At 50.6% G+C, this 115,343-nt stretch carries 92 protein-coding genes, 1 other RNA gene and 1 riboswitch (2 of these 94 only partly in view); of the genes, 51 read left to right on the top strand and 42 right to left on the bottom strand.

Translation table 11 applies throughout. The annotated features are described in order from the left end of the window. Positions 1-262, top strand: partial view of a VOC family protein gene (locus CFREI_RS09605; RefSeq protein WP_027011822.1) — the 3' portion only. It extends 143 nt beyond the left edge of the window; 262 of the gene's 405 nt are visible here — the last part of the coding sequence; its start codon lies beyond the left edge, outside the window; the stop codon is at positions 260-262. Positions 263-456: 194 nt separating this feature from the next. Here CFREI_RS09605 and CFREI_RS13390 read toward each other — a convergent pair whose 3' ends face one another. Further along, positions 457-543, bottom strand: a complete 87-nt coding sequence (locus CFREI_RS13390) for a hypothetical protein (RefSeq protein WP_435383910.1) — start codon at positions 541-543, stop codon at positions 457-459. 109 nt (positions 544-652) lie between these two features. Here CFREI_RS13390 and CFREI_RS09600 point away from each other — a divergent pair, with 109 nt between their 5' ends. After that, complete coding sequence (locus CFREI_RS09600; RefSeq protein WP_156907696.1) at positions 653-838, top strand: hypothetical protein; 186 nt, start codon at positions 653-655, stop codon at positions 836-838. 83 nt (positions 839-921) lie between these two features. On the opposite strand, the gene CFREI_RS09595 is transcribed toward CFREI_RS09600, so the two are convergent. Then, positions 922-1,899, bottom strand: a complete 978-nt coding sequence (locus tag CFREI_RS09595) for a glycerophosphodiester phosphodiesterase family protein (RefSeq protein WP_027011824.1) — start codon at positions 1,897-1,899, stop codon at positions 922-924. A gap of 24 nt (positions 1,900-1,923) precedes the next feature. Then, complete coding sequence (locus CFREI_RS09590) at positions 1,924-3,399, bottom strand: MFS transporter (protein WP_035111327.1); 1,476 nt, start codon at positions 3,397-3,399, stop codon at positions 1,924-1,926. A 294-nt stretch (positions 3,400-3,693) separates the two neighbouring features. Between CFREI_RS09590 and CFREI_RS09585 the strand changes: the two genes are divergently transcribed. The 3 genes from CFREI_RS09585 to CFREI_RS09575 all read left to right on the top strand — a co-directional run bounded on the left by CFREI_RS09585 (position 3,694) and on the right by CFREI_RS09575 (position 5,080). Then, entirely contained in the window at positions 3,694-3,915 is a 222-nt protein-coding gene (locus tag CFREI_RS09585) for a hypothetical protein (protein WP_027011826.1), read from the top strand. Positions 3,916-4,164: 249 nt separating this feature from the next. Further along, positions 4,165-4,569, top strand: a complete 405-nt coding sequence (locus tag CFREI_RS09580; RefSeq protein ID WP_027011827.1) for a VOC family protein — start codon at positions 4,165-4,167, stop codon at positions 4,567-4,569. 286 nt (positions 4,570-4,855) lie between these two features. Further along, positions 4,856-5,080 (top strand): hypothetical protein, encoded by a 225-nt coding sequence (locus CFREI_RS09575; RefSeq protein ID WP_027011828.1) that lies wholly within the window; start codon positions 4,856-4,858, stop codon positions 5,078-5,080. Between the two features lie 36 nt (positions 5,081-5,116). Here the strand turns inward: CFREI_RS09575 and CFREI_RS09570 are convergent, their stop codons facing one another. Continuing rightward, the gene (locus CFREI_RS09570; RefSeq protein WP_084170639.1) at positions 5,117-5,404 is read right to left on the bottom strand and encodes a winged helix-turn-helix transcriptional regulator; all 288 of its coding nucleotides are present in this window, start codon (positions 5,402-5,404) and stop codon (positions 5,117-5,119) included. A gap of 407 nt (positions 5,405-5,811) precedes the next feature. Here CFREI_RS09570 and CFREI_RS09565 point away from each other — a divergent pair, with 407 nt between their 5' ends. Continuing rightward, a complete protein-coding gene (locus tag CFREI_RS09565; RefSeq protein ID WP_027011829.1) occupies positions 5,812-7,464 on the top strand; it encodes a DUF262 domain-containing protein in 1,653 nt (550 codons plus the stop codon). Then, the gene (locus CFREI_RS09560; RefSeq protein ID WP_027011830.1) at positions 7,454-8,467 is read left to right on the top strand and encodes a PIN-like domain-containing protein; all 1,014 of its coding nucleotides are present in this window, start codon (positions 7,454-7,456) and stop codon (positions 8,465-8,467) included. Before CFREI_RS09565 ends, CFREI_RS09560 begins: the two co-directional genes overlap by 11 nt. 2,347 nt (positions 8,468-10,814) lie before the next feature. Here the strand turns inward: CFREI_RS09560 and CFREI_RS09555 are convergent. The 9 genes from CFREI_RS09555 to CFREI_RS09515 form a co-directional block, all read right to left on the bottom strand. Further along, positions 10,815-13,106 (bottom strand): 3'-5' exonuclease, encoded by a 2,292-nt coding sequence (locus tag CFREI_RS09555; RefSeq protein WP_027011832.1) that lies wholly within the window; start codon positions 13,104-13,106, stop codon positions 10,815-10,817. A gap of 4 nt (positions 13,107-13,110) precedes the next feature. Then, on the bottom strand, positions 13,111-19,395 hold the full coding sequence (locus CFREI_RS09550; RefSeq protein WP_027011833.1) for a DEAD/DEAH box helicase: 6,285 nt from the start codon (positions 19,393-19,395) through the stop codon (positions 13,111-13,113). A 6-nt stretch (positions 19,396-19,401) separates the two neighbouring features. Beyond that, positions 19,402-23,967, bottom strand: a complete 4,566-nt coding sequence (locus tag CFREI_RS09545; protein ID WP_027011834.1) for an Eco57I restriction-modification methylase domain-containing protein — start codon at positions 23,965-23,967, stop codon at positions 19,402-19,404. 3 nt (positions 23,968-23,970) lie between these two features. Further along, positions 23,971-26,910 carry a DEAD/DEAH box helicase gene (locus tag CFREI_RS09540; RefSeq protein ID WP_084170640.1) on the bottom strand — a complete coding sequence of 980 codons (2,940 nt, stop codon included), beginning with the start codon at positions 26,908-26,910 and terminating at the stop codon, positions 23,971-23,973. Between the two features lie 122 nt (positions 26,911-27,032). After that, positions 27,033-27,797 carry a hypothetical protein gene (locus CFREI_RS09535; RefSeq protein ID WP_240483177.1) on the bottom strand — a complete coding sequence of 255 codons (765 nt, stop codon included), beginning with the start codon at positions 27,795-27,797 and terminating at the stop codon, positions 27,033-27,035. A gap of 709 nt (positions 27,798-28,506) precedes the next feature. After that, positions 28,507-30,225 carry a restriction endonuclease gene (locus CFREI_RS09530; RefSeq protein ID WP_027011837.1) on the bottom strand — a complete coding sequence of 573 codons (1,719 nt, stop codon included), beginning with the start codon at positions 30,223-30,225 and terminating at the stop codon, positions 28,507-28,509. Positions 30,226-30,687: 462 nt separating this feature from the next. Continuing rightward, positions 30,688-31,227 carry an SURF1 family cytochrome oxidase biogenesis protein gene (locus tag CFREI_RS09525; RefSeq protein ID WP_027011838.1) on the bottom strand — a complete coding sequence of 180 codons (540 nt, stop codon included), beginning with the start codon at positions 31,225-31,227 and terminating at the stop codon, positions 30,688-30,690. Between the two features lie 20 nt (positions 31,228-31,247). Further along, positions 31,248-32,126 carry an SURF1 family cytochrome oxidase biogenesis protein gene (locus CFREI_RS09520; RefSeq protein WP_027011839.1) on the bottom strand — a complete coding sequence of 293 codons (879 nt, stop codon included), beginning with the start codon at positions 32,124-32,126 and terminating at the stop codon, positions 31,248-31,250. Between the two features lie 11 nt (positions 32,127-32,137). Beyond that, on the bottom strand, positions 32,138-32,653 hold the full coding sequence (locus tag CFREI_RS09515; RefSeq protein ID WP_027011840.1) for a low molecular weight protein-tyrosine-phosphatase: 516 nt from the start codon (positions 32,651-32,653) through the stop codon (positions 32,138-32,140). A 27-nt stretch (positions 32,654-32,680) separates the two neighbouring features. On the opposite strand from CFREI_RS09515, the gene cobC reads away from it, so the two are divergent. The 5 genes from cobC (at position 32,681) to rnpB (ending at position 37,196) form a co-directional block, all read left to right on the top strand. Next, positions 32,681-33,697 carry an Rv2231c family histidinol phosphate aminotransferase CobC gene (gene cobC / locus CFREI_RS09510; protein ID WP_035111331.1) on the top strand — a complete coding sequence of 339 codons (1,017 nt, stop codon included), beginning with the start codon at positions 32,681-32,683 and terminating at the stop codon, positions 33,695-33,697. Further along, entirely contained in the window at positions 33,694-34,830 is a 1,137-nt protein-coding gene (locus tag CFREI_RS09505) for a Nif3-like dinuclear metal center hexameric protein (RefSeq protein ID WP_027011842.1), read from the top strand. Before cobC ends, CFREI_RS09505 begins: the two co-directional genes overlap by 4 nt. A 9-nt stretch (positions 34,831-34,839) precedes the next feature. Next, on the top strand, positions 34,840-35,529 hold the full coding sequence (locus tag CFREI_RS09500) for a zinc ribbon domain-containing protein (RefSeq protein WP_027011843.1): 690 nt from the start codon (positions 34,840-34,842) through the stop codon (positions 35,527-35,529). An 8-nt stretch (positions 35,530-35,537) separates the two neighbouring features. Next, entirely contained in the window at positions 35,538-36,794 is a 1,257-nt protein-coding gene (locus tag CFREI_RS09495; protein ID WP_027011844.1) for a bifunctional RNase H/acid phosphatase, read from the top strand. Between the two features lie 15 nt (positions 36,795-36,809). Further along, an RNA gene (gene rnpB, locus CFREI_RS09490) (RNase P RNA component class A) lies at positions 36,810-37,196 on the top strand. 755 nt (positions 37,197-37,951) lie between these two features. Here the strand turns inward: rnpB and CFREI_RS09485 are convergent. Beyond that, positions 37,952-39,166, bottom strand: a complete 1,215-nt coding sequence (locus tag CFREI_RS09485; protein WP_027011845.1) for a galactokinase family protein — start codon at positions 39,164-39,166, stop codon at positions 37,952-37,954. A gap of 125 nt (positions 39,167-39,291) precedes the next feature. Here CFREI_RS09485 and CFREI_RS09480 point away from each other — a divergent pair, with 125 nt between their 5' ends. Then, a complete protein-coding gene (locus tag CFREI_RS09480) occupies positions 39,292-39,504 on the top strand; it encodes a hypothetical protein (protein ID WP_027011846.1) in 213 nt (70 codons plus the stop codon). A gap of 19 nt (positions 39,505-39,523) precedes the next feature. On the opposite strand, the gene CFREI_RS09475 is transcribed toward CFREI_RS09480, so the two are convergent. The 3 genes from CFREI_RS09475 to CFREI_RS09465 form a co-directional block, all read right to left on the bottom strand. Next, positions 39,524-41,194: a CYTH and CHAD domain-containing protein gene (locus tag CFREI_RS09475; RefSeq protein WP_051255899.1), complete on the bottom strand. Its 1,671-nt coding sequence runs from the start codon at positions 41,192-41,194 to the stop codon at positions 39,524-39,526. 59 nt (positions 41,195-41,253) lie between these two features. Next, the gene (locus tag CFREI_RS09470) at positions 41,254-41,694 is read right to left on the bottom strand and encodes a VOC family protein (protein WP_027011847.1); all 441 of its coding nucleotides are present in this window, start codon (positions 41,692-41,694) and stop codon (positions 41,254-41,256) included. Between the two features lie 64 nt (positions 41,695-41,758). Continuing rightward, on the bottom strand, positions 41,759-42,544 hold the full coding sequence (locus tag CFREI_RS09465) for a helix-turn-helix transcriptional regulator (RefSeq protein ID WP_027011848.1): 786 nt from the start codon (positions 42,542-42,544) through the stop codon (positions 41,759-41,761). Between the two features lie 62 nt (positions 42,545-42,606). On the opposite strand from CFREI_RS09465, the gene CFREI_RS09460 reads away from it, so the two are divergent. The 3 genes from CFREI_RS09460 (at position 42,607) to CFREI_RS09450 (ending at position 48,759) form a co-directional block, all read left to right on the top strand. Next, a complete protein-coding gene (locus CFREI_RS09460) occupies positions 42,607-43,944 on the top strand; it encodes a glutamine synthetase family protein (protein WP_027011849.1) in 1,338 nt (445 codons plus the stop codon). A 14-nt stretch (positions 43,945-43,958) separates the two neighbouring features. Further along, positions 43,959-47,063: a bifunctional [glutamine synthetase] adenylyltransferase/[glutamine synthetase]-adenylyl-L-tyrosine phosphorylase gene (locus CFREI_RS09455; protein ID WP_027011850.1), complete on the top strand. Its 3,105-nt coding sequence runs from the start codon at positions 43,959-43,961 to the stop codon at positions 47,061-47,063. Between the two features lie 1,033 nt (positions 47,064-48,096). Beyond that, positions 48,097-48,759 carry a biliverdin-producing heme oxygenase gene (locus tag CFREI_RS09450; RefSeq protein ID WP_027011851.1) on the top strand — a complete coding sequence of 221 codons (663 nt, stop codon included), beginning with the start codon at positions 48,097-48,099 and terminating at the stop codon, positions 48,757-48,759. Between the two features lie 277 nt (positions 48,760-49,036). Here CFREI_RS09450 and CFREI_RS09445 read toward each other — a convergent pair whose 3' ends face one another. The 4 genes from CFREI_RS09445 to glnA all read right to left on the bottom strand — a co-directional run bounded on the left by CFREI_RS09445 (position 49,037) and on the right by glnA (position 55,959). Beyond that, positions 49,037-49,696 carry an anaerobic ribonucleoside-triphosphate reductase activating protein gene (locus tag CFREI_RS09445; protein ID WP_027011852.1) on the bottom strand — a complete coding sequence of 220 codons (660 nt, stop codon included), beginning with the start codon at positions 49,694-49,696 and terminating at the stop codon, positions 49,037-49,039. Continuing rightward, positions 49,662-51,473, bottom strand: a complete 1,812-nt coding sequence (locus CFREI_RS09440; RefSeq protein ID WP_051255793.1) for a ribonucleoside triphosphate reductase — start codon at positions 51,471-51,473, stop codon at positions 49,662-49,664. Before CFREI_RS09440 ends, CFREI_RS09445 begins: the two co-directional genes overlap by 35 nt. Before the next feature lie 386 nt (positions 51,474-51,859). After that, positions 51,860-52,360 carry a MarR family winged helix-turn-helix transcriptional regulator gene (locus CFREI_RS09435; RefSeq protein WP_027011854.1) on the bottom strand — a complete coding sequence of 167 codons (501 nt, stop codon included), beginning with the start codon at positions 52,358-52,360 and terminating at the stop codon, positions 51,860-51,862. Between the two features lie 2,162 nt (positions 52,361-54,522). Further along, positions 54,523-55,959 carry a type I glutamate--ammonia ligase gene (gene glnA / locus CFREI_RS09430; RefSeq protein ID WP_027011855.1) on the bottom strand — a complete coding sequence of 479 codons (1,437 nt, stop codon included), beginning with the start codon at positions 55,957-55,959 and terminating at the stop codon, positions 54,523-54,525. A gap of 266 nt (positions 55,960-56,225) precedes the next feature. Here glnA and CFREI_RS09425 point away from each other — a divergent pair, with 266 nt between their 5' ends. Further along, on the top strand, positions 56,226-56,699 hold the full coding sequence (locus CFREI_RS09425; protein WP_027011856.1) for an RDD family protein: 474 nt from the start codon (positions 56,226-56,228) through the stop codon (positions 56,697-56,699). A 20-nt stretch (positions 56,700-56,719) separates the two neighbouring features. On the opposite strand, the gene CFREI_RS09420 is transcribed toward CFREI_RS09425, so the two are convergent. The 3 genes from CFREI_RS09420 to lipA form a co-directional block, all read right to left on the bottom strand. Further along, the gene (locus CFREI_RS09420) at positions 56,720-58,342 is read right to left on the bottom strand and encodes an aspartate:alanine exchanger family transporter (protein ID WP_027011857.1); all 1,623 of its coding nucleotides are present in this window, start codon (positions 58,340-58,342) and stop codon (positions 56,720-56,722) included. Positions 58,343-59,430: 1,088 nt separating this feature from the next. Further along, the gene (locus tag CFREI_RS09415; protein ID WP_027011859.1) at positions 59,431-60,207 is read right to left on the bottom strand and encodes a DUF4191 domain-containing protein; all 777 of its coding nucleotides are present in this window, start codon (positions 60,205-60,207) and stop codon (positions 59,431-59,433) included. Between the two features lie 50 nt (positions 60,208-60,257). After that, positions 60,258-61,301: a lipoyl synthase gene (gene lipA, locus CFREI_RS09410; protein ID WP_027011860.1), complete on the bottom strand. Its 1,044-nt coding sequence runs from the start codon at positions 61,299-61,301 to the stop codon at positions 60,258-60,260. Positions 61,302-61,432: 131 nt separating this feature from the next. On the opposite strand from lipA, the gene CFREI_RS09405 reads away from it, so the two are divergent. After that, the gene (locus CFREI_RS09405; RefSeq protein WP_084170642.1) at positions 61,433-62,020 is read left to right on the top strand and encodes a MarR family winged helix-turn-helix transcriptional regulator; all 588 of its coding nucleotides are present in this window, start codon (positions 61,433-61,435) and stop codon (positions 62,018-62,020) included. 38 nt (positions 62,021-62,058) lie between these two features. Beyond that, on the top strand, positions 62,059-62,406 hold the full coding sequence (locus CFREI_RS09400; RefSeq protein WP_027011861.1) for a zinc ribbon domain-containing protein YjdM: 348 nt from the start codon (positions 62,059-62,061) through the stop codon (positions 62,404-62,406). Positions 62,407-62,423: 17 nt separating this feature from the next. On the opposite strand, the gene CFREI_RS09395 is transcribed toward CFREI_RS09400, so the two are convergent. Genes CFREI_RS09395 through CFREI_RS09380 form a run of 4 tightly spaced genes read right to left on the bottom strand, consistent with a single transcriptional unit; the run spans position 62,424 to position 65,860 of the window. Further along, complete coding sequence (locus CFREI_RS09395; protein WP_035111336.1) at positions 62,424-63,140, bottom strand: hypothetical protein; 717 nt, start codon at positions 63,138-63,140, stop codon at positions 62,424-62,426. A gap of 6 nt (positions 63,141-63,146) precedes the next feature. Then, complete coding sequence (locus CFREI_RS09390; RefSeq protein ID WP_027011862.1) at positions 63,147-63,908, bottom strand: ABC transporter ATP-binding protein; 762 nt, start codon at positions 63,906-63,908, stop codon at positions 63,147-63,149. Continuing rightward, positions 63,901-64,695, bottom strand: a complete 795-nt coding sequence (locus CFREI_RS09385; RefSeq protein WP_051255797.1) for an ABC transporter permease — start codon at positions 64,693-64,695, stop codon at positions 63,901-63,903. Before CFREI_RS09385 ends, CFREI_RS09390 begins: the two co-directional genes overlap by 8 nt. A 13-nt stretch (positions 64,696-64,708) precedes the next feature. Beyond that, positions 64,709-65,860 (bottom strand): ABC transporter substrate-binding protein, encoded by a 1,152-nt coding sequence (locus tag CFREI_RS09380; protein WP_027011864.1) that lies wholly within the window; start codon positions 65,858-65,860, stop codon positions 64,709-64,711. Positions 65,861-66,121: 261 nt separating this feature from the next. On the opposite strand from CFREI_RS09380, the gene CFREI_RS09375 reads away from it, so the two are divergent. From CFREI_RS09375 to CFREI_RS09360, 4 genes are all read left to right on the top strand, one after another. Then, positions 66,122-66,670 (top strand): OsmC family protein, encoded by a 549-nt coding sequence (locus tag CFREI_RS09375; RefSeq protein WP_027011865.1) that lies wholly within the window; start codon positions 66,122-66,124, stop codon positions 66,668-66,670. 20 nt (positions 66,671-66,690) lie between these two features. Continuing rightward, a complete protein-coding gene (locus CFREI_RS09370; RefSeq protein WP_051255798.1) occupies positions 66,691-67,746 on the top strand; it encodes an acyl-CoA dehydrogenase family protein in 1,056 nt (351 codons plus the stop codon). Further along, positions 67,743-68,240 carry a flavin reductase family protein gene (locus CFREI_RS09365; protein ID WP_027011867.1) on the top strand — a complete coding sequence of 166 codons (498 nt, stop codon included), beginning with the start codon at positions 67,743-67,745 and terminating at the stop codon, positions 68,238-68,240. The genes CFREI_RS09370 and CFREI_RS09365 overlap by 4 nt, the downstream gene beginning before the upstream one ends. Positions 68,241-68,474: 234 nt before the next feature. Continuing rightward, positions 68,475-68,906, top strand: a complete 432-nt coding sequence (locus CFREI_RS09360; protein WP_051255799.1) for a MarR family winged helix-turn-helix transcriptional regulator — start codon at positions 68,475-68,477, stop codon at positions 68,904-68,906. Between the two features lie 24 nt (positions 68,907-68,930). Here CFREI_RS09360 and lipB read toward each other — a convergent pair whose 3' ends face one another. Both lipB and sucB read right to left on the bottom strand, forming a co-directional pair. Next, positions 68,931-69,647, bottom strand: coding sequence for a lipoyl(octanoyl) transferase LipB (gene lipB / locus CFREI_RS09355; protein WP_027011869.1), 717 nt, complete (start codon positions 69,645-69,647; stop codon positions 68,931-68,933). Positions 69,648-69,770: 123 nt separating this feature from the next. Beyond that, positions 69,771-71,780: a 2-oxoglutarate dehydrogenase, E2 component, dihydrolipoamide succinyltransferase gene (sucB, locus tag CFREI_RS09350; protein WP_027011870.1), complete on the bottom strand. Its 2,010-nt coding sequence runs from the start codon at positions 71,778-71,780 to the stop codon at positions 69,771-69,773. Between the two features lie 127 nt (positions 71,781-71,907). Between sucB and CFREI_RS09345 the strand changes: the two genes are divergently transcribed. After that, positions 71,908-72,312, top strand: a complete 405-nt coding sequence (locus tag CFREI_RS09345; RefSeq protein WP_027011871.1) for a hypothetical protein — start codon at positions 71,908-71,910, stop codon at positions 72,310-72,312. Between the two features lie 6 nt (positions 72,313-72,318). Here CFREI_RS09345 and CFREI_RS09340 read toward each other — a convergent pair whose 3' ends face one another. Beyond that, complete coding sequence (locus CFREI_RS09340) at positions 72,319-73,824, bottom strand: leucyl aminopeptidase (protein WP_027011872.1); 1,506 nt, start codon at positions 73,822-73,824, stop codon at positions 72,319-72,321. 145 nt (positions 73,825-73,969) lie between these two features. Here CFREI_RS09340 and CFREI_RS09335 point away from each other — a divergent pair, with 145 nt between their 5' ends. Further along, complete coding sequence (locus CFREI_RS09335) at positions 73,970-75,076, top strand: branched-chain amino acid aminotransferase (protein WP_027011873.1); 1,107 nt, start codon at positions 73,970-73,972, stop codon at positions 75,074-75,076. Positions 75,077-75,449: 373 nt separating this feature from the next. Here the strand turns inward: CFREI_RS09335 and CFREI_RS09330 are convergent, their stop codons facing one another. From CFREI_RS09330 to CFREI_RS09315, 4 genes are read right to left on the bottom strand one after another with little or no spacing between them, the layout of a single operon-like run. Further along, positions 75,450-76,340, bottom strand: coding sequence for an adenosylcobinamide-GDP ribazoletransferase (locus tag CFREI_RS09330; protein ID WP_027011874.1), 891 nt, complete (start codon positions 76,338-76,340; stop codon positions 75,450-75,452). A gap of 4 nt (positions 76,341-76,344) precedes the next feature. Then, the gene (cobT, locus tag CFREI_RS09325) at positions 76,345-77,385 is read right to left on the bottom strand and encodes a nicotinate-nucleotide--dimethylbenzimidazole phosphoribosyltransferase (protein ID WP_027011875.1); all 1,041 of its coding nucleotides are present in this window, start codon (positions 77,383-77,385) and stop codon (positions 76,345-76,347) included. Positions 77,386-77,396: 11 nt separating this feature from the next. Then, complete coding sequence (locus CFREI_RS09320; protein ID WP_027011876.1) at positions 77,397-77,924, bottom strand: bifunctional adenosylcobinamide kinase/adenosylcobinamide-phosphate guanylyltransferase; 528 nt, start codon at positions 77,922-77,924, stop codon at positions 77,397-77,399. Next, positions 77,925-78,563, bottom strand: a complete 639-nt coding sequence (locus CFREI_RS09315; RefSeq protein ID WP_240483178.1) for a DUF3043 domain-containing protein — start codon at positions 78,561-78,563, stop codon at positions 77,925-77,927. It lies immediately after the preceding gene. Positions 78,564-78,725: 162 nt separating this feature from the next. Here CFREI_RS09315 and CFREI_RS09310 point away from each other — a divergent pair, with 162 nt between their 5' ends. Beyond that, entirely contained in the window at positions 78,726-79,070 is a 345-nt protein-coding gene (locus CFREI_RS09310; RefSeq protein ID WP_027011877.1) for a HesB/IscA family protein, read from the top strand. Positions 79,071-79,435: 365 nt separating this feature from the next. Here the strand turns inward: CFREI_RS09310 and asnB are convergent, their stop codons facing one another. Then, entirely contained in the window at positions 79,436-81,358 is a 1,923-nt protein-coding gene (gene asnB / locus CFREI_RS09305) for an asparagine synthase (glutamine-hydrolyzing) (RefSeq protein ID WP_027011878.1), read from the bottom strand. Between the two features lie 529 nt (positions 81,359-81,887). On the opposite strand from asnB, the gene ctaC reads away from it, so the two are divergent. The 14 genes from ctaC (at position 81,888) to CFREI_RS09235 (ending at position 98,234) form a co-directional block, all read left to right on the top strand. Further along, a complete protein-coding gene (gene ctaC, locus CFREI_RS09300; RefSeq protein ID WP_027011880.1) occupies positions 81,888-83,030 on the top strand; it encodes an aa3-type cytochrome oxidase subunit II in 1,143 nt (380 codons plus the stop codon). Positions 83,031-83,047: 17 nt separating this feature from the next. Further along, positions 83,048-83,479, top strand: coding sequence for an aa3-type cytochrome oxidase subunit IV (gene ctaF, locus CFREI_RS09295; RefSeq protein ID WP_027011881.1), 432 nt, complete (start codon positions 83,048-83,050; stop codon positions 83,477-83,479). 648 nt (positions 83,480-84,127) lie between these two features. Continuing rightward, a complete protein-coding gene (ctaE, locus tag CFREI_RS09290; protein ID WP_156907697.1) occupies positions 84,128-84,742 on the top strand; it encodes an aa3-type cytochrome oxidase subunit III in 615 nt (204 codons plus the stop codon). Between the two features lie 93 nt (positions 84,743-84,835). Continuing rightward, complete coding sequence (gene qcrC, locus CFREI_RS09285; RefSeq protein ID WP_205618443.1) at positions 84,836-85,726, top strand: cytochrome bc1 complex diheme cytochrome c subunit; 891 nt, start codon at positions 84,836-84,838, stop codon at positions 85,724-85,726. Continuing rightward, on the top strand, positions 85,723-86,937 hold the full coding sequence (qcrA, locus tag CFREI_RS09280) for a cytochrome bc1 complex Rieske iron-sulfur subunit (RefSeq protein WP_027011884.1): 1,215 nt from the start codon (positions 85,723-85,725) through the stop codon (positions 86,935-86,937). The genes qcrC and qcrA overlap by 4 nt, the downstream gene beginning before the upstream one ends. After that, positions 86,934-88,562 carry a cytochrome bc1 complex cytochrome b subunit gene (qcrB, locus tag CFREI_RS09275; RefSeq protein WP_027011885.1) on the top strand — a complete coding sequence of 543 codons (1,629 nt, stop codon included), beginning with the start codon at positions 86,934-86,936 and terminating at the stop codon, positions 88,560-88,562. The genes qcrA and qcrB overlap by 4 nt, the downstream gene beginning before the upstream one ends. Before the next feature lie 1,053 nt (positions 88,563-89,615). Next, positions 89,616-89,820, top strand: a riboswitch (cyclic di-AMP (ydaO/yuaA leader). 13 nt (positions 89,821-89,833) lie between these two features. Next, complete coding sequence (locus CFREI_RS09270) at positions 89,834-90,445, top strand: C40 family peptidase (protein WP_027011886.1); 612 nt, start codon at positions 89,834-89,836, stop codon at positions 90,443-90,445. A 273-nt stretch (positions 90,446-90,718) separates the two neighbouring features. Next, on the top strand, positions 90,719-91,753 hold the full coding sequence (locus CFREI_RS09265; protein ID WP_027011887.1) for a C40 family peptidase: 1,035 nt from the start codon (positions 90,719-90,721) through the stop codon (positions 91,751-91,753). Beyond that, a complete protein-coding gene (locus CFREI_RS09260; RefSeq protein WP_027011888.1) occupies positions 91,753-92,874 on the top strand; it encodes a glycosyltransferase family 4 protein in 1,122 nt (373 codons plus the stop codon). The genes CFREI_RS09265 and CFREI_RS09260 overlap by 1 nt, the downstream gene beginning before the upstream one ends. A 43-nt stretch (positions 92,875-92,917) precedes the next feature. Then, the gene (locus CFREI_RS09255) at positions 92,918-93,877 is read left to right on the top strand and encodes an ROK family glucokinase (protein ID WP_027011889.1); all 960 of its coding nucleotides are present in this window, start codon (positions 92,918-92,920) and stop codon (positions 93,875-93,877) included. A gap of 32 nt (positions 93,878-93,909) precedes the next feature. Continuing rightward, entirely contained in the window at positions 93,910-94,650 is a 741-nt protein-coding gene (locus CFREI_RS09250; protein ID WP_027011890.1) for a lysophospholipid acyltransferase family protein, read from the top strand. Between the two features lie 108 nt (positions 94,651-94,758). Beyond that, positions 94,759-95,949, top strand: a complete 1,191-nt coding sequence (locus CFREI_RS09245) for an acyltransferase family protein (protein WP_051255800.1) — start codon at positions 94,759-94,761, stop codon at positions 95,947-95,949. A gap of 53 nt (positions 95,950-96,002) precedes the next feature. After that, positions 96,003-96,530 carry a lipoprotein LpqH gene (locus CFREI_RS09240; protein WP_027011891.1) on the top strand — a complete coding sequence of 176 codons (528 nt, stop codon included), beginning with the start codon at positions 96,003-96,005 and terminating at the stop codon, positions 96,528-96,530. A 363-nt stretch (positions 96,531-96,893) separates the two neighbouring features. Beyond that, entirely contained in the window at positions 96,894-98,234 is a 1,341-nt protein-coding gene (locus tag CFREI_RS09235; protein WP_027011892.1) for an HNH endonuclease signature motif containing protein, read from the top strand. A gap of 63 nt (positions 98,235-98,297) precedes the next feature. Here the strand turns inward: CFREI_RS09235 and CFREI_RS09230 are convergent, their stop codons facing one another. After that, on the bottom strand, positions 98,298-99,527 hold the full coding sequence (locus tag CFREI_RS09230; protein ID WP_051255801.1) for a glycosyltransferase 87 family protein: 1,230 nt from the start codon (positions 99,525-99,527) through the stop codon (positions 98,298-98,300). 84 nt (positions 99,528-99,611) lie between these two features. On the opposite strand from CFREI_RS09230, the gene CFREI_RS09225 reads away from it, so the two are divergent. Continuing rightward, entirely contained in the window at positions 99,612-100,127 is a 516-nt protein-coding gene (locus CFREI_RS09225) for a polyadenylate-specific 3'-exoribonuclease AS (RefSeq protein WP_027011893.1), read from the top strand. Positions 100,128-100,240: 113 nt separating this feature from the next. Further along, on the top strand, positions 100,241-101,629 hold the full coding sequence (locus tag CFREI_RS09220; protein ID WP_027011894.1) for a class II 3-deoxy-7-phosphoheptulonate synthase: 1,389 nt from the start codon (positions 100,241-100,243) through the stop codon (positions 101,627-101,629). Here CFREI_RS09220 and CFREI_RS09215 read toward each other — a convergent pair. Both CFREI_RS09215 and pknB read right to left on the bottom strand, forming a co-directional pair. Beyond that, on the bottom strand, positions 101,626-102,759 hold the full coding sequence (locus tag CFREI_RS09215) for a glycosyltransferase 87 family protein (protein WP_084170647.1): 1,134 nt from the start codon (positions 102,757-102,759) through the stop codon (positions 101,626-101,628). The genes CFREI_RS09220 and CFREI_RS09215 overlap by 4 nt on opposite strands. Further along, positions 102,728-105,046, bottom strand: coding sequence for a Stk1 family PASTA domain-containing Ser/Thr kinase (gene pknB / locus CFREI_RS09210; protein ID WP_027011895.1), 2,319 nt, complete (start codon positions 105,044-105,046; stop codon positions 102,728-102,730). The genes CFREI_RS09215 and pknB overlap by 32 nt, the downstream gene beginning before the upstream one ends. A gap of 90 nt (positions 105,047-105,136) precedes the next feature. Here pknB and CFREI_RS09205 point away from each other — a divergent pair, with 90 nt between their 5' ends. Beyond that, positions 105,137-105,505, top strand: coding sequence for an Rv2175c family DNA-binding protein (locus tag CFREI_RS09205; RefSeq protein WP_027011896.1), 369 nt, complete (start codon positions 105,137-105,139; stop codon positions 105,503-105,505). A gap of 9 nt (positions 105,506-105,514) precedes the next feature. On the opposite strand, the gene CFREI_RS09200 is transcribed toward CFREI_RS09205, so the two are convergent. Next, positions 105,515-106,921: an alpha-(1->6)-mannopyranosyltransferase A gene (locus tag CFREI_RS09200; protein WP_035111344.1), complete on the bottom strand. Its 1,407-nt coding sequence runs from the start codon at positions 106,919-106,921 to the stop codon at positions 105,515-105,517. Continuing rightward, positions 106,914-107,951, bottom strand: coding sequence for a polyprenyl synthetase family protein (locus tag CFREI_RS09195; protein WP_035111346.1), 1,038 nt, complete (start codon positions 107,949-107,951; stop codon positions 106,914-106,916). Before CFREI_RS09195 ends, CFREI_RS09200 begins: the two co-directional genes overlap by 8 nt. A gap of 58 nt (positions 107,952-108,009) precedes the next feature. On the opposite strand from CFREI_RS09195, the gene CFREI_RS09190 reads away from it, so the two are divergent. Then, the gene (locus tag CFREI_RS09190) at positions 108,010-108,963 is read left to right on the top strand and encodes a methylenetetrahydrofolate reductase (RefSeq protein ID WP_027011899.1); all 954 of its coding nucleotides are present in this window, start codon (positions 108,010-108,012) and stop codon (positions 108,961-108,963) included. On the opposite strand, the gene CFREI_RS09185 is transcribed toward CFREI_RS09190, so the two are convergent. Next, positions 108,953-109,555, bottom strand: coding sequence for a GNAT family N-acetyltransferase (locus CFREI_RS09185; protein ID WP_240483179.1), 603 nt, complete (start codon positions 109,553-109,555; stop codon positions 108,953-108,955). The two genes, CFREI_RS09190 and CFREI_RS09185, sit on opposite strands and share 11 nt — an antisense overlap. Positions 109,556-109,624: 69 nt before the next feature. On the opposite strand from CFREI_RS09185, the gene CFREI_RS09180 reads away from it, so the two are divergent. From CFREI_RS09180 to CFREI_RS09150, 7 genes are all read left to right on the top strand, one after another. Continuing rightward, complete coding sequence (locus CFREI_RS09180) at positions 109,625-110,020, top strand: SAV_6107 family HEPN domain-containing protein (RefSeq protein WP_027011901.1); 396 nt, start codon at positions 109,625-109,627, stop codon at positions 110,018-110,020. Between the two features lie 80 nt (positions 110,021-110,100). After that, a complete protein-coding gene (locus CFREI_RS09175) occupies positions 110,101-110,478 on the top strand; it encodes a DUF3040 domain-containing protein (protein WP_027011902.1) in 378 nt (125 codons plus the stop codon). A gap of 353 nt (positions 110,479-110,831) precedes the next feature. Then, a complete protein-coding gene (mraZ, locus tag CFREI_RS09170; protein ID WP_027011903.1) occupies positions 110,832-111,263 on the top strand; it encodes a division/cell wall cluster transcriptional repressor MraZ in 432 nt (143 codons plus the stop codon). A 135-nt stretch (positions 111,264-111,398) separates the two neighbouring features. Next, positions 111,399-112,379 (top strand): 16S rRNA (cytosine(1402)-N(4))-methyltransferase RsmH, encoded by a 981-nt coding sequence (gene rsmH / locus CFREI_RS09165; protein ID WP_027011904.1) that lies wholly within the window; start codon positions 111,399-111,401, stop codon positions 112,377-112,379. A gap of 12 nt (positions 112,380-112,391) precedes the next feature. After that, on the top strand, positions 112,392-113,027 hold the full coding sequence (gene ftsL, locus CFREI_RS09160) for a cell division protein FtsL (RefSeq protein WP_051255803.1): 636 nt from the start codon (positions 112,392-112,394) through the stop codon (positions 113,025-113,027). After that, positions 113,024-114,871, top strand: coding sequence for a peptidoglycan D,D-transpeptidase FtsI family protein (locus tag CFREI_RS09155; protein WP_084170648.1), 1,848 nt, complete (start codon positions 113,024-113,026; stop codon positions 114,869-114,871). Before ftsL ends, CFREI_RS09155 begins: the two co-directional genes overlap by 4 nt. Positions 114,872-114,915: 44 nt before the next feature. Further along, a protein-coding gene (locus tag CFREI_RS09150; RefSeq protein ID WP_027011906.1) for a UDP-N-acetylmuramoyl-L-alanyl-D-glutamate--2,6-diaminopimelate ligase crosses the window boundary here: on the top strand, positions 114,916-115,343 show its 5' end (the start). 994 nt of this gene lie beyond the right edge of the window; only the first 428 of its 1,422 coding nucleotides appear in the window; the start codon lies at positions 114,916-114,918; its stop codon lies off the right edge, out of view.

Below are 115,343 nucleotides of genomic sequence, written 5' to 3'. Positions count from 1 at the left end.
GTTGATGGTTGGCGTCCCCGGCGCCTCCTGGCATCTGGAGCTTGTCCAGGATCCCGCTGCTTTGGACGCAAATCCACCCGGCCCGGAAGATCTGTTGGTGGTCTACCGCGGGCACCAGGTCGATCCGACCGAATTGTACCTTATCGAACAGGCTGGCGGCCAGGTTGTCAAGGCCCGCAATCCGTATTGGGATGAATACGGTGTAACAATCCAGGACCCAGACGGTTATCTTCTGGTCCTTTCCCACCGCACCTGGGGCTAGATCGCGCTTCCCGCGGCCTACTACAATATGTTAGCGTTCCGCCCAGTATTATTTTGCTTATCGACGTCGCGTCCTCTTACGGTGATTGCAGAAAGTTGCTTTGCCAGTGTTATTTCGCCGCTGTATCCGTCACCATTCGGTGAGAACTGCTAGTGGAACAAGCAGGGTATTACTGAGGAGTGTTAGTTTGTACATCACTCGTGTTGGAATCGCGCCACGTATTCTTCACGGGAGATAATACTGTCTCGTTCCAAAGTGCGCAGGGTGTCTGTGAGGACTATGCTGCTAGAGCCTTCGATCCTTGTTTTGGTGTCGCCGAAGTCACCTTGACATTCGAAGAGTTAATTCTTGGCAAACCTGGTGCTCGTTGCCGAAAAATATTTTACTTTGTTGGCTGAAAGGTCTGTTGCTGACACTATGGGAATGCTGGATCCTCATTGGCCATGGCATCAACTAAGTCGTAATCAATTCTCTGGCACACGAGAAGGTATCGAACTGGATCAATTCGGGGCGGTCATGTTTCGAGTCGCCGATGATGCTCAAAGTGGTGATCTTCATTTCATCACAGTTACGTGAGGTGGCAGCGAAACCGAATTCTTCGCTATTTTGGTCCGATTTGGACGATCAATCAAGGGGGTGATTAATGTTCCAGCCAGGTGCTAATGGATTGCCTTCCCAACTAGATCTATCCGGTTTGTCCAGATGTAGCCTGTGTAGTCGGGTGGTATTTGTTGCATGCTGGTGGGGGTGTCAAAGCCTTCTGATCGGGTTCCGTTGCCTGCGACGAGGACAACGCGGGTGTTTACGTGTTCCATGCGGTTGACGAATGTTTGTGGCCATCCCCAGAGTAGTGGTGCGTATTTTGCTGGGATGTGGAGTTCCATGTTGTGGAGTTCTTTTGGTATGTAGCCTGTCCAGCCGATGAATTCGTATTTTAGGAGTGCGGATTGCAGCATTGTTTTGGAGAGTAGTCGTAGTTGTGGGTTTTGGCTGCGTAGCCAGGCTATGCCGTCGTCGTTGCCGTAGATGGTGAGTCGTTGTTGTTGGTGTTTGGGCAGTTTGTCCAGTGTTTTTAAGAGCACTTGGTAGGTTTCGTGTTGACCGTCTTTGATATGGATCAGGAGGTCATGGTTTGGGAATTCGTGTAGTACTTCGGTGAAGCTTGGCATCATGCCTATGCCTTTGCCGCGAAATGGGTATGTTTTGCCGCCGTCGGCGGTGTATCCGTAGCCGATGTCGAGGCGTTGTAGTTCGTCCATGGTGTAATCGCCGATTTGGCCTACCCCGTTGGTGCGGTGGTCTAGGGTGGCGTCGTGAAATACTGCGAGGGCTTTGTCTTTGGTGAGTTTAAGGTCGAGTTCAACGACTGCTGCACCGGCGTCGAAAGCCGCTTGCATTGAGGGGATCGTGTTTTCCAGATAGGGGTGCTCAGGTGGGTTCATGAGTGCTGCGGTGTTTGTGCTGTCGGTAATCCCGTCCATTCGGAAGGTTTGTGCTAATCCGCGGTGTGCGAGTAGCCGGGCGCCTTGCTGGGAGTTCGACGGCGTTGTAAACACATTCGTATTATTTGCCCACATGAAACCTACGAGGAGCAGAGTAAGTAGTAATGCGATGCGGCGTTTACGAATGTTCGGCATTGTGTTTCTCCGAGGAAGAGAGGCTTATTCCACCCGACTATTCGCACTATACCGTCGTACCATGAGTGAGCATATGAAGCCGAGGGCGATGAATGCGACGGTTACGTACAGGGTTATTCGTGTAGCGTCTGCGAATCCTTGGACGAGTGTTGTTACGTCCATGTGTTGACGCATGCCGGTGAGTGCTGCACCACCTGAAGCGATCACGGCGTCGGCACCCGGGCCGGAGACGTAAGCTTTCAGGGCCCAGGATAGTACGGTGCCCATGATTGCTGTTCCTAAGGCGGAGCCGATCTGCCGGATTGTCGACTGTGCAGCCGCCGCCTGGCCGGAGTTTTTCGCCGGAACGTCGCCAAGTACCAGGCTGGTGAGTTGCGCGCTGGCCAAGCCGAGCCCCACGCCGTAGATCACGAGTGCAAACGCCACCAGCCAAAGTTGCTGGTCTGCACGTTCTTCGGCGGCGAGTTGTAAGGCACCAAACACTTCAAGGACTAACCCCAGCATGACCACTCCTGACGGGCCGATCGCGGCGGCTAAATGCCTGGCCATGGCCCCGGAAAGAAACGCCCCGACGGCCATCGCTGCAAGCACCGCGCCCGCCGTCAGTGTGGACAGGTTCATACCGGAAATCAGGAATAGCGGCAGTACAAATACCAACCCGAATTCACCGATGGCCACCATCATTGCCGTGAGGTTTCCCCAGGTAAAGGTGGCTACTTGCAGCATGGAGAGGTCGAGAAGCACGGCCTTTTGTTGTTGCAGACGTAAGCGCTCCCAGACAATAAACGCCAGCAACACCAGGCAGGAGAGTACAGTAATGGTGATGTCCTTTTGGATAATCCCATGAACAAGTCCACCGAAACCAACGGCAGACAGGACTAGACCAATCCAGTCGAAACCCGGGGTGGCATCACCGCGCGTATTCGGCACAATGCGCAGCGCAACAATCATCAATAGCAGGCCCAGTGGCACGTTCACCCAGAAAATCCAACGCCAATGCGCCCATTGTGTGATCATTCCTCCAGCCAACGGCCCAACCGCCGCGGCACCAGAAATAACGGCACCCCACACGCCAAACGCGGAGGCGCGATCCTTGCCCCGGAACAACGCGTTCACGGTGGAAAGAGTCGAAGGCAAAATCAACGCACCACCAATACCCTGGATAATCCGACCGCCAATCAGTGCCCACGCGGTGGTAGAAAGCGCGGCGAGTACGGATCCAGCCAGGAAAAACCCCAAACCAGCCACAAACGTATGTTTGCGACCCACACGATCCCCCAACCGTCCCGAAGCAAGCAGCAACGCCGCCAACACCGTGTTATACAGCGCCGTCACGCGCTGCGCATCCACCAAACTCAACTCAAGCTCATGCATAATCGACGGCATCGACACACCAACAATCGTCGCATCCAGCACAATAAGCGAAAGCCCAGTAGCGAGGATGACAAGCACCCACCATTTATGTGTTTGCTGCGTATTCACGGTGGCAACAGTGTTCATACTTCCCGATAGTGCCCCTTCAATTAGACACTCACATCAGCGAAAAGATGGAACAACACTCCACCACCACCATCCTCCTAACGGATGCCACAACACCCAACTTCAGATCCCAAACCCTCCACGTGCTTATCGACGCCGCGGAAAGCTCCTTCAACCAGTGGGTTACTGGATTGAGATACTTGTGTCGTAAATGTCGATTACTCCTTGGTGGGGTTCTTTGATAACGAGTCATTGAACTGCTGGACTTTAACGTGGTGTCTTGGCAGGCTGGTCAGAAGAGGAGAGGAGGATCCAATGGCAGTTGATAAGATCTCTGCGCGTGAATGGTTAATTCAGCGTCATGGTGCGTATATTGCTGATGATTGGAAGTTAGCTGAGTTGTCATTGAATTCCCTCATGGATCAACTCGATCAGAATGACACTGGTCTCAGTGCAGAACAAGCGATGGCGGTAGCCTTGGCGGAGGTATTGAAAAACCAAAAACATCGCAAGGACGTAACGACGACCACCGAGTGAAGCAAAACCGTTTTTCTCACCTGTAAAGCCAGATCTGGCCTTGCAAAGACAAGTGATGATGGTCCACCCCTGGGATCAGCGACACCATCAATGATGGAAACAAAATAGCTAGTCAGTACATGATCACTATGCGGGACTTGATTCTTGATCCATTATCCGTGTTACAGAAACTTGATGCCGCCCCTGCACGCAGCGTTTAAGATACGCATTTAATTTCCGTCAACCTATCCCACATGCTCTAATATCCCCATGCCTCTTATCTCCACTAACCACCCGATTCGTATTGCCCGGCCGACTCGCTCGTTGCAGGTAGCTGAGCGTTTTTGGTGTGAGGGTGTTGGCCTTGAGGTGCTTTGGCGTACTGGTACGGATGCGGTCGGGGGTCACGCGTTGTTGATGGTTGGCGTCCCCGGCGCCTCCTGGCATCTGGAGCTTGTCCAGGATCCCGCTGCTTTGGACGCAAATCCACCCGGCCCGGAAGATCTGTTGGTGGTCTACCGCGGGCACCAGGTCGATCCCGCAGAACTGCGCCTTCTCGAACAGGCTGGCGGCCAGGTTGTCAAGGCCCGCAACCCGTATTGGGATGAATACGGTGTAACAATCCAGGACCCAGACGGTTATCTTCTGGTCCTTTCCCACCGCACCTGGGGCTAGACCGCGCTTCCCGCAGCCCCGGCGACATGTCTAAAAGCTGAATTAATAAGTGAACCGCTCAGTCTTATTTGGCTTGGTCACGTCACGGAATGCTTGGGGTATCAGCGCAGAGTATCTGCGTCGCTTAACACCACAAGCTCTAGGTTTAGTGCTCACGACTATCCTTGTTGCTGATCATTTTTTGGTGTGCCAGCATTACTTCGCCGATGTATGTTTTGTGCTCACTGGGTGAGTACCGTGAGCGGAGTAAGCAGAGTATAGCCGAGGCATACGTACTCAACGAGAAGTGCTTGAGAGGCTTTGTGTTTATATCCCCGATTATCAAAAAGGCAACCCGAATCAGCTGGATTTTGATGCTGAAGTAATCGCGAAAGCAGTTCAACGGGCGTCCAGTAAAGTGAATTCCCTTCCTTACCAAAGCGATGAACGTGAAGCTATTGCCGGTGCATGGACTACTGTCCATTTACTTGTAGATAAACTACAGAACGCTATCGCACGGTTAACTCTTTAAAGTTACCGACGCCGCGGAAAGCTTGGGTAGTAGTACTCATAATCCTTCTTGCAGTTCATCGTATTTTTGCCGTTCCAACATTACTTCACACGTGTATATTTCTGCCCATTCGGTGAGTGCCGCCAGGGGGACAAGCAGGGTTTTACCGAGGGGTGTTAATTCGTACATTACTCGTGGTGGGATTTCGGCGTACTTCTCACGGGGGACGATGCCGCCTCGTTCCAGTGCACGCAATGTGTCTGTGCGGACTTTGCCGCTAATGCCTTCAAATCTCGTCTTGCTATCTCCGAAGCGGAGTTTAGCCTCAGCGATGGTGACGATCATTGCTGTCCACTTGTTCGCAATCCGTGCGAGTGGTTCTGTTACGTTCTTCGTGACAGAACCATCAGGTTAAACCTGTAAAAGTCTTTGTTGTATTTGGGATATTTGGACGAAAGTGGCAGGAAAGTCCAGTTCTGTAAAACCCACAGCAGCTGAATGGTCCTTATGGTTAGTGCTGTGTTGTCAACGCAACCGTGTTGAGTATAAAATGGCAAACAACTATAAAGTGTTTTATTGCCTTGTGAACCATCCAAATCTACGGCAAAAGAAAACGTGATGTATGAAATGAAATATTTTGGAGGTATATAAAACGTCAAAATTTTAGACTTTTCAAGTAGCGAAATTTATAAATTGCCAAGCACTTTAAAATAATTATCGCAATCAAAAGCTAGAACTGGAATGAGGTATCGGTGATCACGTTTTCCACAAACACCACCAATTTTAAAGCGTTGATGGCCAGCAGCAAGTATAACGTCCCAATCTACCAGCGAAAATATAGCTGGAGATTAAAAGTAGAAGTTGAAGATTTTTGGAATGATTTGAAATCCGCACAGAAAGAAGAGGCGTATTTCATGGGGATCATAATCTTGACTGCGCATGATTCAGATTATCAAGATATAGTCGATGGTCAGCAAAGGTTAATTTCACTCAGCTTATTAGCAAATGCTATACGTTTACTTGCTGTTGTGGAAAAGAAACCACTAATTAAGCGCTCGATACGAGATAGTTTGTTAATTGGCCCTGACTATCAAAAAGATCAGGAAGTGCCAAGGCTTAAACTTAATGATGAAAAAGATTTACAAGTATATGATCAACTTTTAAGTCTTGACAAACCGGAATGGCCTTCAGGAAATGATCTTTCGAATCATCCAATGGTAAGTGCGCAGCGCTATTTATATGAACAATTAAAAGTTGAGATAGATAATGGACCCTCTTTCGCGTTAAGTGATTGGGCTAAATTTTTAACTGAAAAAGTTTATTTATCAGCGTTCGTAAACGATGATCTAGTGTCTGCTTATAAAGTATTTGAGGTAGTCAATGCCCGCGGCAGGAATTTGACACCTTATGATATAATTAAAGCATACGTCCTCGGGTCATTAAATCAATTAAATGAAGAAGAAATTCGAGAAAATAAACTAACTGATAAGTGGATTAAAATACAAGAAAAATTTGAAGCCATTGGCGCGGAGGATCAACTAACACATTTTATCAGGCATATATTAATATTGCGGCATGGCTACATACTGCCTCGAGATTTATATAAGATAGTGATTAAGTACTATCCAGGCGAAAAAGTATCACAATTAATTGAGCTGTTGTACGAACATCTAGATAGATATTTAGGTTTGATAGATCCCTCGTTGGTAGACAATAGCGCGCCAAGCAATTTTGTTAGAATTAGCGCGATTCTTGACCAATTAAACTTTTCAACAATTCGCCCAATCGTAATCGCAATATCATATGATGAGCAGGCAGATTTCTACTTAGAAGAACTTTCTAAAATCGTTATCACCCGCATGGTGGTGGGGATGTTTGGGACCGGCAGCATTGAAGCGAAGTTTGCAAAAGCAGCTCAAAATATTTTCCAATCAGAACATTCGAAAATTGATAAAGCCATTGATTCTCTTAAAGAACTTAAACCTTCCAAAGAACAGTTTGTCGAGAGATTAAAGGCAAGACCACTTCAGCGAAAGCTTGCGACAGTTGTGCGTTTATCAGCGTTGCAGGAAAGTTGCTTGCCAGACGTCGATGCGTTTCTACATATTGTGATGAGAAATGTTTCCATAAAAAATAACTTATCAAGCAATCAAAGTTCTTTAACCGAACAGTATAAACTTTTACGAAACATAGGCAACACTATTTTGCTAAAAACAGAGAATCGTCCCTACGGGTCGACTGATGTAGCTAAGACAGCTGAACATTTCAAAAAGCATATTTACCATCGCGAAATTGTTAATTTCGATGATTTGAAATGTTGGGACGTCGAGTCTATTAACCAAAAGATGGAACAAATTGTGAAAGAATGTTCTAAAACTTGGTATGGAGAAGAATATGAATTCTGAAGGGTTATTGGATATTAAAAAGACGGATTTTAATGATGCATTCGTCGGCGAATTGGTGGAAGAAGTCGGTTCGAATGTCGGTTTAGTTGATTCGATTGAAGATTTGATTAAAAAGGTTGACTCTCCTGGCCTTAGTACATCTGATTGGAAACGGTTATGTGAAAAAATTAAAGAGCGGAAATTTAAGCGTTGCAATATAATACTTTCGACGGACACTAATATATTAAAACAGCTTTATTATTATCAAGAATCTAATTTAAAATATTTGATTTCTAACTTTTTAGAGTTGCCCAAAAATGCAGAGGTCTCAGAGTCGACCATAATTACAATTTTTCCTGGTCAAGCCTATGTTGAATTTTGTAATAATTACCGCGCCTTCTCTAAAGAAAGTTTAAACAAGTATAAAGTGCTGTTTAAAAAAATGGTAAAAGAATGCGAAAATTTCGAAAAAGAAATTGATGAGTTAATCAATATTGGATTTATTTCACGCAATGACATTACCAATTTTAAAGAAAAAGTTGACGAATGGGATGGCTCCATTGACCAAGAGTACCCAATTCATGAGAATCGTCCTACGGACTATTGGTCACAAATCTTCGGAAATGATTTGTTCGTCAGCTTTGTGCCTCGCAGTCGTTTTATGGAAATTGCTAAGTCGCGTTTTTCCTGCAAAATTCCTCCTGGATGGGAAGATTATAAAACCAAAAATGAACAAGGATTTGGCGATTTTTTTTGTTGGTTGGATTTGATCGGCGGAGTTAGAAGTTTGGATTATTCAAAAAAAGTCGATAGTTGCGAAGAAAATTTAGATGTCGTTTTATTTCTCTCAAACGATACCAAAGCGGATTGGAATATGGGTGAAAAAATACATCCTTACTTAAGCGCAGAGTTTAAGTCACTTACTAAGTTTGATATTGTCAAAATGACCGATAAGCAATTTATCAAATTTGTAAAACAATTGCAAGAATATATTAATGAACAACGACAAAATTCATTAAAGTGAAGCGAATTTTCCGAGCTTAGTGATAAAGTATATTGAAATTTTGCAATCAAGTATTTTTTGGTTGGGATTGGTGTTGGTTTTGACGATTTTTCGTTAGTCTAGTCTTAGACCTCGTGCGATCTCCTTGTAGCAAAAGGCGTCAGCTATGAGATGGCAGATGTGATTAATGCCTCCGCCTCGATATTGTTCGTTGGTTGGGTTTGATTATCTGTCGTTGAAGTTGTTACGAAACAGCAAAACATCAATATTCTGCTCAAAGAAAAAGGTGGCGCGTGAGCGTAAAACCTTCCGATTGCTCATAGGACCGATCGATAGTGCCTGTAACAGCCAAATACCGCATAGAAGGCCCGTGAATGGGTCGGGTGGTTGACTCTAGCGATTTGGACGAAGATACGACTTGGGGTGGTCATCTCAGTAGAAGACCTAATTATTGGCGTCGAGACTTTCGCACGAACTGATGCGTATAACGTGCGGATTCATTATTTATCTGCAAAGACGATGAATTCACAGGTTTAACGTTTTTGCGAGTATAGTAAGTTATAGGAAGGGTTGATGTGTTATTCTGTCACAGATCCATCCTGCAAAAACTCGTAAAAGTCTTTGTCATCTTTGGGGGAGCGAGAAACTATCATGCAAACTACTATATGGGTTTTGTTATCGTTATAATAAAGGAACGCGATGGACGCCGACGTTAGCGTTCTATCACGTTTACTTGCGCTCTAAATAACCCACTCCATATCACTCAAATCGTGAAAGATATAAGGTTAAAATCCTGTATGAGTTTTCGTAATTTTAGATCGATTAGTAGGTCCTGTAACTCTCTCTTCAAATAGTAAATTAGAGATTTGAAATCTTTTATAGAGTCGTTTCCTTTAATTTCTAATTTGGAAATAAAATTTTATGCTTTTAGGGCTGCTTAGGTTGGCAATACCGTAACCAGATCGTAACGCTCAAAGATTATGCATTCAAAAAATATTACGATCATCAAAATTATTTTCATTAAAAAGTTTATTTAAATTTTGAAGTGGATGGTCGCCAGCTTTTCCTGGGGAAAAGGCGCCTACGTTGCTTTGATTGATATTTTCAACGAGCCATTTGTCGGGAGTTAAGACCCAGGAGTGAAGTGCGGTCGGGTGACAGGAGGTGGGTCCGAAAAGCTGATTCATTTCAGTTTGAAGTATTTTGTTTGGTGCTTTACATAGAAAACAGCTGAGCTCGTTCAAAAATAATTTGTTAATTTCAACGATTAATTCTTTAAGGAGTCTGGTTGGATTTTCTGATTAAATACATTTTTCCAAGAAAGTATTGCTGACGTCTGGCTTTATCAACAGTGCCGTCTGGGGTGACATTATATGTCGGCCAACGGCGGCGTTCGTCATTTGGTGGTGTGTACCCTAAATCGCGGAGATAACCCAACACTAGATCTCATTAGCTCGTTTAAATATTCGTGATGCACAAATTGTAACAGCTACTCTTGATTCCGTAGCTTTGTACATAGAGGGTCGAGATAGATAACTATTCGATAGTCCCCGGGAAAAGGAAACCATTGTCATATGATAACCTGCCGTCGAGGTATTATTTAAATAATTGCTGGAAGCTGAGAAATTTTAATTAAGAATAATTTCGAGCCCCGATCGGTAACTTAGATGATGTAATGTGGATAATTTTGAAGAATAATTGGGAATCTAATTTTCCTGGCAACTCATCCGCCATATTTCCGCCGTTATGATAAATGCTATTCAAATCTCCCGTCCAACCTTTTCGGTTGAAATAGAGGTGGCATATCTTGATAAGTGAAAGTTCCATAATGGTAGCGATGGGTGTGTTGAATTTGTTGTTCTTTTTTGCCTAATACGTTGTAGTTAAATTGCATATTTAATTGTGTTTAGTTGATTTAAAAAGTGTTTAGTTCTGCAAATCGAATTTTAGTTGACGAAATTTCGTAATTGGAGGCATGGAGAGTAAGCTTTTTTCGCCGTCCGATGCTGTGTAGCCCCATTCGTTATTAACGGAATAAGCGTTCCACGTCATAGTTTTGGGCGCGGAACTCCTCAAGCTTTATTCGTTTGCGTCCTGTTTTAGAGTCTGCGGTCGACGAAAAATTGATGTCCGTTTATATACTGTGTGTTTCGCCTAATAATTTCTTGACCGAAGGAGAGCCACTCTTTGATTGTTAGCTAGCCAGATGATGATTGTCCAGAATTTAAGGTTGTTCTGTGGGGAGCCTACTTAACGAGCCGGAAGAGGGTTTTAATTCCTCGTTGTAAGTTTTTTGATTCATTTTTATATTCGCCCTTTTGACTTTGGTTGATGTGATATAAACATGGTTGAGATGTACATATTATATCTATATTGAGTTTTTGGAATTGACTTTCGGCATCAACTCCGACCTTTCCCCACTCACAGTAACCATTAAAGCATCCCTAGCTCGCGATGCGGCAACGTACAGTAGCGCCCGTTCTCGTAGGATTTGGTCTGCTGTTTCGGCTTCTCCGAGTCCTTGGAGTTGGTGTCGTTGTGGCACTGACTTTGCATTGATGCCCATGAGTATGACGTGGGTGAATTCGAGGCCTTTGGCGTTGTGCATGGTCATGACGCTGATGGGGGTGTTATCGGTGGTTTGTGTTTTGCGTGTTGTGGAGCCTTGGAGTTCGTGTTCTTCGAGCCCGGCGATGATTTGTTTGATTGCGTAGGTGGATCGGGTGAGTATGCCGATGTGTGCGTTTGGGTTTTCGGCGGTCCAGTGTTTGATTTGGTTGGCGGCTGCTGCGATTTCTTGGTTGAGGTTTGTTACTTCAACGATGAGTGGTTCTGGTCCGGATCGTGCGGATCGATATCCGGTGATGCTGTCTTCTTCATTGGTGGAGGAGATCCATTGTTGGCCTTCGAGGATGCGTACGGCGTATTCGAGGGTTTCTTTGGTGGTGCGGTAATTGAGTGTGAGTTTTCGTGATGCTCCACCCAGGGTCGATATTCCGAAGTGGCTTAGGGTTAGTCGTTGTCCGTAGATGCGTTGGTGTGCGTCTTCGGCGAGGAAGATGTCGTTGGGGCCGGGGGCTACGCATGCGCGGAGGAATTTCCAGTGTCCGGCGTGGAAGTCTTGGGCTTCGTCGATTAGGACGTGGTCGAATAGTCTTTGTTGTTCGGGTGCTGCACCTACTTGCGTAACCAACCCATCCGGATTCGTGTTGGATATTGTTGCTCGGCGTTCTAGGATGTGTGCGGCGATGGCTGCGAGTGTGGGGAATGTGGCGCGGCCAAGGGTGGAGCATTTGCGCCGGAATGCGGAGATGATGTTCCACATGTCTTTTCGTGCTGTTCGGCTGAGTGGTGTGCCTCGTCCGGGGCGCGGGACTTTCAAATATTCTTTCTGGTCTTTAATGCCGTTCGCGAGCACTACGGCTTCGTATTCTTGTGCCAGGAATGTTGGGTGTGTGAGTTCTGGGGAGAGTTTGGTTTCTACGAATCCGAGGCATTCTTCCCAGAGTTGTTGTTCAGTTTGGTTATCTAATGCTTGGAGTCGGTATGTTTCGGGGCTTCCGAGGACGGCTTCGTTTGCGTCTCTGATTGCTTCGGCGCTGGCGTGTTTGATTATGTGTGCGATAAGGGCGTCGATACCTGAGATCCAGAGTCCGGGGGCGCCGGGTTTGCTCGCGGCGGTGTACTCGGGGTTGAGTACGTTCATGTGTGAGGTGAGGGAGTCGGCGAGGCTGCGGGTGTAGGTGGTTAATAGCACACGTTTGCGGCCGTCTGCGGCGAGTCGATTGGCGCGGTGTAGTGTCACCACGGTTTTTCCGGTGCCGGCGCCTCCGGTGACGCGGGCGGATCCGGAGTAGTTGGCGTTGATTACGTGCTGCTGTTCGGGATGAACAAAGATTCGCCAAGCGTTGAAGTCGCCTTGGCTAATAATTGCTTCTAAGTCTTCTTGGTTTGCGTCGTATTTGAACTCCAGTGCGGCTGCCGGGTGTTGGAGACCTTCGATGATTCTTTCGTCATCACGTTCGGTATCACCCTGAGTGTCACCCGCACCAACTCCGGTTTCAATACTTAAAGAATCCCGAACTTCATTAATGGTGTATCCGGCTAACAGTCCAGTGAGGGCATCACGTTCCCATGCTGGTGATAGCGCGAATTCAGTTTCTATATCATCTTCATGCCCAAGCTCGAACACATGATTGGCCGTGGCTGGGGTGACGCCCAATTCGTTTTGCAGTGCTTCTGGTGTGATACCAGCATTTCGCAATACTTCACCCGGTGTAAATTTCTTCGGTTTCGCTATTACTTTCGGGCGTTTAACGACGTCCCGTGGCGGCACCGTTTCCTCAATAAGTTGCGTAATGCCGTTAATGGGGTTGATTTCAAGGCGAATCCGCTCGGCTTTAACGTATGCGTCATCGTGGTTAAGGACGTCAACGAGTACAAAATGTTGTTTGCCTTTTGCGGTGAGTTCGAACATAACGGCGCGGTACTGATCGTTGACGCGGCCCGTGCGTACTCGGGGGTCGCGGCAGTTTTGCACTGGCTCGATATGTAGCCCCGGCAGAGTGGGATCTTGTACAAGTTTTTGAATGAAATTGAAGACTTTCGCGTACAGGCTGCCGTCAACTTTGAGTGCCTTATGGAGGGAAAACTCTGCCATGGTGCTATGTGGACTCCTTTAGTGCGGCAAAAGCTTCTGGAAGTTGGTCGGGTTGGAAGTCTTCTGGTGAAATAATAGTCCATGCGTCCGCAAGGAGTGGCGCTTCCAGCTCTTTATCTCGTTCGAAAACAAAAGCGATTTTTGGACCTTCCCATACGGCAACCGAAGCAATACTGGAAAGTTCTTCGCCATAGCTATCGGGAACACGGACTTTTTCTAGCGCGAGCGACAAAATGCATTCAAGAACTTCAGGTTCGTCCTCGAATTCATTGCGAATTTCTTGCCAATCTTGCGAGATAGACTGCTTATCCGCAACCACATCTGGCTTAGCAATCACATCTTCGATCAGGGCACTCGCCGTCACGTCCGTATGCACCGTAACAAACGCACCGCGGGCATAATACAAGTTCGATAGTGCAAGGAATTCATTCCACATGACCTGGTCAATTCCGCGGGAGGTATCAAAAAGTAATTCGGCCCGTGAGTCCTTCCCAGAGTATGTTCCCGATATCGGGCCCAGTCCAGTAGACCGGATTTGTTCATCAACTTGTTCTGGGGAATTCATGGCCACATGCACGGCTGCTGCATGGGAAATCTTGTCCCATGTGGTGGGGTTAGGGTCCTTCAGCCACGCAAGGAACTGCGTCATGGGGTCTTGTGTAATTAGGTTAATTTTGGTGCGCTCAAGGTTTAGCTGAGCAGCAAGTTGTGCTTGTAGCTGTGAATGAAACCATCGTGGTTCGGTTACGGTAGGAAGCTCGCGCTGTTTGCTGTGTTCTTGGATATCAGCCCAGGTGAGTGACCAAGGTTGAATGTTCCGTTCGAATAGTGTGTTGCGTTTTTCCACGTCGCCGTGCAGGCGTTCGTGCTCTTCTGAGATATGGTAAGTTGCGCCATCGAGATACAACGCGAGGTCAGGTATTTTTTGATCGTCGGTGGAGAAGTAGAAGTCAGGGATGGTGATGTGTAGGTTTTTTTGTTCCTGCATGCGCCATGTGTGTTTGCTGCCGGGGAATGTGAATTCCCATTCAGTAGCACTGCCACGTACGGATTCTTTTAGCTTGACATCTTGTTTTTCCAAGCTGGTGCGCAGCTCGTGGAAGAACATAGCTTCCAGGTGCGATCGTTGATCTATTTTGGGAGGGGTCGCTTCGATATCCCATGCGACACTAGGTACATGAATGTTCGGCTTGGGGTGCAGGTCATTGACCAAAAGTTTGTATAAGGCTGCTTCTGCGGCGGCGCGTGATGTTTTGTCCAGCGAATTGTATGCCGCGTAGGGGAGTAGGCAGTTTTCGCAGCAAAGTAGGCCGTCGTTGGTGCACTTGCAGGAGCGGAGCCGCTGCCAGGATTTTTCCAGGAGTTCGCGAACTTTTTCGGGCTCAGCGAATTGGGATAAATATCCGGTTCCGCCGGGGACGTTATCGTGAAGCAGTAGGCCTTCAACGGGGTCGGCGTTATTGCCAGATTCGGAGTTTGGTTGCCCAAAAATCACTCGGGTTACGTCCAAATGATCGGGGTCGCCACCGAGTACTTCTTTAAACCCAAGTTTGAGCGCTGCGATAAGGGACGGCAGAGTGAGCGAATCAGCAACCGTAAGAAGTTTCGGCAGCAACAGGAAAATGCCTTGCGTGGTCAAAGTGCGACCGAGGGCGAAGGATACGGTGTCTTCTTCGCTTTTATTCCGGTAGTCACACCATGGAAGGTGGTCTTGCCATCGGTTTGAGCCTGCTTCGGAGTCTATATGCCCGCAGTGTTTACATACTTGGAACAATGGCACTTCAAGTTCACGGCCGCCAAAGATGCGTCGTTCACCAGCGCCTTTGCCAAGATTTAGCCAGTGTAGTGATACGCGGCGTAAATGTTGCACACCAAAGCCCGTGCTTAGGTACCAGGATTTCCCGAAGCCCTGCGGCTCTACCACTGCGGAAAACGTTGAATGATACTGAACCCTGCTGCGTTCATCGAGCGAATCGTTTATCGACGACCGCGAGTGCTCTACTTGTGCGGATGCTTTCTGTAGCGGTAGCACAGAAATAATTTGGTTTCTATCCGCAAAGTGCGCGTCGCCGCACACTGGGCAGAATGCGGGTCGGGGCGATTCATGGTCATCAGTATTGACCTTTACGGAGTATGAGCAACTAGGGCAGAATTGCCATTGCTCGATATTGCTGCCATGTTCACCGATTTCTACGGAATCGATTTTCGCGGCGATTCCTTGTGCATAGAACGTGCTTCCAGGAGCTAATTCGAAAAGTGCTTTGGAAACCCCACGGGTGTATTCTCTGCGCTCAGTTTCAAACTCGGCTGTGCCAGGTTGTTGCCGAGTGATGTTCAAATTGAGTTCAACAGAATCATCAAGCAGCGTGTAGTTTGGCAATAGTCCGTAGCGTTCCATTGCGGCAATCCAAGGTTCGCCATCGACCACGGTGCTTAACTGTTCCCTCGTATGATTTAGAGATGCTCGTGTTGAACGTTGCTGAGCCCGAATATCATCGTCGGTGCTGCTAGCCACCGCTTGTTGGGAGAGTTTGACGTGCCGTTTCTCAAGCTCATCTACGCGTTTCGTTAGCGCATTCCGTTCAGTTGCCCATGATTCACTGGCACGATGCAGATCATAGGTAAGGCTATGTCCTGGTGTTTCCGATGCGCTCCAGGTGCGTAATTCTTGCAAGACCTCATCATCAACATGCGGACGAAGAGTTTCGCAAAAAATATCTAATAAAGGCTCAATTCCCGCACTGATTGCCGTTTCGATTACTTGAGTAAGTGATTTACGGTGTGGCGAAACCTGGTAGACATGCTTGCTTGTGTGAAGAGTGGGCACCTGTTCGTCCAATGCCAATTGTTCGATCACAAAGGCGAGGAACTGTCGGTGCAGGATTTCTTCGGCAGAAAGAAATGCCACCGGAGGCTGAACGCTACCGGCAATCATGCTCAACGGATTACTGAGCTGGGGGAGTGCTTTACCACGGCCGCGCGCAAGCGCAAGAATAAGCGAATTTCCGGTCAAACGTCCCGCACGACCAACGCGTTGCACATAACTTGCAACAGTGCGTGGCATCGAGGACAGCACCACTGTAGAAAGGTCACCAATATCAATACCCATTTCCAACGTTGGCGTGGCAACAAGCACATTTGGTGCGTTCGCGGCAGTAGTGCCTTTGGATTTAAACTGCGATTCTAGTGCTAGCCTTTCCTCGTTCTTTAACAAGGATGTATGTTCCTTTGCGACGACCGTGCGTGGCTCTGTGGAATTGTAAAGGCGCTGGTAGTAGTTTGGTTTCAGAGAAATTTCTCTAAGCTTTCCTTCACAACCAGTCGTGTGACAACACGTATCTCCCAATACTTCCCGGACGGAACGATCAACATTCAGCGTGGCATGACAAACATCACATTCCAATGTATGGGGATCTTTTTCAGCCCGAATAATAACGTGATCCGGGACAATCGAATATACGGTGTTTCCGGAATTTGTCGTTTTAGATTGAAGAACTCCTCGGTGTGTGAATTCATTTAATAAATGCATGACAGCAATCGCAGCATCGTGCCGAGAAATACCGAGGATTCGTGCTGTTAAATGCGCATAGAAACTATTTGGCCCGATTCTCATGGCGCCGTCATCCACCCGATGATTAAGGCTCCTTCGGCCAATTACAATCGGGAATTTCGGAGCACCGCCGCGTGGAAAACTAGGAATACCCTTTACCCGAGATTCGCGTTTATTCAAGTGATAGCTATTGCAATCATCCAATAAATACTGCTCAAACCAGTGATGATAAACGCCACCATGAAGACGAATCTGCTCAAGGATACTGCGTGCCCAGACACCGAGACTTGTTTCTGCAGCAAGCGGTAGTTGTATCCCTAATACTGCCGCATCGGCAGCATCGTGCAAGCTTAATTCCTCCGCCTCAACTTTCACGGTCAATGATCCAGTAGAGGTCAGTGAACGCGCGAGAATTGCGCGGTGCCCAAATTCCAATGTTGCATCAATACCTAAACGAGAGATAACGCTCGACAATGTTTTCTCTGTTTCACTTGATGCAGAATTAGAACGCCAGAAGTTTTCAAAATTCGGGTTATCAGTGAGGTCTGGGGGTAACAGTTCAAAACGTGATCGCAGACGATCACCAGCTAGCTCAACAAGGCGTTGCGGGATTTCAGCAAGTGTAGTTTCTTTTTCCGAAACCGCATTTCTAATAAAGGTGCGCAACGCAAATGTGCGAGCACGGTATTGCACAAACCCAGAGCGGTGAGCTGCATCCTGCACTGAATCTGCAAACACCAAGGTTTTCTTCTCTGCTTCATCGAGGTCAGATTGGCCGAAGAAATTAGATAACGCGACTGAAAGGAGCGTGGAAACAGACGCCCCCAAATAACCAATTGCATTACTTTCACCACAAGAAGGGCATACTTGTTCTACGGCCAGTTTCTCTTGATCCTGACCCGCATAGGTCAGCACAGGTATAGCACGGCCCAGGTTTTTTGCCTGCTCGCTAGGCTCAGCGCGGCTCAAACTCGGGGTATCAATGTTGAACCACATCACCTGAGATTGATCAGAGGCTTTCGCGTCGATTTCAAATGTCGTGTCCAACAGCGGACGCTGGCTTTCACGGGCAAATATAGAGTTTTTACGGATCTTTGGGCCAGAAATAATTGGTGCATCACCGCCTGGTTGCATACTCACCATCCAGCCTGAACGCCCGCAATTACGGCAATAACAGGCTGGCAACCAGGCAGTATCTTGTGTTTGTCCTTCTTCTTGTGGACCATCATCCGCCCAACGGAATCCAAACCCTTCCTCAGGCGGATTCAATGAGCGATCAATGCGGGAAAGCTCACGCACCCACATATGCAGCTCTACACCAGGAAGCTGTTTCGCCTTCCAGCCATGAGTACGGCCATACTCCGCACGAAGATACGACAATTCCGAAAGAACATGGCTTAAAAACTCAACTGCAGCACTTCTTTGTTTACGCAATACTGACTGGTCGAAGACGCGTTCAAGGAGAGTGTCTGGATTAGATTCGCTGCGATATTGAAACGGAATCGCGCTTGAATGTGCGTTTTCTAGCACCTTAGTAAACGCAGGATGCTGTGCAGTTAACGAGATCGCAGCTTGAATGTCATTCTCATCGCACTTAAAAGCATGTTTGCAAAAAACAGAATGCACAACTTGTGCATAATCCTTATGGGAAGTATCCAATTGTTCCGCAACTTCGGTGTTGATAAGCGGAATTAATGTGGAAATATCAAAAGTTTCTGGTACGTACTCAGCTTTCCCAAATTGCTCGGCTATGAGTTGTTGCCATTCGGACAGTGTCAGTGCTGTCTCCGTAACAACAGATTCTTGCTGAAATCGTTCTCCAAAAACAGTGAACGCAAAGTCGAGTATGGCATCAGGTTTATCTTTCGAACCCAATGTCGCCGAAGTTGCCACCGAAGTAACGTTTCCTAGCACTCGTTTCCGCGCTTCTTCAGTAAGCCAATCTTCGGGCTGGAAACGCTTAAGCATTAACCCTAAGCGCCGCAATAACAATGCGACATCTGTACCTTGTGCACCGTCATATGTGTGGAATTCGTCCAGCACAAGATACTGCAATGATTGCGCGGATTTTTCCCACAATTTACGATCCTGAGCGCGCAACAACAATTGGTCCAACATTTTGTAATTAGTCAACAAAATGTCGGGCGGATTCTCCCGCATGGAATTGCGATCTGTGATCAGCGAATCCTCGGTCATGCGAGTGCTTTTTGTTTGGCTAGCTTCGCCGGTGTAAAGACCAGCCGTAATAGACGCAAGACGAGGATCCTCATGAATCAAACTAGCTAGGCGTTTAGCTTGGTCATTAGCCAGTGCATTCATCGGATACAGGATAAGGGCTTTGATCCCCTCACCCTGGTTACGTACACAATGATCCAAAATCGGATACAAAAATGATTCGGTCTTACCCGAACCTGTCCCTGTGACCACAAGTGTTGGTTCGGGTCGTCTTGGTTTCCCATTGTGTTGGGAACAGAGTCGACGAAATGCATCTGCCTGGTGCTTATATGGCACAAACCAATCAGGGAGCCAACTCAACACGCCTTCCCAGTCAGTGGCGGTCGCGTATGGCAAACGAGTACGAACATATGGACCGCGGAACATCCCTACATCAGGATCAGTAAGGAACTTCGCTAATTGCTCCGCTAGGGTTTTATCCGCCAAGGAAAAACTTGTGGTCAGATACTCAGTAATGCCCTCATGAATGTGTGCCGCAGAATGCACAGGCAAAAGCATAGACATCGGGTACTACATCATTTCTTTGTACTTTGCGTACGCAGCACGCAAAGCTGCTTCACGATCAAACACAATAAAAGGATATTCGAATACATAAGTAACATTGGACTGAGGGTGCGTCCAAGTTCGAGCAGACTCACTAAGCCTGTCATCGTTTTTAAGTTTCGAATGCTCCTTCAAAATGCTCTTGGGAACCAACCGCCCATGAGCATCAAAATGATTTTCTTGATCATAACGCCGCATCACTGGGAATTGCGTGCGGTAAATCATACAAAGCTCATCAGCGGTGACATCGAGACAAAGAGCCACAATCGCATCAATCTCGGTTTGAGCTTTCTGACGTTCGAGAGCGTTGCGGATCGGTGTGTCCGGAGTCCATGTTTCGCCCGTGATCTCCTCCCAAAGAGGTGCATAAGCTGAGGTGAGGCAATTGAGATGTAGATAACGGTTATTGGCCTGAGGCCAAAGTGATTGTTTTGAACCCAAAGCCAAGACTTCGAAACTGGCACCGTAAAGATTCGATAATCCGCTTGAGCGAACTAGATAATCGTTTAGAAATGAGCTAGCAGCGGTAGCAGCAAATAGACTACAACTATCTAAAATAGGGCCAGCGGAATGAGCACCATGTACGTGTGTAGCTTTAGCCGGAACTAGTGATGGGTAAAACGTTCTGAAACCGGTTGTTGCCGCCATCGCGCGCCACGCCACCCGGTACGTCGAACTTACTGGGATTGGTTTACCGTCGATTTCCCATGAGCCGTACGCGGCGTCGTAATCTGGTTTTTCTTGACGGTCGGGCTGGTAGGCGGTTGCGGGGATGAAGTCAGCAGGCATTGCTTCAAGATCGACTTCCGTCCAATCTTGATTGTGCTTCATCGTTTCGTTCGGCTGTTTGATCATCGGCGTGGAAACACCGAGGTGAGGACCTTGAAGAATCACATCATTCCACGAGCTAGGGACTTCCCACTTGGAGTCGAAATAACCCTTCTTTTTATCGCCGGTTTCGTGCCAGCCTGCCGAGAATTGCAGGCCTAGGGTTTTCATTCGAGGTGCACGCGCAAGTTTTTCAAGGACTTTCGACGCCTCGGAATTCACCGTGTACACCATTCGTGTATGGAGCAACGGGGTATCTGGCTCCTCAAGAATAGAATTCCACACCTCAAGAGTGGACTCATCAACAGTAATAATCCGGTCACGGTGAGGACGAAGATCCCATTTACCGTCGTCAGTTTTGAATGCTGGCACGGGCCCACTTCCATCGTGCACGAGAGAATCTGCAAGTGTTTTAGGGTGATGTATACCTGAAGCCATTTGGAACTTTATGTTGTCTTTTGGCGCACCGTAGATTGCAATATCGAAATTTTTCTCGTTGGCGTCAATATCAAAAAGAGCTAACTTATTTGTTAGGTGCCAATTTTTGCGAAGTCGTTTATATGCAGCTGAGCGCAGTGATATTGCTTTGGCTTCTGTGAAATGTGATTTCGGGTGAATAAGGGAAATGACGCCACGAGGTGAAGCATTGTTCCAGGTGCGCGCCATGAATCCACGGTACAGATCAGGCTGTTGGCCCTGGAGGTGTGGATAGAGAGTGGGATCTGTGAGGATTTCGCTTGTTGCAACGACCTCAGTAATACCGCGAAGAAGAACTGCCCGTGCGTTTTGATGTTGAAGTGCGGTTTCTCGTCGTTCTTTCTTTTCTTTTTGTGTTGGCTTGTGGGCTAGGGAGAACCACGGATCAGTCTCTGAGAGGAGGGCGTCTACATCAGTACGAGGTCGTACCCATGGTGGGTTTCCTACCTGGAGATCGAAGCCACCTTTAGCCATGACTGCGGCGAAGTCGAGATCCCAGTGGAAGAAGTTTTGTGCGGCGGTGACTTCTTGCACGGTGCGGAGCCACGGGTGGGCGTCGAGAAGCTCTATTGATTTGAGTGCGCCCGAAACGAAACAGTCGGTTTCCTCGGCGGCGTTGATTTCGTCCCAGGTGGGTGCTTGGCCGAGTGCGTATTGTTGGGCGTTTTTCGCACTGGTTTTCGCGGTGGTGCCGACGATGCTTTGGAGGGTGCGAATCCATTCGTTGATGTCTGGTGGCGGGGTGGTGGCGTCGAGTGGCCAGAACCAGAGGGCGTGCCAGGAGTCCATGATAAGGCGGAGGCGTCGATAGGCGCCGTCGGCGTTATTGAACAGGTCTTTTTCGATATCTTTGCGGGTGACGTTCTTGGCGGTGTTTGTGGATTCGCGGCCCCAAATGCGAACGTCGCGACGCGCTTGGTCTTCTGCGAGCTCGGTGCGGATCAGGGCGAATTGCCACAGTTGTTCGACACGTGCGGCGATATCTTGCAATGCCTTGATTTGATGGTCAGTAAGCTTATTGCGGACGTTGAGTCGCCACTTTTTGAGGTCGGCAATTTCTTTTTTGGCAATGTCCTTTAGGTCTTTTGCCTCAGCGGCCGCGCCCCAGCCTTGGGAGGGCAGAAGGAATTGGTGAATCCTACCGGAGACAGTGATGTCTTTTTCGATGTTTGTAATGGCCTGCCTGAGTGAAGTGAGCGGATGATGTTTCGGCTCTTGGGTGAGGTAAGCCTTATTGCGGGTTTCGGCGACAGAATACGTTGAGCGGCGCGCACCGATTAGGGAATTACCGTGGCGGAGATGAAGACCAAACCATGGCGCTTGGAGCTCGGCGGTCATCGTGTCTAACCAGAGGGAAATTTCCGCAAGCTCAACGGCGGTTTTATTAAGGTCAACACCATGGATCTGGTGGAGGGCGATGTGAGCCTTGATTTTTTGGAGTTCAAGGGCGCGCTGTTCCGCCGGAATTTGCGTATCGAGCTCTTGTTGGCGCAGCTTAATATATAATTCCGCGAGTTGGTGGACTACCTCAACGGCGAAGGCGCCGGAACCCATTGCGGGTTCACAAACAGAAAGAGTGAGGACGTCTTCTGCTGTTTGAATGCGCCCGGAAGCTTGGAGTTCTTCGAGCGCCTGGCTGACAGTGAATTGTGTAAGGACCGCAGGGGTATAGAACGAAGCTGAGCGGGCACGGTCGCGGGACGATTGACGGAAAACGAAACTGCCTGGTGCATAGCGTCGGACTGCGTCTTTATCTATGCCGCCTTCTTCCGCTGCGCGAGGTGCTTTTACGAAATGCTTATTATCAATCTGATCAGCGATGTGTTGTGGCACCACCCACGAGCCCTTGGAAGCATCGCCATTAGGGGCGACTTCCAGCAAAGTTTCAGTAGCGATCGAGCCGGAGTAGGACATGAGCCCCTCATATACCTGGCCGAGTTCGGTAACGCCGAGGGTTGCGTATGAAATAAAGCCTCGGTCCCTGCCGGATTGCTCGCTGGACAGCAAGAGATTTTGCAGCACCTCATGGAGTGCTTGGTTGGATAGTTTTACCTGGTCTATTAGGTGGGTTGCTCTGGGTTGGAAAAGGTCCGCATTGAGGTTACGGAAACGCAGGCCCTCATCAGCTGCGCTTGAATCTACATTTGATTTTTTGGGGTTGTGCCCATTATTGATCAGTGTGAATAGGCGATCGAGGCTTTGGTAGAGATGGGTGCCTTGTTGCGCAGCCGGTGTACTTGGAGGTGAGAGAATAAGATCGCGGATACGGGAAAGGCCGTAGCCTTCGTCATATTCTGGGGTACCGGTGGGAAGAATATTGAGTTCTGGTGAAGACTCGGCAAATAGCAGGAACAAGATTCGGTACAGGTAACGGATTGCCTCTTTGGCTAGTTCATTGCCATCGATGTCGGAGGAATCTTTGTTCTGTTGAGCGAAGCGATCGAGAACATCAGTGCCGATAATCTCGATTGAATGCTTAATTGCCTGGCGGAGTTCGGCGGAAACTTTGATTGCATGTTCTAGTGATTCTTCGCGCACTTGTGTCCACCAAATAGAGCCGTCTGCACCTTGTTCGACGTGCTCACGGGCGAACATGGCAATAACCCGGCGGAGTTCGCCAGCGGCTTTCGTATCATTGCGTTCAAGTACGAGAGCGAGCTCTACAGCTAGATAACGACCCAGAGGCCAGGAATCCCGTTCAGCGAGAACTGCCCATTTTCCAGCGAGAATAATGATGTACGCCGGAGCAAGATTCGAAAGGAAAATATCACTCACCAATTGCTGAATTGTGAGGGAACCTGGTTTATCACCGATGAATACTGGGTGGAGGGGAGTAGTTGCGCCGAGCTCTTCATGGCTAGTGATGGAGGCGGCGTCAATAAGCAGTGCGGTATTGCAAAGCGAGCCGGTGAAGTGAATATCATCGCCTGCGCGTTCGGCGGTGAGCTCGGTGGGGGCAGTAAAACCGAAAGCTTGGCGGATAATATTGTGTAGCTCTGCCAGCTGAGTGACTGACTCATGATCAGACGTAGCGAAAGCCTGCTGCAATTGCCGTTGAAGGGCAGTAAAACGAGTCCACGGCGAAGTATTGGTATCAGCTTCCTCGGCTTTCCACTGCGTGTGGGCCGCTTTGACCTGCGCGGTGAAGTTCTTGCCTTTTTCATCGGTGGTGAAGTAGTGGTCACTAATCCACTCTTCAACATTTATGATGGAATCGAATGTAGCCATGGCCTAGATCAGGTTCTTTCGGTGTGGTGCGTTCGGGGTGATAAGAACGAGTGGGCGGATAAGCTGACGTTCTGGCGAAAGCGTGTTCAGGAGTTTGCGCTCGCGTTCAATAAGGTCGGAAGTCTTTTTCAGTGTTTGCGAAGCATGCGTAATACCTTTGCGCTGGTTTTCCCATTCCTGTTGCCGTTGTTTCCATATTTCGATGCGGTGATTGGCGTGAATCGTTGCGGCATCGATAACGAAATCTGTGTGGGATTCGGCTCCGCTTATGGCAATGGAGAGGAACGTGCCAATATCTTCAGGGACCTGGGCAAGCTGGCTATTAGACGCCGTTGTGCCGAGGCCAACGTGGTACAGCCATGTGTAGGGGTCTTCAAGTGGCTCGATATGCGCAAGTTCGAACTGCGCAGGTGAAGCGGTAAGAAACGAACGCGACACAATCTGGCCAAGGCTATTGGTGACAGTTGCCATCATTAACAATGTCAATTCTTCAACATTGCCAACGATTGCAGGCAGCTCGCGGCGAGGAAACTTGGCAAGAGCCCGTTCAGTTGCCCACGCGGTAACAGGATGCAGTGGGCCGAGAAAATGAGCGGATGGCCAAGAATGCTCCGAACCAGTTTGCAATGCCGCCTTAATTAATTCCTGGGCGCGTGATGGCGTAGTTGAAAGAAGAATCTTTTCCTTCACTTTGCGGTGCTGAACATAATCCTGCGGCAAAAAATCAAGACGGCGCTGCAGATCCTTCGGCGGCTTGAATGAAAGGATATGGTGCTCTTTTTCGTACTCGAGTGCGACGCCGTTTTTGGCAAGAGGAGCGGTTGCTTGTTCGAATGCTTCTGTGAGTGCGCTGGTAAGGAAATCCTTTTCGGTTGCGAAGAGGCTGGTGATTTGGGTTTGGGGGTGTTCAGAACTCGGGGCGTTGGTGGCGGGTTGTTCAGTGGCCGATGCTGTTGGCATTGCTGCCATGAGTTGCGCGATATCAAGCGCCACTCCGACAGTGTGAGTAGCATTTTCCAATACCTGTTCAGGAGTGAGAATCTGCTGATCAAAATCACGTGACTTCTGGAGAATGCTACGAATGACATCTTCTTCTCCCCTAACGTTGTGCTTGCCCATGAGCAGCGCAGCCTCGCCAAGTAATTTATTGGCGGCATGTTCACGTTCGATCAATCGAGCAAGCACCTTCATTTCGCCGGGGAAGTTCGTATCTTGGGGATCAAGAATTAGTGCGGCAATCTGCGGTTCGTGCTGTTGGCCATAACGATCAATACGGCCATTGCGCTGCTGGATACGGATCAGTGACCAGGGGATATCGTAATGAACGAGGTGATGGCATTTAGCGTGCAGGTTCACACCTTCGCTTGCGACATCGCCAGTAACCAGGATGCGCAACGGTGTATCTTCGCGGCGGAACTCATCAACAAGTTCCATTTGTTCGGTATCGGACAAGCCACCATGCATAACACGGATGGCACCTTTGGGGAGCTTAAGGTACTTTTCGAGATTTTGTTTAAGCCAATTGAGCGTGGCAACACGCTCAGAAAACACAACCGCACGAATATCTGAACCTTTCCGCACGCCGATAGTCTGGAGATAATCGACCAAAGCGGCGAATTTCTCGGATTTCTCGGCGGTAGTTGCCTCGGCTAATGACAGTAACTTTTGGAGTGCGTCGCGTTCGTGCTGAGTTGAGGCAGAGGGGGCGTCATTACGCCGTTTGAGACGACCCTCAACTGTTTCCTGCAGAGCCTTTGGTGATGAAAGGAACGCCTTGACCAGCGTCCATGGGAACAGTGTGTCTGAGCATGGTGGGCCGGAAGGAGAATTAGTCCAGGTTGCGTACAGCTCTTCAGCGATCGCGTTTTCCTCAGCACTCGCCTTGACAGCAATATTCTGAGGCTCGCCGCGTTTAGCCCACTGCGCGCCGACCACCTGAGCGACCTCAGGAGAATTGCGGTGACGGCGAATAATCAAACGTTTTGCCGCATTAGTGTCAATCTCGCCGTTCGGGAGAACCGAAGTGGGGTCAAGCAGACGCATAATCTCCCGAAACGATTCCGGGTCACCATTATGTGGCGTGGCAGAAGCAAGAATCAGTGCCTCTGTAGTTGGAGCAAGTGTTCGGGCGAGCTGATTATTTTGGGTGCCTAAGTTCGTGGCGTTATGAATCTCATCAATTACAACAGCATCCCATGTGACCTTTTCAAGCTGCGCACGGTACTTCGCGGACTTCAACGTATCCATAGAAACAATTACGCGTGGAAAATACGTAAACGGATTACGTGAAGCGGGGAGTTTTTGGCGAACTTTCTGGATACCTTGAGAGTCCAAGCGAACGAATGGGAGTGCGAAACGGGTCCACATTTCCTGCTGGAACTGCTCGAGCACATGTTTGGGAGTGACAATGAGGATGCGTTCGCCGCGCCCCCGACGAACGAGCTCCGACAAAATCATGCCAATCTCAAGAGTTTTGCCCAAGCCCACAGCATCCGCAAGAAGAATACGTGGACGAATATTGTCTTCCGACAAAGCCTTGCGCACAGCATCAAGCTGATAATCAAGCGGATCAAGGAGCATCTTTGTGGCAACCGACAACTCTGGCTGATACAGCGGAACCGGAGTCTGGCGAAGTGCCGCCTCAAGTTGAAGGCGGGTGCGCTGATAGTTACCGGTGGTATCGGGAGTGAAAATCACATCTGTGGGGTCAAAAACCGTGATTTCATCCAGTGCAGAGTAGAACGTTGCTGTGGTGTCACGGACGTAATCAGAAATGCCGCGAACCTTAACCTTCCAACCATCCTGCGACTTAGTGGAATGCGTAACCAGCCATTGCTCATCCCGAACCTCAACAATCATGCCAGGGGCGAAATTTTGATTGATTGAGGGGGAGCGGGGTGTAGCAGAATTGCTTGTTTGTGCAGATGAGGAGGAAGCAGGCATGAGGAAATGTTAACTGGATAACGGTGGGGGAGGGAACGTGAGGGTGTGAATGGAGGAGGGGTGGCGGGGGTTGGGGATCAGTAGGGGCCGATGAGCCGTGGTCAGCGATCTTGTTTTTGACTTCAGTTACCCTCTGTGGCGTCTTCGACAACGACCTCAATGACCTCATCAACGCTATCGAAATCATTGCTATCCAAGTGATCCCAGTTCTCGGGAGGGGAATCCAAGAGCTTCTTTGTCGAACGAATCACCATATAGCCGAATGTTGCATTTCCTCCAGCGCCGACAACGGCACCTAATGCCAGCGGCAATTGCTTACCCAAAACCAGCATGCCCTGCTTAGAACCGTATTTTGTAATAAAACGTGGGCCTAGTAACTTATTCGCCTTAGTGATCATTTCCATTGGAATCTTGTTAATGATCGTCTTACTCCAATAAGGAACAGTTTTCTTACCCAGAGCCTGTGTCACTGTTTTTGTGCCTGAATCTCCGAGGAGTGCCGTGAGGACGAGAAACCTACGGCGTTCAATATCCTCAACGTTTACGCCATAGATTTCCGCGAGTGCCAATACGTACAAGACTGAAGATTCTAAGAAAGCCGCAAAGTCTGCAAGAGCTACCGGAACTTGAACAACACCATTGGGGACGACCGACGCCAGCCCAGAGCCAGTTCCCGTAACAGTTATTGTTCCCAGATAGGTATTATTCAGGAACTTGACCAGCTCTTCGGGAGACTTTTCGGGGTGCACGCGACGCAAGCGTGCCACCATCTCGAGCGCAATCGGCTGTTGTGCCAGCAACGCCTTATCGAAACCACTAGCTGCCAGTTCCTTCAACGCGGCGGTATCGAACTTCTTCATAACCTTCGCTTGCTCAAAATTCAGCATATTTAAAACACCTCTGTGAAAGCTAAAACTACCCCGTACACTGCGAACACATAGATTTCGCCGATTTGCGATCTTATCCGTTGGTGAAGTTTTATCAATAGAGAGGGGGTAGTGAGGTTTTTGGCGTTTGGGTACGACTAGGAACGTGGAGTGCCTCGAGTACCTGGCTGAAGTTGAATTGTGTGAGGACCGCAATGTGTAGAGTGATGCTGCGCGGGTGCATCCGCGGAGTGCAGTTACGGAGTGTTTGTTCGCATGCTGATCATTCTTGCGTCGAAATATGGCTTATAATTACTTGGGCAGTGCAAAAGGAGTTTGTTTGGTCAGTTCGAAATTACCTTTGCTGAGGATTGGCTTTGCTCCGGTGCTGGCGTGATTCGAGTTGCTACAACTGGGATTGTCAATAACGGAGTTGTTTTGGCGGGATTTTCCGTGTTGGGAGCAACTACTACAAAAGTCGGGATTGACAGAGTTTGGCTACGCTGACGAAAAGCGAGGTTACAAAAATGATCAGTGGGTAGTTCATTAAAACGAAATCAGTCCGAAATGCAGATGTTGAGTAGTTTATGTTTGGGTGCACTAACAAAAATTCAACTTGGGCAATGTGAAGGTCTTTTCGGTGTTACTCGGCATAGAATGCATCATGTCAAGAGGGTAATGTCGGGAGCTCCGTAAATAGTATAAGTACGAAACTTTTTCAAAAATAATTCTAAATAATTTCTAAAGTGTAAGTTTTGCTATCAGAATCAACAGCAAAAGTTTGAACTCCATTTATGTTTGACACCTGAGTTATTGTAGGATTAAGTACCGAACAGCTAAAAGATCCGAGGTCTAATGTAGTCCCTGGTAAATCTAACCTTAGTGGTAATTCAAGTCGGAGCTTCTTGGTTTTTTCAGTCACAGAGATTTGGACGTCATGTGACTTGAAAATTAGCCTTTCTTCCTCTCCGAAGCGAAACGCTAAAGTTTTTTCCGAAAGTAGTTTAGCAATAAAACTACATTTAGAATACAAGGACTGATCAATATATTTAATTTCAGGTACTTTAATGATTTCTGCTGTGTGTTCTTGGATTATCGAAAGATTTTTAATAAAAAACGCAAGTTGAGTTAACGTTTTCCCTAATTCTTCATCAATTCCCAAAATTTGTTCGAGGAATTGAATTTCCTCTTTCGTTTTTGTCCACGCGTGACGTGAACCAAAGTAACCTTTGTTAGGCGGTTTGCACTGTGTAAGAAAATGGTATATTTGCTGGACTGTTGTTACAGGTAGTCCGCAGGCTGCGTTAGGATCATGTGTGAAAATGAACTTGTGTTCAAAGATCGGTGCGAATGTGCATTTATCTGGGTTGGAATAAGGTGCGATAATCTCAATCTTGAATATCTTATTTTCTTCAACTAATTCTACATGAATTCCTTTATTTCCGCTATTAACTTGGGACTTAATTACATTAATACTGGCTAATTCATTGTAAAAAGGATCTTCGATCGAAAAACGAAATAGTGAGCTTGAATCAAATGTATTATTAATAGGTAAAAGTGAAATTTTTCCTTCATTGATTTGTTCGACAAAACCTCCGGGGGCTTCAATGCTTCCAGAAAACTCAAGATCAGAAAATGGAATGCCATAATCAAAAAATGCATTCAATTCGTCTATTTTGGTTGAGGTCTTTAACTCACCCGTAAATTGTATTGGTGAAATGTTAGTAGACTCCCTAGTTTTTGCGATAAAATCTACGATTGCCCAAGATGTGTTTTCAGCGTCTGTGAGTAGCGTCGACGTTACTAGGTGGGGAATCTGTCTACTTTGAAGTATTGGAGGGACTCCTTTTCCAAGGTGTACCTGAAACTCATAAAAAGGATCATTCTGAAGTGCTGAAATCGCGGATTGAATTTGACAAACTTGATCCTTTAGCGATAAATCCGTGTAGTTGCCTGCGCTTGAAAGAGTGATTATAGCTTTTATTAGTTTTTCATTTCGTTCCCGATTATCCTGTAAGTAATAGTCAATAACCTGTGGATGTTTTGCCGCCAATTGCTCAACGTAGGTTTTTCCTAACCAGTTACCTGTCAAGCCGTGTTGAGAAAGTGTTTCATTAAACCATTCCAGTGCCTCGGGGGTTGGGTCGAGAGGCATGACAAGATTCCACTCATTAAGTTGAAGGGACTTCCAGCGCGGATCTTTCAATACGGCTTTAATGGAATTTATTATTTGCTTTTTTTGAGCATGCTTTAGTTGAGTAGAGAATTTTTTTACCTGGTAAACTGCATCTTTTCCAGGTCCATATTTATCGCGATGTAGTATATCAACTCCGCCATCTCCTTGAGAAGGGGTGATTCGCACCGTTTCATAGTATTCGCTATTTATCAGCAAAGCTACTATTGACTCAACGTCTTCGCCACTGAGAGTGGTCCACGGAATTCGCGCCATAATAGTTTCCTTTTTTGAACTGGTGTAGGAAGCATAGCATGATGGTTGCTTATTTTCACATGGCGGCGAATTCCGCCAGTAGATCAGGAGAGACTTAGTAATTCTTTCTGATTGTTCTAGATTTTATTAAAAATCTTGATTTCCTGAGAATAGTGTATATTTGCAAATGTAAGTTAACTAACCCGAGTTGTAAGAGAAAATTTTCAATTTTTTAAAATGTCTATTTGATATTGAGTTGGTCATTGATGAGACTTATGGCCTGGCAAAACTTCTTAACGCTACGATTACTAATATATATTTTTGATGATTGGCAATCGTTTTTAAATTTCTGCTTCCGCGTGTAGCTAGTTGGAATATTGATGTAATTAGCTATTGTGTGTTCGTGTTCATTGTAAGAAAAGATATTTTTACGAAAGTTTACAGGAATGAAGGTAGACCACTTATTTATTTTCGTGGTTAGGTTTACGGTACGGAGTGCTGTGGATGTTTAGGCATCGTTCCACGCGAAGTATCCAAGTGACTTAAGGAACCCGCCCCATCCCCAACAACCTCAATATAATCCTCCTCAAACACCTCACCCAGCGCTTCACCAATCGCTTTCGTGTTTATTCGGTCGGTTTCGGGCGGGTATTTTTCTAGGATTGGGCCCGTGCCTGGTTGGCTGTGGCGGATATAGCCGGTAATGGTTACGGGTTCGGTTGGCGGTTCAAGGTTTTGTTCACGAACTTCACCGCGGTCTACCAGGATATTGGGGCCATTGGGAATGCTGAATCCGGTGACTAGGTGCTGGGTGTTATTTGGGGTATTGATCAGTATGAGGTGGTGGGGCATATAGGTGCCGGTGATGGTTACGGGTTGCCATTCATCAAGGCCCTGGGTGTAGGTGACTGGTTGGCGTTGTTTGATGTCTTCTATTGTGTCTTGCGTGAAATACCAGGCAAGGGCCGCGATTACAGCAATAAGTGTGCCGAGGGTTATGAGTGTAATGGTTGCTCGTCTCACGGCTTTTCAGTCCCAAAATATCAAAAGCGTTCTTGGTTTTTTTCGGCGATTTTGCGGTAGTGGTCTACGCGGTCGTTGCCGTAGCGTGCGTGGTGTCGGCGGGTGGTGGGGGCGTCGTTACGCTGGGGGGTTGGCTCGGGCTCGGGGGCGTCGATACGTTCAGCCTCGGCGGCGGTGGCGTTTTCTTGTTCTTCGCGGCGGCGTTCGCGGATTTCGGCGTAGATAAAGTAGCCGAGGCCAAGCGGCGCCATAATGCCAAAGGCGATCCATTGGATGCCGTAGGAGAGGTAGGGGCCGGTTTCTAGTTGGGGTAGTGGGAGGGCTTGGATTACGCCGGGTTGGCCCTCCACAAGTTGCAGGTAATCGTCTTCTAGTTCTAGTCCGGTAATGTCGGCGAGTTGTTTGGTGTCTATGCCGTTTACTTGTGGTGGCAGGGAGGCGGTAATACTGGGGTCTACGCCGGTTTCGGTGCGTCGAATATGGGCGGTTATGGTGACTGGTTCGCTTGGTGGTGGGGCGAAGCTGGGGCCTTCGGCTTCTGTTTGGTAGCCGCGGTTCAAAATAATGGTTGGCCCGTTTTCTATGGTGAAGGGGATAAGTGAGTGGTAGGCGGGTTTGGAGTTTACGGGCCGAAGCCTCAGTATGGTTTCGTGTTCGGGTTGGTAGGTGCCGGTGATTTCCACCCGCCGCCATTCCTCCAAGCCGGGCGTGTAGGGGACGGGTTCGTGCTCGAATGCGGCGGTGATTTGCTCATTGCGGGCGGTGGTGGCTTCGTTTTTGCCGAGCTGCCACGGGGCCAGGACGGTAAAAGCAATATAGGCAAAGGCAATAACAATAAATACGGTAATAACCCAGCCGGGTTTGAGAAAGACCTTGACCAGTGATTGCTTTTCGGGCATCCCGGGCTTCCTTATCGTGTGGTGGATTCTGAGGCTTCTAGTTGTTGCCGTATCCAGTCTATGAGCCCGGGGGTTGCGGCCTCAATCTCTTTGCGGGTTTGGGTAAAGGCGCTGGCGTCACCATAGTAGGGGTCGTCTACTTCTGCGCATTGTGGGGCCTGCGGGTCAAAGGAACGCATGAGTCGAATACGATTTCGGGGGATGCCCCAGGCTTTAAGGTCGCGGATATGGCCGTTGTCTAGGGCGATAAAAAGGTCGGCGGATTGGTGTTCGCCACTGAGTTGGTTTGCGCGGTGTTTGGTGCCGTCGAGTCCTATAGTGGCCAGTTCGGCAATGGCACGGTAGTCGGCTTTTTGGCCTACATGCCAGCCGCCAATGCCACAGGAACGTAGCAGGACATCGTTGGCGAGGTTGGCGTCGATAAGCGCATTGCGAACAATGATTTCTGCCATGGGGGAGCGGCAAATATTTCCGGTACAAACAAAGACCAGGTAGAGGCTGGCATTATGCTCTTCGGCAAAGTTCATGCAGTCAGAATAATAGACTCATTGTTTGTGACTGAATTTGACCCTTTGCGTTTCCATGGTGATCAGGCCGCTGCAGGTGCCCTCCTTGATTTTGCTGTAAACGTGCGTTCGTCACGCCCACCTGGATGGCTGCGGGAAGTATTAGAAAAAGGATTAGACACACTCGGGGCCTACCCAAACCCCGAACAAGCCCGCATTGATGTGGCACGCCACCATGGTGTGCACCCCGAGGAAGTCCTTTTGCTTGCCGGAGCCGCTGAGGGTTTTGCACTATTGCCGCGCCTGCAACCACGCAATGCCACAATTATTCACCCCAGTTTTACCGAACCAGAGTACGCACTACGAGCAGCAGGAATACCGGTGCAACACTGGATTCTGCCCCCGCCTTTTACGCTGGAAGATACTTTGGGGGCCGCGGCATGCCCAGCAGAACTTGGAAGCATGGTAGTAATTGGAAACCCCACAAACCCAACGGGGGTGCTGCATAGCCGCGCGCAACTTTTAGCCCTGGCTGAACGCACAAACACCCTTGTGGTTGATGAAGCATTTATGGACCTTGCCCCAGACGAATCCATGATCGAATACATCGATCGGGGAGTAATTGTTTTACGCAGCCTTACCAAAACCTGGGGGCTAGCCGGTTTGCGCTGCGGATACCTAATAGCAGCCGCAGATACCGTCGCCGAATTAGAGCGATGCCGCCCACATTGGCCATTGGGCACACTACAGCTTTTGGCAATCCAACACACATTGGCGGCGGATATTCGCCCAATCCGGGAGGAAATGCTGCAACAGCGCGCGCATATGGTGGAGTTTTTGCGTGCTCACAATTGGCATATATGGCCGAGCCAAGCGCCATTTCTACTGGTCAATCCGCCTGGCAATAATGTGGAAGCCCAACGCATTGCGCTTGCGGAGCGGGGGATTGCCGTGCGCCGGTGCGATACCTTCCCCGGCTTAGATACACGATTTTGGCGGTTGGCTGTGCGCGATGCCCAAGCAATTGCCACACTAGAAGAGTGGAGAAAGGAGATCGTGCAGTGAGCACAGTCGGTAACGTTCGGGATATTTTAGAAGCCGCCTACCCGCCAGAACTCGCAGAAAGCTGGGATGCGGTAGGCCTGATCTGCGGAGATCCAGCGGAAACAGTGCATAAAGTAGCATTTGCCCTGGATTGCACCCAAGCCGTCGCCGAAGAAGCCATTGCAATCGGCGCCCAAATGCTCGTAGTGCATCACCCATTATTGCTGCGTGGGGTAACGAGTGTTGCGGCGGATACTCCAAAAGGGCGGGTAATTCATACGCTTATTCGAAATGGTGTGGCATTATTTGCAGCCCATACCAATGCGGATTCCGCACGCCCCGGCGTCAATGATCGGCTTGCCGAACTCCTGGGCGTACACCCCGGGCGGCCAATACTTCCCAAGCCCCATACCCTAGATAAATGGGGAGTCATGGTGCCAAGTGCAGATGCGCCAGCTGTAAAAGCCGCAGTATTTGCCGTTGGCGCCGGAAATATTGGCGAATATGCCGAATGCTCATTTGAATATTCTGGTAGCGGGCAATTCCGGCCTTTACAAGGCGCAAATCCAGCAATAGGTACCGTTGGCGAACTTGAATATGTAGATGAACTCCGGGTGGAGTTTATTGCGCCAACACCGGCGCGCCGGGCCATTGAACGCGCACTGCGCCAAGCCCACCCATATGAGGAGCCCGCCTTTGATATTGTCCGACTGGAAAACACCGTTGATATAGAAAACGCATACGGTCTTGGACGAGTTGGGGAATTAGATACACCTATGCCGCTACGGGATTTTGTAGCCCGTGTGGCCGAACGACTGCCAGCTACGGAGTGGGGTATCCGAGCTGCCGGTGACCCTGAAATGATTGTTCGGCGGGTTGCTGTGTCTTCCGGTTCCGGCGATAGCTTTTTAGAACGGGTATCCGGGCTGGATATAGATGTGTATGTGACCTCTGACCTACGCCACCACCCCGTTGATGAACACTTGCGTGCCGGTGGCCCCGCCATTATTGATACCGCCCACTGGGCCAGTGAATTTCCATGGTGCGAACAAGCCGCGGGGATTGTTGGCGAGCAACTCGATGTTGCAGTAGAAATGATTGATATTCGAACTGACCCTTGGACGCTTGCGGCGTGCAAAATAAATAATCTATAAGGAACCGAAATGAAACTTTCTCCCGCAGCTCAACAAGATCTCCTTGAGCTTGCAACACTAGTATTAGTAGAACCCGAATCTTTGCCGAAAACCCCCGAAGAACTCGAGGTAGAACGCCTAACAAAGGAATATCAGCGGGCAAATGATGCCGCCGCATCGCTTGCGCTTTCTATTTCTGATATGGAGGCGGAAGTGCGGCGAATCCAAAGAGATACCGCTAAATTACAGCGCCGGGAAGCCGATGCAAAGGGTGCGCTTGGTGCTACGACTGACCCCGAGCGACGTCGTGAACTCCAGCACGAACTCGCCGCCGCCGTCCGCCGTATCGACGACCTCCGCGGCGAACTCAAAGAAACCCATGATGAGCTCCACGCCCTACGTGCCCACCATGAACGCTATGGGGCGGAATTAGACTCCATACAGCGCTCCTTGGCCGCCGCCCAGCGCGCAATAGTGCCCCGCGACACCGCCTCACGAGGCGAACGTATAAATGAATTGCGGGCTTCTATTGATGCCGCCGCCCTCGCTGAATACGATGAACAGTTCGAAATCGACGGTGTGGGTGCCGCCAAATTTATTGGGCGCTCCTGCGGCGGCTGCCACCTTATCCTGCCGCCAGCCACCCTTTCCGCCATAGCAAACGCCCCCGCCGAATCCGTCCCACGCTGCCCCGATTGCGGCGTCTACCTTATCCGATAGGGAACACTATGAAAGTATGCATCGAGGCCGACGGCGGCTCCCGCGGCAACCCCGGCATTGCAGGCTCCGGCACCGTGCTTTACGACGCCACCCACACCAATGAACTCCGCCGCATCGCCGAATACGTGGGTACCGCAACGAACAATGTTGCGGAATACCGAGGACTGATTAATGGCCTCCAAGCCGCTGCAAACCTGGGGGCCACCGAAGTGGAAGTCTTTATGGATTCCAAACTCGTGGTCGAACAAATGTCAGGGCGCTGGAAAATCAAACACCCCGATATGCAAGCCCTCGCCCTCAAAGCCCAAAACATTGCCAAAGCCTTTAACCACATCACCTATACCTGGGTGCCCCGCTCCGCAAATGCCACAGCCGACGAACTAGCCAATACCGCCATGGATGCCGGCGCCGATGGCGCCCAACCCGGATACATTATCGACGAGCCCCCTGCCCCAGATAATAAAGCCAGCGGTGCTGGGGATTTGGCTGGGGGAGGTGTGGATTTGGTTGGGGGAGGTGTGGATTTGGCTGGGGGAGGTGTGGCGAGTGCACCTTGTGGTGAGCCGGGTGGCGAAACGCAAGGTGGCACCCTTACCCCCAATATCCAATCCAATGAAACCGTGACCAGCTGGAATGGTGCCACCACTACCCCCACCCGATTTATCCTGCTCCGCCATGGTCAAACCGAATTATCCGCAGCCAAAAAATACTCCGGCCACAGCAATCCGCCACTTACAGAACTTGGAGAACAACAAGCCGCTGCAGCTGCGGCCCGGCTTGCCGCCCTCGGCGGAATCGATCATATTGTCTGTTCGCCCTTGCTCCGTACCCGCCGGACTGCAGAACATTGCGCCCGAGCACTCGGTATCGACCTAACAATCCATGAAGGTCTTATTGAAATGAACTTCGGGCAATGGGACGGCCTCACCTTTAGCGAAGCACACAACTCAGACCCGGAAACCCACACTGCCTGGCTTAACGATCCCACAATTATCCCCCCAGGAGGCGAATCGCTCCATCAAGCCAATGAGCGAATAGGGCACACAGTTGCCGAACTTCGCAATACTTACGGGGAGGCAAATATCCTGGTAGTTAGCCACGTCACCCCCATTAAAGCGATTTTGCGTGACGCCTTGGAGGCCGGACCGCAATTCTTCCGCAGGCTCCATTTGGACCTTGCCTCAATCTCAGTGGCGGAATACTACGCAGACGGTCCTACCTGCGTACGCCTGATTAATGACACCTCTCACCTCAATGGTGTGTAGGATCGAATGCGCGAATGAGCCATCCGGGTGGACGCGGCGAATGTATCGACACGACCAGTGCGCCTGACATACTGCCGAGGAAAGTCCGGACTCCAAAGAGCAAGGTGGTTGCTAACGGCAACCCAGGGTGACCTGCGGGAAAGTGCCACAGAAAACAAACCGCCCAGCAATGGGTAAGGGTGAAACGGTGCGGTAAAAGCGCACCAGCAGCAATGGTGACATTGCTGGCTAGGTAAACCCCACCTGGAGCAAGGCAAGAGGACGTACATCTGTATGTCTGTTCGGGCGTTCGTAGGCTGCTCGCCGAGCCCGAAGGTACGCTGCTTGAGGCCCAACAGCAATGATGGGTCCAGATGGATGTTCACACACTGACAGAATCCGGCTTATAGGATGACTCATTCGCGCTCATAGTTTCAGTGGATGTTGGGTGTGTCAGATCTGCCTGATGTTTTGGGTGGCGGAGCTGGTTTTTGGGGTCTCCTGGTGTGGCAGCTGCTTTACCTCGGGTTGGAGTTGGTTTCCGGGTGTATTGGCTGGTTTCCGGGGGTGTGGGCTGGGCTTTACGTGCGGTTTAATAGGCGCACCCTATCAAACTAGTGATGTTTTCATCCTTACTGTCGCAGATTCCATAAAATCGCCTGAAAAAATGGAATTTGTGACAGCAAGCAACATTGCGCACAATCGTTGACCTGGGGTGTGTCGCAGATTCCATAAAAACAGTGAAAAAAATGGAATCTGTGACAGGTTCCCTACCTATCGTGTCACAAATTCCATAAAAACAGCCGAAAAAATGGAATCTGTGACAACGCGCCCAACCGGGCTAAAAGGGCCAGTCAGACCCCTACCAGACTCCAAGTAAATCCCAGGTCATCGGACGCACACAACAAAACCATAAGCACGTAACCAAACCACCGGCCAAAAGTCAGGCCAAAAACCGGGCCGCAAACCTGCAAGTCCAGCACAGCCTAGCAGAATCTACACCACCAAAACCCCAACAGCCTCAAAAACCACAAAAGCCACAGCAGCTCCTCCGAAGGTCACCAGCAACCCCTCCGAAAGCTGGAGCCAACCCCTCCGAAAGCTGGAGCCAGCCCCAACGGCCATCAGCCTTCCATAGTGCAGCCCAACAATTAGCGGGTAGTTTGCTTTTTATAAGCTTATTCGGTGGGTGTTCCGGCGTAGGTGGGGATGACGAGCAATCCGTCTTCGGAAAGGTCGGCGGCGAAGTTGTGGGAGTGTTTTGGGTTGACGTAGGCGAGGACGGCGTCGAACATTCCGGGGGCTGTGGATCGAGCAGTTTGGGCGCCTCGGGATTCGCATAGGTATACGAGGGCGCGGTTAGTTTCGGTGGCTAGATTGAATTTGTTTTCTAGCTCATGTTGGGAGGTTCGGGCGAGTTCAAGGACGGCATTCATGCGGCGGGAGCGGAGAGCTGCGGCGGCTTCGGAGGCGCGTCGGGTTTCTTCGCTTAGGAATTGAAGCCAATGTGCGGCTTCCTCGATACCTGGGCCTTTATCGGGGCCGTGGACTTTATGGACCGCGCTTAGCCAGTCGGTTACGCGGGAGGGTGCGTCGGGGAGAGCGCGGAGGGAGTCGACTCCATAGGCGCGGGCGGCGTCGTCAAGAAATGTGTGGCGGCGGGTGATTTCGGAAACTAGTTCGGTGGGGCCTTTGGGCTTTGGCTGGGCAACGATAAAGAGGTCGAGTTCGCGTGGGTGTGGTGCTTGGGTTACTGAACCGTCAGCATAATCTACTAGTGCGACAGATTTGGGGTGGCCGCGGAGGGCTGCGATATGGCGGGCGCGGAGCTCTGGTGTGTCTGCGAATACTGTTGCGGATTGTGCGCAAACTTCGGCAAGGCGGGCGCGGAGTGGGGCGTCGATTTCCGCATTGGCGGCAATTTGGAGACCGAGGGCGAATGCGGTGGCCATGGCTTCTGCTTCGCCGAGTCCGCAGTGAGGGGGGATCGTGCTGACCACGGTGATATTAAAGCCTTGGGTTTCGCGGCTGAGCATTTGGCGGTTAACTAAAGACCACACCACCCCACCGAGTTTTTGTTCGATTGCGCCGGGTTTTCGCTGAGCGACCGAATCCATGTTTGTGGTGGTGGAGGTGTCTTTAAAGCGGGTGCCGTCGAATTGGCTAAGGCGAACCTGCACTTTATTGTCGGGTCGCGGGGAGGCTGCGACGGCGACCCCGAGGTGTGACATCGCTACTACAACAACGCCCCCAATGTAGTCCGTGTGTTCGCCTACAAGGGGAATGGTCCCGGGTGCGGTGGTCAGGATTGTGGGGTCGGCATTGTAGGTTTTGCGGTGGGATTGAGCCGCGCGGTCGCGAAGCGACTCCTCCGGAACACTCCAAAGTGCCATAGACGAACAAACTCCTTGAACTGGGTAGCAATTAGTTTGCACTCAACTTTAGTCTGGAAAATGTGTATCAGCAGGCGGTAGGTTGGAAAACGACCACTGCTGCCAATTCCAAGGAGTTGCAAATCATGGGAAACTCAGACGAACAATGGTTCTACAATCCGTCGACTGGTGAGGTTGCTCAGGGGAAACATCAGTCTTGGGATAACCGCATGGGGCCATATGCAAGCGAGGCCGAAGCACACGACGCTATGAAGATCGCCGCCGAACGTACAGCCGCGGCTGATGCCTACGATGAAGAGGGCGAAGACTGGGGAGTATCCCCAGCCTGGGAGAAATAAGCCCCCAACCCGTTACCTATTACTTCTTCTTTTTCCGCTTCTTCTTAGTGTTGCGTTCCGCCTGAGAAGAAGCTTTTTCAGTGGCTTTTTCGGCCGCAAGTTTCATTGCCTCATATGCTTTTTCAATATTGTCAAAGCTTTCGGCATAGTCGCGCAATGATTCGAGTCCGCGTTCTCGCTCCACTTGGTATAGGACACCGTATGCGAATGTGTCTTCGCCGGCGGCCCGGGCTGCTTCTGCTTTAGCTCGAAGTACGTCGCGGGAGGTAACGGAGTCTTGGAAATCGCCAAGCACGGTTTGCATGCGTTTGCAGGCGTCATAGAGTTTTTTGGTTTTTAGGCCGGTAGCGCGGGCAGCGTCGGCTGAATAGCGGAGTTTTTTAGCGGATTTCCGCATATCGTGGAAATAGTCTTCGCGTTCGCGCAAGGGGCGCTCAGTATCGGGCCAGCGATCAATCGCTTTGCGATGCCGCTTTACCAAACGCTTGTACGCCTCATCGAGGTGGGCAATAAGGATTTCCTCGGGGGTTTCCGTTTCCTTGATATGTTCGGCATTTTGGTCCTGGGTGTGCTCGGTGGCCAGCTGGGGGTGTACAAGCAGCTCATCAAGGCGATTCAAAATATCGCAATAGCGTTGCGATTCCATAAATTCCACCGCGGCATGGTGCGCGTGCCGATATTCCAGGGCCATATCTTCTTGTAGGTGTTTGCGCGTGGTGGGGTCGATAATATCGGGGTCCACGGTGGCAAGGAGATTATGAAAGCGTTCTTCTACAACTTCGGCATCGCGAGCCACGCCAAGTACGCCTGCCAGGTGTTTTAATTCGGCTTCGAGTTCTTGGTAGCCTTCGCCGGTAAGAATTCCTTCAAACGTTTGCATATGGCTGCGGAGTTCACGGGTGGCCACTCGCATTTGGTGGACGGAATCATATTCGTCTCGGCGGACCTTTGGGTCATTTGCAATTAGCGCATTACGGTTTGTGGCCAGGGCCAAAAGCACTGCATATGCCGGGTGGTCTTCGGGGAGTTCTTTGGGGCTTGGCGGGGGCGGGGCATTGTGTATGGAATCACCGAGGGCTGCAACAAGTTTGGATGGGCTTTCCGACGATTCGGCGCCGGCGGATTCTAGAAGGCTTGTGGCGGATGCCATAATTGCCGTGCCTTGCTCACTTTCGGCAACTTTCGCGCCGAGTTCAAACTCCCATTCGCGCCAGGTTGTGCGCTTTCCACCGGGGAGAAGTGACCATGCAGTGACATTGTCATCGCAGAATTCGCCAATAATATCGCCTTCTGTATCGGCGAGTACACATTCCCAGCGCACATTGTCCACCTGGGCAATTGGCTCCAATGGGATATCTCGGACTAATGCGCGCACCGGGGATAGCAGCTCCACAGGTACCTGATAGATTCCGTCGGCTGGCTCTACTAAATCCGCATGTAATTCCATACGACCGTGGGTGGCGGGTAGTTTCATATGCCACCCAGAATCCTTGCCGCCGGTGCGGCGTCGTAAGGTAATTTTTGCCCGAGTCAATCGGAGGTCGGGCGTATCGTAATACACTGCTGAAAGTTCATGTGTTGCCTCACTTTGAATTTCAGCAACGGAATCTATTTCAGTCAGGGTTGGGATCTCGGCGGACTGTTCGACCGCAAATTTGGCTTCTACCTCGATGAACTGGCGGGTACTCATACCCCAGTTGTACCAGCAATTTTCAACCCCTGATGGGGTGGTGCCCCCGAAGCCGTACACTAGTTTGCGTCCGCATCAGGTTCGAGTTCCGTATCGAACAGCACTTCCCACGCAACGCCAAAGCGGTCGATGCACCGGCCGTTATAGCCCCAAGGTTGATGGTCGATCGGCATAATAACCTCTCCACCGCTCGCAAGTGCTTCGAATACTCTGTCGGCATCTTGTATGGAATCCGGTGCGTAGTGCAAAAATATAACCGAATTGCCTTTCGTTTGTTGCACTGGTTCCTCAGAGTCCGAACTCATCAACAGCATATTTGGTAGCTCAAGCGCGGCGTGCGCAATGAGGTCAGCATGCTTAGGCTGCGTATCGACGCCGTGCGCAGCCATATCGCGGTATGTGTAGCGGTCCCGGTATTGAGCGCCAAAAAGCTCCGAATAGAATTCGAAAGCGCTATCGGTTGTTCCGGGAAGGTTAAGATAAACATGGAATGTTGACATTGGAATCTACTTTCAATACTTGAAGGTGCTGCCATTGAGAGTAGACCCATAAGGTGCCATAGATTTATTGCGATTTGCGCTCTTGTATTCGCGCCTGGATTCGCTGACTAATAAGCACGGGGAGATTAAAAGTAATTGGTGGGTCTTCCGGGATTGGGGGGCGCATGGCTAGCGTAAAATCCCTGCCAGAATCCTGCGGGAAGCGAAGCTTTTCTGGATGCATTTGCCGATAGTTCGTTTTTATAAGCTGCGTGTATGTACGTAATAGAGGAAGATCACATGCCAGCAAATAGAACTCACCGTTGGGAATATTTAAAAGCTTAGTTGTGGTGTGATTAAACAACGCTGCGCCGACAATCGGTGGACCTTTAGGAATCGCACTGGGAAAGAGCCCAATACAGGTAATACAAGGGTCATACCCGTGTGGATAGGTGGCATTGACCGTAATTGTGTGTGCTGTGGTTAATGGCTGTTCATAGTGGTAGAACGTGCCTTTCCGATGCCGAATTTTAGTGAGTATGTTGAGTGCCTTACGGCTTTTGGCGGTGTGCTGGCTAGGGCTAATACCGGTGTGCTGAATAAAAGTATTTGAATACGTTCCTAGGCTCGCATACCCGCAATTGAGTGCACTTTCGCTGACGCTCATTCCATAATCGGTTAGTTGTTCAATTCCGCGATGTATTTTGAGAGCTTCAATATATTGGCGCAAGCTATAGCCGGTTAGGGCTTTAAATCGCCGGGACAAATACCAAGGGCTATAGCCATATTGAGCTGCTAATTCCCGCAAGGTAGGTGCGTGCCCTGATCGGAGGGACGTCGAAATCCGGCCTTGGATGCCTGCAAGATCCATAGTGACCGATCATAATCGGGAAAGGCTGAGGTGGTGACTGCTTAGCGGGTAGATTAAAAAGCATGAATAGCCAACAGGAATTTGTGCTTCGCACTATTGAGGAACGTGATATTCATTTTGTGCGCCTGTGGTTTACGGATATTTTGGGGTTTTTAAAATCCGTGTCGGTTGTCCCCGCAGAGCTCGAAAGTGCTTTTGAAGAGGGTATTGGATTTGATGGTTCTGCAATCGAAGGGTTTTCGCGCGTTTCAGAAGCCGATACTATTGCGCGGCCGGATCCTTCAACATTCCAATTAATGCCATTTGAACATGGGGGAAAAATTGATATCGCACGGATGTTCTGCGATATTACAATGCCGGACGGGCAGCCTTCATTTGCGGACCCGCGCCAGGTGCTACGCCGGCAATTAAAAGCTGCTGCGGATGAGGGATTTACGTGCTTTGCTCACCCGGAAATTGAGTTTTTCTTGGTGGAGTCGCTCAATACTGATGGTCGACCGCCTGTTCCAACGGATAATGGTGGGTACTTTGATCAGGCCGTAACGGATAAAGCGCCGCTTTTCCGCTTTGATGCAATTAATGCGCTGGAATCAATGGGGATTTCGGTTGAATTTTCGCACCATGAAACGGCCCCCGGCCAGCAGGAAATTGATTTGCGGTATGCCGATGCGTTAACTATGGCGGATAATGTAATGACATTCCGCTACCTGATTAAAAAGATCGCGCTGCGAAATGGTGTTCGGTCAACATTTATGCCAAAGCCATTTACGGAACATGCGGGTAGCGCCATGCACACGCACTTTTCGTTATTTGAGGGCGATAATAATGCGTTCCATGATCCAGATGATGAGTTTTCCCTTTCGGTGACGGCGCGGCAGTTTATTGCCGGTATTTTGCGTCACGCGCCGGAATTTACAGCGGTGACAAACCAATGGGTCAATTCATATAAGCGTTTGATGTTTGGTAATGAGGCTCCAACTGCCGCAACTTGGGGTGTTTCAAATAGTTCGGCGTTAGTGCGGGTGCCTACATATCGGTTGGGCAAGGTTTCTTCACGCAGGGTCGAAGTGCGCAGTCCGGACTCGGCTTGCAATCCGTATTTGGCGTATTCGGTAATTATTGCCGCTGGTCTGCAAGGTATTCGGGAGGGGTATGAACTTCCGGATCCCGCCGAGGATGATATTTCCAAACTTACGCGTAGAGAGCGCCGCGCACTTGGGTATCAAGACCTACCGGGCAGTTTGGATCAAGCGTTGCGGCTTATGGAGCAATCAGAACTCGTTGCCGAAACCCTTGGCGAACACGTATTTGAATACTTCCTGCGAAATAAATGGCGCGAATGGCAGGATTACCAGGCACAGATTACGTCTTGGGAGCTGCGCACGAACTTGGATTACTAGATCGAGGAGTCTGCATGGCCGCACCGCGTTCGACGCGACGTTTGGTTCCTACTCCGGGTGGGTTAAGTCTAGAAGGCCCACACGCGAAGGAGGATTTAGAGTGGTTAGGGTGGCTAAACCCGGAATCAGTTGATTTGTTATGGAGCCTTACGGGCGCGGCGAATCCGGATTTAGCATTAAATACGCTTGTTCGATTAATGCAGGCTTTGGGGGATGAACGATCCAAGCTTGATACCGCACTGCGAGAAGATATTGCACTGCGGGTGCGGCTTATTGCCATGTTAGGGGCATCGACTGCCCTAGGCGATCATATTGTGGCCAATCCGAACTTATGGTCAGAGCTGCAAAGGGAAATGCCTACGGCTACTGAAATGATGCAGGAAATGCTTGGTTGTATTGCCGCAACTCCTGCTGAATTAGTACATACAGACGATGAGAATTTGGCTATTGCGGATGCGGATGCAGATACTGCGCGCGCCGATTGTTCCACGCCGGGCACATATCGCGCCGGGTTACAGGGGCTTGAGGCCGAACAAGAACTGAAGCGCACATATCGAACTTTACTTATGAGGATTGCGGCGCATGATTTGGCAGGCACCTATCCGGAATCACCGCGCCGACCGGGTCAACCACACATTCCATTTACCGTAGTTGCAGATGCTTTAACATCGCTTGCCGACGCCGCGCTTACTGCGGCATTGGCAGTGGCTGTCGCAGGTGTCTACGGAGAGAAACCAATTGCTTCGCGTCTTGCGGTGCTTGCCATGGGGAAGTGTGGTGCCAGGGAATTAAACTATATTTCGGATGTAGATGTGGTGTTTGTTGCGGAACCAGCGGATGCTCGAACTACGCGGCTTGCCGGGGAGTTTATTCGAATTGGTTGTCGGTGCTTTTTTGAAGTGGATGCGGCATTGCGGCCAGAAGGCAAACAAGGTGCACTCGTACGTACATTGGAAAGCCATGTTGCGTACTACAAACGATGGGCACATACATGGGAATTCCAAGCGCTCCTTAAAGCCCGCCCAATGACCGGTGCGGTAGAGCTCGGCAAGCAATATGTAGCAGCTTTAGCACCATTTGTATGGACGGCAAGCCAACGCGAAAGCTTTGTTGATGATGTCCAGGCAATGCGGCGTCGAGTAGTAAATAATGTGCCGGTGGAATTGCGCGAACGTGAGTTAAAGCTCGGCAAGGGAAGTCTGCGCGATGTGGAATTTGCGGTCCAATTATTGCAATTAGTTCATGGTCGTGTGGACGAAAGTTTACGTGAATTAGGCACTGTGGATGCACTTACGGCATTGATGCGCGGTGGGTATGTTGGCCGGGAGGATGCACACGCCTTAATTACTGCCTATGAGTTTTTGCGATTACTCGAACACCGATTGCAGCTTCAGCGATTACGGCGAACTCACACCATGCCGGCGGAAGATGATGTAAAAGCTATGCGCTGGCTAGCACGCGCAGCAGGCATAACTGCACAAGGAACTCAAGGAACTGCTGCTGAAGAGCTGGCAGAACGCTTCCGAAAAGTAGCACTGCAGATTTCTTCAATGCACGCTAAATTGTTCTACCGACCGCTCCTTAATTCGGTGGCCAGTTTGCCGGTGGAAACCTTGAGGCTATCTGCGGCGTCGGCAAAATTACAGCTTGCGGCATTGCGATATACCTTCCCAGACCGTGCGTACGAACATTTGATCGCATTGGCGTCGGGGCGGACCCGCAAAGCAAAAATCCAGGCAATGCTATTGCCCACATTAATGGAATGGCTTTCGCAGACGGCAGATCCTGATGCTGGACTATTAAACTACCGCAAACTTTCAGAAGCGGCCGAAGACCGACAATGGTTTTTACGAATGCTCCGCGATGAAGGCGTAGTTGGGCAGCGGCTGATGCGCATTCTTGGTAATTCACCATATGTTTCAGAACTCATTGTGACCACCCCAGATACAGTCAAACTCTTGGGCGATGGTGCAACTGGTCCGAAATTATTGAGTGCATCACCCGATACAGTTTCGCATTCGCTAAAAGCTGCGGCTGGACGATATACCGATCCGGAAAAAGCAATTCGAGCGGCGCGGTCATTGCGCCGCGCGGAATTAGCACGTGTTGCCGCGGCGGACCTTTTGGACATGATGGATGTCAAAGAAGTGTGTCGGAGTCTTTCCCTAGTATGGGATGCCGTACTTGATGCTGCGCTTTCCGCTGAGATTCGTGGTGCGGAAGCAGACGGGGAACGAAAACTTGCGCGAATCGCAGTGATTGGAATGGGGCGTCTAGGTGGCGCTGAGCTGGGCTATGGTTCAGATGCCGATGTGATGTTTGTATGTCAGCCGGAAGATGGCGTGGAGGATGCGGATGCGGTTGCCTGGGCAATTAAAGTCTGTGATCGAATGCGTAGGCGGTTGGCAAAACCAAGCGATGATCCGCCACTAGAAGTAGATCTTGGACTTCGTCCTGAGGGGCGTTCCGGCCCGGTGGTACGGACCCTTGAATCCTACGAACGTTATTACGAACGTTGGGGTGAAACGTGGGAAATACAGGCATTGCTTCGAGCCGCAGTTGTTGCCGGTGATATGGAAGTAGGCACGGAGTTTTTACAGCGCATCGATCCGTTGCGATATCCAAAACACGGCGTTTCTTCAGATACTGTGCGGGAAGTCCGCCGTATGAAAGCCCGGGTGGATAATGAGCGCTTGCCACGCGGTGCTGATAGAAACACCCATACGAAGCTTGGTCGGGGAGCCCTAACGGATATTGAGTGGACTGTACAACTTTTAATTATGCTACATGCGCATACGGTGCCAGAGCTGCATAATACTTCCACATTGGACTGCTTGGACATTATTGAAAAACATGGGCTATTACCGCAACAACAAGCGGAAACACTGCGCACAGCATGGCTGGCGGCTACGCGCGCACGCAACGCTTTAGTACTGGTGCGTGGTAAACGAACCGATCAATTGCCGCAGCCCGGTGCACAGCTTGCACAGGTGGCTGGTGCGGCAGGCTGGGATCCAACGGAATACCAAGAATTCCTGGAAAACTATTTGCGGCTTACACGTCGGGCCAGGCAAGTTGTTGATGAAGTGTTCTGGGGTGAGGCCACATTTGAACCATAAGTTATGAACTTCACCCCAGCTTATTGGGGGGCTGGGGTGGTTGGGCGTTGATTTGTGGCCTGGTTTTGGCCTGGTTTTGTGGCCTGGCTTTTGGCCGGTGGTTTGGTTGTGTGCTTGTGGTTTTGTTGTGTGCTTGTAGTTTTGTTGTGTGCGTCCGATGACCTGGGATTCACTTGGAGCCTGGTAGGGGTCTGACTGGCCCTTTTAGCCCGGTTGGGCGTGTTGTCACAGATTCCATTTTTTCGGCCGATTTTATGGAATCTGCGACACGATAGGTAGGGAACCTGTCACAGATTCCATTTTTTTCGCTGTTCTGATGGAATCTGCGACAAACCCCAGGTCAACAGTTGTGCGCAACATGGGCTGTTGTCACAAATTCCATTTTTTCAGGCGATTTTATGGAATCTGCGACACTCGACATGAAAACATCACTAGTTTGATAGGGTGCGCCTATTAAACACCCGGGAAAGCGGCTCGAAGGCTCGGGAAACCAGCCAATACACCCGGGAAGCCCTGGATTTTCAGCCAACCCGCCCCGAAAATCAGGCAGATTTCACATCACCCACAACCCACCATCACATTTCCCCAGCTCACACCCCAAGACCAGGAGCCCACAACACAAATCTGCCTTTCGCAGGCCCAGCTAGGCTTTCCCAAGCCCGGCTAGGCTTTCCCAAGCCCGGCTAGGCTTTCCCAAGCCCAGCTAGGCTTTCCCAAGCCCGGCTAGGCTTTCCCGGACCCGTCTAGGCCTTCCTAGGCCTGTTCCCAACCCCGTCCGAAAACCCAGCTCTCAAGCTCTTCCAGCCCCAAGCACCATAGAGCAAAAACCGGTCTAACTTTCGGGCAGGTTCAGGTGCTGGTTGGCGGTAGGAATTGCAATCCCTAAGATAAGGATTTTTCAACCTAATGGTTGATGTTGAGGTGTGGCTACCCTTAGTTGAATAGAGGGAGTGGGCAGGCTCCTGGTCTTGGTGCATTACGGAAATTGCCCTCAATTTTGCTTTACCCCTTATCGAAAAGGATTTGCTTCGAGATGACCCTCGCTATGGAAGCCCGCCCTGGTGCACAACTTTCCGCTGAATTGAAGACCTCCACTGCAGAAGCACATGAACGCGCCGAGCATTCCACCTTTATGGAGCAACTTTTAAATGGCAATGCAGACGTCGCCGACTTTATTGCTCTTCAGGAGCAATCCTGGTTCGTCTACTCAGCGCTGGAAAATGCTGCTCGCAAAGTAGCTGATAACCCAATTGCCGCTGGTGTTGTTGACCCGGTGCTTGATCGTGTTCCATCACTGGAAGCAGACCTTGATCACCTTCATGGTGGTAAGGAGTGGCGTGAGACTGTCACTGCGCTGCCTGCAACCCAGGCATATGTCGATCGTCTTAATGAGATTGCAGAAACCTCCGATGCTGCTCGTTTGGTAGCTCATCACTATGTTCGCTACCTCGGTGATCTTTCCGGTGGTCAGGTTATTGGTCGCATGATGCAGCGCCACTATGATGTTGCTCCGGAAGGCGTGACCTTCTACAACTTCGAGGGCATTGAAAAGGTAAAGCCATATAAGGACAACTACCGTGCGGCTCTCGACGCCATCGAGCTCTCCGATGCAGACCGCGCTCGGCTTCTCGATGAAGCAGGCGATGCATTCCTTATGAACTTGGAAATGTTCAATAATATTGGCGCTACTCGTTAACGGCCGTATTCTCCCATAATGCCTTTCCTTAGGCGTCCATAGCGTAAACCCCGGTATTCAGCACATATACCAGCCATTGTGTGTATGAGTGCCGGGGTTTGGTCTATTTTGGGAAAGCTCAGCGATGGGGTAAAACATGGTTTCGAGACTATAAATAGTATGTTTTTCACCCCTTTTTTGTATTGCTATTTGTGGATATTTCCATAGTTTTTGCAGCTCTAAGGGTTGAGGGTGTGCAACGGGATTATACTGTTCAAACACCCCCGTTGTTTGCGTTCTAGCTTTCGATGTAATATCCCCACCTATCTACATTGCGGGCAACCTGAATGGCTAATGGTGGTAGTCCAAGTGCCGTAACCTTCGCTTGCATGGTTTCCAATGCGTGCGACACCGGTGAATTTGGCCAAACAGTTGTGCGCACTTGGATATCAATGCCGGATTTGGCCACGATCTCCAATGATTCCCACATTCGACGCGCGATACTTACCGTACAACCGGTGATTTCCGGAAGGTCTTCGGGTAATCCTTTTACATCCAGTCCAATCCAATCCGGACGCGATTCATTGTGGGCTAGTAGCTTTGCAAGCCTTTTGGGGGAATATCCGCTGGTATGTAGCCCCACGGGAAACCCCAGCGCATGTACACGTGCAATGGTTTGCGATAGCCCACGATGAAGTAATGGTTCCCCTCCACTAATCACGAGTCCATCGAGTAGTCCTTTTCGCTGGACGAGTAGTGTTTCGATCTCCTCCAACGTCACATTTCCAGATTGGCCAATATGTTTGAGTGCCGGATTGTGGCAATACCGGCAATCGAGAGGGCATCCTTGGGTAAAAACCGTGGCCGTAAGCTTATCTGGCCAATCGGTGCTGGAAAACGGCAGCAATCCAGCAAATATAATGTCAGGCTGCTGGTTCGGTAAAGTATTGGCGCTCATGGAATTCGCCTTGTTTGCCGGTATTAAAGCTTGCCACTGGGCGGAAGTACCCCATAACCCGCGTCCACATTTCTGTTTCCGCTCCGCACACGGGGCATTCTGGGTGCTCTCCGGAATGATAACCATGTGTTTGACAGATCGAAAAAGTTGGCGTGATCGTAATATAAGGCAATTGGAAGGATGTAAGTGCTCGACGCACGAGTGACGCACATGCCTTTCCGCTACTCATGGCGCTGCCCATATAGAGATGAAGCACAGTGCCGCCGGTATATCGTGTCTGCAAATCATCTTGTGCAATCAATGCCGCAAATGGGTCCGGTGTATATGAAACGGGCAATTGCGTCGAGTTTGTATAATATGGCTCTTCTGCAGTACCTGCCTGAATTATGCCTGGATAGTGAGCTCGATCGGCGCGGGCGAAACGGTATGTTGTACCTTCCGCAGGCGTAGCTTCAAGATTGTACAAATGTCCGGTCTGCTCTTGGGCTTCAATAAGCACATCATTTATATGGTCGAGAAGTCGTCCAGCCAAGTCATGGCCTTCAGCGGTTGTAATGTCGTGCGTGTCGTCTGTGAAATTCCGGATCATTTCATTGCACCCATTGACGCCGATGGTAGAAAAATGGTTATTTAAATCCGGTAACCACCTGGCGGTATATGGAAATAGCCCACGCTCGAGGAGATTATTTATGGTTGCGCGGCGTCGTTCAAGCGTATCGACGCCCAGCTTCACCAGGTGCGTAACTTCTTTAAGCAATGCTTCTTCGCCGGCGTCTTTAAATCGAAAACCTAGGCGTGCGCAGTTTAGAGTGACCACCCCAATCGAACCTGTGTGCTCTGCTGAACCAAAGAGCCCATTGCCTCGTTTAAGGAGTTCCCGCAAATCAAGTTGCAGACGGCAGCACATGGAGCGAATCATCCCAGGGTCGAGCTCTGAGTTTATAAAATTCTGGAAATAGGGCAGCCCATAACGGGCTGTCATTTCAAAAAGCGCTAGGGCATTTGGGCTTTCCCAATCAAATTCTTCCGTGATGTTATAGGTGGGGATTGGGAAGGTAAAAGGTCGTCCTTCGGTGTCACCTTGGGACATAACGCTTATAAAAGCCCGATTGATCATATCCATCTCTTTGCCCAGATCACCGTAGGTAAAGTCACAGATATCGTCGCCGATCATTGGGTATTGGTCGGCCAAATCAGCAGGGCAATTCCAGTCGAACGTAAGGTTGGTAAATGGTGTTTGTGTTCCCCACCGACTAGGAACATTAAGATTAAAAATGAATTCTTGCATGATCTGCTCGACTTGGTCGTAGCTCAACTGATCAAGACGTACAAATGGTGCCATATAGGTATCAAATGAGCTAAATGCTTGCGCGCCAGCCCATTCATTTTGAAGTGTGCCGAGGAAGTTTACTACTTGTCCGCATGCCGAGGAAAAATGCCGTGGCGGGGCGGAAGAGATCGTGCCCGCAACACCGCCAAATCCTTCCTGTAGGAGTTGGCGCAATGACCAGCCAGCGCAATACCCAGAAAGCATATCCAAGTCATGGATGTGGATATCACCATTTCGGTGTGCCTGTGCGGCCTCAGAGGAGAAGATCTCTTCAAGCCAATAGTTCGCTACTACCTTGCCGCTTGTATTTAGAACTAAGCCGCCAAGTGAGAAGTCTTGATTAGCGTTGGCGTGAACGCGCCAGTCAGATCGATCAAGATACTCATTGATGGTTTCGGATACATTAATGCTTGTTGTAGGGGACGAGAGACGAGTAGAGGGGCACATATGGAATACCCTAGAGGCAGGTAGGGTATTATGTCACCGGTGTGTGCACGTGAGATTGTTGACAGCATAGGCTGGGAACTTTTCCACGCACATACCGACCAACTCAATAGCCGAATTGGGAATCGGCTTGTTCACATCTCAGTTTGGTCTGGTATGTAGTGCAGGTTTTACGCCAAATGGAAACTCAGGCGCACATCGTCCGCGTACCTTTGCGTAGCGGAGATACTCGAAACCCGGCGTCGAGGGCAATTCGACGCCGGGTTTTGGGTTAATAGTCCTTAGCACAACAAATTTGGGAGACGATTTGTGCTAACGACGAGGGACAATGTGAGGAAAGAAGGTTGGGTCCTTGCTCACCACACGGCCGAAGCTGGGTAACTCCGGATTTAGTTTTGAACTTTAGGATTGCGACGTACTCCAGAGAAAGCACGACCATCCATTGGGACTCGGCGGTTATTGAGAGACTCAACAACACGGCCGGTGAGTTGGTGTAACTCAGCGAGCTCAAAACGAGTAAGGTCCACGCTTGCAGCTACGCAGCGCTGGAGAGGGCCTGCCTCAACTTCAAGATCGCGTCCCCGTTGGGTAAGGGAGAGGATACGGCGGCGAGTATCGGTCGGATCGATAAGACGTACCAGAAGGTCTGCAGCCTCCATGCGCTTCAGGAGCGGGGAGAGAGTGCCGCTGTCCAGGTGGAGGCGTTCACCGAGCTCATTAACGCTCAGGCCGTCTTCCTCCCACAAGCATACGAGCACGAGGTACTGCGGGTATGTAATACCCCAGCGGTCCAGGTGTCCGCGATAAACTTGTTGGACTGCACGTGCAGCTGAATACAAAGAGAAGCAGACGAGGTCGTCGAGATTCAAATGGGTCTTGGGCTTGTTCACATCGTTGAGTATGTCGTGTAAAGCGAACCTTCGCAATTCGGGGGTAGGATTAATTGTGTACGTTCAATTTCGTGAGCAGCAATAAATGGGGGCGCGTTTTGTTTATGGGTTCACCTGGCCAAATGGGTTGCGTCAGACGTATCACTTCAAAAGCTGTAAATTTGCTATGGGGGTGAGATTTGAATAGTGCGAAATGTGCTAATTGAGTTAATTAATAGCTTTGTGAAACGTTAATTCAAATTCACTAAATACAACTGTTATAAGATTTCTTGCGCGTTATATAAAATGCTTTTTAGGCGGCAAAACTCATATACACAAATGGCACTTTTGTAACTTGCTCGAGGGCCGTTTTTGTATTTTGGTGGGCTTTTGCCGTTACAAATCCGTGTCTTTTGTATCGTGGTTTGATGCTCACATTGGTGTAATTTATTCGTGCGCAGAGTTCATCTAAGGGTGCGATGTCGGATTCGCACATAGGAGTGGCATCGTTGTGGAGGTCAGGGAGCTGTCTGTTGGTCGGACATCTGACCTCTCCACCCATTTTATGCTTTGACTAGGGATTTGGGGAATTTTGGATTGTGTTTGAAGATGCGCCGACTGCTTGCCTGCTAAAACATGCGTACGGGCCTGGTGTTATGAAGAAGATTTCATTATCTTGAAGGTAGTTTTATTCAGTTGTGTACTTCATAAATTTTCGACTACTGTGCGGTTTACTTACGGTAAATTCGGAACTCGAGTGTTAGATTGAGGCCGTTTTGAAAATCGACCCATTTGGATAGAAGAAAGCTGTATTGCGCTCTAGATGCCCTAACCGAAAGCTCCAAAATTAAGATTAAATTAAGGTTATTGGTAGCTTTTGTTGTGTGACTGTTGGTGCTGAACACGGGCTTTTCTAGGCGTTACATGCCTCATTAGTGCGGGGGTGGATGTGCGTGATAACCCATTGTTTTATTTCCCTCTTGAACCCGGTTTGGCGCCTTGCGGGCGCGTCAATTTCTGGATTGATCGGTCGTCTGAGGAGTGGTGTAAGACGATTTTCAGGCGATAAAATTTGGTCCAGCAGGAATCGGAGATGGGGGTAATATCAATATTGCTACTTAGGTTGGATGCGGTATTGAATGGTCGGATCGCTGGGCTTCAATTCTTGTGCTTCGCTACCTTTCTGTATCGTTTTTGCCCCCGTTTCTGGGGGTGTGCAATCGGACTTTGGAAAATTGATTGCGCACTTTATGATTTGGACTTCCATGGCTAAATGACTGGTCACAGTCCTTCAATTGTCATATTTTTGGCCATATCACTTTTATAGGAAGAATCAATAATGTAAAAATTGAAGCCGAGGAGGGGGTAGAAGTGTTGTCGCGTCCAATAGAGAAGGGGAGTACTCTATTGTCTAGTGCGCACTATTCATTATTGTGCAAAACCAATAATTCATTTTGGTTAATCCAAGTGAAGATTGAGGTTTCTTTAAGTTTCGACATTGATATAAAAGTTCAGGTGAAGCTGCATTTAATTGGCCTACGTGGGCCATTGGGGGATAGCTGTCTATATCTTTTGATCCGTCGGCGGTCAAGGGGCTTTGACTGTACCGTTTAGGTTGCGGAATAGATAAAAAAATCCCACCCGATGGGGTAAAAGCCTTGCCTAACAAATCGCGAGTCTAATGATAGGGAAACGTCTATAAGTCGCTTGTGTTGGTCACCACTTAGCGTGTATCTCCGATAGCAAATTGCTCACAAATCGTTCTCTGTCTGGTCTAGTTTTTGGAACTGGGTCAAGTTGTCTTGCTTTTAATAGAGCGTGATAAATGGTGTGTGGCAGAGCTTTTGATTGGTTTAGTTTATTGCGTCCTGCGTTTTCTATTTCATTCTTTGAGTGGTAGAAATGTTTGTGCCCCTATTTTTAGCGGCATATAAAATATGTGTAGCTCTTTAATCCGGCCGCATTAATGAATATAAGGAAACGCCTCTTTATTCGATAATCAAATAGTACATTGTCGCAAATGTGCTGTTAACGCGTTGCTTTTTGCGCTGTGCAGTGCATTGCAGAGCAAATCTTTGCTAAAACCAGAGAATAATAAAAACGCCCCGCACGTCAGTGTGAACCTAAGGTGTCCATACTTGCTGGTTTGCGGGGCGTCGTAACGCTAAACGTGGGAATGACGTCTAGCAGTCGAAGTACATTTCGAACTCTTGCGGGGTCGGGCGGAGGCGGACTGGGTCGATCTCATGGTCATACTTCATTTGGATATAGGTATCAATGAGGTCATCGGTAAACACATCGCCTTCGGTAAGGAAGTCATGATCTTCCGCCAGTGCCTTGAGGGATGCCTCCAGGGATGTTGGAGCCTGGGGAATCGATGCTGCTTCCTCGGGAGGGAGCTCGTAGAGGTCTTTATCCACCGGCGCATGGGGCTCGATGCGGTTTTTAATGCCATCGAGCCCGGCGAGCATCATGGCAGCAAAGCCAAAGTATGGGTTGCCAGAAGGGTCCGGTGCGCGGAATTCAATACGCTTAGCCTTTGGGTTTGAGCCGGTAATGGGAATGCGTACCGCGGCAGAACGATTTCGCTGCGAATACACCAAGTTAATTGGGGCCTCAAATCCTGGAACAAGGCGGTGATAGGAATTGAGCGTTGGGTTGGTAAACGCCAACACCGCGCCTGCATGGTGGAGAATGCCGCCAATATAATAGCGGGCCATATCAGAAAGGCCCGCGTACCCGGATTCATCATGGAAAAGTGGCTTGCCGTCTTTCCAGAGTGATTGGTGTGCGTGCATACCAGAGCCATTATCACCAGCGAGTGGCTTTGGCATAAAAGTAGCGGTACGGCCAGCGCGATATGCGGCGTTTTTTACAATGTATTTAAAAGTCTGTAAATCATCGGCGGCATGAAGCAAGGTATTAAAGCGGTAGTTGATTTCTTGCTGCGTGCCGGTTCCCACTTCGGGGTGTTGACGCTCCACAATAAAACCTGCGTTTTCAAGGAGCAGGGTCATATCATCGCGGAGTTCCTCATATACATCATGGGGGCCGGTTTGGCCATACCCTCCCTTGAGCCGGGTTTTATATGCTCGGTTGGGAGTTCCGTCAAGTGTGGTATTAGACCCGCGGTTCCACCAACCAGCGTCAGCATCAATGGAGTAGTGACCATGGTGGGCGTCGGTAGCAAAACTCACCTTATCGAATAGGTAGAACTCTGCTTCGGCGCCAAAGAAACAGGTATCCGCAATGCCCGTAGAGGTGAGGTATTCTTCGGCTTTTCGTGCGACATTACGAGGGTCGCGGGAAAACGGTTCCCGGGTAAACGGGTCATGCACAAAGAACTTCATATTGATGGTCTTTGCTTTGCGGAACGGATCAACCACGGCGGTATTCACGTCCGGAAGCAGATTCATATCGGATTCATCAATCGTGGTGAACCCTCGAATAGATGAGCCATCAAATGCGAAGCCCTCTTCGGCGGCTTCTTCAGTAAAGGTTGCTGCGGGGATTGTAATTCGCTGTTCGGTACCGGGGACGTCGGTGAACCGCATGTCCACAAATTTCACGTCTTCGTCGCGGATATATTGAATTACGTCTTCGATGGAATTGAACGCCACAGGGCACTCCTAGCGAATGGCGGGGCCGATTTCTATAGTGCGAGCTCTTGGGTGCAGAGAGTATATGGGGGCACCTTGCTCGGTAGGCGCAATACCCAATGCGCCTACAAAGCGCAAAGGTCCAGTGCATGGCATATTGCTGGCACATATGTTGTATCGCACGATGGAGATTCTACCTATATCTATCACTCGACCGTAATCATGGTGGCAATTGGGGTTGATCCTTCCAGTGTTCTTTCGAAACAAACCTGGATATGGTGATAGCTATGGCAGATGCAAAGCACAGTTGGCTGGATGGGCCACAGATCCCGGCTGAAAACGATGATCCATTTGCGCCTGGGCTATGGCCGGGTGAAAAACTAGGCCTTCCGGAGTCCGGGGTGGGTGCGCTTGCTAGCGTAATGCGGCGTGTTGGTGGTATTGCGTTCGACTGGTTTTTGTGTATGTTTGCGGCAATTATTTTAAGGAACTTCACGTCTCAGCTTGGAGGCGTATCTACGATTACGTTCTTTGTATTCCTTATTCTCGGCACGGTTTCCGTTTCTTTGTTTGCACGGACTCCTGGCCAGGCGGTGTTCCGTATGGGGGTTGCCCGGGTTGATGCCGAAGAACGCGTCGGATTCATCCGCGCATTTGTACGAACATTTTTAACGCTATTTGTATTTCCACCTATTCTTGTGGATGCCGACGGCCGCGGGCTCCATGACCGCGCGACCGGCACCGCCGTAATTTTGGGGTAAATGGCGTATCCACGTAAGCACTATAAAAACAGCAGGAATAGCAATACCTGTGCGCTGACGATTTTTGTGACCATGGCCATGGGGTACACGGTTGTGTAACCAATGCTGGGGAGTTCGTTTTTGGTTTGGTCGGAGACATAACTCAAAACCGCAGGGTGGGTTTGCAGACCGGAAAGAATGCCAGCAACTTGACCGAACGGGATTTTGAGGATCTTATAACCAATAATCAAGGTGAGCAGGCTGATTGCAAAGGTAATCATTGCGCCAACACCCAAAATGGTTAGTGAACGGGGGTCCGAAAGTGCTTTCCCGAAACCTGCGCCTGCGGTGGTACCAATACCAGCGAGGAATAATGTAATTCCAAGTTGTCGGAGCGCAAGATTGGCGCCATAGGGGACCTGCCAAACAATATTTCCGGTACGGCCAATCGCCCCTAAAATCAATGCAACGATGAGCGGTCCACCGGCGCTACCGAGTTTAAGCGCAGTGCCACCTGGAAGCGGAAATGGGATCATGCCGATTAATACACCAAAGCTTAGGCCGACCAACATCGGCAGCAGATTAATATCGGAAATCCGCTTGTAGGAGTCGCCAAAAAGGCGGGTTGCACGGTCGATGCGATCATGTGGTGCAACCACGCGAACGCGGTCACCGAGCTGCAAAATTGTATCTGGTGTGGCTACTACATCAGCGTCGCCGCGACGCACTCGGGTCACCAGCATACCTTGGAGGCGTGGGCGTAGTTTCCGCAGTGGCACACCTACCATTTCGGTTGTGGAGACGAAGATACGGCGGTAGTCCAGGCCTTCATCATGAGTGGGATCACCGGGTAGAAATTCGCCAATGTGTTTTTCTGCTTCCAGAACTTGGTCTTCAGTGCCAACAACCGAAACGATATCGCCGGGATCCACATGGTCGCCGGGTTCGGGGAGGAATAATTTACCGTTGTGTTCGATGCGAGAAATAATAATTTCTAGGTCGAAGCGGTGCGGCATTGTGGTCACCGAGGGCAGGCCTTCCTTGGTGACTAAAATACGTCGAGTCAGCAACTCTTGAATGGCCACCCCGGCGTCTTGCGCTTCTTGATCATGGTTGATTCGAAAAACCTTCGCCATAACCGCTACAGAAATAATTACGCCGAGCACACCGATGGGGTATGCCAATGAGTATGCAACTACGGGGAGTTCAAGTTGTGCTTTAGTATCTAGGTCTTCACCAATAAGCGCAGGTAGCGTATCGACGACCGCCGCCATCGCCGGTGTGTTTGTTAGGGCACCGGTAAACATGCCCGCACCGGAAGGGTTATCGATATGAAATGCTTTGATAAGCACATATGAAATAGCAGTAACCGCAATGACTACGCCAACGCCAAAGACATTATGGCGCACACCGGTAGTACGCATAGATTCGAAGAACCCCGGTCCAGCCTCTAAACCGATCGTATATACGAATAATGAAAGGCCAACAATAAAAATAATAGGAGGAAGAGTAATCTCTGGCTCTAAGGTCGCAAACCCCAGTCCCACAAAGAGTACCGCTGCCACCCCCAATCTAAAACCAGCGATTTTAATGCGTCCAGCGAGGAGGCCGAGCGACATTATGACCAATAATGCTAAGAGCTTATTCTCCACTAACAATTGCACACTTCCATCGTGGCACGGGCGCGTAACGCCCCTCAACTTCGGTAGTTGATAGCCCAATCAAACTTTCGGAAAACGCCGATATGGAATACCACACTTGCAGGAAATCTAAAGTATAAGAAGGCACCCCAATCTAGGGTGATGGTTGAAAGCTACCGTGAGCTCGATATGAAAAGCCGATGGCCAATGTTCAATGGTGCTCCACCCTAAGAGGCAAAATGTGAGTTTTGCCGCAGCGGCCAAAAGATTGTGTACACAAAACACTTTCAGTGTTTTTCGTGCCGCAGGCCTGGCAAAAATATGAACTTGTCCCCAAAAGTTAGCCTAGCCTTCATTCTGAGGTGTTTTGAGGTATGGGAGGGATTGGATGGTGCTGGCATGGCTTTGGGAAGAGCTTGGGGGCAGGCTTGAGGAAGGATTGAACAAGCTTAAGGAAGGGTTGGGCAAGCCCAGGCCGGCAGATTTGTGTTGTGGGCTTTTGGTTTAGGGGTGTGAGCTGGGGAAATGTGGTGGTGGGTTGTGGGTGATGTGAAATCTGCCTGATTCCGGGGCGTGGCGGCTGAAAAACCAGGGCTTCCCGGGTGTATTGGCTGGTTTCCCGAGCCTTCGAGCCGCTTTCCCGGGTGTTTAATAGGCGCACCCTATCAAACTAGTGATGTTTTCATGTCGAGTGTCGCAGATTCCATAAAATCGCCTTTAAAAATGGAATTTGTGACAGCAACCAATCTTGCGCACAATCGTTGACCTGGGGTTTGTCGCAGATTCCATTAAAACAGTGAAAAAAATGGAATTTGTGACAGGTTCCCTACCTATCGTGTCGCAGATTCCATAAAATCAGCCGAAAAAATGGAATCTGTGACAACACGCCCAAAAGATCAACCAGCGCCCAACCAGACCCCAACCAGACCCCAACCAGACCCCAAAAAGACCGGCCAGACCCAGGCACCTCCCAACCAAACGCCAACCAACCCCAACCAAATCCCAGGTCAACAGAAGCACACAACCAAACCACAAACACCCAGCCCGAAAACCAAACCATAAACCCCACAAGCTCCACATCATGGAGTACTCGTGGGGCACAAACAAAAGGTTTAGTGTTTATTGCGTTCCGCGGCGCGGCGGGCGCGGCGGTTCATTCCAGATACTCGGGCACCTTTTGGTAGTGGTCCTTTTGGTAAACCAGCTTGTTGTCCGGTGTGGCTGTCAATGGAATCTACGCGGGCGGCAAGGGCGTACACTTCGTCTTTTTTCATATTCCGCGGCAATTTCATCAGTTCGCGTTGGAGGTTACGAATTCGTACTTGTCCTTCACCTTCGCCGGCATACATTTCATAAATGGGTGCATTGCCGGCCACACGTGCCAGACGCTTTTTTTGTTGCGCCATGAGCGGCCGCACGCGATGCATTTCGCCTTCGCCAACCAGTACGATTCCGCAGACGCCTACAACGCGGTGCACCGCATCCATTTGGGTGGTTGCGGCTACAGCGGTTTTGGTTTTCCACACCATGCCAACACCATTGCGCAGGTTTTCTAAAGCCCATCCAGCGGCACCGGGTTGGTCGGAGGCTTTATCATAGACCGAGTTTTCTACGCGGCGAGTAAACACATAGAGAGCTGCGGTAAAGCCAACAAGTAAGCCTAAAAATAGCATGTACCATTGGCCACCCCAGAGCAGCCCGAGGAGGAAGAACGCAAAAGCGATACCAATAATGGTGAGCAGCAGCAGCGGGACTAGTTTTTTATCCTGCTTGCGCTGAATTTGGAACGCTTGCCACATTTGCGCCCAGTTTTGTTTAAACCGGGCGAATTTTGCGGAGCGTGCCTGCTTTTTTGCAGCTTTCTCATTCTGCTTCCGTGCGTCTGCCATGCTCTCCACAATAGGGGATAAGGCTAACAGCAGCGAAAACGAGAGCTGAATTACCGGCTTACAACCGGAGTATCTTGGGATGCGCCGTACTTTGCTAAGAGTGATGTGGCTTCCTGCGCGGTTGATCCTGCTGTAGTTTCCGCAAGGTGGCGTAGGTTTTCGGGGAGGCGTTCACCGCGTGCGGCGATTGTTTGTGCGTATAGACGCCCCGCCCGGTAAGAAGACCGGACAAGGGGCCCGGCCATAACTCCGGTAAAGCCCATTTCCTTTGCGGCGTCAGAATGTTCGACAAATTCCTCTGGTTTTACCCAGCGTTCGATCGGGTGGTACATCGGGCCCGGACGAAGGTATTGGGTAATGGTAAGAATATCGCAGCCAGCATCTCGGAGGTCTTGCATGGATTGGGTGACTTCATCGAAAGTTTCGCCCATACCAAGAATAAGGTTTGATTTGGTGACCAGGCCAAAATCCCGTGCCTGACGGATAACATCTAAGGATCGGTCATAGCGGAATGCGGGGCGGATACGCTTAAAGATTCGAGGTACTGTTTCAATATTGTGGGCAAATACCTCGGGGCGGGCTTCGAAAACTTCTTGGAGAAGGTCTGGTTTTCCAGAAAAGTCTGGGACTAGGTTTTCCACGCCGGTATGGGGGTTAAGGGCATGGATTTGTCGGACTACTTCTGCGTATAGCCAAGCGCCTTCGTCATCAAGGTCATCGCGTGTAACGCCGGTAATGGTTGCGTAGTTGAGCCCCATTTCTTGGATGGATTCGGCAACGCGGCGGGGTTCGTCGCGGTCGAGTGGCTCGGGTTTTCCGGAGGAAATTTGGCAGAAGTCGCAACGTCGTGAGCATTGCGATCCGCCAATAAGAAATGTTGCTTCGCGGGATTCCCAGCATTCATGAAGGTTCGGGCAGCCGGCTTCTTGGCATACGGTGTGTAGGGATGCGCCAGCTACGCGTTGTTTCATGTCTTGGAATTCGGGGCCGGTTTTTGCGGTAGTCCGAATCCAACGTGGTTTCGATTCGATTGGGGTTTTCGCATTGCGAGCCTCAATGCGAAGCATCTTTCGGCCTTCAGGTGCAACAGTCACGCCGATAACCCTACCAAGGAGCGCAAAATCATGAGAAGTGAAGGTACCTGTTGACAAAATAAGGTACCTTGTTAATAATGGAAGGTGCCTTCATAATTTGAATCTTGTGAGTGCATATATATGAAAGGAACATGATGTTTGGTTTTCCACCACCTCCAACGTCGCCCGAGTCGCCGCTGCCCGGCTGGGAACCGCCGATTCCTTGTGACAGTTTTGAACATCGGATTTTTCGGATTCATAGGTTATTGCGGCGTGCGGCGATGTTCGGCGTCTTACATGAGCATGGGCACGGGCGTTCGCGGCGTCGACAAGTATTTCAGGGGCAGGGCCGAGTATTAGCGGTGCTTTCCATGCAAAGCCCAATAGCGCAAAATGAACTGGCTTATGTTATTGGTGTGCGTCCGCAATCTTTGGGGGAGGTGCTGTCCAAGCTGGAAGACGCTGGATTAGTGCGCCGCGAAGTAGACCCTAATGATGCCCGGGCACGATTGGTGCACATTACGGATGCTGGTGTAGAGAAAGCGAAAGAACTAGCGGAACAACCGCACATTGATGCGACGAGTGGTTTAACCGATGAGCAACGAGACCAACTCTGTGCGCTTTTGGATCTTGTTATTGATCATTTAGAGGAAACTCACAGGAATGAACAGGAGCCACCAGAGGGGCCACCGCACCGTATGCGGGGGCGGGGGCGGCACGGACACTGGCACGAACATTAATTGGCTCAACCAACAGGGGAAGTGCTTGGATAGCAGATATGGAACAAACACTTCCCCCATGCCCAGAATGCGAAAGCGAATATACATACGAGATGGATGCGCTCGTTGTGTGTCCCGAATGTGCGTACGAATGGGTTCCTGAAGCTGAGAGCGGCGATGGTGTCCAACAAATTTTCGACGCCGTGGGCAATGAGCTCCAAAATGGGGATACGGTAAGCGTAACTAAAACGCTGAAAGTAAAAGGCGCAACCCAACCAATCAAAGCTGGTACAAAAGTACGAAATATTCGCTTAGTTCAAGGTGTCGGTGACCATGACATCGAATGCAAAATCGATGGTTTCGGTGCGATGCAATTGAAATCAAGCGTGGTGAAAAAAGTAAACTAGCGTGGTCTTGGCGGCAGCTAGGTCAAATGCCCTGAGACAATCACATTAAACTCTAAATCCTGATTGTCTTTGACTGCGCAGGCGATCAAAATTACGCGGCCCGGAATAGTAGTATCCACAAGTTCGGCGTCTTCGATCGCATCTTGCTTCCCCACGAGCCAGGCATTATCTACAACCCATTCGCGGGCTGCCCCATGCTCATCAACAACTCGTAGCTTTGAACCATTTAAAACATCTGAGGAAAACCGGGCAACCGTGCCTCCGCTTACGGCAGGGACCTGCTCGGGTGGTAGATCTAAACGCACCGATTCAGATACCCGCTCTGCAATAGGATTAAACACCAATTTTTGGTGTGCCCAAGCGTGTCCCAGAATATAAACTGTGCCGTCCTTTGCCCCAGATGGCGGTTGGCCCCAACCCTCGACCCAACGAACCATTGTCTCCTGCGGGCCAGCAGGATCAAGGGGAAGCACATATGGCATGGAATCATATGTAGCGCCCTGAAGCGGAACAGCCCCTTCAATAGAAAATGAACCAACATTTAAAGGTGCGGGGCCGTCATTGACACTTGGCGGGGGTGGTGGGGTAGTAGAAGAACTCGTAGAGGTAGTTGTAGTGGGTTTTGCGGTGGAATCTTGGGTTGGGTTTCCACTGAGCAAATAAACTGAGGCTGCAAGGCCACACACAACCACCACAATTAGTGCCACTAAGGGCACCACTACGGACTTCTTCATGCCACGTTATTGTAGCGAAGGCTCCAGTTTAGGTTGTGGCGAATGCTCCAATAGGCCAAGCAATTTCCGACGCAACGATTCAGTATCAGATTCCAAGGCGACCTCGATATCCGCGATTACGGAAGATTCTGGGCCTTGTGCCATGACAAGAATCCGGTCAGAAAGCAAAATCGCCTCATCCACATCATGGGTCACCATAATGACAGTCCGGCGATTGGCTTCCCATACATTACGTAATTGCAATTGCAATTCGCGACGGGTGAGTGCGTCCAGTGCCCCAAAAGGTTCGTCGAGTAGCAGTATTTCCGGATCAACGGCAAATGCGCGAGCCAGGCCCACGCGTTGTTGCATGCCGCCGGAAAGGCGCGCGGGGCGTCGAGAAGCAGCGTGGGCGAGCCCAACCTGGTCTAAAAACCGGGCTGCTACGGCGCGGCGCTCAGTGGCAGTAAGCTCTGGTCGGGCGGATTTTAAACCAAATTCAATATTTCCCTGTGCGGTCATCCAGGGCAATAGTGCATGGTGCTGGAAAACCATTCCTCGGTCCGGGCCTGGAGAAGTAATTTGTTGACCATTGGTAAATATTGTGCCAGAAGAAGGAAATGCCAATCCGGCGATCATAGAAAGAATCGTGGATTTACCGCAGCCAGAAGGTCCTAAAATAGAAACGAATTCGCCTTGGGAAATTGTGATATTTGTTGTTTGGATAATCGTGGTCGAGCCATAGGATTTTGTAATATCTCGTAACTCTACATGGTTTGAATTAGTCATAGCGAACAACTTTCTGTAATGCAGCAATAAGATGGTCAAGGATAAGTCCAGTAGCGCCAATAATAAGAATGGCTACCACAATGGCGTCTATATCTAATCGGTTCCATTGATTCCAAACAAAAAACCCAATGCCTTGGCCACCAACTAACATTTCTGCGGCAATAATCACGAGCCAAGAAGTAGAAAGGGAAACGCGCAATCCGGTAATAATTCCCGGTAATGATGCGGGCAGCCATACATAGAGAATTTGGGGCCATTGTGGTGTGCCGAGTGTTGCCGCAAGATGCAAATAGGTGGGGTGCACGTTTCGAACAGCATCGATGGTGTTTAATAAAGTCGGCCACAGGGCGGAAAGGACAATTACAAAGATTGCAGTGCGTTCGGCATCGCTAAGTAATGCCAGGCCAAGTGGGAGCCAGGCCAATGGTGAGACTGGTCGCAAGACCTGCAATAATGGATCCACAGCCCAACGAAGTGTCGTGCTTTTGCCAAGTATAAAACCAAGTGGAATGGCAATAAATGTGGCAATAGAAAAACCAATAAGTACGCGGCGTAAAGAGGCTAGTAAATGCCAGAAAACTCCAACACTACTTGGCCCATCACGATATAAAGGATCCGAAAGTATTTCTACACCCCTGGTAAATGTGCGTGCTGGCGTTGGAGCGAGTCCGCTAATCCAGCCATATGTTGCCGCAAATTGCCAAAGGCTTAGCGCCGCAAAAAATAAGAGTATTCCAATGCCAATTGCTCGGGTAATTGTTGTTTGTTGCGTTTGTTCCGTTTGCATAGTATTCCTGTTTTCAGTATCCGGCTGTGGGAATATTTGGATTAAATTCTTTACCATTAATTGTGGCCGTTTCGCCCCCGGCTGCTATTCCTTCTGGAAGCACAGAATCCGCTAACCTAATTAATGTGGAATCTTCCATCACTATGCTTGTGCCGCCGAGTTTCCAGCGAGCTATCTGTGTAGCCATCCAAGTAATTGCGGTGGGATCTGTGGCATCACCAAAAGAAATGCGTTGTTGATCCGCTACGGTTTCCCCGTGCCAGTTTTGGTATTCACCGCTAAGTGAAGGTAAAAAGAATTTTTCCGGTTGATTTAAGTATTTTTCCTCAGCTAATATTTTGGCCACGGTTTCTTTATTTGCGGGATTATTAGCAAAGGCTGCGGCTTCGCCGAGGGCTTCGGTAAGTAGCTTGGCTTGGTCAGGGTGGATGCTGGCCCAGTCTTTTGACATTGCAATACTGCAGCAGGGGTGCCCAGACCAGAGCTCTTTGGTTAGTTTGAAAATTCTTCCTGCCCCGGAGGCAACTGCGCGTTGATTAAAAGGCTCGGGCCCCACAAATCCGTCGATTCCGCCCACTTGAAGTTGGGCAATCATATCGGCGGGGCGCAGTAAGCGTAGTTCAATATCACTTACCGGATCGATGCCTTCGGAGGCTAAAAAGTCGCGGAACAGTAACGCATGGACTGAGTATTCAAAGGGTATGCCAATGACCTTGCCGCGGAAATCTTGGGCGGATTGCACGGCATTGACGTGCTTGGTGGCTAGGGTAATGGCCTGACCATTGGTGTTTTGAGTAAAAGCCAGAAGGGTGGGACGTTTACCTCGAGTGGTGCCAGCGTTAATTGCAATCGGCATTGGGGAGAGCATATGTGCGATATCGAGTTCGCCGGTAGAGTATGCGCTCCATAGGTCGGCCCAACCGCCATATTTTTTCAGCTTTATAGTAAGACCGCGTGCTTGAAACAGGCCTTGAGCGTGGGCCAGGATAAGGGGAGTTGTGCAGGCAATAGGGACATAGCCGATAGTTATTTCGGCGTTTGTTTTAGAGTCGGCGGTTTGGGTGACGCAGCCAGCGGCGGATCCCAATAGTGGCATGCCCAATATTGCGAGTGCGCTGTGTTGGAGCAGGTTTCTGCGGGAAATTAATGCTGGGGGATGCGACATATCCAGGAACCTTAATGGCGTGCGTTTATCTGTCTATTTAAACTAGACAGATCAGTCTTTTAAATTGGAAGTAGACATTAGCCTTATCGACGCCCGCTTGTCTAGCTGTTTTGCAAAAGTGCACGTTATTCTGTGAATTTATTTCTTTCCAGCATGGTTCATTATTTCAGAAAAATATAGACTAAGCTGTTCACATTAGTGTTGTCGTGTGTTAGGGTCGTTCGTGAAGTCCACTACAAGCTAAAGGAAATTTGTATAACTATGAGCTCTTTAACCCCAAACCATCGCCCAGGTGAACCACTGCAACCAATCGATGGTGAGGCCTTACGTGCATTGGCCAAGAAAAACATTGAAAATCCCGAAGGTGCAAAGAAAACGGTGCGTACTCACACCGAAGCCGATGGGCTTTTCCGTAACTACACCCAAGTGCGTGACCTGAAACCAGTATTAGTTTCGGAGCCTCCCGCATTATTGGGCGATGATTCCGCGCCAAATCCAACAGAAGTCGCGCAGGCGGCCTTGGCGGCTTGCATTTCTGTGGGCATTCAGGCGATTGCAACGCACCGCGGAGTGACGTTGACCAAAATCGAAATCGATATCGAAGGCGATATTGATATTTCCCCAACCTGGGGCGTAGGGGACCTTGATGAAGCTAAGCGACCAGGAGTTTCTGATGTTCGCGTCAAGATTGCATTAGAGGGTGATGCGGACCGAGAGACTCTTGATGAGATTCATAAGGATGCAATTCGCTGGTCGCCAGTGGTTAATACCTATACTCGCCCGGCTGCCTTAACGTCCGAGCTCGTTTAAAACCTAAAAGGATCATCGGCATGACTACCGCAACCATTCACCATATTGAATTGAAGCCCTTGGGTACACACCCGCAACTTTTACAGCAGATTTCGGAATCCGCTGCGGCAGTTGACCAGGGTGATATTGATGCTCGGTATATTCTGCCGCTGCTTGGCTCAGGGCAATTGAATCAGGATCTACTAGCTACAGCCCGACTCATTCGGGAGATCTCTCGCAGCGATTTATCCGTTGGGTTTACAGTATGGGCGCACCGTATGGCGCTGGAGTACCTGAGGGCTTCAAAAAACCCGAATGTGCGGGGCGTCGTTACGCAATTGGAGCGTGGGGAGCGTCCCGGAATTACGGGTATGGCATCGGCGTTTAAAGAATTCGCCGGTTGCGGAAACATTGATTTGCATGCCGTTGCAGTTGCGGGCGGATACCGGATTTCCGGGAAGCTAAACTGGGCGTCCAATTTATATAACGACGCCGTGTTGGTAACGGTGGCGCGAACAGATTCCGGTGAGCGAATCGTTGTGTGTATTGAAAGTTCGGACGAAGGTGTGACATTTGGAAAACCCTTTGGATTGCTTGGATTAAATGCGACCGCCTCAGCCTGGGTAAACCTTCATAATGTGTTCGTTCCAGAGGCACATGTACTTAGCAGAGACTTTGAAACATTCATTCGGGGCGTGCGCCCGACATTTGTATTACTACAAATCGCGGAGTGCCTTGGAGTTGCAGAAGCAGCACTCGCAGCTGCTTCGCGCCGGCTGAATGGGGTCAATGAAACATTTGCGCACGAACTCCATCAACTATATGAGCACATTGGTGAACTTGTGCGTCGGCAGGAGGACTTGATTGCGCAAGTTCCACACGCGGCCCCAGTAGATCTTTTGGAATTGCGTCTGGCTGCCGCCTCAGCTGCCGTTGCTGCTGCAGGTATTGAAGTTCGCGTCGCTGGTGGTGCAGGTTATGCCAAGAATTCCCCGGCTTCTCGGCGGTTTCGGGAAGCCGCATTTATCCCGGTGCAATCACCATCCGAATCGCAACTCCGTTGGGAACTAGCGCGGGCAAGGAATAATAGCGTATGAAAACCACACTCGACGCGCCAACAAGCACGCACTACCGGCAAACCGTAGCCAATTTCCCTTCAGGAGTGACAGTTGTAACCACCCATGCGGATGGTGAGGATATTGGCCTTACCGTCAGTGCCTTCGCTTCATTATCCTTGGAACCTCCAATGGTATTGGTAAGCATTGATAAGAAATCCCGTTCCCATGAGTTTTTGGGTATCGGAGCGCCAATAGGAATCTCTGTTCTCGCTGCTCACCATACTGATATTGCGGTGCAATTTGCCCGGCATGGGCACGATCGGTTTGCCGGAGTCGCATTGGAACGTAAAGGCTGCATTCCAATTATTGCAAAATCCGCCGCATGGTTTCGTGGCCAGGTGACTGATCGTTTCCGTGGGGGAGATCATATAATTTTGACTATTGCAGTAAAAGAATGCGATTTTCAAGAAGGCGTGCATCCATTGCTCTACCAAAATGGGCGATTGCATTCTTGGCCGGAAAGTCTTTCCTAATTTTATAAAGAGTATCGGCGCCAATTGGGGTGTCGATACTAGGGGGTGTGTTTGGGGTAATTATCACTGTAACTCGGATACAAAATATTTTTCAGATTAAACTATCTAGTTTGACTATTATATGATAGCAGGACCATGTAAAAATCCAAGTAGTCCGCTATTTTTAATTGTTTTGTTACCTATTTTGGGAGGGTAGGATTGGGTCAAACCTAAGCTTTGAAAAAGGAGATGAACGTGCCCCCAATTCCCAATTCGTCATTTGCTTCTGGGCCGGGATATCGAATAATTCAATTGGGGTCACGAGCTTTAGCGCGTGCCGAATCAGTACTAATTGGTTTAGGCATTAAACCCCGACATTTAAATGTGCTCTACCTTGTTGCCGCAAATCCCTCATTATCGCAACGCGAGATCAGCGTAGAACTTGGTGTAGATCCAAATATTATGGTCACTATTATCGATGACCTTGAACGTGAAGGCTTGGCGGTCCGAGAACGCAGCACCGCCGATCGACGCCGCCATGTGGTCGTGGTGACCGCAAAAGGCAAACAAGTGCTCGAGGACGGTGTCAAGGCGCTCGCGCAAGGCGAGAAAGATTTCTTTGCGGCCCTTAATGCCGACGAACGAGAAAAGTTCTACCAAATGTGCGGAAAACTCCTTGGTATGTAGCGGGGTGCGCAAAGCGTAGTTTCGCTAGATACCGCGGGATGCAAAAGAGTGATCCGCCACAACCAGCTCGCCTGAAAACGCGGCTGCTAAGGCCTGGGCGAGTGGTTGGATCACTTCATTTGGTTGCACATCCCGCTCGAGTTCGGCGCTTAATGTAGTGACGCCAGCATCGTCGATGCCGCAGGGCACAATATGGTTGTAATACTCCAGTGTGTTATCGCAATTAATTGCTAATCCATGCATAGTGACGCCTCTGGTTACGCGGATGCCTAATGCGGCAATTTTGCGTTCTGGTGCTGGTAGCCAGACGCCTGAGCGGCCGTCGATACGCCCTGCTTGAGAAAGTCCAAAACTACGTACTACCTGGATAATTGCCTCTTCGACGCGGCGCACATAGTCCACTACATCTACGGGTTCCACAAGTTTGATAATGGGATAGCACACTAATTGCCCGGGCCCATGCCATGTGATTCGGCCGCCACGGTCCACATCAATGCATGGCAGGCCATTTGTGGGGCGGTCTTCAGGCTGGGTGCGTTTTCCGGCTGTGTATGTGCTTGGATGTTCTAAAAACAATAATTGGTCGGGGATTTCATTATGTGCACGGGCGAGCGCCAATTCCGCTTGCCTATCCCACATTTCTTGGTAGTCAACCATCCCTAGAATCTGAGTTTCTAACGGCACTTCTAGGTGTCGAATCGGCTGGTCAGGAGCCATAAAGGGGAGTCGGGGAGGAGTCATAATGGCACTGACTTTACCAGGGAGATCACACGGTCATACAAATAAAACTGCACTGCACCCCAAACGGGAAGCAGTGCAGTTTAATTACCAAAGATATCTTCGCTTGTTGGAGAACCTACAAGCTTAGAGATCAAGGTCTCCTGCGAAGTTTGCGGTTTCGAGGCGATCCCGCACCGTGGTGAGGAAGCGGCCAGCATCCGCGCCGTCGATAATCTGATGATCGTAGGTCATTGGCAGGAATACCATTTGGCGAACAGCAATTGCATCAACACCGTCTTCTGTAATAACCACTGGGCGCTTTACAATCGCGCCAGTACCGATCATTGCAGCCTGTGGTGGCACAAGGATCGGAGTATCTGCCAATGCGCCTTCACTACCGATATTGGTAATGGTGAAGGTGCCACCCATAAGATCGGCTGGCTTGAGCTTATTATTCCGGGCACGGTCAGCAATATCCACGATTGCCTTAGCCAATTCAGGCAATGTCATATCCTGCGCATTGTGGATTACTGGAGAGAGCAAACCGGCAGGAGTATCAACCGCAATACCAAGGTTTACCTGTGGGTGATAGGTCATTTCCTTGGTTTGTGCATTGTATGAAGCATTGACATTCGGGTGAGAAACCAAAGCCTCAACAATAGCCTTTGCAAAGAATGGCAGATAGGTAAGGTTTACACCGTACTTGGCTTGGAATGCGGCCTTTGAAGCCTTCCGTAGATCCGCGACCTTAGTCATATCTACTTCGTGCAGCTGGGTAAGCTGCGCTGCAGAATGCAGGGATTCAAGGGTCTTCTTAGCGGTGATTTCTCGAATACGATTAACGCGCTGGGTGGTGCCACGCAACGCGGCCTTTGCCGGATCAACACCCTTTGTCGACGCCGCGGAAACTGGAGCAGCAGGCGCGGCTTCAGCAGGAGCTTTGCCCTGGCCAGCGGCAGCAAGAACATCCTGCTTGCGAATACGTCCACCAACACCAGTGCCAGTAATGGTATTGAGGTCAATACCATGCTTATCAGCCAATTTACGTACTAGTGGTGTTACATATGGCACGTTTTCATTATTTACCTTTGCTGCCGGCTTTGGAGCCTCAACCTTAGGAGCAGGCTCAGCCTTTGGCGCCTCAACCTTAGGTGCAGCTTCTGCCTTTGGTGCCTCGACCTTTGGTGCGGCTTCGGCGGCTGCTGGTGCTGCTGCGGGTGCAGCGCCGGATCCGACGCGGGCGATTACGGCACCGACATCGACGGTGTCGTCTTCTTCGGCAAGGATCTCCAAAAGGGTACCGGCTACTGGTGATGGAACTTCGGTATCGACCTTATCGGTGGATACTTCGAGTAGTGGTTCATCAACCTCGACGGATTCGCCGATTTGTTTGAGCCAGCGGGTAATGGTGCCTTCGGTGACGGATTCACCGAGTTCTGGCATTTCAATATCGGTTGCTGTGCCGCTGGCTGCTGGTGCGGCAGCAGCTGGTGCTTCAACCTTAGGAGCGGGCTCTGTCTTTGGTGCCTCAACCTTTGGAGCGGCTTCGGTGGCGGCTGGGGCTGCTGCTGGCGCTGCGCCGGATCCCACGCGGGCGATCACGGTACCGACATCGACAGTGTCGTCTTCTTCGGCGAGGATTTCCAATAGGGTACCGGCTACTGGTGATGGAACTTCGGTATCGACCTTATCGGTGGATACTTCAAGTAGTGGTTCATCAACCTCGACGGATTCGCCGATTTGTTTGAGCCAGCGGGTAATGGTGCCTTCGGTGACGGATTCACCGAGTTCTGGCATTTCAATATCGGTTGCTGTGCCGCTGGCTGCTGGTGCGGCAGCAGCTGGTGCCTCAACTTTAGGAGCAGCTTCAGCCTGCGGTGCGGCTACGGCAGCAGCGGGAGCGGATGGTGTTTCGCCAGCTTCTCCGATTTCGGCGATGATGGCTCCGACGTCGACGGTGTCGTCTTCTTCCGCCAAGATTTTTAGTAGGATACCAGCGGCTGGGGAAGGAATCTCGGTATCGACCTTATCGGTGGAGACCTCCAGCAACGGCTCGTCAGCGGCGACAGTGTCACCGACCTGTTTCAGCCAACGGGTGATCGTACCCTCGGTGACGGATTCGCCCAGTTCGGGCATCTCAACGGAGAACGCCATTGTGTCAGACTCCTTGGAAAAGTCGTTTTGCTACGGTCTTATATAAAGCAAAGCGTACCGGTTCATTGTTCCTTTTGTATTGTCAGGGTAGGCACAAACCACTTCTTTGACCCTACAATTGTGTGCTGTGTTCAACATATTCGGCCGAAATCGTGCCAAATCCAGCCTGAAACCACCCCGTGCTCCGGGTGAGACCATTAGGCCAGAGGATCGAGACTACCTACGTTCGTGGGTAGTCGGACGTGCTTATGTAGAAGCGTATATAGAGCCAGAAACCGTCGTAAATGAAATGAGTGCCGTTTTAGTAGATGAGAATGGCGATTTTACCCGTCGGCGTATCGGTGGTCCGAAGGGAATAGACGCCCTTGCGTCATTACTTAATATCCCGGTTTATGATGTGGAAGAAACTGGATATCCGCAGCGTATGAGGGCTAAAATCGAGCGAGATCGAATCTTACGAAAGCGCCGTGAGCAACGGGAACGCCGCGCCCGGTTTGAGCGCGGCGAGTACCCGGACGTCGAAAACCCATAAGGGTATTTATGCTTCGGCGCCGATCTCTGCAAGTACCGAAAGCAATGTCCGAACGGGAACGCCAGTCGCGCGGGTGGGGGTATATCCGTAGGTGCTTTCGGTATTAAACGCTGGACCAGCAATATCCATATGGGCCCATTCCACACCTTCGCTTACGAATTCACTCAGGAAATATCCCGCTGAAAGCATGCCGCCAAACCGGTCTGGAGTTAAGTTTCGTAGGTCTGCAACAGGGGATTTCATTGCAGACGCGAGCTCTTCCGGAATTGGCATTGCCCAGGCTTCCTCGCCAACTGAGCGTCCTGCGGCTGCAATGCGGTCCCGGAAATCATCGCTGCCCATTACCCCCGTGGTGCGGGTACCCAAAGCGACCAATTGTGCGCCAGTAAGCGTAGAAACCTCGATTAAATAATCGGGATTATCTTCACAAGCCCGTGCGATTGCATCTGCGAGGATAAGGCGCCCTTCCGCATCTGTGTTCAAAATCTCTGTGGTCTTGCCGCCATAGTGAGTAATCACATCGCCAGGGCGATAGGCTTCCGAACCAGGCATATTCTCCGCCATCGGTACCGTCGCAGTTACCGCCACTGGAAGCTGAAGCCGGGCCGCCGCAATCACCGTAGCGATGACCGCAGCAGAACCCCCCATATCCGAAATCATATGATCCATATTTGCGCTGGGCTTAATGGAAATACCGCCAGTATCAAAGGTCACCCCCTTACCCACCAAAGCAACCTGCTTTGCGGCCTTTCTTGGCGCATACGACAACCGCACTAACCGTGGCTTCCGTGCAGAACCCTGACCCACCGCAATAATGCCGCCAAAGCCATCCTTACGGAGCGCGGCGTCGTCAAGTATCTCAACCTTTACCCCAAACTGCTTTGCGACGTCCGCGGCAAGCTCGGCGTATGTTTCCGGATACAGGTGCGAAGAAGGCGTATTTACAAAATCCCGAGCCAATACCACCGATTCAGCCCGGATTGACGCCGCTTCGCACTCCTGCTTATTGGCGCCAATAAACACAATTTCCGCCACCGGAGCCTTAGCAGCCTCAATTTCGCTGGTTTGCAATCCACGGTAAGTGTAACCGCCCAAAATCACGCCCTCAACGGCGGGCCCTAACCCAAAATCACCAAGCGTGGTAGCTACCTTTTCGACGCCAACCAACCCGCGTGCTACAAGACCTGCGGCACGGCGCACCTGCTCGCCCGAAAGCTTATTCCGGTCGCCAAGGCCCAGGGACACAACGATATCCACTCCAGCCTTTTTAGGCATTGGGATTTTGGTGATCTCGCCATGCTCGCCAGAAACTTTGAGGGTCGCTAATGCATTCGCAATAAATTTCTCGGTTTCCTTATCGAACAAACCACTTGGTTCATAGATCGCCTCAGCGCCGCCTTCGGGATCTTTAAACACCGGAACCACAAACGCTTCTGTACGCTTTGGCAGCTTTTTAGCCACAGATACCTTCGATACAACACCCCGAGCAGGCAATGCTAATTCCTTAGCCACGATGGAATAAACCTCCAGAACAATAATTTCTTAGTGGACCCCTCCACACTAGCCCACGAGCCCCAACCGCAAATTACCCCTTAAATGAGGTAGGTCATGAAAAACCATCGCCAAAGAAAAACTTCAGCAGGTGTAGGGTTTCTGCATGGCACCATTAACCTACACAATTACGCCCACCGATACCCCCGTTACACAAGAGCGGCGAACAGAAATTCTAGCCAACCCAGGATTTGGCCTGTATCACACCGACCATATGGTGCTTATCGACTGGGATTCAGAACACGGCTGGCACGACGCCCGCGTTGTCCCATACCAACCATTTACCCTTGACCCAGCAGCCTCAATATTCCACTACGGCCAAGCCGTTTTTGAAGGACTTAAAGCATATAGGCAAGCTGATGGAACGATTAAAACTTTCCGGCCTGAGCAGAATGCACTCCGCTTCCAACGCTCAGCTGCCCGGTTGGCAATGCCCGAACTGCCAGTCGAAGATTTTATTGAATCACTCCGCCAATTGGTAACGATCGACGCAAATTGGGTGCCCGCCGCCGGAGGCGAGGAAGCGCTCTACCTGAGACCCTTTATGATCGCCACCGAGTTCTGTCTTGGAGTGCGCCCAGCCAAAAACTACACCTACGCCCTAATTGCATCGCCCTCAGGCGCGTACTTTGCAGGAGGCATTAAACCAGTCTCAGTCTGGCTTTCTGAAGATTATGTTCGTGCTTGTCCTGGTGGTACCGGGGCAGCGAAATTCGCTGGCAACTATGCGGCATCTCTTCTTGCCCAAGCCCAAGCTGCAGAACAAGGATGCGACCAAGTTGTATGGCTTGATGCAATCGAACGTAAATACGTTGAAGAAATGGGCGGTATGAACCTTTTCTTCGTCTACGGCAGTGGCGCGCAAGCACGAGTAGTCACACCAAAACTCTCCGGATCACTGCTGCCCGGCGTGACCCGAGATTCGCTCCTCCAAGTCGCCCGCGACCTCGGGTATCAAACGGATGAAGTAACAATCTCTACTGAAGATTGGCAATCCGCAGCCCAATCAGGTGAAATGACGGAAACCTTCGCCTGTGGGACGGCAGCGGTAATCACGCCTGTGGGCTCTGTAAAAAGCAATCATGGCAACTTTGAAATCAATGCTGGTGAAAGCGGAGATATCACCATGCAATTGCGAGAAACACTTACCGGAATTCAACGCGGAAGCCACCCCGATACTCATAATTGGATGTACACGCTTGTGGCAAACTAAAACCAATCCAATACATTCGGGGGGTACTAGGTTGGCGGAAGTGTTAGGTTGGTTGTGGCCCAAGGGTTACCTGGGACTTGACGCTTTTTACACCATATTGTGCACAATTGGTGTTTTTGGCGACAAAACTTAGCTCCTGAAGGGGCTATGCAGACGCTTTTTACACCAATTGCACGCAAGATGGTGTATTTAGCGACACTGCTTATATTTAGATCTCTTTATTTGTCTGCCGGTCAGCTCAAATTTCCTTTGCCCGCAAATCCAGCGCTCCAGCCGGATGCATCAATAGCACCATTTCTAACGGCAGCCACATAGGTCCCTTCGGTAATGTGAGATCCTCGCCCACAACATAGCCGAGCTCAAGCAGCTCCAGCTAAATTCCCGGCGTCGTAAAGTAATTCAAAAGATTAAAAGCCACCACCATTGCTATGGCGGTAAGTGCTGTTGTGATTTCTATGATTGCTCCAATGCAATCGCCATTAAGGCCATGAAATCTTTTTGCGTAGTGCAAGGAGAGGAGTAGCGCGGCTACCAGTGTGATAAGGAGACTCGCAATTGTGATTGTTGTGAGATCTGTGGCGAGTATTGCTCCATCATACTGGCTGAAGTTAAGGCTGAATCTTCCGCCGATTATGGTTGTGGCGGCAATGATGAGGGTCCACAGCACGATAGTGGATGCTCGCACGGTACCAATAACCATTGCCCCGAATCCATGTTCACTCATTGGTTTAAATGTTCGATGGCAGGGCAGGAGGGCTGCGGTGCGGGTTATTAGCGGGATTATCGCGATAAGAAATGCTGCGGTGGCTGTTGGGAGTTGGGTAATTAGGGCGCTGATTGCCGTGAGTTGAGTAAGCAGCACTAATACAACGCTGCCCATGCCCAGTGCGCCGGTGGTTTGGTCGGCAAGGATTTGTTGGGCTCGTTCTGGGGTGGTGTGTGCGCCGAGTGCATCGCCTACATCGGCCAGCCCGTCAAGATGAAGCATGCGGGTGCCTAATTGCCAGCCCGCAATACAGAGGGTAGCGATCAGTAGTTCGGGGATTCCGAGGAAAATAAGGGGATAGATTATGGCAAAAGTGCAGGTGCCAAGGGCTATACCAACAATTGGCAGCGAGTTCATGGCGCGGGTGCCGGTGGTTCGATCGAAGGCGGTTGCGGTTCCAAAGACGGGCAGGATTGTAAGCCAGGAGAGGGCGGTTGCGGGGCCCTCAATAATTGCAGGCCCATGATGGCCTTCGACGAAGTCGGCTTTGCCGGACACGTTTTTACTCCTTTTCGGATACTCCTGCGGATTCAAAGGTGGCCATATCGATCATGATGTCTACGGCTGCTTGCACGATGGGCAGTGCCATTGCGGCCCCAGAGCCTTCGCCAAGGCGCATTTTAAAGTCGAGGATTGGTTCGAGTTTAAGATTGCGTAGTGCAAGCTTGTGGGCTGGTTCTGCGCCGCGATGTCCAGCGATCCACCATTGGCGAGCGCCAGGGGCGAGTTTATTGGCCATGATCGCGGCGGAGGTGACCACTACGCCGTCGAGAATGACGGGGGTGCGGCGGACGGCTGCTTGGGCTAGGAATCCGGCCATCGCGGCAAGGTCGGGGGAGGAGATGGCTTGGAGGACGCCAATGGGGTCATGGTGAATGTTACGGACGCGGAACATGGCGTCGCGGACGGCGGCGACTTTGCGTTTCCAGCCTTCGTCATCAATGCCAGTACCACGCCCAACCACCACAACGGGTTCGGAGTTTGTCATGGCTCCAATAAGCGCTGCAGCTGGGGTGGTATTTCCTATGCCGAGGTCACCGGCGATAAGGAGGTCGGCGCCGGAGTCGATTTCTTTATCGGCTATTCGCTGGCCTGTTTGGATGGCTTGCAGCACTTCGGATTCGGTCATGGCGTCTTCAATATCAATGGATCCGCTGCTGCGGCGGACGCGTTCTTCGCCGTTGGCGTCGTGGTCGAGTGAGATATCGGCGACACGCACGGAGGCTCCGGCTGCCCGACCTAGGACATTAATTGCGGCGCCACCGTGATTGATATTTGCGGCCATTTGGAGTGAGACTTCGGCGGGGTAGGCGGAGACACCGCGGGCTGCTACACCGTGGTCGCCAGCAAAAACGATAATGCGTGGGTCTGTAATGGGCTTTGGTGGGCATACGCCCTGACAGGCGGTCATCCAAACGCCAATTTGTTCGAGACGCCCTAGGGATCCTGCGGGCTTGGTAAGGGTTAATTGGCGTGCTTCGGCTTGCTCGCGAGCTGTAAAGCTCGGGGCTTCAACCTTGGCAAATAGTTCGGCGGGAACCATGGATGACTCCTTTAATTTGAGGGTTTAATAACGAGTGGCTGTCCGGCAATAACAAGAACCACTTTTTCGCACACTTGAGCAAGTCGCTCATTGAGTGTGCCAAGTTCATCACGGAATAAGCGACCTGAAGGGTGTTCAGGGATTACGCTCATACCTACTTCGGGGGTGACCAGCACCAAATCGCCCCCAGCATACGTATCGACGGCGCGCACCACGGCGTCGATACGCTTGCTGCAAGTGCCACGTGGTTGCTCCCAGGCATCTGCCTGATCAAGTGTGTGGGTGAGCCATGTGCCCATATCGTCCACAATCACCGCAGTGGAAGGGACGTCGGCAAGCACATCGAGCAGGTCGCGAGAGTCCTCCGTAACCCAATGTGCTGGTCGCCGAGCAATATGCTGGGCAATACGCGAATCAAAATCCGTATCCCCGGGCCACGGGCGGGCCGTAGCCACATACACCACCGGCCCCGACCCCACCAATGATTCCGCGAATGCCGATTTCCCCGAGCGTGCCCCACCCAATACTAATGTTCGCATTTAAACGTCTGCGCCGATCTCAACACGAGGCCGAGGGCTGCGCAACTTTCGCAACTGGCTTGCCCGAGAATACCCATAAAAACCGAGTGCAAAACCGGTTTCTGAAGTGCCTGGGAATTTCTCCGAAACAGCCTTATTTACCCGAGAACCAACCAAATAACCCTCGATAAAGAACGTGCCCAAAACAATCATGGCTACGATCGAAGAAATACTTGCAAATTCCGGATTGGATTGCGCTATAAACATCACAACCAATAACACCAATGCCACCGGCATAACCAAATTACTTAAGAACCTACGGGCATCTACCCAGTCTCGAACAAAAGCACGAACCTCGCCTTTGTCCCGGTCAAGTAAATAGCGTTCGTCACCGCGATCGATCCCCTCCTGTATCGCCCGAGACCGCGCAGCACGTTCCTCTCGCTCCTTGCGCTTTAACTCCTTATACTCCTCCTTAGACATAGACGCCTTTAACGCCTTCCGTTGTGCCCGCGCCTCCTTTGCCGTTAAAGGCGGCGTCACCGGATCGCGACGAATCCCCCGAGCCCGCTCCACATCATTACGCTTCGGCGTGGGACGCCCCTTCTTTGGCGTATACCCCTTACCGCGCTGGTCAGCAGACCGAGTATCCGAAGCCACAACAAACTCCTTAGACAAAAGAACAACAAACCAACTCAAGGCTACAAGGGCCCAGACCAAACCCGCGAATACGGGTCACGGAACGCGGTGTGCGTAAAACGTAAGATGGTAGTACCGTTGGGGTCCGACATAGAAAATCACACAAGGAGACTCTCTTCTCTCATGACTGCTCCCGAGACAAATACAGGCGTCATCCTTACCGACGCAGCCGCTGCAAAAGCAAAGGCTCTCCTTGAACAGGAAGGCCGCACCGATCTAGCACTACGCATAGCCGTCCAACCAGGTGGTTGTGCCGGATTGCGTTACCAACTCTACTTCGATGACCGCGAACTCGACGGCGACAAAGTAGATATTATCGGCGGAGTAACCCTCGTAGTAGATAAAATGAGCGCCCCATACCTTATGGGTGCTCAAATCGACTTTGCCGATACCATTGAATCCCAAGGATTTACAATCGACAATCCGAATGCCAGCGGCTCTTGTGCCTGCGGTGATTCCTTTAACTAAAGGCTAAAAGCTCAAGGCCAGCTAGTAACCCCTATCTGCTATCTGGGGTTCGGCTGGCCTTTGTGCTTGTTTGGGGCTTTGTGCTTGTTTGGGGGAGTGCTGGCGCTGGGCGCAGGCGTGAAAGCTTTGATGAAAACATCACCAACGTCGTTTTTTGCACCATGTTGTGTGCGATTGGTGTAAAAAGCGACATTTTTGACCTTAAAACCTCTAAATTTTGTCGCTAAAAACACCGTTTGCGCACAATATGGTGTAATTGGCGACAACCCCCAGGTCAGAGATTGTATACAACTTAAACGCTTGTCGACGCCGCCGGCCGCTGGTGGCAATGCTGGCGTCGAGGGGGTGTGCGCGCCGGCATGGCCTTAGAGCTCTACTGGATATTCACGCTCTTCAATATTGGGGGTAATGCGCTTTTCCACGAAGATCCCGTGCCAGACCATAAAGGCGAGTACGGTCCAGAGTCGGCGGGAGTGGTCCGAGACACCATCGCGGTGCTCTTTGAGCATTGCCAATAGAGCCTGCTTGTCAAAGATGGCTTCGGTGCCTGATGCCTGGATAGTGTCTTGCGCCCAGCCATAGAGTTCGTCACCCGCGAGCCAGTGACGCATTGGTACCGGGAAGCCAAGTTTCCGGCGGTTTAATACATGCGCAGGCACGATTTGTTCCATGGCGCGGCGGAGCGCGTATTTGGTGGTGCCTTCCGTGATCTTGAGGTCGTAGGGGATTGTTTCTGCAACGGCAAAGACTTCCCTATCTAGGAAAGGAACACGGAGTTCCAGCGAGTTTGCCATGGTGATTTTATCTGCCTTGACTAGGATATCGCCGCGCATCCAGGTAAAGAGGTCGAGGTGTTGCATGCGTGCCACGGGATCCATATGAGTGGATTGGGCGTAGATCGGCGCGGTCACATCCTTGTGGTCCCATTCGGGTCGGGCATTGGGAAGCACACGCTTGAGCTGTTCCCAATTAAAGGAGCGGGCATTGCCGTAATAGCGTTCTTCCATTGTCATGGAGCCGCGTTCAAGCAGTGATTTTCCTTTTACTCCGTCCGGGAGGATACGGCTGAGTTGATGCATGCCTTTGCGGAGCGGGCTTGGGATTTTTTCGAATGGGGCGAGGGAGAGAGGCTCCTTATAAATGGTATAGCCGCCGAAGAGCTCGTCGGCGCCTTCGCCGGAGAGCACTACTTTAACGTGTTTACGGGCCTCGGCGGCAACGAAGTAGAGGGGTACGAGTGATGGGTCGGCGACTGGGTCGTCGAGGTACCACATGATTTTTGGAATGGCGTCTGCGTATTCCTCAGGGGAGACTACTTTAACGATGTGCTCGGCGTCGATAGCTGCGGCGGATTCGGCGGCCACGTCGATTTCAGAGTAGCCTTCGCGTTCGAATCCGGTGGTGAAGGTGAGCAGCTTCGGGTTGTGCCGCTTTGCGAGTGCTGCGATAGCAGTAGAGTCGATGCCGCCGGAGAGGAAGGAACCTACGGTGACATCGGCACGCATATGCTTTTCTACGGAGTCTTCGAGTGCGCGTGCGATGCGGTCAAAGAGGTCCTGTTCTTTGCCTTTGGCTACGGGTTGGGCAGGGAATTGCGGGTTAAAGTAGCGCTGTTGCGTTACGACGCCTCCCGGGGTGACGGTAGCCGTACAGCCGGACTCGAGGCGTCGAATGCTGCTATGTAGTGACTCGGGTTCCGGGACATACTGGAGATCCACATAATGTTCGATTGCGCGTTGATCAAGATCCAGAGGCAAATTGAGTTCGGGGGCCATTTCAAGAATGGACTTTTTCTCGGAAGCAAAGACCGTGCCTGCATCGACAGTGGCGTAGTACAGCGGTTTGATTCCAAAGGGATCGCGGGCAAGGAATAGCTCGCGTTTTTCAGAATCCCAGATTGCAATACCGAACATACCGCGGAGGTGGTTGACGACGTCTTTACCCCAATGGTGGTAGCCGACGATAATGGGTTCGCCGTCGCCCGAAGTATTAAAGGTATAGCCGAGGTCTTGTAGCTCTTTCCGCAGCTCGACATAGTTATAGATTTCACCATTAAAGGTCATTGCGTAGCGATTTGGGGATTCTGCGGGACCCCACTGCAGTGGCTGATGCGAATGCGCAATATCAATAATGGAAAGGCGATTAAAGCCGAACACGAGGTCGGCATCAGACCATGTTCCGTCTTCGTCCGGTCCTCGGTGCCGCATGCATGGCAGGGCACGTTCGATTGCCGGTACGAAATCAGCTGCGTTTTGATTGCTGGTCAGCATGCCGAGTAGGCCACACATACAAGCAGTTCCTTATGTTGAAAGATTGTTTACTGTACAAAGGTGCGGCAAGAAAAGTATATTGCCGCGCATCCACACAGCTTAACCGCTAGCGCGTTTTTGATACCACAGGTGCGTTGTGTTGGGGGTTGAAACCTGGGTTGTAGGGGGCGTCGATACGCATGCGGAGGGTGGGTTCGCCATGGGAACGCATGAACAACCCAGAACGGGTGGAGTGTGCCAAAATGTTAAGGATTGGAAAAGGCAAACCACCCTAAAAACACAGCATAGAGGCACAGTGATACGCCCATTGGGGGGTACCCAAACGTTGGATATAGAATGTGAGTTGGATTACATGCTGAGGGCGTATGTTCGGTCTGCGCGGGTTTCATGCAGTAGAATCCTCATTGTTTTATTAGGAATGTACGCTGCCTGCCTTTTTTATGGGTGAATCGAAGTGGAAACCCGCGCCAGATGCGATAACCTCATTGTTTAGGAAAGGACGCGTAGCGTTCTGTAGCAAATTGTGTGGACAGGAAGGCAGACACACGTGGAACAGCGAAACAAGCGTGGTTTTCGGCGTAAGGCCCTGCTTGCCGGTGTGATCGGCGCAGGCAGTCTAACGCTGACTGGCTGTGATGTGGCCGGCCCCGGCGGCTCGTTAGGCAATTTCTTGCGTATGGGCTGGCCAGAGGGCATTACGCCTGAGGCGACAGCGATGGGTAACTTCTGGGTCTGGACCTGGGTCGTTGCCTGGATCATCGGTATTATTATGTGGGGCTTGATGTTCTGGTCCATTTTTGCGTTCTCTGCAAAGAAGGCAGAGCGCGATGGTAAGGGCGAATTCCCACGTCAGATTGGTTATAACGTACCACTTGAACTTGTTCTGACGATTATTCCAATTGTTATTGTGATGGGTCTGTTCTTCTTTACGGTACAAACCCAGGATAAAGTCACCGCACTTGACAAGGATCCAAAGGTCAAAGTTGATGTGACGGCATTCCAATGGAACTGGAAGTTCGGCTATGCAAATGTTGCTGCAGAACTTTCCCCAACTGGATCTGAATACGTTGGCACCGACGCAGAGCGTCAAGCAGCGGCAGAACACTCTGCTGAGTTCGCCGACACCACCCGAGGCGAAGAGGGAACCGCGCAACACGGTGGTGGTCATGGTGAAGCTGCCGGGCCAATTCACGGTAAGTCAAAGTCGGATATTTCCTTCTTGCACTTCAATAAGATCGAAACCGTTGGCACCACCGACGAAGTGCCAGTTCTTGTGCTGCCATCCCAAACTGCAATCGAATTCGATTTAGCGGCGGCTGACGTAGTCCACTCATTCTGGGTTCCAGAGTTCCTATTTAAGCGCGACGCATTCCCGCACCCTGAGGCAAATAAGTCACAGCGTGTGTTCCAGATCGAAAAGATCGAAAAGGAAGGTGCATTTGTTGGTCGCTGTGCGGAAATGTGCGGTACCTACCACGCCATGATGAACTTTGAGCTTCGTGTGGTTTCCCCAGAGAAGTTCAAGGAGTATATGGATTTCCGTATGAAGAACCCAGATGCCCAAAACTCTGAGGCGCTGGAAGCTATTGGTGAGAAGCCATACGCCACTTCCACCAGCCCATTCTTGCCTGGCCGCACCGATACCCGTGGTGCGAACCAAAACACCGTTGACCTCAACTCTGGCTTTTAAGAAGGAGTGACCTCACAATGAAGTCTTCTGCAAAGATCTTCTACGGTTTGACGGCCTTCTTGGCTGTTATGTCCGTGCTTTATATCCTCTCCACAATGAAGATCGCTGATGCTGGCAGCATTCAGGGATTGGAGTGGGCTGGCGCGACTGGCTTGGTATTGGCAACCGGCTTAACCCTGATGCTTGGTGGATACTTCCACTTCACCGAGCGCCGGATCGATATCCTCCCGCATGACTGGGAAGAGGCCGAAATCGAAGACGGCGCTGGCATGCTCGGATTCTTTAGCCCCAGCTCGATCTGGCCATTCGTAATGTCAATGGGCGTTCTAGTAATGGGCTTTGCAATCGCCTTTATGTCCTATTGGATGCTTCTATTAGGTGCGGTTGTTCTTATCTGGTCCGGTACTATGTTGAACCTCCAGTACGGTTTGCCAAAGGAAAAGCACTAATATCTGCCTGCACCACGTGGGCTGCCATCGGTAGTCACCTGTAACGCAATTCAATAACCCTGCAGTCATGTGATTGCAGGGTTATTGTTTTACTATTTGGCGGCTGACGCTTTGTGCCTTGAATTGAATTTCGGTCAGGGGTGACTGGCTGTGAGCTCTTCAATAGCAAGCATGATCGTGTTTGAGCATGGCTGTAAGCGTTCGCATATTTGCTGTTCGAAAATCGAGTCAGTTAGCGCTCCGGAGGGTTTTAAGCGGGGAATTTGGTAGTTACAGTTCTGTTATTTTGATGGGTTTCGTGTTTGTGCAGGCCGCAGGGGGTCAACCGAAAGTTGGAGCGGACAAAAAGTTCCTGCCGATAAATGTGATATACATCTCGCACTATCTCTGAGGAATTGTGTACCTCAATACATGGCTTTGTTTTAGGCTTTAATAGCGAAAGCGAAAAGTTTTATAACTCGCAGAATTGTTAAACGGCTGACCTGCGAAAACAATGCGTCGGATACGGGGGAGAAAAGTTCCCAGCATTGAGAAAATTTTTGGAAATTTTTAGCGACTGAGTAAAACGCCCAGCATAAGCGAATTTACCGCAAGAAAATTCGGGGGCACGAGATGACTTAACTCTTAGAAACAGTCATACTAGTTAACGTGACGAGCGCAGTTGGAAATACAGATATGGCGACACCACAGCGTGTTGCGGCACTGAACCGCCCCAATATGGTCAGTGTCGGCACGATTGTGTTCTTGTCGCAGGAATTGATGTTCTTCGCTGGCCTGTTCGCGATGTACTTTGTATCTCGCGCAAATGGTCAAGGAGAATCTTGGGACGCAGGTACAGGCCACCTGAATGTTCCGTACGCCCTGGCAATTACGGTGATCCTTGTTTCTTCATCGTTTACTGCACAGTGGGGTGTTTTTGCCGCTGAACGAGGTGATGTCTTTGCACTTCGTCGCTGGTATGCACTTTCTACTCTTATGGGTCTTGTGTTCCTTGTGGGGCAAGCGTGGGAGTACATCCAGTTGGTGCAACACGGCCTGACCATTCAGAACAGCATCTATGGATCGGTGTTTTATATTACGACCGGTTTCCACGCTGCTCACGTTCTGGCTGGTGTGCTTGGCTTCGTGGTGGTGTTGCTCCGCGTTTCCAAGTCGAAGTTCACTCCGGCCCAAGCAACCGCTGCAATGGTGGTGTCATACTACTGGCACTTCGTTGACGTGGTGTGGATCGGACTCTTTATCACCATTTATTTCATTCAGTAGGCCGTAGCTGCCGACGGACCTCGGACTCACCCAAATGAGCTCCTAGTGCTCGGCCTATAGCCCTTCACTTTCCGAACAAGAGTTATAAGGGAAATGATGGATACGAACCCCCAGAACCCCGAGATGGCCGCCACTGCGGTCAGATCGGCGAAGAAGGTCAAGAGCCGCCGTAAGGCGCGCCGGACCGTCGCCGGTGCAGTGGCGTTGACCATTGGCCTGACCAGTGCTGGCCTTCTGGCAGATGCTTTGACTCCTGACGCCCAGGTGGCCACTGCTAGCTCTGACACTCAGGCACTGATCAAAGAAGGTAAAGATCTTTACGACGTCGCCTGTATTACCTGTCACGGTGTCAACCTTCAGGGAGTTAAGGGCCGTGGCCCTTCCCTGATCGGTGTTGGCGAAGGTGCAGTGTATTTCCAGGTGCACTCTGGTCGTATGCCGATGCTTCGCAATGAAGCACAAGCTGCACGTAAGACTCCGCGTTATTCTGAGCACCAAACCTTGGCGCTGGCTGCATATGTCAATGCTAATGGTGGCGGCCCAGGCATTGTAAAGAATGAAGACGGCTCTATTGCTATGGAGTCTCTTCGCGGCAAGAACTACAACGGCAATATTGATCCAGGTGACGTTGCGCGTGGTGCAGACTTATTCCGTTTGAACTGTGCATCTTGCCACAACTTCACTGGCCGTGGTGGTGCATTGTCGTCTGGTAAGTATGCGCCATACTTGGATCCTGCAAATGAGCAGGAAATTTACCAGGCTATGCTCACTGGTCCGCAAAACATGCCGAAGTTCTCAGACCGTCAGCTAACTGCTGATGAAAAGAAGGACATTATCGCCTTTATTAAGTCCGCAAAGGAAACCCCGAACCCTGGTGGTTATGGCCTTGGCGGTATCGGCCCTGTCACTGAGGGCATGTTGATGTGGCTTGTTGGTATTTCGGTACTGGTTGCCGCTGCATTGTGGATTGGATCGCGCTCATGAGCAACAACGAAAAGAAAAAGTACACCTCTCAAGAGCTCAACTCCATGAGCAATGAGGAACTTGCCCGCCTCGGCACAGAACTCGATGAAGTCACGGTTGCGTACCGCAAGGAGCGTTTCCCAATTCCAAACGACCCAGCAGAAAAGCGTGCTGAGCGTGCGGTAGCCATCTGGTTCTTCCTCGGCATTGTATTTGCACTGGTATTCCTAGGCGTATATCTATTCTGGCCATGGGAATACAAGAGCCTTGGCGAAGAAGGCCTGTGGCTCTACACCTTGTTCACCCCGCTTTTGGGCATCACTATGGGCCTGTCCATTTTGTGCATGGGCTTTGGCGCAGTGATGTATGTGAAGAAATTTATTCCGGAAGAGATTTCGGTACAGCGCCGTCATGACGGCCCCTCGGAAGAAGTTGATCAGCGCACGCTCGTCGCATTGCTGAACGATTCTTGGGAAACCTCCACCCTTGGGCGTCGTAGCTTATTGAAAGGCTTAATGGGTGCTGGTGCCGTACTCGCTGGATTAATTATTATTGCCCCGCTTGGCGGCATGGTAAAGAATCCTTGGCGGCCAAAGCCCGGTGGCGTCGATATCCAAGGTGATGGCACATTGTGGACCAGCGGTTGGACCCTCGTAGAGAAGGGCACCAAGCTATACCTGGGCCGTGACACTGGCGCTATTGCCGAGGAGCATGACGGACACTTCACCACACAAGGTGTTACCCGTCTGGTTCGTATGCGTCCAGAAGATCTTGCTGCTGGCTCAATGGAAACCATCTTCCCGCTCCCGGAAGAGGATGTTAATGATGGTGACCTTTATGATCCACACCGCGAAGTCTATGAAATGCACATGCATTCTATCCATGGCCCGCGGAACTCGGTAATGCTAATTCGTTTGCGTCACGAGGATGCTGAGCGCGCCATTGAGCGTGCAGGCCAAGAAGATTTCCACTACGGCGATTACTACGCATACTCTAAGATTTGTACGCACATTGGGTGCCCGACCTCACTCTATGAGGCTCAGACCAACCGCATCCTGTGCCCATGTCACCAATCGCAGTTCGATGCTTTGCAGTACGGTAAGCCTGTTTTCGGTCCTGCCGCTCGCGCGTTGCCTCAGCTGCCTATTACAGTTGATGAAGAGGGCTACCTCGTCGCCGCTGGCAACTTTATTGAGCCTGTCGGCCCGGCTTTCTGGGAGCGTAAGTCATGAGCAACAATAAATTAGCCCAAATGGGCACTAATATGGATTCTCGCTATACCATGTCAGCGATGGTCCGCCAGCAGATCAATAAGGTTTTCCCTACGCACTGGTCATTCTTATTGGGTGAAATTGCGCTATATAGCTTTATTGTGCTGTTACTGTCAGGTATTTACCTGACGCTATTCTTCGACCCTTCCATTACGAAGGTTATTTACGACGGTGTCTACGGCCCTCTCCGCGGCGTCGAAATGTCACGTGCGTATGAAACTGCACTGAATATTTCCTTCGAAGTTCGTGGTGGTCTGTTTATTCGCCAGCTGCACCACTGGGCTGCGCTTATGTTCGCCGTATCCATTATGGTGCATATGATGCGTATCTTCTTCACTGGTGCGTTCCGACGCCCACGTGAAGCCAACTGGATTATCGGTTGCGTGTTGTTGCTGCTTTCTGTTGCTGAAGGCTTTATGGGTTACTCCCTGCCGGACGACCTGCTTTCCGGTGTTGGTTTGCGTATTATGTCCGCAATCGTGGTTTCCCTACCAGTGATTGGTACTTGGTTGCACTGGCTGATCTTCGGCGGTGACTTCCCATCAGACATTATGTTGGACCGCTTCTATGTGGCTCACGTTCTGCTGATCCCAGGTATTCTGCTGGCCCTGATTGCAGCTCACCTGGCACTGGTTTGGTACCAGAAGCACACCCAGTTCCCAGGACCAGGCCGCACTGAAAACAATGTAGTTGGTGTCCGTATTCTCCCAGTGTTTGCTGTGAAGTCGGTTGCCTTCGGTTTGATTACCTTCGGTTTGCTTGCATTCCTTGCCGGTGCTACTCAAATCAATGCTATCTGGAACCTTGGCCCATATAACCCGGCTCAGGTCTCCGCTGGTTCCCAGCCGGATATTTATATGCTCTGGACCGACGGTGCTGCTCGTGTTATGCCTGCGTGGGAGCTGTACTTTGGTAACTACACCATTCCAGCAGTGTTCTGGGTTGCCATTATGCTCGGCGTGCTTGTGGGTCTGCTCTTTGCGTACCCATTCATTGAAGCCAAGATGACAGGTGACGACGCCCACCACAACCTGTTGCAGCGTCCGCGCGATGTCCCAGTTCGTACATCCATTGGCGTTATGGCACTGGTGTTCTATGCATTGCTAACAATCTCCGGTGGTAATGACCTTGTTGCATACCACTTCCAGATTTCGCTGAATGCAATGACGTGGATTGGTCGTATCGGCCTGATCGTGCTCCCAGCACTGGCATACTTTGTGACCTACCGCATCTGTATTGGTTTGCAACGTTCTGACCGTGAAGTTCTTGAACATGGTATTGAAACCGGTGTGATTAACCAGCTTCCAAACGGTGCGTTTATTGAGGTCCACCAGCCACTCGGCCCAGTTGATGACCACGGCCACCCAATTCCATTGGAATACGCTGGTGCCCCAGTGCCGAAGCAGATGAACCAACTCGGTTTTGCAGGTGCACCTGGTCGCGGCTCGTACTTCAAGCCAGACTCCGCAGAAATTGCTGCGAAGGCAGAAGAAATCGAACACCGCAACCATGCTGAAGAAGCTGAGATGTTCGAAGAATTACAACAGGCGAACCGTGCCCAAGATGAGGCCGAAGGCCGCGTCTAGGTAATTCCATTACTGCGCTCCTAAAAGCCCGCTCCACCAATATGTGGAGGCGGGCTTTTTGTATGTCATACCTAGGTAATGCTTTTGCAGATGTGAAGACGCCTACCAAACACTCAGGATTAAACAGCGCCAAGAAGGTAAGGGTGGAGCTTTTGGCGTGGTGAGGGTTTGCGTGAGGTCTTGTTATAGCGGTTTTGGGCTTCAGAGCCTTTAGCTTCGTGCTTTCATTTTTGGTTGGCTGTGTGCGATGTAAATCTGCCTGAGGCAGATTTAACGCCAGTTTTTTCTGACCTGCAGAAATAGTGCACAAAATATCGCTGACTGTTAAATCTGCCTTTTTGCACCTTATATAATGCGGGAAATTAGGTTCCTGCGAGCCTTGGTGCTTTGAAAAACGCGGATGTGCCGAACTGATTCAATGGAAGCGTCAGTTCAGCCACATCAGTTACCACAGATCCTAAAACAAACCTTAAAGCATGCTCAGAGAGGTGGGACAGTTTGAAAACCTAAGAATTTGGCGTGAGTCTTCTTATAAAAGGGGTTGATTGAGTGCCGGCTGAGCTAGTGCGTCTTTTGTTATCTAAGTTACCAGTGTTACGATTGTGAAATCTCCAATATTGGCCATAGGTGAAGATTTGCGGGCTATGTGTGCCATAGTCGAGTGGCGCGGCGTGTGTAGAACAATCAACTTTTGCCCCGCTCCAAGGTAATGTGACGGAAGTCACAAAATTATTTTGTAACAAGGATGGGGGCAGTTCAAGTTGGGGGCGTATCGAAATTGCTAGACTGGGAAAGTGTTCTTCGAAAAAATGAACATTTATGCAGCGTACAACCCATTTTCGCGTTTTAAAAATGGTGTATGCTGTGTAGCAATAAGTCTTTTTATTGGGTTGTTGAAGGGTCGGCTAAATCGTTTGATAACAGGACGGTAACGGACTTGAGAAGCGTCCGATTTGCTTGTGGGCGTTGGACAAACGAATACCCCTTTCGTAACCTAAATGAGACATTGCGAACCGAGCGAGATATACAAACCTCGAAAGGTGAGCAAGAGACAACCAAAAAATGCCTAATTGCATCTGCTTACAAGCTTCCGGCAAGTGGAAGTGGTGGATGTAAACCGGGGAACCAAACCTTATCTGGGGTGAGTTCCTTGCGAGAGCGCCAGAATGCATTTGAATGCGCTTGGCGTGGAGCAGGATAGGGAGCCTTCCGCTTCCGAATCCGACAGCTAACCCGGTCGGCCAAACAAAGGAAGATTTGGAGTTTCTATCGTGGGTAAGCACAGCCGCCGTAATCCGAACACTGTTCGAAACGCAGCAACTGCCTCTGCTGTCGCCGTCGGCGCAACCGTTGCTTTTGCGGGACCTGCACAAGCTGCTGATGTGGTGGTCCCGAACACAGGAATCACCTTCAATGTCCCTGGCATCGAAAATGTTCCGAATATCCAAAATGTTCCTGGTGTAGGGGATTGGGTACCGGCACTGAGTGGCCAGGCTTCGGCTCCAACAGGGTTCGCGCTTCCAGGTGCGCCGCAAGCAAATAATGGCCAGGTCATTGTGGATGCGGCAGCCTCAAAGATTGGCGCACCGTATGTGTGGGGCGCTAGTGGTCCGAATGCATTTGACTGTTCCGGACTGACTTCCTGGGCATACTCTCAGGTAGGTAAGCAGATCCCTCGCACCTCATACGAGCAAGCTGCACAGGGTCAAAAGGTTGCTTATGATCAGCTTCAAGCTGGAGATATTGTGGCCTTCTATTCAGGCGCTACGCACGTTGGTATTTATACCGGCCGTGGCACCGTTATTCACGCTTCTACTGAGGGAACCCCACTCTCTGAGGTTTCCATGGATTACATGCCATTCCACTCGGCAGTGCGTTTCTAACGCTTCTTTGTATCCATAGTGCAATTTGCCCGCAGTGACTTTGTATTACGCATTGTCTTACTGCGGGTTTGTGCTTCTGTAATGGGTAAACAGAACCAAACAATCGCACCCACTTAAGCACAATAAGAACAAATGTCACATTTGTTTCAGCTTTCCTGGTTGTTTTTACTTATACCGTTATCAAGCGTTTATAGTCATAGTGTTACTTCATATGCGGTAGATGAGTGTGTGCAATCTCCGCTACGTGAAATTGGAAAGTGAGTAAGGGTTTCGGTGTCTAGTTCGCAGTTGCGTCGCACTATTGCGTCCGCGGTTTTAGTTGGCGCCTCTGTTCTAAGTTTTACCGTGATTCCGCATGCGCAAGCGGATCCGGCGGAAGTCGATCAGTTGATTGCTGACTTAGAACGGGTATCCCAAGAGATCGAAGGTAAAAACGAATCTGTAAAGCAACTTGAAATAGACATTGAGGCTAAGCAAGTTGAGATTGATGGGATTCGTGAGCAGGTTCGGGTGGCTGCTGATCATGCCAATACGGCTAGGGAAGCCGTGGTTACTAATCAGTCTGAGGTAAATCGGCTGGCTTTATCAAAGTACCGCGGTGCCAATGTCGATCCGGTAACAAGCGTGATCTCGGCGCAGAATCCGCAAAGCGCTATTGACCGTACCGCATATATGACGTCATTGACCCGTCACCAGGAGCAGGTGCTGCAAGGCCTATTAGAGGCTGCGGATCGAGCGGCTAGCGAACACAGTAGGGCGGCGCGTGCGGAGGCACAAGCGGAATATCAGGCTTCCCAATTGGAAAGCGAACGCAAGCGGGCGGAAAAGGAACGCGAAGAGCTGGATGGCCAAACTGCGGATATTCGCCGCAGGGTTGAGGGGCTAAGTGCTGCAGACCGAGAACGTTGGATAGCTAAGAACGGGCCGGTGAATCATTCCCTGCTAGGGATTTCCGGGTCGAATCCTTCCGGTATGAGTGCCCTTGAGGTTGCCATGACAAAGGTTGGTGCACCGTATGGTTGGGGTGCTATTGGTCCGGATGCTTTCGATTGTTCTGGTTTGATTTATTGGGCGTACCAGCAGCAGGGCAAGACGATCCCGCGGACCTCGCAGGCGCAGATGGCTGGTGGTACCCCGGTGAGCCGGGAGGAATTACAGCCTGGTGATGTAATTGGGTATTATCCGGGCGCTACGCATGTAGGTATTTATGCTGGTAATGGCATGTTATTGCATGCTTCGGATTATGGTATTCCGGTTCAGGTTGTGCCTATGGATTCCATGCCGTTCTATGGTGCTCGCAGGTACTAGTGCCACGTATTCTTTTAGTCACGAATGATTTCCCACCTACGGTAGGTGGGATTCAGTCGTATCTACGTGATTTTGTGTCAACATTGCCAGCCGATGAAGTCGTAGTGTTTGCCTCTACGCAAGACGCACAAGCGGCACGGGAATTTGATGCCCATCTGCCATACCGGGTGGTGCGGTGGCCGGGGCGGATTTTATTGCCTACGCCGGCGGCGTCGAGACGCATGCAGGGGCTGATACGCGAGTTTAATATTACAACCGTGTGGTTTGGTGCAGCGGCCCCATTAGGTCTCTTAGGGGCGGCAGCGAAGGCCGCTGGGGCACAACGTGTGGTGGTTTCTACCCACGGGCATGAAGTGGGGTGGGCGCGGGTGCCGGTGGCGCGGCAATTATTGCGCAGGATAGGGGTTAGCGCGGATATCGCCACATATATTTCCGAATACACATTGCGGCGCCTGCAACCAGCATTCGGCCAGGTAGAGTGGGCACATCTCCCGTCCGGGGTTGATACCGAGCGGTTTGCGCCAACTATGCGGCGTAGCCAGGTTCGTGCCCGTTGGGGGCTTAGCGAACACCAACCAGTGGTCTGTTGTATTTCCCGGTTGGTGCCGCGTAAAGGTCAGGATGCATTAATTCGTGCATGGCCGATAGTGCTGCAGGCGATTCCAGACGCCACTCTCGTACTGGTAGGCGATGGCAAGTATCGCCGCCGATTGATTCGCCTTGCCGCACCCTTAGGTGCTTCGGTTCGTTTTCTTGGCCCGCTTGACGACGCCCTCCGCACGGCGTTTCTCGCCAGCTCCGATGTATTTGCAATGCCAGCGCGTACTCGTTGTTTTGGGATCGATGTAGAAGGCCTTGGCATTGTGTATTTAGAGGCGCAAGCATGCGGTATTCCGGTAATTGCGGGTAATTCAGGTGGTGCACCCGAAACTATTACTGAGAATAGTGGTGTTGTAGTGGATGGCCGTAATATTGAATCTCTGGCTCAGGCACTTATTAGTTTCTTGGAAAACCCTCAGCTATGTGCAGAGATGGGGGAAGCTGGGCGTCGAAACGCGCAAGAATATTGGTCATGGCGTGAAATGGGAAATCGATTAGCACGAATCCTAAACTATACTTGAACAGTTATTTGGATAGCTTAAGAGCGGTAGGTGAAAGCTCGTTATGTTCCGAGACTGCGGGACCGCAACGATCGGCTTTGATATTGGTGGAACCAACCTGCGAGGTGCGGTCGTCGACGCATGCGGCACCATACTCGACCTCGAGCAAGTGCCAACACCCAGCAGTACTGTTGCACTGGAACGCGGAATCCAACACATCGTTGAAAAACTCGGGAGCCGCCACCATATTCACGCCGTAGGTGTAGCCGTTGCGGCATTCCTAGACTCTGAATGCACAACAGTTCGATTTGCTCCCCATTTGCCTTGGCGTGACACCCCCGTAAAACAACGACTGGAAGAATTCCTCCAAGTACCCGTACGGGTCGAACATGATGCTAATGCAGCTGCTTGGGGCGAATACCGCTTTGGCGCCGCCCGCAAAGCAAAAACCTGGACACTTTTTGCCATGGGCACCGGCATCGGTGGGGCATTGATGATTAATGGGGAAATTTATCGGGGTGCCTATGGCACTGCGCCGGAATTCGGCCACCTTACGGTGGTGCCTGATGGTCGCACCTGCCCATGTGGGAAACGCGGCTGCCTAGAACGCTATTGCTCCGGCACGGCACTCGTAGCAACCGCTCGAGAAATTATTGCCAGCGGTGCATTTGATGATTCCCGCCTTAGTATTGACTACCACGCACGTCCCGAAGCCCTTACTGGACACGTAGTTATGCAGGCTGCACGTCGTGGTGATACCGCAGCCGTTGCCGCCGTCGAAGATTTTGCACACTGGCTAGGTGAAGGGCTGGCAATAGTAGCTGATGTCCTCGACCCAGAACTTATTGTAATTGGCGGGGGAGTAGCCAGCGAGGCAATGCTCTACCTAGATAAAGCCCAAGAGCACTATGCGCGCCGAATCGTGGGCGCAGGACACCGCCCGCTAGCACGCCTCCGAACAGCAGAGCTTGGAAGCGAGGCAGGTATGATTGGCGTAGCAGACCTCGCCCGTCAGCTCGCCTGACACCCTCACACAGCACCGGGAAGTGGAAAACAATGCAAAACAAGTGGTACTGGGCATTTAAAAGCATATTGGTGGGGCCTCTCTTAAGGCTGTACAACCGTCCCACCATAACCGGGCTGGAGCATATTCCTACTACTGGAAGCGCAATACTTGCTTCAAACCATCAAGCGGTTACGGATTCCTTTTTTCTGCCGTTGCTATGCCCACGGCAAATCACCTTCCTGGCCAAACAAGAATATTTCACCGGTACCGGCGTTATAGGAGGATTGCAGCGGTGGTTTTTTACTAGCGTTGGACAAGTCCCAATTGACCGCAGCTCAGCAAATGCGGCCCAAGCCGCTATTGATACCGGCATGGCAATACTCAATCGTGGTGATCTCTTAGGTATATACCCAGAGGGAACCCGTTCACCAGACGGACGTATATATAAAGGCAAAACAGGTATGGCTTTTATGGCTCTCGGCGCCAAGGCACCGATTGTACCCGTAGCCATGATTGGAACCCGCGCCGCAAATCCAATCGGCTCGTGGATTCTCCGCCCAGCAAAAGTAGGTATCCGAATTGGTGAGCCAATCGATCCTAATGCATATGTGGAATCGCAGGGGCTTGATCCCCAATCCTATGAAGCGGCCCGCGCACTTACCGATTACGTTGTTGCGAAACTTGCCGAACTATCTGGACAAGAGTACGTAGACGCCTATGCGGCGGATGTAAAAGCCGCTCTTGCAGCTGGTGAAGGGCACCCTAAGGGCACGGAGCCAACAAACTTCTAGTGCCCAGGAGTGGGGTAGAGGGACTACCAAAGTTCCTCATTGTCCAGTAAGGTTGTTCAAGGCCCAAACTCCACTTGGGCTTGGTATGAGCTCAAGGAGAGGGAGCGAGTGAGCAACCCGGCAGTGGTAAAAAGCACAGCTGCCCCACGTAAGGCGGAACGTTTGGCCTGGCCAGATACTGCCCGCGGACTATCAATCCTCGGGGTAATTCTGCTCCATGCATGCCTTGCCGTACCCAACGGCATGGATACATTGCCTGCACAATACAACCAAATGATCTCAGCCTTGCGGCTTCCCCTGTTCTTTTTGGTCAGCGGGTTTTTCTCTATGAAGATCCTGCAGTATAGCTTTACTCAACTCCTTGCAAAGCGCTTATGGTTTTTTATTGTTCCGTACGTGCTTTGGGTACCGGTGGAACAATGGTTGAAAAACGTTGAGTTTGAGAAGTTCCATAATCAGCCAATGCCCGATTTTTGGTTTTATTGGGATGTCACCGTGGGTGGCAGAAATATGTATTGGTTTTTGTACTGCCTGGTTCTATGTAACTTGGGGCTGTGGTGTACTCGGAAACTTGAACCATGGATTGCGGTGGCATTATCGTTTTTGCCACTTACGCTTTTGGTTGCATCTGAGTGGGAGCCAATCGTACTAAACATTATGGTGTTTATGCCAGTGTTTTTTATTGGTGCGCATGGCCGTTCGCTGATTACCTGGTTTGCTGACCGCGTTATGTACCTTTGGGGTTTAGGGGTTGCATCATTAAGTTATGCGGCTGGCTATGTTCTGGAAACTCTGTGGACACTCCGCCTGCAATATCCAGTAGAAGGTTGGCATCTGCCAGGCAATATTCTTCTTGTGAGCGATGATATTGATGTATTAGTAAAACTCACTGTGCGATTGTTAATGCTGCCAGCGGCCATTGCATTAGTGGTGGTACTTTCGCGCGTTCCTGGGATAAATAAAATCTTGGAACTGATGGGACGCCATACACTTGTGCTGTATTTGGGGCATCCGATCGCTCTCACCTTATTGTTTAACTTCACCTACAGGTATGAGGAAATAGCATTTACCGAAGAGACTGGCAGCCTTTGGGATTCGCCAACCTTGTGGATTGGTTATTGTATCCTCATTGCCTTTGGCGGCGGCGTACTTGTTGAATGTCTAAAACGTATTCCCGTGCTCTCATGGGTGGTTGTTCCGCGACCAACGCCATGGGATGTATTGGATAAAATTCGTTCCCGCTCCAAGAAAAGTGTGGTCAGCGGTACGCATGATGTTGCTGTGACACAACGTTCGTAATTTACGTAGTCTCGATGGGGTACGGAAAATTCTCTCACCCTAGGAGTTATACAATGAGGAACGTAAGTTTGATTGCACTTGTGCCGATTGTTGCGGCTTCGATGGTTGCGTGCGGTGAAACCAATACCGCAACCGAAAGTGCATCTAGTGCAGTTTCGAGTGTCACATCATCGGCTGCGGAAATGACAAAAACTACGTCCAGTGCTTCAGAAGCAACTTCAAATGCAATGGCGCCTGCTGGCGAAGGCCAAGTGATAGTGGAGGTTGATGGCGCGCCTGTGGAGGGTAACTTCGTTCCCATAACGTGCCGCCCAGATGTCACTGATGGTACACCCGAGTTAAATATTGAATCACCAAAGGGGCAACCAGAGGAACTTGATATTGATATCAATAACCCCGATGAGACCCCAACCCTTGACAGTCTGGACCTCCGAGCAAACAATATCCACCTGGAAACCGAGGACCAGCAGGAAATGGCGGCCATGATCGAAAAGAGTGAAAATACCTGGACAGTGGAAACTGACGCTTTCCAAGAAGGCACCCAGCAAGTTTCAAAGGTAAAGGTCAAAGTGACCTGCTAGCTGTTTCTTGGCTAGTACGCAGCCAAAACCGCCCCTGTTTAGGGGTGGTTTTGGCGTGTTTTTAAGATTGAATTTGCGGGGGTATATCGGAATTTGGTCGCTTTAATATATAAATGTCTATCTAACAGCGCGTATGCTACCCATATGGGTGTCTACGGTTGGTTAGAGGGGTGCAGTAAGGGGTGGGCGTCGAAAATAACCTGAAACTGTTGTGCAATATTTTCGCTGGTAGATACATGCACGGAGAACCTGCTTAGATTTTCTTAAGATGGCTGACCTGGGCTTTTATCCTTGTCCTAAGGGGAGATTATGGGTAGAATAATTGATATCAGGGATTGATAATCGTATCGGGTGGTGGAATCTATGGTTGCTCGCAGGAACGCCTTCTTTCATGTGCAGGCGCCGGAGAACTATAACGGTGCGCGGCGGTTGGCGCTGAATATTGAAGAATTTGAGTTTTACCGTTATCACGTAGCTGCCCGTCATTTTCAATACGCTGATGTGCATAAGGTAATCGCTCAAATGTGCTGCGATGATCCGGGGCTCCGAAAAGCACGCGTGCGTCTTATGTTGGGGTTTGTATACCGTCTTCAAGAGCAGTTGCCAGAGTTGGCGCCGTATGTTTTTCAAGACGGGTTAGTCACCCCGGACATGGCATGCGCAATGGAACGTGCGTTTCAAGACTTGCCGACGACCCCGCCGCTCCGGCTTACCCAGGCCTTGCAGCGGGTACTTATCCAACGATTCACCCCAAGAGTGGAACATCAACGCCTACCTACGCCGCGGGCACTCCGCAAAGTAATTGAACGTGTGTTAAGTATGTATGGGTCAATTGATCAAGTAGAAAAAACAGCAAAACCAAACTACTGGAGCGTGCCCAGCCTCAACTCCGGGCTATGGCTTATCGGTGCCGAGGTAGATAAATTAACAGCAGAATCGATGGATCGCCATATCGAAGCCGTTGCCAAAAACGAGAAAATAAGCAAAGTGGAAGCAATGACACGGCTAATCTGCGGTACGGCAAAAACCACGAACATAACGATTATCGGGATTGGGGAAAATTCTCCGACTGAAGCCCTAACCGTTGCCGAACTCGAGCACTTTGGCAAACTCGATGTAGACACGCAGTTGCGCGTCCACAACTATCCGGTGCGCTACCGAAACGCGCTTGAAATAGCTAACCTGCGTCGAGATATTTACCATCCCACAGACGATCAACGCGCGGTAGTGCGCCTCCGAGACGGCCACTGCAGGTTCCCAGGCTGTGAAACCCCTGCTTCTGCCTGTGATATCGACCATGTGATTACATTTGAAGCTGGTGGTTGGACTGCACTCGGCAACCTCCAATGTCTATGTCGCGGACACCACAACCTTAAAACCGACCGTAAAGTTACCGCACACATGGACTCCGACGGTGCCGTCACCTGGCAAGATACCGACCCGAAAATTGGCAAGGAATACCAGAACCTTGGCACGACTTTTCCTGAAGGACCACTTGCCGGGCTTTGTAGCCACCCCACACACAATGTAACCCGACACTCAGGGAAAACCACCGCCGACGACAATACCAGCCCACCAATCAGGCGCGGTATGGGTAGATTCGGCACCACCATCGACGCCAACAACGAAACAATTAGGCAAAGCAGACAAGCCGAACGAGAACGCCACGTCGACCCCGAAGACGACACCCCGCCACCGTTCTAACGTTCGAAAGGATTGTCAAAGCCCCAACCCTGTGTAGGGAAGGGGCCTACAATCATGCCCGCGTTACGACGCCGCCGTCCGCTTACGGAAATTCACAACCAATACCCCAACTACCAACACGAGAGCCAAAAGCACATACGAACTGCCCAGGACTTGTTGGGCGCCATTCCAACCCAATTCCGCATCATCGTGATGCGGCAACATCCAATGTGGCGGGAAAAAACCAGCAAACAATAAAGCGCTAAACCCTACCAAAATCGTCCAATGCCTATGTGCGGCAGCGCCCAATAACACCAAGGCAGGAACCATCCACACCCAGTGATGCGACCATGAAACCGGAGAACACAGCAATGCAACCAAAGAATTTAAAACCACCGCAACCGCAGGTGAGGAACGATACATTGCCACAGCAATCACCGCAATCAGCGCCAGAATACTGACCTTCCACAGTAATTCTGATGCGTCCTCTCCAACAAGGCGGAATAGCAGTCCCCGAATTGATTGGTTTCCGGCATACCCTAATCCGCCAATACGAGACGGATCATTCAAAGTGTGCAACCAATATTGCATTGAATTCGAAGGGCTAATCAACCAAGCCAATGCGGTAAAGCCGAGTCCAGACCCGATGGCTACCCCTGCTGACTTCCAATCACGGCGAATCAAAAAATACAAACCAAATACCGCAGGAGTTAACTTAATTGCGGCGGCAAAACCAATCCAGAAACCTCTGGGTAGCCAGGGTTTCTTAGTTAAAATATCTATCAGGACCAAGGCCATCAGGAAAATATTTACCTGCACAAAATCCAGAGTTTCTGTGACTGGTTCTAAAAACAGCGCCGCAGGCAACACTAGTAATGCCACAAGCCTTGCCGGGACCACCGGTGCCGCATGGCGCAGCACAATTACCAAGCACCACCACAACACAATCATCGACGCTAAATCAAAAACAACCGCGCCAAAGGACAATGGCACCGCCGCAAGCGGCGCAAATAAAATTGCAGCTAGCGGGGGATAGGTAAACGGTAATTGAATACCGCCAACCGCATAATCCTGCGTATAAAGGTTTTCACCCCGGAGGAATGCGCGCCCACCTTCACGGTAAACATCAATATCAATGTGATAGCGCCAAAATGCGCTGGTACCAATTGCATCGAAATCCACAACCCTTAGCGAAAACGCATATAGTGCCAGCAATGCTGCCGTAATAATAATGGCAGGATGCCCCAATATGTGGCTAATTTGCTGCGCAGAAAGCTGCTCTAAAGACTGTTTTTCGCGTTCGTGTGTACTCACGTTAGGAAAGTTTAACGGGGTTACCAAGAAACGACTACGCTAAGTTCGGCAAGATTTTATTTTCAAAGATTTGGTTAGTTGATTATGCGCTTTTTCTACGACACGGAATTTATTGAAGACGGCACCACTATCGATCTCGTTTCCATTGGCATTGTCGGTGAGGACGGCCGTGAATACTATGCAGTATCTACCGCGTTTGATGAAAGCAAAGCCAATGATTGGGTTCGTAAAAATGTACTGAACCAATTGCCAAACCCCGGTGACCCAGTGTGGCGATCACCAGAGCAAATAAAAGCGGAAGTTCTAGAATTTCTTCTCGACGCCCCCGGCGACCCGGAGTTATGGGCTTGGGTCGGGGCATATGACCACGTTGTGCTCGTCCAACTTTGGGGTGACATGATCGGTTTGCCAAGACGGATCCCTCGGTTTACCCGAGAGCTTAAGCAGTATTGGGAATTTGCCGGGCGCCCACGCTTGCCAAAGCTTCCCGACAATAATCACGACGCTTTAGTGGATGCGCGCCATAATTTGGCGAAATTCAAAGTGTGTTTTGAAAAAGTGCCTCTTAGTGCTCAAAACTCGGCGGTGCTCTCGCTATAACCTTGGGAATTCTATTGCGAAATTCCCAAGAAAAACTCTAGCGCTCTCACTCTGTGGGACGAATTCATTCAGTATTTAGAACATGCTGTGATGTCCGTGGTTAAATAGTTTGCGTGAGTTGGACTGTAGATATTCCCGTGGCTGAGCTCCCAGATCTGCCGCCATTGCCTGGCGGCATCCAAGAGCGTTTTGATGACGTTATTTCACGCCCCGCATACCAGCAGCCAAGCTGGGATCAGCAGCAAGCGAATACCGTCCGTAAAATTTTAGAATCGGTACCACCGATTGTGGTAGCCCCTGAGATCCGTGCATTACGGAAACAATTAGAAGAGGTTGCGTTAGGACGCGCCTTCCTCCTGCAAGGAGGTGATTGCGCCGAAACATTTGAATCGAATACCGAGCCGCATATTCGAGCAAATATTAAAACACTATTGCAGATGGCCGTGGTACTTACCTATGGTGCTTCAACGCCAGTGGTGAAAATGGCCCGAATTGCTGGACAGTATGCAAAGCCTCGTTCGCAGGACCTTGATGAGCATGGTCTGCCAAATTACCGAGGTGACATTGTCAATGGCGTCGAAGCCACCGTAGAATCGCGACGCCATGATCCGGCTCGAATGATCCGCGCGTATGCGAACTCTTCTGCGGCAATGAACCTGGTGCGGGCATTGACTTCATCAGGCACAGCTGATTTGCACCGCCTTAATGAATGGAATCGAGAGTTCGTTGCACAATCTCGAGCCGGTGCTCGTTATGAGGCGCTTGCCCAGGAAATTGAGCGCGGCATGGCTTTTATGGAGGCCTGTGGTGTAGCGGATGAAAACCTCCGGCACGCGGATATTTTCTGTTCTCATGAAGCTTTGCTTGTTGATTATGAGCGAGCGATGCTGCGCTTGGCAGAAGACGAAGACGGCAATACCGAGCTTTATAACCTTTCAGCACACCAAGTGTGGATTGGGGAGCGCACCCGCGGAATTGAAGACTTCCACGTGAACTTTGCTGCGTTGATTGCCAACCCAATTGGTCTCAAGATTGGGCCTTCGGTCACCCCAGAGGAGGCCGTCGCCTATGCTGATCGCCTGGATCCGAAGTTCGAACCTGGACGACTTACACTGGTTGCTCGCATGGGACATGATAAAGTTCGCACGGTCCTTCCTGATATCGTGCGTGCGGTTGAAGCATCAGGCCACAAAGTTATCTGGCAATGTGACCCCATGCATGGAAATACCACCACAGCTTCGAATGGTTATAAGACTCGCCACTTTGACAAGGTTATTGATGAAGTGCAAGGGTTCTTTGAGGTGCATCGCCAGTTAGGAACACACCCTGGTGGTATCCATATTGAACTGACCGGTGAAGATGTTACCGAATGTCTGGGTGGTGCTGAGGATATTACCGACGTCGACCTACCAGGGCGCTACGAGTCAGCTTGCGACCCCCGGTTAAACACCCAACAATCCTTGGAATTATCATTTCTAGTTGCGGAAATGCTTCGTAATTAGTGGTTAAAAATCACGAAATTCCCTGCTTTTGGCGGGGAATTTTTTTCTTGCACAATAGTTCCAATAACGAAGGCGAGGCCTAGTGGAATATAGTGAATTGCAAGGATGTTTTCCCATAGAGACCATTGGCCAAAAGGAAGCCATTTATGGACCTGTCCAATAGTCATTGCGGTAATTGCCCAAATAGCCCAGGCTTTCCAAAACATAGATGTTGACCAAAAACAGAGGATTGTTGCGGGGATAAGCCAAACCCAATGGTGGGACCAACTAATGGGGGAGGCGCAAAGCCCGAATACCGCAATGCTGAGCAGGCTGGCGGCGTCGAAACGCGAGATATAGGCAGCCCAGCAGGCGAGAGCGCCAATGATGACGATAATCCATGGCCATGCGGAGGTATATTCAGTGCGGGTAAGAGCGGCCATAACGGAAATATTGGTGGCATTGCCGAAGTCGCCAATACGTTCAGTTTGCCAGAGGGTCGTGTGAAAATACTGGAAGGTGTCATCCCAACGAATTACAGCCGCAAAACCAGTTGCAAGTGTAAAACTACCTAATGTCCAGCCCAAGGATCGATAATCTTTTCGCAATAAAAAGTAGAGAAAAAACACGGCTGGGGTCAGTTTAATTGCGGCCGCAATGCCGGTAAGGGCTCCGCGGGGGAGGTGTTTGTTGGTGGCGAGGGCGTCGGAAAGTACGAAAGCCATAAGCGCGATATTGATCTGACCAAACGACAGGGTACTGGTCGCCGGTTCACACAAAAGTGCGATGGTGGTCAGGGGGACGGTCAAATGAGTGGCTTCAATGTGGGACAGCACTACACGCAAAGACCAAAACAAACATCCAATAGAGACCACTGTAAGCGAAACTTCCGCAATTCTTTGTGGCACCATTCCAAGCGGAATCAACACAATAGCGCCAAACGGCGGGTATGTAAACGGTAAAGACGCATGCTCCGTATGGAAAACTTGCGTATACAACTCGCCTGGTTGTGTAAGCAAAGCCAAAGCCCCTTGACGGTACACATCTACATCGACTTGGTATCGCCAGCCAGAAGGATTCACACTTACCGCACATGCCATTGCGATAAGCGCAATCCAACTAAAATGGGTAGAGCGTAATGGTAGACCCATACTCAACTAGGGTTGTTGGGGCTGGGGACTGGGAAATAATCCGATCTGAATTGCTTGCATCATCAACGCCTTCCACCTCAAAACCTTCGCGCTTTAGGGCTGCCACCGCATCTTTGACCGTGCGGCCAATTACGAGGGGAACCCGAATTTGGCGGGTCACTGTCAAATCCACCTGGGCGTTTTGTGGATCAATAAAGCGTCCGGGCAATGGGACTACACCCGTTACAACTTTAGTGCCGCCACTGCCAGAAGAATCATCTGTAACGGTACGAACACTAATTCCAACTTCGGCGAGTTTCTTTTTCGCTTCTTGCTCCGTAAGGCCTGTTACATCAGGGACTTCAATGGCATTGGAAACAACAAGCTGCACCTGGCTGCCGCGCGGCACTTCCCGGTTAATCTCTGGTTTTGTGGAAACCACATGGCCTCGGGGAATATCTTGATCGTATGTTTCTTCTATTCCGGTGACTTTTAGGCCGGATTCCTCAAGGATGCGAACGGCCTCCTCGCGTGATTTGCTGCGTACATCGGGGATATTAACTGGCGCCGGGCCTTTACTTAAAGAAACCGTTACTTTTGTTCCGGTATTGACCGTTTGCCCGATGCCTGGGTCGGTGGAAACCACGCCTCCTCGGGGAACTTCATCCGAATACACATCGTCACCCTGGCTCCAAACTAGTGTTCGGTCTTGAAGGAGGCTGCGATACTCGTTTGCATCATATGATTCTGGTATCCCCGGAACGGTAGGTTTTCCCAAAGAAATCAAGAGCGCAACTTCGCCCCCTCGGGCAACCCAGCCGCCAGGTTCCGGATCTGAACTTGCAACCAAGCCTGCTTCAATTTCATCCGAATATGTGTCTGAAACTACCGGTGTAAAACCTGCCTGGGTAAGGGCAGTTTCAGCGGCGGTGCGTTCCATACCAATAATCTGGGGTACTTCGTCATAGCGTCCGGATCCAATCCACCAACCGCCGACTACAACGGCCGCAGTAACTAATCCGATTACAATAAGCCAGATCCCCAACTTTACTTTCGAGCGGTTCTCCACGGGTTTTGGTGCTGGCTGCTCCGGCTCAATTGTGGCAGGTACAGCGCTTTGCGGTGGGCCGGGAGGAGCCGAATATTGCGGAAGTGGAGTGCCTGGAACCTGAAGCGTTTGCTGTGGTCCTTCCTGAACTGGGATTTCCCCGGTGGTTTCAGTAGGGCGCTGATATGCCGTGGTTGCGTGCACCGGAGGTCCAGCAGGAGGTGGGGCCGGGCTTTGTACGATTTCTGTGGGGGCATCATCTGGGTTTTCCGTCACCGCAGGTATTACGGTGGTGGCGGCATTCTCCAAAGAATTCCCAATGCCCGCAGCAACCATGGCTGAGGTCAATAAATCCGTGGGTGGAGATGCTTTAGCGTTTGCCCGATGTGCCGCAGAATTCATCGGAATTGGTACTTCTGGGATTGGCAGATCAAGTTCGGCTACAGTTTGTTCAACTGCTGCAAGAAACTCCCCAGCGTCCGCAAAGCGGTGTTCGGCTTGGCGTGAGGTCGCCTGCGAAATAAGTGCATCAAATTCAGTGGGGATACCAGGTTGCTTGGTTGAAGGGGCGGGCACATCTTCATTAAGGCGCTGATATGCGTGTGCAACGGGTGTGTCCCCGGAAAACGGGGTTTTGCCGGTAAGCAACTCAAAGAACAATAAGCCAGCGGAGTATACGTCGCTTTGGGGGCCGATATCCCCGCCAGTAACTTGTTCCGGCGAAAGATAGGACACGGTGCCTACAATTTGGTCGGTGGAATGGCGGGAATCAGCGCCGGCACGCACTAATCCAAAGTCGGCGAGTTTTACCTGGTGGTTGCCATTAATAAGAACATTGTCAGGTTTAATATCGCGGTGCACCATGCCGGCTTCATGTGCTACTGAAAGTCCGGTAAGAACGCTTCGCATTACGGCCGCTGCGGCTGCTGGTTCCATGGGGCCGCGCTCATCAAGGAGCTCGCGGAGGGTGCCGCCGGTAATTAATTCCATAATCAGGAAGACGTGCTCACCATCGCTACTGGCGTCATAGACATTTACCAGGCATGGGTGGGAGAGCATGGCCATAGAGCGCGCTTCTCGGCGGAAGCGCGTGCGGAAAACGGGATCGTCGATAAACCTTTCGTCCATTACTTTTGCGGCGACACTACGCCCTAAACGGAGGTCAATACACCGATATACGGTGGACATTCCACCCCGTGCAATGGGGGTTTCAATTCGATAGCGACCCTCAAGGACATCGCCAACCTGCAATCCTGCCATGCGCACCATCTTGCCCGATTCGTATTGTTAAATGCTAGCTCAGTCTAGGGTGTTCGCCAGTGGCGGACATCCTTAGCTAGATTAAAAGTTGTGAGTTCCATTCCTGCGATGCACAAGGTCCTACCCGCTGATGAACCCGTAATCACCGTCCCAGAAGCCGCCGAGCAAATGGGGGTAGTTGTCACACGGGTTTTTCACTTGATCAATGATCACCAAATCATTCCTGTTCTCCGTGATGGCGTAAAACTGATTCCGGCAGCTTACTTCAATGATCATGGTGAATTATTGAAGTTCGTGCCTGGAGTCATTGCCCTGCTCTCTGATGGCGGGTTTCAAGACGAAGAAATTTTAACCTACTTATTTACGGAAGATGATTCCCTACCAGGGCGGCCAATTGATGCGCTTCACGGCCATTTAGCGCGGGAAGTCATGCGCCGCACTCAAGCAATGGCATTCTAAAAGTAGCAATTACGTTTTATCCAATGTTCCTTGTTCGATCCATCGAACGGAGTACCAGGCTGCGGCAGCCACAATTCCCATCCAAAGTACGTTATACAGCTGGTGGTTGCCGCTGCCAGTAAAGGAAACTGCGATAAGCATAGAAAGGCCGGTGGACCAGCGAATAATGTGTTCATTTGGTCTAAACGTGCCAATAAGACAGATAAGACTGGTGTAGTACCACGGTAATGTGACTGCATTAAATACCACTGCCACTGCATATGCTGCGGCAATGCCCATAATGGCATGTTTATCGGTGTGGCGAAATAACCACCATACGGTCACTAGCCCAAGCAACATAAGTATTTGGGAAACCGTTCGAGTGGTAGTTAAAAACGCGTTATAGGAAAACTCTTCATTTACTAGTGAAGCGGCGGGGGTTACCAGCCCGGAGAGCAGGGAAGGGAACGCCAACGGGTTAATTACTTTGGAGTTGCCAGAAATCTGCGTGACCCAACCCCAGGAGGATCCGGAGGTCCAGGTGACTAGGGCCACTACTCCAACTGAAAGGAGTGTCATCCACGCCCCAGAAAATACGAATCTTAGTATTCGCTGGATCCGCGTATGTTCTGGTTTTTCTAGTGCTCTGGTGGCCATCCACACCATAAACGGTAAGGCGAATACCGCGGTTGCTTTCAGGGAGACGGAGAGTGAAACCAAGATTACGGCGCGGATAAAGCGGCGTTGTAGTGCAAATACAATGCCTACGCACACGAGCCCAACCATAATGGATTCATTGTGCATACCGCCGATAAGGTGAAGTGTCATTACGGGGTTTGCTACACCAAGCCATAGTGCCAGGTTTGGGTCGCCGCCAAGTGCGGTGGCAATTCGGGGTACAGCCCAAATAATCATGCCAAAGCCAGCAAAAGATACCAGTTTGTAGCACAGCACACCAAGGGTCACATTATCGCCGATTAGGCGGGTGATTCCTTCTCCAAGCCATAGGTGCAGTGGCCCATATGGGGTTGTGGTATTGCGCCAGTCGTGGCTGACTTCTAGCAAAAAGGGCCCTGGATTTACTGCGGCACCTTGGGTGTAGGGGTCGAATCCATCGCGCATCATTGCGCCCTGCATAAGGTAGGAGTAGACGTCCCGGGAAAGGATCGGTGCAGCCAGTGCAAAGGGCGGGAGCCACCAGCGCAGGGCTGTAAGGGTATGTTGGCGCTGTCGGCCTAAAAGCACCCATGCTGCGACAAAGATCATTAGGCCGAACCAGAAGGTGACATTGGAAAACCCGGCACCGTGCCCAAAGGATAAAAATGACCAGCCTAGGGCGTCGAGGACACCACCTCGATTTCGGGTTGCTCCGCCACCAAATGAGGCGATAGTAAGTAGGATCGCCCCCAGTAAACCCAGGTAAATGGGGTTACGCATGGCGCGCAGTGGCGGTTTTTGCGAGGGTTTGGAGGGTTTCACGGACTTCATTTGGGAGGTTGTCATTGAGTGCTGCCAGTCCCTTCTCCGTCAATTCTTGAATGAGATTTTCCACGTGCTCTACGGCTCCGCTTGCTTGGATAATGTCAGCGAGTCCTTCGATATTGGGGGTGCCAATGCCAGCGCGGAGGGTTGCGGCAGCGGCGGGGTCGGAGGCGTCGAGAAGCTTGAGTGCGGTGGCTAGGAGTACGGTGCGTTTGCCTTCGCGTAAATCATCACCAGCGGGTTTGCCGGTAATAGCAGGGTTGCCGAATACGCCGAGCATATCGTCGCGAAGCTGGTAGGCAACCCCAATGGACTGCCCATAGGTAATAAAAGGTTCTAAGGAGGCGTTGGCAATGGCTGCGCCTAGCTGTAGCGGGCGGGTAATAGTGTAGGCCGCGGTTTTATAAAGATTAATTTTCTCAGCCTCTTCTACTCGCTCATCGCCGGAGGCTTCAACCGTAATGTCAAGTATTTGGCCAGCAATGACTTCGGTGCGCATGGCTCGCCAGGGGATAAGTGCGCGTTGTAGGGCGGCGTCGGAAAGCCCTGCCGAGGTAATCATATCGTCGGCCCAAGTGAGCGCAAGGTCACCAATAAGCGTGGCCACTGCTTTTCCATAGTGCGCTGCGTCTCCGTTCCAACCCTGCTTGCGGTGATGCGTTTCCACGGCGCGGTGCACGGTGGGTTTGCCGCGGCGTGTCTCCGAAGAATCAATAATGTCGTCATGGATGAGGGCACAGGCTTGGATAAATTCCAGGGCACTAATTGCTCGCAGGACCGCCTGGGGGTCTTCATTGCTAGTACCGCTGACAAAACCAGCCCAAGCGAACATTGGGCGGACCCGTTTTCCACCTTGAATAAATTCGTATAAAAGTTCAAATGCCAGGGCCGTTGCGGGATCAATATCACTGATTTCCGCGCGACGACTTTCCAAGTAGTCCAAGAGAATTTCATCGACAATCTTTGGCACTTGCTGAATTTCCATCAGGAGAAACCGTCCTCTTCGTTGGGGCAGGGCTGATATCAGAATAAGATACGCAGGCATGACCGCAACGAATTACCAGCTTTCTATTACCGACGCCCTGAAACGCCCCACTCCCGGCCGGGTTCCATTTTCTGTGGAATTTATGCCCCCACGTGACGACGCCGCCGAAACCCGCCTTAAAAACGCCGCTAAAACCTTCCACGATCTAGGCGCTTCCTTTGTTTCCGTAACCTATGGTGCTGGTGGTAGTACTCGTCAACGTACCGCCCGTATAGCCCGTCGTTTGGCCGGCCAACCATTAACAACCCTGGTGCACTTGACGTTGGTGGACCACACCAAAGCCGAACTTGAAGAGATTCTTAAGGAATACGCTGCACTTGGACTTTCTAACCTTCTAGCATTACGGGGAGACCCACCGGGAGACCCACTGGGTGATTGGATCCCAACTGAAAATGGTCTTAGCTATGCCAGCGAACTTATTGATCTAGTGCAAAGCCTGCCGGAGTGCAGCCATTTTGAAATCGGCATTGCCTCATTTCCGGAAGGGCACTATCGGGCCGGGTCACTTGAACAGGACACGTACTATACCTTGCAGAAACTTCGCGCCGGGGCGCAGTATTCCATTACACAAATGTTTTTTGATGTCGAGCATTATCTCCGGCTCCGTGATCGGCTTGCGGTAGATCCAGAGCACGGTACGAAGCCAATTATTCCGGGGCTTATGCCAATTACGAGTTTGCGTTCTGTTCGCCGCCAAATGGAGCTTTCTGGTTCAGCATTGCCGCCAAAGCTTGAGCAACGTTTTATAAAAGCTGCTGCCGGGGATGAGGTAGCCAATAAAGAAGCCATTCGGGAGGTTGGCATTGAAGTGACTACGGAAATGGCGGAGCGTTTAATTGCGGAAGGCGCTCCAGATTTGCACTTTATGACCCTTAACCTGGTTCGAGCTACTCAGGAAGTGCTGCATAATTTGGGTATGGCCCCCGCCGCCGATATGGATATTATCCGCTAGTGTTTTCCAAGGGTAGAGGGGCCCAGAGCACTGCAAACGGGCGATCATCGCCAGAAAAATAGAAGTTTCGCAGGAGGTCTTTAAACCCGAGGCTGCGGTAGAGCCCAAATGCGGCATTGTTTTCATTGTCCACTTCTGGTGTGGAAAGCAAGGCATAGTTTGATTCCGCATGGCGGGCTAGCGCATGGACAAGGGCGCGTCCAATTCCGCGTCCTTGTCGGCTGGGAAGCACATGCACTTCTGCGATTTCAAAATAATGGCGCAGGATTTTCTTTGCTTCTGGTCCATATTTCCCGGAACGTAATAGGCCGTGCTGAATTTGTTGATACCACCAGTGGTGTTTATTGCCTATATATCCGAATGCAATGCCTACTGGTTTCCGGTCTTCTAATGCGCATATGGCGGTAAAGCCAGCGTTGCGAGTGAGTTGTTGCCATGCATTGATTCGGGTGTGCCGTATCCCAGGGTGATAACACATGGCTTGTACATATATATCCACAAATTGACCAGCATGATGCACAAATTCAGGGTTACTGAGGTGACGCAAAGAAACACTCACATGGTCTAGCATAAGGAAAGCTTGCTCGAACATTTGTTCACACGCTGTTCGAGGGGGTAGATAGAGTTTCGGATGTAAGTTCGCAACTGTAGGAGTTATCCCATGTCAAGCGTTGTTTCCGCGACATTCTTTCGAGCGAATACTCCACGTGAGGATTTCCTATCCCGGGCATATGGGTTACTTAAACAGGCTCGGAATTACCTCCTTGCGGGGGATGAATTGCTTGCAATCGATGCTGGGTATCAAGCTGCATTACGTGCCGCAGGCGCGCGCCTTTGTGGGGCTCCACGACGCCGTGGTGGCGCTTGGGAGCGATTGCAGCGTCTCGACGCCGCGGGTGCTCGGCAGGCAGCTGAATTCGGCGATTGGTCATCAATTCGAGCCCGCGCTATCGCAGGGCTTCCATGTGGAAAATCTGCGGCCGATGTGACCATTTTTCTCGACAAGGTTGCTGGCTTTATTGAAGAAGTTGATACCAGATTGCCGCAGGTAGCGTAGCGATACACACTAGCCGGGAACTTTCCGGCTACGCTTGGCGTTAAATGGTACATAGAGCAGGCCAGCACAGTGGAGGAACCGTGTCGCTTTCTGAGCAGGAGCAAAGGATGCTTCGGGAGATCGAGCAATCATTGCTTGCCGACGATCCCGCATTTGGCGCTGTCGTTGCAGGTCACACGCCAGAGCCGCAATCAGGGATTACATTACGAGGCCTTGCCATCACGGTTGTAGGTTTGGTGATGTTGGTGGGTGGGGTGGCGTTAAGCCAACAAAACCTATGGTTTACAGCACTGAGTGTGGTTGGCTTTTTAGTCATGTTTGGCGCTGGTGTCTGGATGCTGCGTGGTGGTGGGGGTGGACCGCGTGTAGCCGCTAAACCCGTAAAGCTAAAGTCTGGCGCATTGGGTTCGCGAATGGAGGAGAATTTCCGTCGTAGATTTGATGACCCCAGAAATTAATATTTTTCTATTCCCGCCTTGTGTATTAACAAGGCGGGTTTTGTGCTTTTAGGGGGTTCCCAGTTTTCCCAGTAATCACCCACATTGCCCCACATTTATTCATGCACTACCTAAAAATGCGGTACACAAAGTGTCTTATGTGGTTAATGTGACGTATGTTAGGGGCAATTTTCCTATATTTTTCATAGTTGCCCCACTAAGTTTCATATGCTCTGACCAGCAAAAATAAAAGAAAGTGGGGCTTTGTGGGGGTTTTGGGGTGTTAAAAGTGGGGCAAAGTGGGGTAGTGTGGGGCACAACGGAGTTTCTCTCCGTGAGGTTGGATCGTCTTGACTGAGGAAGGTGGGCCACGGATGTTCCTTGGTACCTACACTCCAAAGCTTGACGATAAGGGCCGACTTACACTTCCCGCGAAATTTCGTGAGGAATTGGCAGGCGGTCTTATGGTGACCAAAGGGCAAGATCACTCTCTTGCTGTGTACCCCCGCGAAGAGTTTGCGGCACGTGCACGTAAGGCAGCGGCTGTCTCACGTACCAACCCTAAGGCGCGCGCCTTTATCCGTAATCTCGCTGCGAGTGCGGATGAGCAGCGGCCCGATGGGCATGGGCGAATCACCTTATCTGCAGCTCACCGCGCATATGCAGGATTAACCAAAGAATGTGTGGTTATTGGGTCTGTGGACTTCCTCGAAATCTGGGACGCAGAGTCCTGGGCCGCATATCAGGCGGAGACGGAAGATTCCTTCTCCGATGCTGAAGATGACGTTTTGGGTGGCTTACTCTAAGTCACCGCAGGGTACGTGTAAGGACTCTGCCCGCTGGATCTGGTGTACTTCCCCGATACCAGATCCAGCGGGCAGGGCTCTATACGTACTCTGCACTATTAGCTAATTTCCGGCACCGAGAGGGGGACAGGCCATATGGACAACCACATTGAACACCACGGACACATTCCAGTACTCAAGCAACGCGTTACGGAATTGCTCGCTCCGAGTGTCCAACCAGGTTCTGTACTTATCGACGCCACCCTCGGTGCAGGTGGCCACACTGAACATTTTCTTACCGTATTTCCACAGGCATATGTCATTGGCTTAGATAGGGATCCAAAGGCCCTAATTGGAGCCCGTAAACGCCTCGAACGCTTCGGTGATCGATTTCTTGGTGTGCACACCAGATTCGATGGTTTGGGCGAAGTTCTTGCGCATGGCGAAGGTGAGATTTTTGATCGCGCTCGCGCTGGCGTAGCAGGCGCATTATTCGATCTTGGTGTTTCTTCAATGCAATTGGATCAGGTTGATCGTGGTTTTGCATATAAAGTTGATGCCCCATTGGATATGCGCATGGATCCGACCACCGGGATTACCGCTGCAGATGTGTTAAACACCTACTCTCATGGTGAATTGGCGCATGTATTGAAAACCTATGGTGATGAGCGTTTTGCTGGGAAGATTGCTTCCGCAATTATCCGTGAACGTGAACGTGCACCATTTACGCACTCGGCACGGCTAGTCGAACTCTTGTATGCCACTATTCCGGCGGCTACGCGGCGTACCGGTGGGCATCCAGCAAAACGAACGTTCCAGGCATTGCGTGTGGAAGTGAATAGCGAATTGGATTCACTGGCAGCAGTGATTCCCGTAATTGGTGAAGCTTTGGCTATCGGCGGTAGGGCCGTGTTTATGAGCTATCAATCTCTTGAAGACAAGATTGTGAAAAAGCAATTGGCGGAGATGACGGCTTCTAAAACACCACCTGGCTTGCCAATGGATTTACCAGGAACGGCACCGAAATTCCGTTTGATTACGCGAGGTGCAGAAAAAGCCTCGGCAGCGGAAATTGAAGATAACCCCAGGGCTGCACCTGTAAGGGTGCGAGCGATTGAACGACTCGAAGTGCACTAGAAGGAGGCAGCGATGACTCAGATAACTACAGTACGTCCTCAGCCCACCGCACTTCCGCGTACTGTTACCACTCCACCCCGGCGGCGTTTTCAGCACACACCTGGTTCACGTCAGGTGGTCTCTGTTCGCGGACGTCGGGTAACAACTACGAAAAAAGCCGACCCCAAACTCGTTAAGTTCGTTGTAGCTATTACCGGTGTCCTTTTTGGTGGAGTTGCCACCACTATAGGGCTTTCTGGTATATCAACCGAGCAAACGTTCCAATTGCAACAATTGAGTGCGGAAGAAACCCAGCTCAATAATGAATTGGAAACTCTCCATCGGGATGTGGAAACAGCTCGTTCCTCAGCGGAGATTGCTCGCCGCGCTTCAGATATGGGCATGGTTGTTCCAGATCAGCCTGGTGTGCTTGCTGTGCAAGATACCGGTGAGGTGGTTGAACAACGCCCAGCCGATGCCTCGAAAACCCGTCCGATTATTGATGTCAATGGAAAGCAAATTGCTCCTTCGCGGGCATCTTCGAACCCGGATGAAACTCGAGATGTTAGTGAAAACCTAAATCCAATTCCGCAAAGCAATCAGCAGCGCACTACAGCAGTTCCAGGGGTGACTCCGTACGCGCCAAGAACTGATGGTGGTGCCCGGTGAATCGGGAGTTGGATCCGGTAGAAGTAGGCCGCAGGCGACTACGGATCGTAAAAATCGTGGTAGTCGTCACTGTGGCATTACTTATCGGCAGGCTAGCTTGGGTGCAGTTAGTCTGGGGGCCTACACTTGCGGCTGTAGCGGAACAACAGCGCGCGCGTACCTATAAGGATCCAGCACGCCGCGGCACTATCACTGACCGTGATGGCAAGCGTCTTGCTTATACAATGCAAGCGCGTTCGCTCACAATTTCCCCTAAAGTATTGCGTGGTGAAATTGAGGAACGCCATGAGCGTTTCCCTGATGATTTTGCCCCTTTGGATGACACGCTGAAAGATATTTCCAAGCAAATCCCAGACATGATTGAAAAGGCGGGCGCTTCTTCTGAAAAAGTTTCCTCAAAGGAAATTTTAGAAAAGCTTAAAGCTGATACCAATTATGAAGTGCTTGTGCGAAATGTAGATCCTGATGTTGCATCTGAAATTGCCGCTAAAATTCCTGGTATTGCTGCTGATCATCAAGATATCCGCCAGTATCCGAATGGTGCGGTAGGGGAAAATATTATTGGCAAGATCAGTATGGATGGGGTCGGGCAGTTCGGTTTTGAAGCAGCTTCGGATAGTGTCCTTGCTGGTATAGACGGTCGCTCAACTGAGGATGTTTCCACCGATGGTCAAGTAATTCCTGGTACGTTGCGGGATAAGGTTCCAGTAGTGCACGGAGCTGATATCGAGCTGACTATTGACCTCGATCTGCAAACATATGTTCAACAGCAGGTGGAGCAAGCAAAGAGTCATTCATTGGCGCAAGGGGCGTCGGCAGTTGTTCTTGACGCAACAACTGGGGAAGTTTTGGCAATGGCCAACGACGGGACGATTGATCCTACCGGCGACATTAGCCGTCAGCTGGAAAAAGGGAAAAACTTTGATAATCCTGCGGTTACACATCCGTTTGAACCGGGTTCTGTGGCTAAGGTAATTACCGCTTCAGCGGCCATTGAAGATGGGCTGACAACCCCAGATGAAGTTTGGCAGGTTCCTGGCAGTATTGATATGGCGGGGGTCACTGTCAAAGATGCATGGGAGCATGGAACCGTTGGTTTTACCACTACGGGTATTTTCGGAAAGTCCTCCAATGTTGGCACATTAATGATGGCTCAGCGCGTGGGTGAAGATCGATTCGCAGACATGCTCGAAAAGTTTGGCATTGGCCAGTCCACTGGAATAGAACTCCCAAGCGAATCCGAGGGTTTATTGCCGGCGCGTTCGCAATGGTCTGGTGGAACGTTTGCCAACCTGCCAATTGGGCAGGGCATGTCATTGACCTTATTGCAAATGGCCGGTGTATATCAGGCCGTGGCCAATGATGGTGAGCGGATTCAGCCTCGTATTATTCGCAAGGTAAAAAATTCAGATGGCAGTGAGGTACAACAATCGGAGCCGGAGCGGGTGCAGGTAATGAAACCTGAAACCGCCGTAACTGTTCGCGAAATGTTCCGTTCTGTTACCCAACATGATCCTTCGGGTGTGCAGATGGGTACAGGTTCTGGTGCTGCTATTGAGGGCTATCAAGTTTCTGGTAAAACTGGGACAGCTCAAAAGGTGGATCCGGCATGTAATTGTTATTCCAATTCCAAGTATTGGATTACTTTTGCGGGTATCGCTCCGGCCGATAATCCCCGCTATGTTGTGGCGATTATGTTGGATGAACCTAAGCGTGGTGTACATGGAGAAGGCGGTCAATCCTCGGCTCCGTTATTCCATGACATTGCTTCATGGTTGCTTAATCGGGATAATATCCCCCTTTCTGAGCCAGTGGAAGGTCCGTTCGTGCTCCAAACCCCGTAGTCTGGAATAGTTCGGCGAAGACTCGTGACCAAGGAGAAAATCCAATGGACTTGACTACCCTTGCGAAAATCGCAGGTGGGAGGCTTGTAAACCCCGCAGATATATCAATTAATGCGATTGGCTTACACGCACAGGAGTTGCAATCGGGCGGTGTGTTTGCGGCGGTACCAGGTTCAAAAGCTCACGGTGCGAGCTTTGCTAAAGACTCGAAAGCTTCGGCGATCTTAACGGATGAGCAAGGGCTTGAACTCTTGGTTGATGAGCACCGTCCAATTGTGGTGGTTCCACAGGTTCGCCCTATCCTTGGTCCGGTTGCTGCTGCTGTGTATGGCGATCCTAGTAAGCACCTTACGGTAATCGGTATTACAGGCACATCAGGTAAAACCACCACTACGCATATGCTTGAGGTGGGGCTTCGCCGCATGGGGCTTAAGGTGGGCTTAATCGGTACAACTGGCACGAAAATTGATGG

Source organism: Corynebacterium freiburgense, from assembly GCF_030408815.1.
GTDB classification, from domain to species: Bacteria; Actinomycetota; Actinomycetes; order Mycobacteriales; family Mycobacteriaceae; genus Corynebacterium; species Corynebacterium freiburgense.
This window is presented reverse-complemented; position numbering and strand designations above follow the sequence as displayed.

Bases quoted from the DNA above. Each gene is read 5' to 3' on its own strand.
- CFREI_RS09595 (WP_027011824.1), bottom strand. From the start codon at position 1,899: ATGCCGAACATTCGTAAACGCCGCATCGCATTACTACTTACTCTGCTC.
- CFREI_RS09590 (WP_035111327.1), bottom strand. From the start codon at position 3,399: ATGAACACTGTTGCCACCGTGAATACGCAGCAAACACATAAATGGTGG.
- CFREI_RS09585 (WP_027011826.1), top strand. From the start codon at position 3,694: ATGGCAGTTGATAAGATCTCTGCGCGTGAATGGTTAATTCAGCGTCAT.
- CFREI_RS09580 (WP_027011827.1), top strand. From the start codon at position 4,165: ATGCCTCTTATCTCCACTAACCACCCGATTCGTATTGCCCGGCCGACT.
- CFREI_RS09570 (WP_084170639.1), bottom strand. From the start codon at position 5,404: ATGATCGTCACCATCGCTGAGGCTAAACTCCGCTTCGGAGATAGCAAG.
- CFREI_RS09560 (WP_027011830.1), top strand. From the start codon at position 7,454: ATGAATTCTGAAGGGTTATTGGATATTAAAAAGACGGATTTTAATGAT.
- CFREI_RS09555 (WP_027011832.1), bottom strand. From the start codon at position 13,106: ATGGCAGAGTTTTCCCTCCATAAGGCACTCAAAGTTGACGGCAGCCTG.
- CFREI_RS09550 (WP_027011833.1), bottom strand. From the start codon at position 19,395: ATGTCTATGCTTTTGCCTGTGCATTCTGCGGCACACATTCATGAGGGC.
- CFREI_RS09545 (WP_027011834.1), bottom strand. From the start codon at position 23,967: ATGGCTACATTCGATTCCATCATAAATGTTGAAGAGTGGATTAGTGAC.
- CFREI_RS09540 (WP_084170640.1), bottom strand. From the start codon at position 26,910: ATGCCTGCTTCCTCCTCATCTGCACAAACAAGCAATTCTGCTACACCC.
- CFREI_RS09535 (WP_240483177.1), bottom strand. From the start codon at position 27,797: ATGCTGAATTTTGAGCAAGCGAAGGTTATGAAGAAGTTCGATACCGCC.
- CFREI_RS09530 (WP_027011837.1), bottom strand. From the start codon at position 30,225: ATGGCGCGAATTCCGTGGACCACTCTCAGTGGCGAAGACGTTGAGTCA.
- CFREI_RS09520 (WP_027011839.1), bottom strand. From the start codon at position 32,126: ATGCCCGAAAAGCAATCACTGGTCAAGGTCTTTCTCAAACCCGGCTGG.
- CFREI_RS09515 (WP_027011840.1), bottom strand. From the start codon at position 32,653: ATGAACTTTGCCGAAGAGCATAATGCCAGCCTCTACCTGGTCTTTGTT.
- CFREI_RS09500 (WP_027011843.1), top strand. From the start codon at position 34,840: ATGAAACTTTCTCCCGCAGCTCAACAAGATCTCCTTGAGCTTGCAACA.
- CFREI_RS09495 (WP_027011844.1), top strand. From the start codon at position 35,538: ATGAAAGTATGCATCGAGGCCGACGGCGGCTCCCGCGGCAACCCCGGC.
- CFREI_RS09485 (WP_027011845.1), bottom strand. From the start codon at position 39,166: ATGGCACTTTGGAGTGTTCCGGAGGAGTCGCTTCGCGACCGCGCGGCT.
- CFREI_RS09480 (WP_027011846.1), top strand. From the start codon at position 39,292: ATGGGAAACTCAGACGAACAATGGTTCTACAATCCGTCGACTGGTGAG.
- CFREI_RS09475 (WP_051255899.1), bottom strand. From the start codon at position 41,194: ATGAGTACCCGCCAGTTCATCGAGGTAGAAGCCAAATTTGCGGTCGAA.
- CFREI_RS09470 (WP_027011847.1), bottom strand. From the start codon at position 41,694: ATGTCAACATTCCATGTTTATCTTAACCTTCCCGGAACAACCGATAGC.
- CFREI_RS09465 (WP_027011848.1), bottom strand. From the start codon at position 42,544: ATGGATCTTGCAGGCATCCAAGGCCGGATTTCGACGTCCCTCCGATCA.
- CFREI_RS09460 (WP_027011849.1), top strand. From the start codon at position 42,607: ATGAATAGCCAACAGGAATTTGTGCTTCGCACTATTGAGGAACGTGAT.
- CFREI_RS09455 (WP_027011850.1), top strand. From the start codon at position 43,959: ATGGCCGCACCGCGTTCGACGCGACGTTTGGTTCCTACTCCGGGTGGG.
- CFREI_RS09450 (WP_027011851.1), top strand. From the start codon at position 48,097: ATGACCCTCGCTATGGAAGCCCGCCCTGGTGCACAACTTTCCGCTGAA.
- CFREI_RS09445 (WP_027011852.1), bottom strand. From the start codon at position 49,696: ATGAGCGCCAATACTTTACCGAACCAGCAGCCTGACATTATATTTGCT.
- CFREI_RS09440 (WP_051255793.1), bottom strand. From the start codon at position 51,473: ATGTGCCCCTCTACTCGTCTCTCGTCCCCTACAACAAGCATTAATGTA.
- CFREI_RS09425 (WP_027011856.1), top strand. From the start codon at position 56,226: ATGGCAGATGCAAAGCACAGTTGGCTGGATGGGCCACAGATCCCGGCT.
- CFREI_RS09415 (WP_027011859.1), bottom strand. From the start codon at position 60,207: ATGGCAGACGCACGGAAGCAGAATGAGAAAGCTGCAAAAAAGCAGGCA.
- CFREI_RS09405 (WP_084170642.1), top strand. From the start codon at position 61,433: ATGATGTTTGGTTTTCCACCACCTCCAACGTCGCCCGAGTCGCCGCTG.
- CFREI_RS09400 (WP_027011861.1), top strand. From the start codon at position 62,059: ATGGAACAAACACTTCCCCCATGCCCAGAATGCGAAAGCGAATATACA.
- CFREI_RS09395 (WP_035111336.1), bottom strand. From the start codon at position 63,140: ATGAAGAAGTCCGTAGTGGTGCCCTTAGTGGCACTAATTGTGGTGGTT.
- CFREI_RS09390 (WP_027011862.1), bottom strand. From the start codon at position 63,908: ATGACTAATTCAAACCATGTAGAGTTACGAGATATTACAAAATCCTAT.
- CFREI_RS09385 (WP_051255797.1), bottom strand. From the start codon at position 64,695: ATGCAAACGGAACAAACGCAACAAACAACAATTACCCGAGCAATTGGC.
- CFREI_RS09380 (WP_027011864.1), bottom strand. From the start codon at position 65,860: ATGTCGCATCCCCCAGCATTAATTTCCCGCAGAAACCTGCTCCAACAC.
- CFREI_RS09375 (WP_027011865.1), top strand. From the start codon at position 66,122: ATGAGCTCTTTAACCCCAAACCATCGCCCAGGTGAACCACTGCAACCA.
- CFREI_RS09370 (WP_051255798.1), top strand. From the start codon at position 66,691: ATGACTACCGCAACCATTCACCATATTGAATTGAAGCCCTTGGGTACA.
- CFREI_RS09365 (WP_027011867.1), top strand. From the start codon at position 67,743: ATGAAAACCACACTCGACGCGCCAACAAGCACGCACTACCGGCAAACC.
- lipB (WP_027011869.1), bottom strand. From the start codon at position 69,647: ATGACTCCTCCCCGACTCCCCTTTATGGCTCCTGACCAGCCGATTCGA.
- sucB (WP_027011870.1), bottom strand. From the start codon at position 71,780: ATGGCGTTCTCCGTTGAGATGCCCGAACTGGGCGAATCCGTCACCGAG.
- CFREI_RS09335 (WP_027011873.1), top strand. From the start codon at position 73,970: ATGGCACCATTAACCTACACAATTACGCCCACCGATACCCCCGTTACA.
- cobT (WP_027011875.1), bottom strand. From the start codon at position 77,385: ATGGTTCCCGCCGAACTATTTGCCAAGGTTGAAGCCCCGAGCTTTACA.
- CFREI_RS09320 (WP_027011876.1), bottom strand. From the start codon at position 77,924: ATGCGAACATTAGTATTGGGTGGGGCACGCTCGGGGAAATCGGCATTC.
- CFREI_RS09310 (WP_027011877.1), top strand. From the start codon at position 78,726: ATGACTGCTCCCGAGACAAATACAGGCGTCATCCTTACCGACGCAGCC.
- asnB (WP_027011878.1), bottom strand. From the start codon at position 81,358: ATGTGTGGCCTACTCGGCATGCTGACCAGCAATCAAAACGCAGCTGAT.
- ctaF (WP_027011881.1), top strand. From the start codon at position 83,048: ATGAAGTCTTCTGCAAAGATCTTCTACGGTTTGACGGCCTTCTTGGCT.
- qcrC (WP_205618443.1), top strand. From the start codon at position 84,836: ATGATGGATACGAACCCCCAGAACCCCGAGATGGCCGCCACTGCGGTC.
- qcrA (WP_027011884.1), top strand. From the start codon at position 85,723: ATGAGCAACAACGAAAAGAAAAAGTACACCTCTCAAGAGCTCAACTCC.
- qcrB (WP_027011885.1), top strand. From the start codon at position 86,934: ATGAGCAACAATAAATTAGCCCAAATGGGCACTAATATGGATTCTCGC.
- CFREI_RS09255 (WP_027011889.1), top strand. From the start codon at position 92,918: ATGTTCCGAGACTGCGGGACCGCAACGATCGGCTTTGATATTGGTGGA.
- CFREI_RS09250 (WP_027011890.1), top strand. From the start codon at position 93,910: ATGCAAAACAAGTGGTACTGGGCATTTAAAAGCATATTGGTGGGGCCT.
- CFREI_RS09240 (WP_027011891.1), top strand. From the start codon at position 96,003: ATGAGGAACGTAAGTTTGATTGCACTTGTGCCGATTGTTGCGGCTTCG.
- CFREI_RS09235 (WP_027011892.1), top strand. From the start codon at position 96,894: ATGGTTGCTCGCAGGAACGCCTTCTTTCATGTGCAGGCGCCGGAGAAC.
- CFREI_RS09225 (WP_027011893.1), top strand. From the start codon at position 99,612: ATGCGCTTTTTCTACGACACGGAATTTATTGAAGACGGCACCACTATC.
- CFREI_RS09215 (WP_084170647.1), bottom strand. From the start codon at position 102,759: ATGGGTCTACCATTACGCTCTACCCATTTTAGTTGGATTGCGCTTATC.
- pknB (WP_027011895.1), bottom strand. From the start codon at position 105,046: ATGGCAGGATTGCAGGTTGGCGATGTCCTTGAGGGTCGCTATCGAATT.
- CFREI_RS09200 (WP_035111344.1), bottom strand. From the start codon at position 106,921: ATGCGTAACCCCATTTACCTGGGTTTACTGGGGGCGATCCTACTTACT.
- CFREI_RS09195 (WP_035111346.1), bottom strand. From the start codon at position 107,951: ATGGAAATTCAGCAAGTGCCAAAGATTGTCGATGAAATTCTCTTGGAC.
- CFREI_RS09190 (WP_027011899.1), top strand. From the start codon at position 108,010: ATGACCGCAACGAATTACCAGCTTTCTATTACCGACGCCCTGAAACGC.
- CFREI_RS09185 (WP_240483179.1), bottom strand. From the start codon at position 109,555: ATGTTCGAGCAAGCTTTCCTTATGCTAGACCATGTGAGTGTTTCTTTG.
- CFREI_RS09180 (WP_027011901.1), top strand. From the start codon at position 109,625: ATGTCAAGCGTTGTTTCCGCGACATTCTTTCGAGCGAATACTCCACGT.
- mraZ (WP_027011903.1), top strand. From the start codon at position 110,832: ATGTTCCTTGGTACCTACACTCCAAAGCTTGACGATAAGGGCCGACTT.
- rsmH (WP_027011904.1), top strand. From the start codon at position 111,399: ATGGACAACCACATTGAACACCACGGACACATTCCAGTACTCAAGCAA.
- ftsL (WP_051255803.1), top strand. From the start codon at position 112,392: ATGACTCAGATAACTACAGTACGTCCTCAGCCCACCGCACTTCCGCGT.